Annotated in this window: 119 protein-coding genes (1 of these 119 running past the window's edge); 5 read left to right on the forward strand and 114 right to left on the reverse strand. The window is 40.3% G+C overall.

Features of this window, described 5'->3' with window-relative positions:
• Positions 1-103: 103 nt before the first annotated feature.
• The 79 genes from GN217_RS04190 to smc all read right to left on the reverse strand — a co-directional run bounded on the left by GN217_RS04190 (position 104) and on the right by smc (position 75,596).
• Positions 104-376, reverse strand: a complete 273-nt coding sequence (locus GN217_RS04190) for a YlmC/YmxH family sporulation protein (RefSeq protein WP_156855407.1) — start codon at positions 374-376, stop codon at positions 104-106.
• A gap of 68 nt (positions 377-444) precedes the next feature.
• Positions 445-1,662 (reverse strand): M16 family metallopeptidase, encoded by a 1,218-nt coding sequence (locus GN217_RS04195; RefSeq protein ID WP_156855408.1) that lies wholly within the window; start codon positions 1,660-1,662, stop codon positions 445-447.
• 28 nt (positions 1,663-1,690) lie between these two features.
• On the reverse strand, positions 1,691-2,632 hold the full coding sequence (locus GN217_RS04200; protein WP_156855409.1) for a polysaccharide deacetylase family protein: 942 nt from the start codon (positions 2,630-2,632) through the stop codon (positions 1,691-1,693).
• Positions 2,633-2,779: 147 nt separating this feature from the next.
• Complete coding sequence (gene pnp / locus GN217_RS04205; RefSeq protein ID WP_156855410.1) at positions 2,780-4,897, reverse strand: polyribonucleotide nucleotidyltransferase; 2,118 nt, start codon at positions 4,895-4,897, stop codon at positions 2,780-2,782.
• A gap of 354 nt (positions 4,898-5,251) precedes the next feature.
• Complete coding sequence (rpsO, locus tag GN217_RS04210; protein WP_156855411.1) at positions 5,252-5,521, reverse strand: 30S ribosomal protein S15; 270 nt, start codon at positions 5,519-5,521, stop codon at positions 5,252-5,254.
• A 175-nt stretch (positions 5,522-5,696) separates the two neighbouring features.
• Positions 5,697-6,635: a riboflavin biosynthesis protein RibF gene (gene ribF / locus GN217_RS04215; RefSeq protein ID WP_156855412.1), complete on the reverse strand. Its 939-nt coding sequence runs from the start codon at positions 6,633-6,635 to the stop codon at positions 5,697-5,699.
• Between the two features lie 2 nt (positions 6,636-6,637).
• Positions 6,638-7,549, reverse strand: coding sequence for a tRNA pseudouridine(55) synthase TruB (gene truB, locus GN217_RS04220; protein WP_156855413.1), 912 nt, complete (start codon positions 7,547-7,549; stop codon positions 6,638-6,640).
• Between the two features lie 84 nt (positions 7,550-7,633).
• Positions 7,634-7,975: a 30S ribosome-binding factor RbfA gene (rbfA, locus tag GN217_RS04225; RefSeq protein ID WP_156855414.1), complete on the reverse strand. Its 342-nt coding sequence runs from the start codon at positions 7,973-7,975 to the stop codon at positions 7,634-7,636.
• Positions 7,976-8,018: 43 nt separating this feature from the next.
• The gene (locus tag GN217_RS04230; RefSeq protein ID WP_156855415.1) at positions 8,019-8,297 is read right to left on the reverse strand and encodes a DUF503 domain-containing protein; all 279 of its coding nucleotides are present in this window, start codon (positions 8,295-8,297) and stop codon (positions 8,019-8,021) included.
• Entirely contained in the window at positions 8,294-10,426 is a 2,133-nt protein-coding gene (infB, locus tag GN217_RS04235) for a translation initiation factor IF-2 (RefSeq protein ID WP_156855416.1), read from the reverse strand. Before infB ends, GN217_RS04230 begins: the two co-directional genes overlap by 4 nt.
• A gap of 105 nt (positions 10,427-10,531) precedes the next feature.
• Entirely contained in the window at positions 10,532-10,834 is a 303-nt protein-coding gene (locus tag GN217_RS04240) for a L7Ae/L30e/S12e/Gadd45 family ribosomal protein (protein WP_370459716.1), read from the reverse strand.
• Positions 10,831-11,103, reverse strand: coding sequence for an RNase P modulator RnpM (gene rnpM / locus GN217_RS04245; protein WP_156855418.1), 273 nt, complete (start codon positions 11,101-11,103; stop codon positions 10,831-10,833). The genes GN217_RS04240 and rnpM overlap by 4 nt, the downstream gene beginning before the upstream one ends.
• A 13-nt stretch (positions 11,104-11,116) precedes the next feature.
• A complete protein-coding gene (gene nusA, locus GN217_RS04250) occupies positions 11,117-12,241 on the reverse strand; it encodes a transcription termination factor NusA (protein ID WP_156855419.1) in 1,125 nt (374 codons plus the stop codon).
• Between the two features lie 18 nt (positions 12,242-12,259).
• Complete coding sequence (rimP, locus tag GN217_RS04255; RefSeq protein WP_156855420.1) at positions 12,260-12,727, reverse strand: ribosome maturation factor RimP; 468 nt, start codon at positions 12,725-12,727, stop codon at positions 12,260-12,262.
• A 242-nt stretch (positions 12,728-12,969) separates the two neighbouring features.
• Positions 12,970-17,256 carry a PolC-type DNA polymerase III gene (locus tag GN217_RS04260; protein WP_156855421.1) on the reverse strand — a complete coding sequence of 1,429 codons (4,287 nt, stop codon included), beginning with the start codon at positions 17,254-17,256 and terminating at the stop codon, positions 12,970-12,972.
• Positions 17,257-17,536: 280 nt separating this feature from the next.
• Positions 17,537-18,811, reverse strand: coding sequence for an RIP metalloprotease RseP (rseP, locus tag GN217_RS04265; RefSeq protein WP_156855422.1), 1,275 nt, complete (start codon positions 18,809-18,811; stop codon positions 17,537-17,539).
• Between the two features lie 111 nt (positions 18,812-18,922).
• On the reverse strand, positions 18,923-19,714 hold the full coding sequence (locus tag GN217_RS04270) for a phosphatidate cytidylyltransferase (RefSeq protein ID WP_156855423.1): 792 nt from the start codon (positions 19,712-19,714) through the stop codon (positions 18,923-18,925).
• Positions 19,715-19,729: 15 nt separating this feature from the next.
• Positions 19,730-20,491 (reverse strand): undecaprenyl pyrophosphate synthase, encoded by a 762-nt coding sequence (locus tag GN217_RS04275; protein WP_156855424.1) that lies wholly within the window; start codon positions 20,489-20,491, stop codon positions 19,730-19,732.
• Between the two features lie 374 nt (positions 20,492-20,865).
• Entirely contained in the window at positions 20,866-21,117 is a 252-nt protein-coding gene (locus GN217_RS04280; RefSeq protein WP_156855425.1) for a hypothetical protein, read from the reverse strand.
• A gap of 131 nt (positions 21,118-21,248) precedes the next feature.
• Positions 21,249-21,806, reverse strand: coding sequence for a ribosome recycling factor (gene frr / locus GN217_RS04285; protein ID WP_156855426.1), 558 nt, complete (start codon positions 21,804-21,806; stop codon positions 21,249-21,251).
• 3 nt (positions 21,807-21,809) lie between these two features.
• A complete protein-coding gene (gene pyrH / locus GN217_RS04290; RefSeq protein ID WP_156855427.1) occupies positions 21,810-22,532 on the reverse strand; it encodes a UMP kinase in 723 nt (240 codons plus the stop codon).
• 112 nt (positions 22,533-22,644) lie between these two features.
• Positions 22,645-23,523, reverse strand: a complete 879-nt coding sequence (gene tsf, locus GN217_RS04295) for a translation elongation factor Ts (protein ID WP_156855428.1) — start codon at positions 23,521-23,523, stop codon at positions 22,645-22,647.
• A 96-nt stretch (positions 23,524-23,619) separates the two neighbouring features.
• Entirely contained in the window at positions 23,620-24,405 is a 786-nt protein-coding gene (rpsB, locus tag GN217_RS04300) for a 30S ribosomal protein S2 (RefSeq protein ID WP_156855429.1), read from the reverse strand.
• 177 nt (positions 24,406-24,582) lie between these two features.
• The gene (locus GN217_RS04305) at positions 24,583-25,041 is read right to left on the reverse strand and encodes a DUF6115 domain-containing protein (protein WP_156855430.1); all 459 of its coding nucleotides are present in this window, start codon (positions 25,039-25,041) and stop codon (positions 24,583-24,585) included.
• A 58-nt stretch (positions 25,042-25,099) separates the two neighbouring features.
• Complete coding sequence (locus GN217_RS04310) at positions 25,100-26,473, reverse strand: flagellar assembly protein A (RefSeq protein WP_198042589.1); 1,374 nt, start codon at positions 26,471-26,473, stop codon at positions 25,100-25,102.
• Between the two features lie 26 nt (positions 26,474-26,499).
• Positions 26,500-27,270 (reverse strand): FliA/WhiG family RNA polymerase sigma factor, encoded by a 771-nt coding sequence (locus GN217_RS04315; RefSeq protein ID WP_156855432.1) that lies wholly within the window; start codon positions 27,268-27,270, stop codon positions 26,500-26,502.
• Positions 27,271-27,315: 45 nt separating this feature from the next.
• Positions 27,316-27,813 carry a chemotaxis protein CheD gene (locus GN217_RS04320; RefSeq protein ID WP_156855433.1) on the reverse strand — a complete coding sequence of 166 codons (498 nt, stop codon included), beginning with the start codon at positions 27,811-27,813 and terminating at the stop codon, positions 27,316-27,318.
• The gene (locus tag GN217_RS04325; RefSeq protein ID WP_156855434.1) at positions 27,806-28,441 is read right to left on the reverse strand and encodes a chemotaxis protein CheC; all 636 of its coding nucleotides are present in this window, start codon (positions 28,439-28,441) and stop codon (positions 27,806-27,808) included. Before GN217_RS04325 ends, GN217_RS04320 begins: the two co-directional genes overlap by 8 nt.
• On the reverse strand, positions 28,431-28,919 hold the full coding sequence (locus GN217_RS04330; RefSeq protein WP_156855435.1) for a chemotaxis protein CheW: 489 nt from the start codon (positions 28,917-28,919) through the stop codon (positions 28,431-28,433). Before GN217_RS04330 ends, GN217_RS04325 begins: the two co-directional genes overlap by 11 nt.
• Before the next feature lie 45 nt (positions 28,920-28,964).
• The gene (locus GN217_RS04335; RefSeq protein ID WP_156855436.1) at positions 28,965-30,020 is read right to left on the reverse strand and encodes a protein-glutamate methylesterase/protein-glutamine glutaminase; all 1,056 of its coding nucleotides are present in this window, start codon (positions 30,018-30,020) and stop codon (positions 28,965-28,967) included.
• Positions 30,020-30,850: a MinD/ParA family protein gene (locus GN217_RS04340; protein ID WP_232334329.1), complete on the reverse strand. Its 831-nt coding sequence runs from the start codon at positions 30,848-30,850 to the stop codon at positions 30,020-30,022. The genes GN217_RS04335 and GN217_RS04340 overlap by 1 nt, the downstream gene beginning before the upstream one ends.
• A 25-nt stretch (positions 30,851-30,875) precedes the next feature.
• Positions 30,876-32,000, reverse strand: coding sequence for a flagellar biosynthesis GTPase FlhF (gene flhF, locus GN217_RS04345; protein ID WP_156855438.1), 1,125 nt, complete (start codon positions 31,998-32,000; stop codon positions 30,876-30,878).
• Positions 31,997-34,030 (reverse strand): flagellar biosynthesis protein FlhA, encoded by a 2,034-nt coding sequence (gene flhA, locus GN217_RS04350; RefSeq protein ID WP_156855439.1) that lies wholly within the window; start codon positions 34,028-34,030, stop codon positions 31,997-31,999. Before flhA ends, flhF begins: the two co-directional genes overlap by 4 nt.
• 13 nt (positions 34,031-34,043) lie before the next feature.
• Complete coding sequence (gene flhB, locus GN217_RS04355) at positions 34,044-35,132, reverse strand: flagellar biosynthesis protein FlhB (protein ID WP_156855440.1); 1,089 nt, start codon at positions 35,130-35,132, stop codon at positions 34,044-34,046.
• 1 nt (position 35,133) lies between these two features.
• Positions 35,134-35,913, reverse strand: coding sequence for a flagellar biosynthetic protein FliR (gene fliR / locus GN217_RS04360; RefSeq protein ID WP_156855441.1), 780 nt, complete (start codon positions 35,911-35,913; stop codon positions 35,134-35,136).
• Between the two features lie 3 nt (positions 35,914-35,916).
• Positions 35,917-36,186, reverse strand: a complete 270-nt coding sequence (fliQ, locus tag GN217_RS04365; protein ID WP_156855442.1) for a flagellar biosynthesis protein FliQ — start codon at positions 36,184-36,186, stop codon at positions 35,917-35,919.
• 29 nt (positions 36,187-36,215) lie between these two features.
• Entirely contained in the window at positions 36,216-36,881 is a 666-nt protein-coding gene (fliP, locus tag GN217_RS04370) for a flagellar type III secretion system pore protein FliP (protein ID WP_156855443.1), read from the reverse strand.
• Positions 36,874-37,521 (reverse strand): flagellar biosynthetic protein FliO, encoded by a 648-nt coding sequence (locus tag GN217_RS04375; RefSeq protein ID WP_156855444.1) that lies wholly within the window; start codon positions 37,519-37,521, stop codon positions 36,874-36,876. Before GN217_RS04375 ends, fliP begins: the two co-directional genes overlap by 8 nt.
• Before the next feature lie 6 nt (positions 37,522-37,527).
• The gene (locus GN217_RS04380; protein ID WP_156855445.1) at positions 37,528-37,890 is read right to left on the reverse strand and encodes a response regulator; all 363 of its coding nucleotides are present in this window, start codon (positions 37,888-37,890) and stop codon (positions 37,528-37,530) included.
• Positions 37,891-37,913: 23 nt separating this feature from the next.
• The gene (gene fliY, locus GN217_RS04385) at positions 37,914-39,092 is read right to left on the reverse strand and encodes a flagellar motor switch phosphatase FliY (RefSeq protein WP_156855446.1); all 1,179 of its coding nucleotides are present in this window, start codon (positions 39,090-39,092) and stop codon (positions 37,914-37,916) included.
• Positions 39,085-40,080, reverse strand: coding sequence for a flagellar motor switch protein FliM (gene fliM, locus GN217_RS04390; RefSeq protein WP_156855447.1), 996 nt, complete (start codon positions 40,078-40,080; stop codon positions 39,085-39,087). The genes fliY and fliM overlap by 8 nt, the downstream gene beginning before the upstream one ends.
• A 29-nt stretch (positions 40,081-40,109) precedes the next feature.
• Positions 40,110-40,526 carry a flagellar basal body-associated FliL family protein gene (locus GN217_RS04395; RefSeq protein WP_156855448.1) on the reverse strand — a complete coding sequence of 139 codons (417 nt, stop codon included), beginning with the start codon at positions 40,524-40,526 and terminating at the stop codon, positions 40,110-40,112.
• Positions 40,519-40,737: a flagellar FlbD family protein gene (locus tag GN217_RS04400; protein ID WP_156855449.1), complete on the reverse strand. Its 219-nt coding sequence runs from the start codon at positions 40,735-40,737 to the stop codon at positions 40,519-40,521. Before GN217_RS04400 ends, GN217_RS04395 begins: the two co-directional genes overlap by 8 nt.
• A gap of 51 nt (positions 40,738-40,788) precedes the next feature.
• On the reverse strand, positions 40,789-41,583 hold the full coding sequence (gene flgG / locus GN217_RS04405) for a flagellar basal body rod protein FlgG (protein ID WP_156855450.1): 795 nt from the start codon (positions 41,581-41,583) through the stop codon (positions 40,789-40,791).
• A gap of 85 nt (positions 41,584-41,668) precedes the next feature.
• Positions 41,669-42,040 (reverse strand): TIGR02530 family flagellar biosynthesis protein, encoded by a 372-nt coding sequence (locus GN217_RS04410; protein WP_156855451.1) that lies wholly within the window; start codon positions 42,038-42,040, stop codon positions 41,669-41,671.
• Between the two features lie 27 nt (positions 42,041-42,067).
• Positions 42,068-42,517 (reverse strand): flagellar hook assembly protein FlgD, encoded by a 450-nt coding sequence (flgD, locus tag GN217_RS04415; RefSeq protein ID WP_156855452.1) that lies wholly within the window; start codon positions 42,515-42,517, stop codon positions 42,068-42,070.
• 8 nt (positions 42,518-42,525) lie between these two features.
• Complete coding sequence (locus GN217_RS04420; RefSeq protein ID WP_198042590.1) at positions 42,526-43,977, reverse strand: flagellar hook-length control protein FliK; 1,452 nt, start codon at positions 43,975-43,977, stop codon at positions 42,526-42,528.
• Positions 43,978-43,991: 14 nt separating this feature from the next.
• Complete coding sequence (locus GN217_RS04425; protein ID WP_198042591.1) at positions 43,992-44,573, reverse strand: magnesium transporter MgtE N-terminal domain-containing protein; 582 nt, start codon at positions 44,571-44,573, stop codon at positions 43,992-43,994.
• 21 nt (positions 44,574-44,594) lie between these two features.
• A complete protein-coding gene (gene fliJ, locus GN217_RS04430; RefSeq protein WP_156855455.1) occupies positions 44,595-45,038 on the reverse strand; it encodes a flagellar export protein FliJ in 444 nt (147 codons plus the stop codon).
• Complete coding sequence (gene fliI / locus GN217_RS04435) at positions 45,038-46,357, reverse strand: flagellar protein export ATPase FliI (RefSeq protein ID WP_198042592.1); 1,320 nt, start codon at positions 46,355-46,357, stop codon at positions 45,038-45,040. The genes fliJ and fliI overlap by 1 nt, the downstream gene beginning before the upstream one ends.
• Positions 46,357-47,094 carry a flagellar assembly protein FliH gene (gene fliH / locus GN217_RS04440; protein WP_198042593.1) on the reverse strand — a complete coding sequence of 246 codons (738 nt, stop codon included), beginning with the start codon at positions 47,092-47,094 and terminating at the stop codon, positions 46,357-46,359. Before fliH ends, fliI begins: the two co-directional genes overlap by 1 nt.
• Before the next feature lie 4 nt (positions 47,095-47,098).
• Positions 47,099-48,106: a flagellar motor switch protein FliG gene (fliG, locus tag GN217_RS04445; protein WP_156855457.1), complete on the reverse strand. Its 1,008-nt coding sequence runs from the start codon at positions 48,104-48,106 to the stop codon at positions 47,099-47,101.
• 13 nt (positions 48,107-48,119) lie between these two features.
• Positions 48,120-49,727: a flagellar basal-body MS-ring/collar protein FliF gene (gene fliF, locus GN217_RS04450; RefSeq protein WP_156855458.1), complete on the reverse strand. Its 1,608-nt coding sequence runs from the start codon at positions 49,725-49,727 to the stop codon at positions 48,120-48,122.
• 73 nt (positions 49,728-49,800) lie between these two features.
• Positions 49,801-50,076 (reverse strand): flagellar hook-basal body complex protein FliE, encoded by a 276-nt coding sequence (gene fliE, locus GN217_RS04455; protein WP_232334330.1) that lies wholly within the window; start codon positions 50,074-50,076, stop codon positions 49,801-49,803.
• 44 nt (positions 50,077-50,120) lie between these two features.
• Positions 50,121-50,573 carry a flagellar basal body rod protein FlgC gene (gene flgC / locus GN217_RS04460; protein WP_156855460.1) on the reverse strand — a complete coding sequence of 151 codons (453 nt, stop codon included), beginning with the start codon at positions 50,571-50,573 and terminating at the stop codon, positions 50,121-50,123.
• Positions 50,574-50,575: 2 nt separating this feature from the next.
• Positions 50,576-50,971, reverse strand: coding sequence for a flagellar basal body rod protein FlgB (flgB, locus tag GN217_RS04465; protein ID WP_156855461.1), 396 nt, complete (start codon positions 50,969-50,971; stop codon positions 50,576-50,578).
• Between the two features lie 657 nt (positions 50,972-51,628).
• Complete coding sequence (codY, locus tag GN217_RS04470) at positions 51,629-52,408, reverse strand: GTP-sensing pleiotropic transcriptional regulator CodY (protein ID WP_156855462.1); 780 nt, start codon at positions 52,406-52,408, stop codon at positions 51,629-51,631.
• Positions 52,409-52,434: 26 nt separating this feature from the next.
• Positions 52,435-53,829 (reverse strand): ATP-dependent protease ATPase subunit HslU, encoded by a 1,395-nt coding sequence (hslU, locus tag GN217_RS04475; RefSeq protein ID WP_156855463.1) that lies wholly within the window; start codon positions 53,827-53,829, stop codon positions 52,435-52,437.
• 19 nt (positions 53,830-53,848) lie between these two features.
• On the reverse strand, positions 53,849-54,394 hold the full coding sequence (gene hslV, locus GN217_RS04480; RefSeq protein WP_156855464.1) for an ATP-dependent protease subunit HslV: 546 nt from the start codon (positions 54,392-54,394) through the stop codon (positions 53,849-53,851).
• Between the two features lie 25 nt (positions 54,395-54,419).
• Positions 54,420-55,331: a tyrosine recombinase XerC gene (xerC, locus tag GN217_RS04485; protein WP_156855465.1), complete on the reverse strand. Its 912-nt coding sequence runs from the start codon at positions 55,329-55,331 to the stop codon at positions 54,420-54,422.
• Positions 55,332-55,753: 422 nt separating this feature from the next.
• Positions 55,754-57,832 (reverse strand): type I DNA topoisomerase, encoded by a 2,079-nt coding sequence (gene topA / locus GN217_RS04490; RefSeq protein WP_156855466.1) that lies wholly within the window; start codon positions 57,830-57,832, stop codon positions 55,754-55,756.
• Between the two features lie 195 nt (positions 57,833-58,027).
• On the reverse strand, positions 58,028-58,933 hold the full coding sequence (dprA, locus tag GN217_RS04495; RefSeq protein WP_198042594.1) for a DNA-processing protein DprA: 906 nt from the start codon (positions 58,931-58,933) through the stop codon (positions 58,028-58,030).
• 65 nt (positions 58,934-58,998) lie between these two features.
• Entirely contained in the window at positions 58,999-59,901 is a 903-nt protein-coding gene (sucD, locus tag GN217_RS04500; protein WP_156855467.1) for a succinate--CoA ligase subunit alpha, read from the reverse strand.
• Positions 59,902-59,953: 52 nt separating this feature from the next.
• A complete protein-coding gene (gene sucC / locus GN217_RS04505; protein ID WP_156855468.1) occupies positions 59,954-61,114 on the reverse strand; it encodes an ADP-forming succinate--CoA ligase subunit beta in 1,161 nt (386 codons plus the stop codon).
• Between the two features lie 404 nt (positions 61,115-61,518).
• Positions 61,519-61,794 (reverse strand): EscU/YscU/HrcU family type III secretion system export apparatus switch protein, encoded by a 276-nt coding sequence (locus GN217_RS04510; protein ID WP_156855469.1) that lies wholly within the window; start codon positions 61,792-61,794, stop codon positions 61,519-61,521.
• A complete protein-coding gene (locus tag GN217_RS04515; RefSeq protein WP_156855470.1) occupies positions 61,791-63,578 on the reverse strand; it encodes a hypothetical protein in 1,788 nt (595 codons plus the stop codon). Before GN217_RS04515 ends, GN217_RS04510 begins: the two co-directional genes overlap by 4 nt.
• A gap of 212 nt (positions 63,579-63,790) precedes the next feature.
• Positions 63,791-64,564 carry a ribonuclease HII gene (locus GN217_RS04520; RefSeq protein ID WP_156855471.1) on the reverse strand — a complete coding sequence of 258 codons (774 nt, stop codon included), beginning with the start codon at positions 64,562-64,564 and terminating at the stop codon, positions 63,791-63,793.
• Positions 64,565-64,589: 25 nt separating this feature from the next.
• Positions 64,590-65,453 (reverse strand): ribosome biogenesis GTPase YlqF, encoded by an 864-nt coding sequence (ylqF, locus tag GN217_RS04525; RefSeq protein WP_156855472.1) that lies wholly within the window; start codon positions 65,451-65,453, stop codon positions 64,590-64,592.
• A gap of 9 nt (positions 65,454-65,462) precedes the next feature.
• On the reverse strand, positions 65,463-66,026 hold the full coding sequence (gene lepB / locus GN217_RS04530; RefSeq protein WP_156855473.1) for a signal peptidase I: 564 nt from the start codon (positions 66,024-66,026) through the stop codon (positions 65,463-65,465).
• A gap of 147 nt (positions 66,027-66,173) precedes the next feature.
• Positions 66,174-66,518, reverse strand: a complete 345-nt coding sequence (gene rplS / locus GN217_RS04535) for a 50S ribosomal protein L19 (RefSeq protein ID WP_156855474.1) — start codon at positions 66,516-66,518, stop codon at positions 66,174-66,176.
• A gap of 175 nt (positions 66,519-66,693) precedes the next feature.
• On the reverse strand, positions 66,694-67,437 hold the full coding sequence (gene trmD / locus GN217_RS04540) for a tRNA (guanosine(37)-N1)-methyltransferase TrmD (protein WP_156855475.1): 744 nt from the start codon (positions 67,435-67,437) through the stop codon (positions 66,694-66,696).
• Positions 67,437-67,949, reverse strand: coding sequence for a ribosome maturation factor RimM (gene rimM, locus GN217_RS04545; protein WP_156855476.1), 513 nt, complete (start codon positions 67,947-67,949; stop codon positions 67,437-67,439). Before rimM ends, trmD begins: the two co-directional genes overlap by 1 nt.
• Before the next feature lie 12 nt (positions 67,950-67,961).
• Positions 67,962-68,351: a YlqD family protein gene (locus GN217_RS04550; RefSeq protein WP_156855477.1), complete on the reverse strand. Its 390-nt coding sequence runs from the start codon at positions 68,349-68,351 to the stop codon at positions 67,962-67,964.
• Positions 68,352-68,638: 287 nt separating this feature from the next.
• Positions 68,639-68,866: a KH domain-containing protein gene (locus tag GN217_RS04555; protein ID WP_156855478.1), complete on the reverse strand. Its 228-nt coding sequence runs from the start codon at positions 68,864-68,866 to the stop codon at positions 68,639-68,641.
• A gap of 9 nt (positions 68,867-68,875) precedes the next feature.
• The gene (rpsP, locus tag GN217_RS04560; protein ID WP_156855479.1) at positions 68,876-69,151 is read right to left on the reverse strand and encodes a 30S ribosomal protein S16; all 276 of its coding nucleotides are present in this window, start codon (positions 69,149-69,151) and stop codon (positions 68,876-68,878) included.
• Between the two features lie 103 nt (positions 69,152-69,254).
• A complete protein-coding gene (ffh, locus tag GN217_RS04565; RefSeq protein ID WP_156855480.1) occupies positions 69,255-70,604 on the reverse strand; it encodes a signal recognition particle protein in 1,350 nt (449 codons plus the stop codon).
• 13 nt (positions 70,605-70,617) lie between these two features.
• Complete coding sequence (locus GN217_RS04570; protein WP_156855481.1) at positions 70,618-70,935, reverse strand: putative DNA-binding protein; 318 nt, start codon at positions 70,933-70,935, stop codon at positions 70,618-70,620.
• 77 nt (positions 70,936-71,012) lie between these two features.
• The gene (gene ftsY, locus GN217_RS04575; protein WP_156855482.1) at positions 71,013-72,014 is read right to left on the reverse strand and encodes a signal recognition particle-docking protein FtsY; all 1,002 of its coding nucleotides are present in this window, start codon (positions 72,012-72,014) and stop codon (positions 71,013-71,015) included.
• Positions 72,015-72,029: 15 nt separating this feature from the next.
• Positions 72,030-75,596, reverse strand: a complete 3,567-nt coding sequence (gene smc / locus GN217_RS04580; protein WP_156855483.1) for a chromosome segregation protein SMC — start codon at positions 75,594-75,596, stop codon at positions 72,030-72,032.
• Positions 75,597-75,820: 224 nt separating this feature from the next.
• Between smc and GN217_RS04585 the strand changes: the two genes are divergently transcribed.
• Complete coding sequence (locus tag GN217_RS04585) at positions 75,821-76,045, forward strand: DUF1128 family protein (RefSeq protein WP_156855484.1); 225 nt, start codon at positions 75,821-75,823, stop codon at positions 76,043-76,045.
• Between the two features lie 22 nt (positions 76,046-76,067).
• Here the strand turns inward: GN217_RS04585 and rnc are convergent, their stop codons facing one another.
• The 7 genes from rnc to GN217_RS04620 all read right to left on the reverse strand — a co-directional run bounded on the left by rnc (position 76,068) and on the right by GN217_RS04620 (position 81,119).
• Entirely contained in the window at positions 76,068-76,760 is a 693-nt protein-coding gene (gene rnc, locus GN217_RS04590) for a ribonuclease III (protein ID WP_156855485.1), read from the reverse strand.
• Between the two features lie 82 nt (positions 76,761-76,842).
• Complete coding sequence (gene acpP / locus GN217_RS04595; protein ID WP_156855486.1) at positions 76,843-77,079, reverse strand: acyl carrier protein; 237 nt, start codon at positions 77,077-77,079, stop codon at positions 76,843-76,845.
• A gap of 148 nt (positions 77,080-77,227) precedes the next feature.
• Positions 77,228-77,968, reverse strand: a complete 741-nt coding sequence (gene fabG, locus GN217_RS04600; RefSeq protein ID WP_156855487.1) for a 3-oxoacyl-[acyl-carrier-protein] reductase — start codon at positions 77,966-77,968, stop codon at positions 77,228-77,230.
• On the reverse strand, positions 77,969-78,907 hold the full coding sequence (gene fabD / locus GN217_RS04605) for an ACP S-malonyltransferase (RefSeq protein WP_156855488.1): 939 nt from the start codon (positions 78,905-78,907) through the stop codon (positions 77,969-77,971).
• A 5-nt stretch (positions 78,908-78,912) separates the two neighbouring features.
• Positions 78,913-79,908: a phosphate acyltransferase PlsX gene (gene plsX / locus GN217_RS04610; RefSeq protein WP_156855489.1), complete on the reverse strand. Its 996-nt coding sequence runs from the start codon at positions 79,906-79,908 to the stop codon at positions 78,913-78,915.
• A gap of 1 nt (position 79,909) precedes the next feature.
• A complete protein-coding gene (fapR, locus tag GN217_RS04615; protein ID WP_156855490.1) occupies positions 79,910-80,485 on the reverse strand; it encodes a transcription factor FapR in 576 nt (191 codons plus the stop codon).
• A 379-nt stretch (positions 80,486-80,864) separates the two neighbouring features.
• Positions 80,865-81,119, reverse strand: a complete 255-nt coding sequence (locus tag GN217_RS04620; protein WP_156855491.1) for a CotD family spore coat protein — start codon at positions 81,117-81,119, stop codon at positions 80,865-80,867.
• 423 nt (positions 81,120-81,542) lie between these two features.
• Here GN217_RS04620 and GN217_RS04625 point away from each other — a divergent pair, with 423 nt between their 5' ends.
• The gene (locus GN217_RS04625; protein ID WP_156855552.1) at positions 81,543-81,935 is read left to right on the forward strand and encodes a ferritin-like domain-containing protein; all 393 of its coding nucleotides are present in this window, start codon (positions 81,543-81,545) and stop codon (positions 81,933-81,935) included.
• A 110-nt stretch (positions 81,936-82,045) separates the two neighbouring features.
• The gene (locus GN217_RS04630; protein WP_156855492.1) at positions 82,046-82,396 is read left to right on the forward strand and encodes a tyrosine-type recombinase/integrase; all 351 of its coding nucleotides are present in this window, start codon (positions 82,046-82,048) and stop codon (positions 82,394-82,396) included.
• Positions 82,397-82,523: 127 nt separating this feature from the next.
• Here the strand turns inward: GN217_RS04630 and recG are convergent, their stop codons facing one another.
• The 5 genes from recG to GN217_RS04655 all read right to left on the reverse strand — a co-directional run bounded on the left by recG (position 82,524) and on the right by GN217_RS04655 (position 88,568).
• Positions 82,524-84,557: an ATP-dependent DNA helicase RecG gene (gene recG, locus GN217_RS04635; protein WP_156855493.1), complete on the reverse strand. Its 2,034-nt coding sequence runs from the start codon at positions 84,555-84,557 to the stop codon at positions 82,524-82,526.
• 14 nt (positions 84,558-84,571) lie between these two features.
• Positions 84,572-85,447, reverse strand: coding sequence for an L-serine ammonia-lyase, iron-sulfur-dependent, subunit alpha (sdaAA, locus tag GN217_RS04640; protein ID WP_156855494.1), 876 nt, complete (start codon positions 85,445-85,447; stop codon positions 84,572-84,574).
• A 19-nt stretch (positions 85,448-85,466) separates the two neighbouring features.
• Complete coding sequence (gene sdaAB, locus GN217_RS04645) at positions 85,467-86,129, reverse strand: L-serine ammonia-lyase, iron-sulfur-dependent subunit beta (protein WP_156855495.1); 663 nt, start codon at positions 86,127-86,129, stop codon at positions 85,467-85,469.
• 284 nt (positions 86,130-86,413) lie between these two features.
• Positions 86,414-88,075 (reverse strand): DAK2 domain-containing protein, encoded by a 1,662-nt coding sequence (locus tag GN217_RS04650; RefSeq protein WP_156855496.1) that lies wholly within the window; start codon positions 88,073-88,075, stop codon positions 86,414-86,416.
• Positions 88,076-88,205: 130 nt separating this feature from the next.
• Positions 88,206-88,568, reverse strand: coding sequence for an Asp23/Gls24 family envelope stress response protein (locus GN217_RS04655; protein ID WP_156855497.1), 363 nt, complete (start codon positions 88,566-88,568; stop codon positions 88,206-88,208).
• A 288-nt stretch (positions 88,569-88,856) separates the two neighbouring features.
• On the opposite strand from GN217_RS04655, the gene rpmB reads away from it, so the two are divergent.
• Positions 88,857-89,045 carry a 50S ribosomal protein L28 gene (gene rpmB / locus GN217_RS04660; protein ID WP_156855498.1) on the forward strand — a complete coding sequence of 63 codons (189 nt, stop codon included), beginning with the start codon at positions 88,857-88,859 and terminating at the stop codon, positions 89,043-89,045.
• A gap of 255 nt (positions 89,046-89,300) precedes the next feature.
• On the opposite strand, the gene spoVM is transcribed toward rpmB, so the two are convergent.
• The 15 genes from spoVM to GN217_RS04735 all read right to left on the reverse strand — a co-directional run bounded on the left by spoVM (position 89,301) and on the right by GN217_RS04735 (position 106,198).
• Positions 89,301-89,411, reverse strand: coding sequence for a stage V sporulation protein SpoVM (gene spoVM / locus GN217_RS04665; RefSeq protein ID WP_229782517.1), 111 nt, complete (start codon positions 89,409-89,411; stop codon positions 89,301-89,303).
• Positions 89,412-89,423: 12 nt separating this feature from the next.
• Complete coding sequence (locus GN217_RS04670) at positions 89,424-90,077, reverse strand: thiamine diphosphokinase (protein ID WP_156855499.1); 654 nt, start codon at positions 90,075-90,077, stop codon at positions 89,424-89,426.
• Positions 90,078-90,080: 3 nt separating this feature from the next.
• Positions 90,081-90,740 carry a ribulose-phosphate 3-epimerase gene (gene rpe / locus GN217_RS04675; RefSeq protein ID WP_156855500.1) on the reverse strand — a complete coding sequence of 220 codons (660 nt, stop codon included), beginning with the start codon at positions 90,738-90,740 and terminating at the stop codon, positions 90,081-90,083.
• A gap of 1 nt (position 90,741) precedes the next feature.
• The gene (gene rsgA, locus GN217_RS04680; protein ID WP_156855501.1) at positions 90,742-91,626 is read right to left on the reverse strand and encodes a ribosome small subunit-dependent GTPase A; all 885 of its coding nucleotides are present in this window, start codon (positions 91,624-91,626) and stop codon (positions 90,742-90,744) included.
• Positions 91,627-93,693, reverse strand: a complete 2,067-nt coding sequence (gene pknB, locus GN217_RS04685; RefSeq protein WP_156855502.1) for a Stk1 family PASTA domain-containing Ser/Thr kinase — start codon at positions 93,691-93,693, stop codon at positions 91,627-91,629.
• The gene (locus tag GN217_RS04690) at positions 93,690-94,448 is read right to left on the reverse strand and encodes a Stp1/IreP family PP2C-type Ser/Thr phosphatase (RefSeq protein WP_156855503.1); all 759 of its coding nucleotides are present in this window, start codon (positions 94,446-94,448) and stop codon (positions 93,690-93,692) included. The genes pknB and GN217_RS04690 overlap by 4 nt, the downstream gene beginning before the upstream one ends.
• 43 nt (positions 94,449-94,491) lie before the next feature.
• A complete protein-coding gene (gene rsmB / locus GN217_RS04695; protein WP_156855504.1) occupies positions 94,492-95,841 on the reverse strand; it encodes a 16S rRNA (cytosine(967)-C(5))-methyltransferase RsmB in 1,350 nt (449 codons plus the stop codon).
• A gap of 1 nt (position 95,842) precedes the next feature.
• Positions 95,843-96,784: a methionyl-tRNA formyltransferase gene (fmt, locus tag GN217_RS04700; RefSeq protein ID WP_156855505.1), complete on the reverse strand. Its 942-nt coding sequence runs from the start codon at positions 96,782-96,784 to the stop codon at positions 95,843-95,845.
• A 39-nt stretch (positions 96,785-96,823) separates the two neighbouring features.
• The gene (gene priA / locus GN217_RS04705) at positions 96,824-99,232 is read right to left on the reverse strand and encodes a primosomal protein N' (RefSeq protein WP_156855506.1); all 2,409 of its coding nucleotides are present in this window, start codon (positions 99,230-99,232) and stop codon (positions 96,824-96,826) included.
• The gene (coaBC, locus tag GN217_RS04710) at positions 99,229-100,437 is read right to left on the reverse strand and encodes a bifunctional phosphopantothenoylcysteine decarboxylase/phosphopantothenate--cysteine ligase CoaBC (protein ID WP_156855507.1); all 1,209 of its coding nucleotides are present in this window, start codon (positions 100,435-100,437) and stop codon (positions 99,229-99,231) included. The genes priA and coaBC overlap by 4 nt, the downstream gene beginning before the upstream one ends.
• Before the next feature lie 170 nt (positions 100,438-100,607).
• Complete coding sequence (rpoZ, locus tag GN217_RS04715) at positions 100,608-100,808, reverse strand: DNA-directed RNA polymerase subunit omega (RefSeq protein WP_156855508.1); 201 nt, start codon at positions 100,806-100,808, stop codon at positions 100,608-100,610.
• 1 nt (position 100,809) lies between these two features.
• Positions 100,810-101,424 (reverse strand): guanylate kinase, encoded by a 615-nt coding sequence (gmk, locus tag GN217_RS04720; RefSeq protein ID WP_156855509.1) that lies wholly within the window; start codon positions 101,422-101,424, stop codon positions 100,810-100,812.
• 59 nt (positions 101,425-101,483) lie between these two features.
• Positions 101,484-101,747, reverse strand: coding sequence for an extracellular matrix/biofilm regulator RemA (gene remA, locus GN217_RS04725; RefSeq protein ID WP_156855510.1), 264 nt, complete (start codon positions 101,745-101,747; stop codon positions 101,484-101,486).
• Between the two features lie 91 nt (positions 101,748-101,838).
• Positions 101,839-102,708: a YicC/YloC family endoribonuclease gene (locus tag GN217_RS04730; RefSeq protein WP_198042595.1), complete on the reverse strand. Its 870-nt coding sequence runs from the start codon at positions 102,706-102,708 to the stop codon at positions 101,839-101,841.
• Between the two features lie 832 nt (positions 102,709-103,540).
• Positions 103,541-106,198: a cation-translocating P-type ATPase gene (locus GN217_RS04735; RefSeq protein ID WP_156855512.1), complete on the reverse strand. Its 2,658-nt coding sequence runs from the start codon at positions 106,196-106,198 to the stop codon at positions 103,541-103,543.
• A 94-nt stretch (positions 106,199-106,292) separates the two neighbouring features.
• On the opposite strand from GN217_RS04735, the gene GN217_RS04740 reads away from it, so the two are divergent.
• The gene (locus tag GN217_RS04740) at positions 106,293-108,002 is read left to right on the forward strand and encodes an Rqc2 family fibronectin-binding protein (protein ID WP_156855513.1); all 1,710 of its coding nucleotides are present in this window, start codon (positions 106,293-106,295) and stop codon (positions 108,000-108,002) included.
• Positions 108,003-108,208: 206 nt separating this feature from the next.
• On the opposite strand, the gene GN217_RS04745 is transcribed toward GN217_RS04740, so the two are convergent.
• From GN217_RS04745 to GN217_RS04780, 8 genes are all read right to left on the reverse strand, one after another.
• Positions 108,209-108,631: an organic hydroperoxide resistance protein gene (locus GN217_RS04745; RefSeq protein WP_156855514.1), complete on the reverse strand. Its 423-nt coding sequence runs from the start codon at positions 108,629-108,631 to the stop codon at positions 108,209-108,211.
• A gap of 60 nt (positions 108,632-108,691) precedes the next feature.
• On the reverse strand, positions 108,692-109,552 hold the full coding sequence (locus tag GN217_RS04750; protein WP_156855515.1) for a LysR family transcriptional regulator: 861 nt from the start codon (positions 109,550-109,552) through the stop codon (positions 108,692-108,694).
• A gap of 860 nt (positions 109,553-110,412) precedes the next feature.
• Complete coding sequence (gene pyrE, locus GN217_RS04755; RefSeq protein WP_156855516.1) at positions 110,413-111,030, reverse strand: orotate phosphoribosyltransferase; 618 nt, start codon at positions 111,028-111,030, stop codon at positions 110,413-110,415.
• Positions 111,020-111,727: an orotidine-5'-phosphate decarboxylase gene (gene pyrF / locus GN217_RS04760; protein WP_156855517.1), complete on the reverse strand. Its 708-nt coding sequence runs from the start codon at positions 111,725-111,727 to the stop codon at positions 111,020-111,022. Before pyrF ends, pyrE begins: the two co-directional genes overlap by 11 nt.
• Positions 111,724-112,635, reverse strand: coding sequence for a dihydroorotate dehydrogenase (locus tag GN217_RS04765; protein ID WP_156855554.1), 912 nt, complete (start codon positions 112,633-112,635; stop codon positions 111,724-111,726). The genes pyrF and GN217_RS04765 overlap by 4 nt, the downstream gene beginning before the upstream one ends.
• Positions 112,635-113,420: a dihydroorotate dehydrogenase electron transfer subunit gene (locus GN217_RS04770; protein WP_232334331.1), complete on the reverse strand. Its 786-nt coding sequence runs from the start codon at positions 113,418-113,420 to the stop codon at positions 112,635-112,637. The genes GN217_RS04765 and GN217_RS04770 overlap by 1 nt, the downstream gene beginning before the upstream one ends.
• A complete protein-coding gene (locus tag GN217_RS04775) occupies positions 113,417-114,655 on the reverse strand; it encodes a dihydroorotase (RefSeq protein ID WP_305080910.1) in 1,239 nt (412 codons plus the stop codon). The genes GN217_RS04770 and GN217_RS04775 overlap by 4 nt, the downstream gene beginning before the upstream one ends.
• 10 nt (positions 114,656-114,665) lie before the next feature.
• On the reverse strand, positions 114,666-115,343 hold the 3' portion of the coding sequence (locus GN217_RS04780) for an aspartate carbamoyltransferase catalytic subunit (protein WP_156855519.1). Its footprint extends 240 nt past the window's final position; the window shows 678 of its 918 coding nt (coding positions 241-918); its start codon lies beyond the right edge, outside the window — the gene reads right to left on this strand; the stop codon is at positions 114,666-114,668.

The raw sequence follows: 115,343 nt of genomic DNA on the forward strand, positions 1-115,343 counted from the left end.
CTTTAATTTTATCAAAAGGTGTCCTTTTTGTTTACAAAAATAGCGACAAAAAAGGCGTGGGATCTATACTTTTTAGTGTAGATCCCACGCCTTAATTTTTTGTTTACTGGAGTTTTGTCCCAGCCTCTTTTCCTTCCGTGAAATCCTCAGATTCCACAACAATCATATCTTCTCCAATTACTTTAATGTTTCGCCAACGAATGAGTGATTCATCATCTTCTTTTTTTAGACCGAACCATTTATAAGACGGAATGATAAATGCTTCAATTTGTCCAGTCTGCTCATTGATCTCCAAATCTGTTTGTCCGAGCACGCCCAACTTAATCCCTTGCTTCACATCAATAATTTCCTTCCCGCTAATATCTCTAAGCCTCATGGATACCCCTCCCTATTCCAGCTTATGCAAGAAAGCAGAAAGTCATGAGAATAATGAGTTGGCAGGCTTCAATTGTTATTTGAAATTATTGCGATTGCTGGTTTTGACTTAAATACATGGTCGATTACGTTACGAACGGAGCTATGCGAAATGGCATCGATTTCTTTAATTATTTCATCTATTGAACGATGTCTTTTTAATAACAATTCATTTCTTCCATTCCTACTCATTCTGCTGCTTGTACTTTCCAAACTAAGCACAAGATTTCCCTTTAATTGTTCCTTACTATTATGTAGTTCTTTATCTGTTATTCCGTTATCAACAAGCTCAGCAATCGTATCATCAATCGTTTCCTGCAACTTTGTCAATTGTTCATTTCCTGTACCGGCATAGATTGTGAGCAGACCATCTTCAAGAAATGAAGCATGATAAGAAAATACAGAATAGGCAAGTCCCTGTGATTCGCGAACATCCTGAAACAAGCGGGAACTCATACTCCCACCTAAGACATTGTTTAATAAAATTAAGCTGTATGTAGATGAATCATTAATTGGTAAGCCTCGGTAACCAAGGCAAAGGTGAGCTTGCTCTGTATCTTTATTCTTTGTTATCGAATCTCCTACAAAAAGAGCTGTCATTTCTTCCTTTTTCTTACCCGGCCGAGTAAAGGAACCAAATCGGTCATCAATCAATTGGACAAATGATTCGTCTGCATTTCCTGCAATTGAAATGACGATATTTTCCGGCGTATACTGTTCATTCATATAATCTCTTAGCATTGCCGGATGGAATGACTCCAATTGCTTCTCTGAACCTATAATCGGAAAACCCAGTGGGTGATTGCCAAAAGCAGCTTGTGCTAAGAAGTCATGTACAATATCATCTGGCGTATCTTCATACATTTTTATCTCTTCATAAACTACTTTCTTTTCCCGTTCCATCTCTTCTTCATCGAAACTCGAGTCGAAAAACATATCTGCCAGAATTTCTAATGCGAGTTCTTTATGGGTATCAAGAACTTTTGCATAAAAACAAGTATATTCCTTGGAAGTAAAAGCATTGATCTGGCCTCCAATGGAATCAAATGCCTCTGCTATATCACGGGCAGTCCGTGTTTTTGTTCCTTTAAACAGCATGTGTTCAATAAAATGGGATATACCATTATTTTCAACCGTTTCATTACGTGAACCCGTTAATACCCAAATTCCTATCGTGACGGAACGAACAGCAGGAATTGGTTCAAGCACGATACGCAATCCGTTCTTACTCTGATGTTTCTGAATCAATATTGCTCCCCCCTAAAATGATGTCAAATTATCGTTCTGTACTTAAAAGTGTATCTAATCTGCCTATTCGGAAGTCTTTATCCTTAAGGAGCGTGATTAATTCATCTAGCCCTTCAGCAATGACCGGTGTTGGATGCATTAAAATGATTGCACCAGGATGCACGTTATCATTTACTCGATTTATCATAACAGAAACAGATGGTTTCTTCCAATCGATCGTATCTACCGTCCATAGAATTGTCTCCATTCCTTCTTCACTGGCAATCTTGACTACTTCATCTTTAAAACTTCCGCTAGGTGGTGTAAAGTAAGTTGGAGTTTCCCCTGTAATTGCAGTAAGTATTTCATTTGTCTGCTTGATCTGTGTTTCGATTTCCTGATTATTCAGGCGCGCCATATCTGGGTGATTATAAGCATGGTTTCCGACAAGATGACCTTTTTCCACAATCATTTGTACGAGTTCTGGATTCTCCCTCGCCCACTTCCCTTCAATGAAAAAATTTGCTTTCACTTGATGTTCCTGTAACGTGTTTAGGATTGCCGGAATATGCTCATTCCCCCAAGAAACATTAATCATAAATGATACCATTTGTTTTTCGGGATGTCCACGGTAAATTGGCGCTGATTCTAGATCGGTTAAATCGATTTCCGGTCGTATTTGATCAAAGATAAGTAGCTCCTCTTGAAATACGCCTGCTTTCTTCATCCGCTGGTAGGATTTTTCAACATTTATGTCCCTGCCGTTCCTTCCGGGAGTCTTTTTATAAACGCGGTCAATGTAGGCGTTTTGAGGTGCTTCCTTATATTCTCCTGTTGCCGCTTTTTGCTCGATCTCTAAGTATAGTTCGTCCTTTTTTGAATTCGTAACAGGCACTGCCCCATCAATAAATGGATTATAATCCAATCGAAATGCAGCAAAAAGGATAAGAATGAACACTAGTACGTTCACATATTTTTTATACTCTCGCATGCCACCGCCCCCCTGCAATCAATATATGCGGCAATGGGACAAGGTATGCGAAACAATAGAAAGGGCTATTAAAAAAAGAAACTGAAATAATTACTCAGCTTCTTTTTGTTTTCTAAGTCATTCAGAATTACTTAACGACCGAATCACTTATTTATTTGCTTTTTCTTCCCGTTCTTTTTCTTCTAATAGTACTGCTTTTCGTGACAGATTAATTCGGCCTTGTCGATCAATTTCTTTCACTTTGACTAGGATTTCATCTCCGACTGAAACGACGTCTTCTACTTTATTCGTACGTTCAATTTGCAGTTCGGAAATGTGAACAAGACCATCTTTTCCTTTAAATAATTCAACAAATGCGCCAAACTTCTCAATACGTTTAACAGTACCAAGATACATTTGACCTACTTCTACTTCACGGACAATGTCCTCAATAATTTTCTTCGCCTTTTCATTCATTTGCTTATCGGTTGAAGAAATATAGACACTACCGTCCTGCTCAATGTCGATTTTCACACCAGTTTCATCGATGATTTGATTAATTTGTTTCCCGCTCGGTCCAATTACATCACGGATTTTATCCGGATTAATGGCCATCGTCATGATTTTCGGTGCAAACGGAGATAACTCTGTCTTAGGTTCTGCAATGGTTGCAAGCATGGATTCAAGAATTTGCATCCGTCCTACTTTCGCTTGTTCCATCGCTTCTTCTAATATCTCTCGGGAAAGACCGTCAATTTTAATATCCATCTGTAAAGCAGTAATTCCATTTTCTGTACCGGCAACTTTAAAGTCCATGTCACCAAGTGCATCTTCCATGCCTTGAATATCTGTTAAAATCGTATAATCTTCCCCAGATTTAACTAGACCCATCGCAATTCCGGCAACCGGAGCTTTAATCGGGACTCCTGCATCCATTAATGCTAATGTACTTGCACAAATACTCGCCTGCGAGCTTGAACCGTTAGATTCCAATACTTCGGAAACGAGACGGATTGTATATGGGAAATCATTTTCAGATGGGATCACTTTTTCAAGGGCACGTTCACCTAAGGCACCATGACCAATTTCCCTTCTACCCGGCGCGCGGATTGGACCTGTTTCCCCAACACTATATTGCGGGAAGTTATAATGATGCATAAAGCGTTTTGACTCTTCTAAATCAAGCCCGTCCAAAATTTGGACATCGCCGAGTGCACCTAATGTACAGATACTTAAAGCTTGTGTTTGTCCACGTGTAAATAGCCCTGAACCATGGGTGCGCGGTAAGATGTGAGTGCGACTGGATAATGGTCTGACTTCATCCGGTTTTCTACCATCTGGACGAATTTTCTCCTTCGTAATAAGACGACGCACTTCTTCCTTCACCATGTTTTCAAGAATGTTTTTCACTTGTTTAATGGTATCTGCTTCTGTTTCTTCATCATAAGCAGCAATTACCTCTTCTTTCACGGCTGCAATCGCATCTTCACGCTCATGCTTTTCTTTTACTTGGATTGCCGCAGTAAGCTTATCTTTTGCCTCATGTTCAATTTTTTCCGTAAGCTCTCTGTCAAGCTCAAATAAATTCACTTCGGATTTTTCGATATTCGCTTGAGAAATAATTTCTTCTTGAAATTCAACTAATCGTTTAATTTCTTCGTGACCGAACATGATCGCTTCAAGCATTACTTCTTCAGGAACTTCATCAGCACCTGCTTCAACCATGTTGACTGCATTTTTCGTTCCTGCTACGGTAAGCTCGATATCACTTTTTTCCTGTTGCTCAATAGTTGGGTTAATAATGAATTCTCCATCAACTCTTCCAACTTGAACACCTGCGATCGGTTCCTGAAATGGAATATTAGAAATAGAAAGCGCAATGGAAGAACCGATCATTGCTGCGATCTCTGAAGAACAGTCTTGATCCACACTCATCACGGTACTGATAACTTGTACTTCATTACGGTAGCCATCAGGGAAAAGTGGTCGAATTGGACGGTCAATTAGACGTGAAGCCAGAATTGCTTTTTCACTTGGTCTTCCTTCCCGCTTAATGAATCCTCCCGGGATTTTTCCGACGGCATACAACCGTTCTTCATAATTTACTGTCAAAGGAAAGAATGGCAAATCTTTCGGCTCCTTTGATCCTGTGGCAACTGCCAGTACAGATGTATCACCATAATGAATCATCGCAGCGCCACCAGCTTGTTTGGCAAGTTCACCTATTTCCACTGTAAACGTGGAACCTGAAATCTCTGTCGAAAAAACTTGTTTTTCATCTGTCATCTAGTTTGGTACTCCTTTCAATACAACATCCTTATCATTAGTATAAGCAATTCTCGCTTAAAGCTATCAGGTAATTCTTTCTTCTAGAATATACGATAGCAGTGGGAGAATCAAACGGTACGTCTAATCAGAAGCGTAATGTCAATAATATCCAGTTATATAAAACAAAACTTCATTCTAGAGGAGTTGTTGTTCTTTTCCCACGGAATTAGCTTTTGTAAATCAAGGTGTCAGCGACCGTTATTTCCCGCTTTTAACCCTTTACCATTTTTAGTCGCGGAAGTCTTACGGACTGTTACACCATAGTAAAATGTTTAAAAGAAAAAGCAGGATTTCTCCTGCTTTTCTTTAAGCTTATCGACGTAAGCCGAGTTTTTGAATTAAATCGCGGTAACGTATAATATCTTTATTACGTAGGTAGTTTAATAGGTTACGGCGTTTACCGACCATTTTAAACAGACCGCGGCGAGAATGATGGTCCTTCTTATGAACACGAAGATGTTCATTCAGTAAGTTAATCTCTTCTGTAAGTACAGCAATTTGTACTTCAGGAGAACCTGTGTCCGTATCATGGACTTTAAATTCATTAATAATTTCATTCTTACGTTCTTGTGAAATCGCCATTTGGTCCACCTCCTATAGAATTTGTATAGCCCCAATCCCCTAGCAATCGTCGGAGTTACGATTTGCCAAGCGATGGTTTATCTACATTAGTATAGCTTTAACTCCAGATAAAATCAAGTTTTTAATCAATATTTTTTACATGAACTGCTGTTTCAGACTGTAAATGTTGAGTAATTTATCGGAAATAATTGCGGATTGTCTTTTCGTCGTCGGCAAGTTGTGCGATTAGTTCTTCTTTGCCGGCAAATTTTTTCTCATCCCGAATGAACTCATGCCATTCAATCTGTAATTCTTCTCCGTATAAATCATTATTATAATCAAAGATATTCACTTCAACGGATAAATTTCCTTTATCTTCTTTGAAAGTCGGGTTCGTCCCGACACTTGCCATTCCTTCATAAATCGCATTCTTGTATCGTATTTTCACAGCATAAATACCAATCTTAGGCAGAAGCGCTTCTTCATTAATTCGTAAATTCGCCGTAGGATAGCCAAGTTCCGGGCCACCGCGCTTTGCACCTCGAATAACGGTACTTGTATATTTTAGAGGGCGTCCAAGCAACTGATTAACTGCCGCTACGTCTCCTTGGTTCAACAAGTTTCTGATCCGAGTGGAGCTGATTTTTTCATCATCCAGAGAAACTTTGTCGATAACCGTATAATCAAATTCACCTCTGGAATATTCCGCGATATTCTGCATATTTCCAGATCCTTTATGGCCAAAGCTGTAATCGAAGCCTGCAACAAGATGCTTAATATTTAATCCAATTATAAAATGATCGATGAAAGCTTGAGGACTCAATTTCGATAGTTCTTCGTTAAATTTAATAATATAGAGTCTATCAACATTCATTTGCTGAAGAATTTCTTGTTTTTCGCGAAGAGGCGTTATATATTGCACATGTTCTATCCCCTTTTTCAATATGACAGATGGGTGAGGATGAAACGTAATTACAGCACTCTCCATATTTCTTTCCTTTGCTATTTCAACAGCTTTCTTGATTAATTGCTGATGTCCTTTATGTATCCCGTCAAAAAAACCAATCGCACTTACTGTTTCGGGCATGTCCACTCCAGAAAGTGTGTGGGGATAAGTTAATTCAAATGTTCTCATATCTATTCACCTACTTTTTTATCAAGCTGAAATACACGAACTGGCTTTATTTCTTGCTTACTTTTTTCATGAAGCTGATAAATGGCCAATAGTTCACCGTGGTGCACCATCAAAAACGGATTCGTCATCGGTAATTCGTCAGGTCGAGGCAGTTTTTGGCCATGCTGTACTTTTCTCTTTACCTGTTCAGATACTTCAATGGAAGATAAATGATCAACTCCGGATAGGAGCGGTTTGAGCCATACTGCTCGTTCCGCTTCAGTAGCGGTTTTTTCGAGCTGTTCGAATGTTACTGCTTCCTTCTTAGTGAAGTTCCCAGTCTGGGTTCTTTCAAGGAATGACATGTGAGCAGGATATCCTAGCCTTTTCCCAATGTCGACACAAAGTGTTCGGATATAAGTTCCCTTCGAACAAGTGACTTGGAATCGGATCGTTTGATCATTTTTATTTTGTGCTAAGCGCTTAATGGAATATATCTCAATATTACGTATTGGTCGCTCGACTTCTTCATTTGCCCTTGCATATTCATACAGCTTCTTACCGTTTACTTTAACAGCTGAATACATTGGTGGGATTTGCTCCGTCACGCCTAGAAAAGATCTGAAGCATGCGTCAATTTCACCGGTTTCAGGAAATGCATCAACTTCCATCGTTTCAACAATTTCACCGTAGCTATCTTCTGTTTCTGTCGTTTGCCCTAACTTTAATTCGGCGATATATGTTTTCTTTGTATCTGTCAAAAACGGTACAACTTTCGTAGCTTGACCGATGCAGATAGGAAGTACACCTTCTACTTCCGGGTCAAGCGTCCCTGTATGTCCAACCTTTCTCGTCTTGTAAATTCGTCTTATCTTCATAACGCAATCATGGGAGGTCATCCCTCCTGGTTTCCATAACGGCAGAATTCCGTCCATCTCTTTCACTCCCGTTCCATACAAGCAAAAGAATCATGGAAAAATCTGACTCTGTCCACTTAACTAAGGAGTCAGATTTACCATTTATTTATTTAAATCTCGTAAAATAGTTTCAATCCGGTTTCCATACTCGTATGCTTCATCAAATTCAAAAAGAAGTTCAGGTGTCTTTCTCAGACGGATTCGTTTCCCGATTTCTGAACGGATAAATCCTTTAGCTTTCGTTAATCCAAGTAAAGTATCTTGTTTTTCTTTCTCTGAACCGAGTACAGAAATATAGATGGTAGCTTGCTGAAGATCTCCGGTGACTTCTACATCTGTAACTGTAACAAAGCCAATTCTAGGATCTTTCAGTTTCATCGTTAAAATTTCGCCTAATTCTTTTTTCATCTGTTCAGCAACCCGATTAGCACGTAATTCCGACATCATCTCACCTCATTCAGAAAATAATTAATTGCTTGAAGGAGGGTTAGCGTTCCTCAACCGTTGTAAGGGTCCGCTCCAATTCGGGATATTGATCAACAACCCGCAGCACTTGCTGGATTATTTTCTCTGCATGTACTGTACTTGCCGATACTGTCACAACGCCAAACTTTGTCCGTTGCCAGAGGTCTTGATATTCTAACTCGGCAACGGCAACATTAAAGTCTTTCGTCAATTTGGCAAATATCCTTTTTAATAAGGAACGTTTTGCTTTAAGCGAATTTCCTTCGTAAAAGAAGCACTCTATTTCAGCATAGAGGATCATGTGCGTTTAATTTCCTCCATAATAAATGCTTCGATAACGTCTCCTTCTTTAATATCATTAAAGTTCGAAATTGTAATTCCGCACTCATAGTTAGTCGCTACTTCACGTACATCATCTTTAAATCGTTTCAGTGCAGCGATCTCACCTTCGAACAGGACAACTCCATCACGGATTACTCTGACCCCAGAGTCTCTCGTAATCTTACCATCCGTAACATAGCTTCCAGCGATTGTTCCGATTCGGGAAACTTTAAATGTTTCACGAACTTCCGCTTGTCCGATAACTTTCTCTTCGAATTCAGGATCAAGCAAGCCCTTCATCGCTGCTTCGATTTCTTCAATTGCCTTATAGATGACACGATGCGTTCTTACATCGACTTTTTCTCTTTCTGCAGCGTTTTTCGCATTTACATCAGGTCTTACGTTGAAACCGATGACGATTGCATTTGAAGCAGATGCCAAAATAATATCAGACTCTGTTATCGCTCCTACTCCAGTGTGGATGATTTTTACTTTAACGCCTTCTACTTCAATTTTTTGTAGAGAAGAGGAAAGTGCTTCAGCTGAACCTTGAACATCCGCTTTAATAATAATATTTAAGTCTTTCATTTCACCTTGCTTAATTTGCTCGAATAAATCGTCAAGGCTTACTTTACTCTGTTGTCCCCGGTTTTCCACAATAAATTTCTGCTCTCGTGCCTCACCGACTTGTCTTGCTTTCTTCTCATCTTCAAATACGAGGAATTGATCCCCGGCTTGTGGTACACCGTTAAGACCGGTAATTTCCACTGGTGTAGACGGGCCAACTTGTTCAACCCGCTCCCGCATATCATTTACCATCGCGCGTACTCGACCATATGTGTTCCCGACAACGAGGGAATCACCTACATGGAGCGTTCCATTCTGGACGAGTAATGTCGCTACAGAACCTCTTCCTTTATCCAACTGCGCATCAATCACCGTACCGGATGCATTGGCATTCGGATTCGCTTTTAGTTCTTCAACTTCCGCGACGAGTAACACCATCTCAAGGAGATCATCAATACCCTCGTTTTTGATTGCTGAAATATTAACGAAAATCGTATCCCCGCCCCAGTCTTCAGGGATTAATTCGTATTCTGTTAACTCCTGCATAACGCGGTCAGGATTTGCTGATTCTTTATCCATTTTATTAACAGCAACAATAATTGGAACCTCAGCTGCTTTTGCATGGTTGATCGCTTCAACGGTCTGTGGCATTACACCGTCATCCGCAGCAACGACTAGAATTGCGATATCCGTAACTTGAGCGCCACGTGAACGCATGCTTGTGAAAGCAGCGTGGCCCGGTGTATCGAGGAAAGTGATCTTCTTCCCATTTGCTTCTACTTGATAAGCCCCGATATGCTGTGTGATCCCTCCAGCTTCTCCTGCTGTTACTTTTGTTTTTCGAATGGAGTCTAGTGTTGTTGTTTTCCCGTGGTCTACGTGCCCCATAATCGTCACAACAGCAGGTCGTTCCTGTAAGTTCTCTTCTTTCTCTTCTACGCGATATTTTTCAAAATCTGTGTCCTCTAGTACAATTTCCTTTTCTACTTCAACATTATACTCACCGCAGATTAATTCAATCGTATCATCATCAAGATCCTGGTTTTTCGTAGCCATCACACCTAAAAACATGAGTTTTTTAATGATCTCAGATTCTTTTTTGTGTAGCTTTGCTGCAAGTTCACTAACCGTTAGCGTATTACTATACGTAATCTTCTTCGGCGTTAAATCCGGTGCCGGTTGTGTCGGTTTGCTTCTTTGCTGGTCTCGTCTCTTTTGGTTTCGATTTTTATTACGGTGAGTCTTTTGCTGGCCTCTTTTTCCTGTCATTTGTTGACTCCCTTTGTTGTTATGTCTTTTATCAGAAGACTTCTGTTTCGTATCGTCTTTTTTCTGTTTTGGTTTCGACTGAGTGGTTGTCTTCTGTTTTTCTCTATCGTTAGTCGATGGATTAAACTTTTTATCAAGTGATTTCACGGTATTCTCCGAGATCGTAGACATGTGATTCGCCACTTCCACATTCATTTCTTTTAAATAGTTAATCACTTGTTTACTCGTTACTTGATTCTTTTTAGCATATTCATATACACGCATTTTAGTCATACGTTCACCCCCGAAATTAATTACCTTAGAAAACTTGGCATTCGCCAAGGCTTTACGGCGAATGCCTTAGTTGCACTTATGCAATTAAAATGGATTCATACTATCTTATCCGGCAAAGTACGAGCGGATCTTCTTAGCAAAACCTGCATCCAGTACTGCAATCGCAACTCTTTGGGATTTTCCTATCGCATTCGATAATGTTTCCCGGTCCTCTTCGGCAATAACATAAGGAACCCGGTAATACTTGCATTTATCGGTAATGCGTTTCTTCGTCTGGTCCCCTGTATCATGGGCCAGTATTACGAGCTTTGCCTTCTGGCTGCGAACATCTCGTAAAATAGCATCTTCCCCAACAGAACATTTTCCGGCCCGAAAGGCGAGACCAAGTAAATTCAAATAATTCTTCATGATTCACTTCTCACAAGCTCTCGTAATTCTTCATAGATTGCCGGTTCAACTTCAGCATTTAACGTTCGGGCAAGAACATTGGATTGTTCAGCTTTATCAATAACTTCCAATGTTCCGGTTACATATGCGCCCCTGCCGTTCTTTTTCCCTGTCGGGTCGACAAATACTTCTCCGGCTTTATTCCGTACAATACGGATCAGTTCTTTTTTTGGTCGCATTTCCCCTGTTACAACACATTTTCTTTCTGGTATTTTACGTTTTGTCGCCATTTTTTAATTCCTCCTATTCAAACAAATCGTTATCATTCATTGAATAAGATTCTTCTTCAGTTGTTTCACTATCATCTTCGAGATCATCCTCGAGCAGGCCTTCATTTTTAGCTTCAGTCTCACTCTTAATGTCGATTTTCCAGCCTGTCAGCTTGGCAGCAAGCCGAGCATTTTGCCCACGCTTACCAATTGCTAAAGATAGTTGATAATCAGGAACAATAACTGTTGTTGCTTTCTCTTCTTCGTTTACGAGCACATCAATGACCTTAGAAGGACTGAGTGCGTTCGATACGTAAACAACCGGGTCTTCTGCCCATTCGACGATATCGATTTTCTCACCCTTCAGTTCATCAACTATCGCCTGGACACGCTGACCTCTTGGTCCGACACAAGCACCTACTGCATCAATTTCTTCGTTCTCCGCATAAACGGAAATTTTTGAACGGTCGCCAGCTTCCCGGGCTACTGATTTAATTTCAACGATACCATCATAAATTTCAGGTACTTCCATTTCAAATAATCGCTTCAACAAGCCTGGATGTGATCTTGAAATATAGATCTGTGGCCCTTTACTTGTATTCTCCACTTTCGTTACATATACTTTGAGACGATCATGGGTGTGATACTCTTCTGTCGGCATTTGCTCCGCTTCAGCAAGCTTTGCTTCAATCTTTCCTAAGTTTACATAAATAAAGCGGGCATCTTTACGCTGGATGATTCCAGTCATGACATCATCTTCTCGGTCGACATATTCGGAATAAATAACGCCCCGTTCTGCTTCCCTTACCCGCTGTGTTACTACTTGCTTTGCCGCCTGGGCAGCAATCCGACCGAAGTCTTTCGGTGTAACCTCTACTTCGATTACATCATCCACTTCATAATTCGGGTCGATTTCCTTTGCTTCCGCCAACGATATTTCCTGTTGGGTATCCTCTACTTCTTCTACAATCGCTTTTCTTGAAAATACTTTCATACTGCCTTTTTCTTCGTTAAGTTCAACTCGCACGTTCGTTGCAGATTGGAAATTCTTTTTATATGCTGATATTAATGCAGCTTCCAATGCTTCAATTAATATTTCTTTTTCAATGCCTTTTTCCTCTGCTAATAAATCAATCGCATCAAACAACTGACTGCTCACTTTTCATTATCCCCCTTTTTAGAACGTTACAGCTAATCTTGCTTTAGCTACCTTTTCATATGGAATCTCCACTTGTTTCTTCGTTGTTTTCACCTTATATTCAATGGTTAGACAATCATTTTCAAAGCTGGTTAATATTCCTTCATATTCCTTTTCACCATCAATGGGTGCGTATAATGTAACATAAACATTTTTATTAATATTTGCTTCTATATCTGCTTTTGTTTTGAGCGGTCTTTCCGCACCAGGTGAAGATACTTCGAGGAAATAGGCATCTTTAATTGGATCTGTTTCGTCGAGCTTTTCACTCAGTTGCTCTGATACAAGTCCACATTCCGCGATATCGACACCACCCGGTTTATCAATATAAACACGCAGGAACCAGTTCTTTCCTTCCTTCACATATTCAATATCAACCAGTTCTAAACCATTCTGTTCTAAAATCGGATTCACTAATTGTTCTGTTGTTTCAATAACCGAAGTCATCCGTCATCCTCCTTCTACTACCATTTATTCCTTATTATGCACAAGTTTAATCTTTTTCATTTTAAAGTAGTAAAGTGGCAATATAAAACCCTAGCCTGTCATGTAGGGGCTAGGGGCGAAGTAAGAGCATAAATTCTAAGAAGAAGGAGTGGGCTAGAAACCCACTCCTTAAAATCGTTCAATCGACACTTTCCGAAAATTATTATATCATAGCAGGAATATGTTTGCAAATAACTGGTATGTTAAAAGAGTGATAGTTGGTTCTTCTCTGCCATTCCCTCCAAGCAACCGTGCTGGTCAAGATACTCAAGGACAGTCTTCGGTACTTTGCTTCGTTCATGGAAATCTTCTTTTGATAAAAATTCTCCATCTTTTCTTGCTTCCACTATATTTATGGCAGCGTTCGTACCTAAGCCGTCAACTGCATTAAATGGAGGGATTAGTGTATCTCCTTCTACAATGAATTCCGTCGCACTTGAACGGTATAAATCAACTTTTTGGAAAGAGAAACCACGCTCACACATCTCAAGCGCTACCTCAAGTACTGTTAGGAGAGATTTCTCCTTTGGTGAGGCATCGTTTCCTTTTGCTGTGATTCCGTCAATTTTTTGTCTGATCGCAGATGAACCTTTAATCATGGAATCAAGGTCAAAGTCATTCGCACGGACAGTGAAATAAGCTGCATAGAAAAGGATTGGGTGATGGACTTTAAAGTATGCAATCCGAATTGCCATTAATACGTAAGCCGCTGCGTGGGCTTTAGGGAACATATACTTAATCTTTTTACATGATTCAATATACCAATCTGGCACATTATGTTTCTTCATTTCGCTAATCCATTCATCCTTCAATCCTCTTCCCTTACGAACAAATTCCATGATTGTAAAGGCAAGTGCTGGTTCGAGGCCTTTTTGCATCAGATAAACCATAATATCGTCCCGGCAACCAATTACATCGGCTAGTTCGCAAATCCCTTCATTGATTAAATCCTGAGCGTTCCCAAGCCATACATCCGTACCGTGGGACAAACCAGAAATTATCAATAGCTCTGCGAAGGTGCTTGGTTTTGTATCCTCAAGCATTTGTCGGACAAAACGTGTTCCAAATTCCGGTACTCCAAGCGTACCCGTTTTACAATTAATCTGTTCTGGGGTGACTCCAAGAGACTCTGTCCCGGAAAAGATTTTCATTACTTCCGCATCGTCGGTTGGAATATCTTGCGGATCGATTCCACTCAAGTCTTGCAACATCCGAATCACGGTCGGATCATCATGACCAAGTATATCGAGCTTCAATAGATTTTCATCAATAGAATGGAAATCAAAATGGGTTGTCCGCCACTCACTCTTCCGGTCATCTGCTGGAAATTGAATCGGTGTAAAGTCAAAGATTTCTTTATCCTCTGGTACAACGATAATACCGCCAGGGTGTTGCCCTGTCGTTCGTTTCACTCCAGTACAACCTTGCACGAGGCGATCGATTTCCGCTCGTTTGAATTTTAGATTCCGATCATTTGCGTATCCTTTAACGTAACCGTAAGCTGTTTTATCCGCTATGGTTCCTATCGTTCCTGCTCGGAAAACATAGTCATCCCCAAACAGCTCTTTCGTATAATTATGGGCCCTTGGTTGATAGGTTCCGGAGAAGTTCAAATCAATATCCGGTACTTTATCTCCTTTAAAGCCAAGGAACGTTTCAAACGGGATGTCTTGACCATCCTTCGTTAAATCTGTACCACATTTCGGGCAAGCTTTATCAGGTAAGTCGAAACCACTTGCAACCGAACCGTCCGTAATGAACTCACTATAATTACACTCCAGACAAACATAATGCGGAACAAGTGGGTTCACTTCCGTAATCTCTGTCATCGTTGCAACAAATGATGAACCGACAGAACCTCTGGATCCGACGAGATAACCGTCATCTAAAGATTTCTTAACGAGTTTGTGGGAAATCAGGTAAATAACGGAGAAGCCGTTCCCGATAATACTATCCAACTCTTTTTCCAGGCGAGCTGTGACAATTTCGGGTAGTGGATCACCATAAATTTCTTTCGCTTTTGTATAACAAAGATCCCGCATTTCTTGTTCCGCACCTTCAATCGTCGGTGTAAATAAGCCATCTTTAATCGGTGAAATGGCCTCAAGTCCTTCCGCTAACTCTTGCGTATTTTTGACGACAATTTCATACGCTTTTTCTTCACCTAAAAACTTAAAGGCTTCAAGCATTTCTCCTGTCGTGCGCATTGGTGTATCTGGTAAAGTTTGACGATTTAACGGATTTCCGGCCTGAGAAGAAATCAATATTTGGCGGTATTGCTTATCATTCTCATTTAAATAATGCACATTCCCTGTTGCTACTACGGGTTTATTCAGTTTTTCCCCGAGTGCGACGAGTTTCTTAAGAATATCAAATATCTGAGCTTCATTTTGCACTAATTCCTTATCGATTAAATGGACATAGTTGGAAGGTGGCTGTATTTCAATGTAATCATAGAACTCCGCTACCTTCTCCGCTTCTTCTGCTGACGTCTGCATCATCTTTTCAAAGACTTCACCTTGATCGCAAGCTGTCCCGATAATTAATCCTTCGCGATTTTTCTCCAATACGGAACGCGGTATTCGGGGAACCCGGTAGAAATAATTAATATGGGCGTACGAAACTAACTTATACAAGTTTTTCAAGCCAACCTCATTCTGCGCTAAAATCGTACAATGGAAGGGACGGGAACGCTGATAGGCATCACTTTCACCCATATGATTATTCAGCTTCAGATGATTCGTAATATCTTGTTCCAATAACTGCTGCACAAATTTCCACGTTAAATAACCTGTTGCCTCTGCATCATAAATTGCGCGGTGATGCTGTGTTAATTCAATATCCATATGTTTACATAGTGTATTCAGCCGGTGGTTCTTCAATTGTGGCAGTAAAAACCTTGCAAGTTCTAGTGTATCGATAACGGGATTGGTAACTTTCCCGAGTCCAATCCTTTCAAAACCTTGATTAAGAAATCCTATATCAAAGGATGCATTATGGGCTACAAGGATATCGTTACCCATCCAATCGTTGAAATCTTTTAGCACTTGTCCTACTTCAGGCGCATCTTTAACCATGTCATCCGTAATTCCCGTTAGATTAATTGTTGTTTCCGATAGAGGATGATGCGGATTGGCGAAAGATTCAAAGCGATCTACAATTTCTCCTTGGTGGATTCGGACGCCGGCAAGTTCAATTATCGTATCATATACTGCTGAAAGCCCTGTCGTCTCCACGTCGAAAACAACATAACTGGCATCAGAAAGCTCAATATCTGCTGAATTATAGGCGATTGGAACACCATCATCCACCACATTGGCTTCTACACCATAAAGAACTTTAATGTCATGTTTTTTACTCGCCGCATGTGCTTCGGGAAAACCTTGTACTCCGGCATGGTCGGTTATTGCTACTGCTTTATGTCCCCATTTTGCCGCTTGAGCAACAAGTGCACCAGGAGAGACGACCGCATCCATCTGACTCATTGTAGTATGAGCATGCAGCTCAACTCGTTTTTCCTCATCAGGTGCTGTATCCATCCGCTCAGCTACTTCTACCTCTTGGATATCATTCGCCATCATAGCAAGCTCATTGGAATACATGTCCGTCTGGATGCTCCCACGGGCTTTAATCCACATACCTTTTTTAGCAGATTTGAACTTCTCTGCATCTTCGTCTCCGCGGGAAAACATCTTAATCTCTAAGGAATCGGTGTAATCCGTTGCTTTAATAATTAACAAACTACGTCCAGATCTTAGCTCTCTAATATCAGCAGAGAATACATAGCCCTGGATCGTAACTTTTCTCTCCTCTTCCTGGATGACTTCCATCGCAACTGGGTCATCTGGAATACGGTAACCTAGAAGGAGTGGTTTATTTTCATCTTCCACTTTGGTTTTATCACGCTTCGCCTTTTCTTTCACTGTATTCATGACAATTCGCTGATCCTCAAGCACTGTCTGTTCTTTGAAACGTTGAATCGCCTCAGGGTTATTGTTCACTGACATCTCCAGCATGAATTTGGTGGCGCCAATCGCAGAAAAATAGTTTTGCATCGGTTCAAGTAATCTATTTTTGAGCGCTTGCGCTTCTGCTTCATTCCTGGCAGTTAACATAATCTTATTACCGTTAACTTGTGGTGTTTGCTGTTCTACTAATTCCTTATAAGCTGGTGATAGTGGTGGCACTTTTTGTAAGAAATCATTCCAATAACTAATTAAGTTATCTTCAGCTATGTCTGAGTTTACCGCTTCGATCGTCAGCTCCACACTCGCTATATCACGGAACGCTTCCCTTAATTTCATGCAAAAAACTTCATATACTTGATAAGGAAGGATAGATTCTACACATATGTAAAAATGCCAAACTCGTGTTTTCTTGTGAACAACTAATTTATTTAAATAACTATTTGAAAAGTGATTTGTCATATCCTGCGGTAATTCGATCTGTTCAAGCAAGATATTCATCTTCTGCTGTTTGGATAAATCCATTATTTCTCCTCCCTTTGGCTAATAATTGTTCATCCATTTTAAAACCCTTGCTTTTATTATAAAACAAGGGTTTCGTAATTTGAACTATTTAAGATTATGTTGCCTGTAAAATTGTAGTCAAGTTCTATTCCAGCTCCGCATCCCCTATACACCTATTGAGCAGGAAGGGTGCTATCGCTCCAGAAATATACTACGCTATCCGCGGGCTCCGCGCGGATAGCGAGGGGTATCGGGACTGCGAACTTCCAGTAGAAAGTAATTTAATCACATTACAGATAGTTTATAGGAATAGTCGTTGGATGTCATTCCAAGTTACTACGATCATGAGTAGCATGAGTAATGCGAAGCCGACGAAGTGGAAAAGCCCTTCTTTTTCAGGTGGTACTGGTTTTCCTCGTAAGGCTTCGATCCCAACGAATAAGAGCCTGCCACCGTCAAGCGCTGGTAATGGAACTAGGTTGATGACACCTAGGTTTACACTGAGCATTGCTGTCCAGAGGAGGAAGTTCCAAAATCCGGTTTGGACAATCTGGTCTGTCGCATCGTAAATACCGACTGGTCCTGATAATAATTCAATCGATACTTGACCCGTTACTAGCATCATTAAATTAGTAAGAATAAGTTTTGTCGTCTCATACGTACGTTCAAATCCATAAGTCAGTGTTCCGAGAACTGACTTTTCATAGGCAGGATAGACACCGATTTGTCCCATATGAATCGGTTCTCCTTTTTCGTTAACAGATTCGACCTCATTGGGCGTTACCATTACTTGTTCTTCCTGACCATTACGTACAAAGGTCAATTGCAATTCACTAGCTGGGCTTTCTCTAACAATGGAAGTGAATTCCTCCCAAGTGGAAACCGGGGTATCGTTAATTCGGATCACTTCATCTCCCTCAACCATACCAGCTTCTGCTGCAGGAGAACCATCGACGATTTCTCCCATTTTCGCTTCGTTAACCGGAGTTCCCTGAGCGATACCTAAAATAATGAAAATGACGATTGCCAATACAAAGTTCATCATCGGACCTGCGAATAATTGCATTGCCCGTTGTGCAGGTGTTTTCGAAGCGAATTGCCGATCATATGGAGCAATTTGCGTTTCTCTTTCATCCATAATGAAAAATGCTTTCTCATCGACATGGAATGTCAGCTTCGTATCTTCATCACCCAGCTCATACCCATCAATGATTAAATCATGATCAAGATCAACTCGTTCGACTTCGATTACCCGTGCATTCGGATGCTTGTCTTTGTTGTTGACAATAATCTTATTTACTTTGTTGTCTTCATTAAATTCAACACCGATATGATGTCCAGGTTTTAATTCAATTATTTCCGGGTCTTCACCTGCTACACGCACATATCCGCCTGCCGGAATGAGACGAATGGTGTACAATGTTTCATTCCTAGTAAAAGAGAAAACTTTTGGACCAAACCCGATTGCAAATTCTCTAGCTAGCATGCCAGCGCGCTTTGCAAATATCAAATGGCCCCATTCATGAATAAAAACAAGCAGGCCAAACATAAATATAAATGCGATGACTGTGGTCAAATGAAGCACCTCTTTCAATCTGAAATCTTTATTTACTTCCTCTAGCTATTTAGCTAAGTTTATCGTGTTTTCCTCGATTTGTACAACGGAACAATGCTATTTGTTGCCCTCTTAAATAAACTGGATCAAATGCAGGAATGGCAAAACAAAAAGTAAACTATCAAAACGGTCGAGGATACCACCGTGGCCTGGTAGTAATTTACCAGAGTCTTTTACTCCATAATTCCGCTTGAAAGCAGATTCCACCAAATCCCCTACTTGTCCTACCATCGACGCAAAAATCGTTACAATAATAACGATTAGCAACGAGTGTGGGAACGGATGTACAAGATGGAAAATTACCGCTACAATACATGCAGTGACGATTCCCCCGATAGCTCCTTCCACCGTCTTATTCGGACTAATATCCGGCCATAATTTCCGTTTTCCTAGTGCCCTCCCAACAAAATATGCTCCTGTATCCGTAGCCCAAATGATGAAGAAGGCAAATAGAATATTACTGAACCCACTCGTGCCAAGTCTTGTCTCAATCAGAAAATAAAATCCAATTCCAACATATAAGGCTGTAAGGATAACGAATCCTGCTTCATCAAATGTGAACTTATTCCTGACTAATACAGTATAAGCTAATAAAAATAAGATAATTACAGTTAGCATATCTGTTATGGATAAAAATTCTATGGAAAAAAGAGTAGATTTATCCGGCAACAGTACGAGCCAGATTCCAATCGTTCCAATTAATCCTGGAATGGAAACGAGAGATATTTCCCTCATTCGCAACAATTCCATCAGGCCGATTGTCGCAAGCAAGTAGATGAACAAAATAAACGGCAAGTCGCCAATAATTACAAATGGAAGGAATACGATTAGTGCAAGAATTGCTGTTATAACCCGTTGCTTCATATAAATTTCATCACCTTAAATACCTCCGTAACGTCGTTTCCTTTTTTGATAATCTTGTATCGCTTTATTAAAAATATTCTCATCCATATCAGGCCAAAGAACATCCGTAAACCAAAATTCACTATACGCAAGCTGCCAGAGCAGGAAGTTGCTAAGCCGCTTCTCACCACTTGTACGGATGAGCAAGTCGGGATCTGACAGACCATTTGTGTAAAGGTATTTCGAAAATTCTTCCTCTCCTAATGAATCAAGCGATACTTTATTCCCATCCACATCATTCATGATCTGTTTGATTGCACGCATAATTTCATATCTGCTACCATAATTCAAAGCAAAATTAAGGAGCAGTCCATCGTTTGCTTTTGTTTTGTTTATCGCGTATTGCACAGTTTTTTGAGTGTGTGCAGGAAGCGCATCAAAATTACCGATTGTTTCAATTCGAACATTGTTTGCCATTAATTCTGGAAGATAAATATGCAAAAATTCTTTAGGCAGCTTCATTAAAAAATCAATTTCCGATTTTGGACGATTCCAGTTCTCGGTAGAGAAAGCGTATAAAGTCAATACTTTCACATTGGCATCGTTAGCAGCCCGCACGACTTTCATTACTGCTTTTACGCCCTCTTTATGTCCGGCAATTCTAGGCAAGCGTCGGCTTTCTGCCCAGCGTCCATTCCCGTCCATAATAATTGCTACGTGATTCGGTATATTCTCTGATAAGTTGATGAGCTTGTCATCCTCTTGTTTATTTTTAATAAACGGTATTTTCATAGACATCTTAGGTCCTCCGAATTTCTGACTTCCTACTCCATCTGCAGAATTATTTCACTTTCATTTATATGTTTGAAGGATGCCCTTCATTACTCAACCTTTATACCCCTAAAACAGCTGTGAATTACTTTCATTCAGCGTAAGTGTGTACAACTTACTTCTGGAGGTCCGCAGTCCAGACACCTCTCGCTTTCCGCAGGCGGCTGGTGAGCCTCCTCGTACGCTTTGCGTACTGCGGGGTCTCACCTATGCCTTTCCTCCTGCAGGAGTCTCGAGGTGTCTGGACTGCTCCGAGGGGAAAGCGTGATTTGGATTACTGTTTAATATTCCAGAAGTACAATCCTTATCATAACGGAATAATTTCTTTTTAAAATAATCCTTTAGACCAGTTCAGTTGCCCGGCGGACGGTGACTCCTACGGGAATAGCACGAGTCCGAAGACCCCGCAGGAAGCGGTTTTCTTCCGAGGAGGCTGAGGCCGTGCCCGTGGAAAGCATCCGTCCGCCGGGCAACTGAACGGTAATTAGAACGCCAATAAAATGAATGCACAAAATACTTACGCTGAATGAAAGCATTTGGCAGTTTACTTTATTTTTAGATGAGAAAGTTGAGTTTATTTGTAAATTATCCATTCATTTTTTCACTTCATGGTACACGTTACATTATAACGATAATCACAAAAAAATACAAAAGCCCCCTTATAAAAAGAGGGCTACATTGATTTTACACGTTTAAGTAACAATATTAAAGTGTTAACTATAGATTATACTTCCATAATCTCATTTTCTTTTTCTTTTGTCAGCTGTTCAATTTTAGCAATGAACTGATCTGTTTCTTTTTGAACATCATCTTGGAATTTCCGTAATTCATCTTCTGTGATCTCGGAATCTTTTTCCATAGCTTTTAATTGATCGTTAGCCTCACGACGGATATTACGCACTTGAACACGGGATTCTTCCGCGAATTTACCGACGACTTTCACAAGCTCTTTCCGGCGCTCTTCCGTTAATGCTGGAATATTGATGCGGATAACATTCCCATCATTGGATGGAGATAGCCCAAGGTTCGCTTTCTGAATGCCTTTCTCAATTTCGCCTAGTGCCGTTTTGTCATATGGTGTTACGACAAGTAAACGAGCTTCAGGTGCACCTACTGACGCAAGTTGATTAAGTGGTGTAGCTGCACCATAGTAATCAACAAAAACACTATCTAATAGGTTAGGGTTTGCTCTTCCAGCTCGAACAGTAGCTAAGTTTCGCATAAATGCTTGTACCGCAAGTTCCATTTTTTCCTTCATTTCACTTAACACAGAATTTGCCATCACTTATTTCCCCCTTATAGTTGTTCCAATTGTCTCGCCTTGAACGACGCGTTTAATATTACCTTTTTCTGTTATGGAGAAGACGATTAAAGGAATATTATTATCCATACAGAGTGATGAAGCTGTAGAGTCCATTACTCCGAGGCCTTCATTAATCATATCCAAATAAGATAAATTATCATATTTAACAGCATCTTTATTAACTAACGGGTCAGCGGAGTAAACACCATCCACATTGTTTTTAGCCATTAGAATTACTTCTGCTTCAATTTCTGCCGCTCTTAGCGCAGCAGTAGTATCCGTTGAAAAATAAGGGTTTCCTGTACCGGCGGCAAAAATGACAACACGCTTCTTTTCCAAATGGCGAATTGCTTTTCTTCTTATGTATGGTTCTGCAACTTGGCGCATTTCAATCGATGTCTGAACTCTTGTTGGAATTCCAATCATTTCCAGTCCATCTTGCAATGCTAGTGAATTCATAACCGTTGCTAGCATACCCATGTAATCAGCCGATGCACGGTCCATCCCCATCTCACTACCGACCTTACCTCTCCAGATGTTTCCTCCACCAACAACGATTGCAACTTCTACTCCAAGTTCTGCAACCTCTTTTACTTGGCGTGCAATGGAATGGATGATTTTCGGATCAATACCGCTTCCCTGATCCCCACTCAATGCCTCTCCACTTAATTTTAACACAATTCTCTGGTACTTTGCTGTTGTCATAATAACCTCCATCGCAATACATATTATTATGATATGTTTGTTCTTTATTTATTCCGTTGTATACAACCATGGTAAAATAGGGAACAATCTCGTTCCCTATTTTACAATTGGCTTATTTTTTAATTTGGCTCATTACTTCTTCAGCAAAGTTTTCTTCACGTTTTTCCATACCTTCGCCTACTTCATAGCGCACGAAAGTTTTCACGCTTGCACCTTTGTCTGCTACATATTTCTTCACTTTAACGTCAGGATCTTTAACAAATGCTTGTTCGACAAGAACGATTTGTTCAAAGAATTTGCCAAGACGGCCTTCAACCATTTTTTCAACAATATTGGCTGGTTTACCTTCATTAAGAGCTTGTTGTTTTAGAACTTCACGCTCGTGATTTACTTCGTTCTCTGCTACATCTTCACGGTTAACATAGCGAGGGTTGATTGCTGCTACGTGCATTGCAACATCTTTTGCAACTTCTTCATCCGTTGTCCCTTCAAGAACAGTCACAACACCAATTGTTCCGCCCATATGCAAGTAAGAACCGAATGCATCGTTATCTGTTTTTTCGAAAATAGTGAAACGACGTAAAGAAATCTTCTCACCGATTGTAGAGATTGCACTGTTAATAATTGTTTCTAGTTTTTCACCATCAACCGTTGCTTCTAATGCACCTTCCACAGTTTCTGGTTTGTTAGCAAGTAATGCCTTACCAATCTTAACTAAAAGGTCTTTGAACAAATCGTTTTTCGTTACGAAGTCTGTTTCACAGTTCACTTCTAGTAAAACTGCAGTGTTGCCATCGATTTCAACATGAGTTAATCCTTCTGCTGCAATGCGGTCTGCCTTCTTGGCAGCTTGCGCCATTCCTTTTTCACGCAGGTAGTCGATTGCTTTATCAATGTCACCATCTGTTTCTTGAAGTGCTTTTTTACAATCCATCATACCTGCACCAGTTTTTTCACGTAATTCCTTAACCATCTTTGCTGTAATTGCCATTTGTAAAAATCCTCCTTTAAAGATTCCGTGTTTCTTTCTTTAAAAAAAGGTGATAAAAGGTAATTATCCTCTTATCACCCTCACTTTTCCAGAAAATTACTCTTGAGTTGAGGCTTCTGCAGTTGCTTCCGCTTCTGTTTCAGCTTTGTTATCTTCAGCTGCTGGTTCTTCGACTGGAGCTTCTACTTCTGCTGTTTCTTCACCTTGTTTCCCTTCTAAAATAGCATCAGCCATTTTTGAAGTCAATAATTTAACAGCACGAATTGCATCATCGTTAGCTGGGATTACATAGTCAATTTCATCCGGATCACAGTTTGTATCGACAATACCGATGATTGGGATGTTTAATTTATGAGCTTCAGCAATAGCAATTCGTTCTTTACGTGGGTCAATAACAAACATTGCATCTGGAAGCTTCTTCATGTCTTTAATTCCGCCTAAGAATTTCACAAGACGATCTTTTTCTTTAAGTAGCTCCCCTACTTCTTTCTTAGGAAGTACTTCAAATGTACCGTCCTCTTCCATTCTTTCAATTTCTTTCAAACGCTCGATACGTTTGCGGATTGTTTGGAAGTTCGTTAGCGTTCCACCTAGCCAGCGCTGGTTCACATAGAACATGCCGGAGCGAAGTGCTTCATCACGAACAGAGTCCTGTGCTTGTTTTTTTGTACCTACGAAAAGAAGTGTACCGCCATTTGCCGCCAATTCTCTTACATAGTTATAAGCTTCTTCAACCTTTTTCACTGTCTTTTGCAGGTCGATGATATAGATACCGTTACGTTCCGTGAAGATATATTTCTTCATTTTCGGGTTCCAACGGCGTGTCTGGTGACCGAAATGTACACCAGCTTCAAGTAATTGCTTCATTGAAATTGCTGCCATTTTAAAATTCCTCCTATAGGTTAGTTTTCCTCCGCCCCGTTCCTTTCTGCATATAAACCATTGGCAATCTGGCACCTTATAAGCAAATCCCGAGACGTGTGTTATGACTTGTCTTGTTTCGACAAGTGTTTTACACCAGAGATTAATATACCATAACTAGGTAAAGGAAGCAAGTTTTTATTCGTCATATAACCGAATGATCAACTCTGCTTCTGTTTTCCCGCAATCAAGCTCCTTCGCAATTTCCTCGATCGTAAGTCCTTTTGCATGGAGCTGCATAACACGGGATTCGAGAGAGGCTTCTAGTTCATATCCCGGTGCATCACCGAGCAGACGATCAACATCCGCATCTGCTTCTTCCGATTCCGGTTGATGAGCAGGTACTTGCTCTGCAGGTTGCTGACTTTCCTCTTTTTGATTCTTTTGTTCAACTGAAGATGCTTTATGATTCGTCATTAAAGCTTGTAACCGGTCATTTTCCGCTTTGATTTCCTCGAGAGAACGTTCTAGTGCTGCTGTTAATTCAGCGGAATTTGCCGTGTTTTCCAATTGCTGTCCTTTCTTTAACAACTGGAAGATTGCTACAAGCGTGATTAAATGTAATAGAAAACTAATAATCAGTAAAAATGAAACCATGACCGTTCTCCTCTACCCACTTATAATTGCCATATTGGGATTAAAAATTATCCTTCCATTAAAACAACTGCTGCACTGCAATTTCATTATTGAAAAGATTGAACTGTACGTAATGATAATTTGTAGTCATCACTCGTTTATATTTTCCAAACGTAACCGTAACATTCTGATAAATAAAGTTTCTTACAATGAGTTGCGTATCCCTGATATCCCCCATCGCTGCATTCAGCTCTGCAAGCTCGTCAGTAATTTCATTAAGCTCGCTTGTGACCTTTTCCATGGAATGTTTCTGACGCAATTTTGAAATGCGGACGTTGGGGTCGCTATCACTCTGAGTGGCAAGCTTATCCCCAAGCATTTTCAACTTTCCATGCATTTCTTCTAGCTCTATTTTCTTTTGCTTTAATGCTTGCTCTTTATCTGCTACTAGTTTATTTACTCCTAAAATAATTTCTGTTTTCGTATGAAGCTTCGTTCCAATATCTTTCGCTTCAATTGTTTTTCCGGCAGATAACGAGCCGCCAATAATATTCCCTTTTTGAGAAAATACATGTCCGCGGACAACACATTCACTATGAAGGATGGAATTTTCCACATATAAATCGTTACCTGCGAAAATCTTTGCCTGGTTAATATAACCTAGCTGGATATTCTCCTGTGCTTCCAAACGTCCCTTGTCCTGTCCTGCAATTCCTTCTGATATGTAAATTGAACCTCCAGCAATGATAGTTGCAGCTTCTACCATCCCGAAAATCTTGACATCGCCGTCAGCCTTTACAGTAAATCCTGTCGGCACGTCTCCGTGGATAATAATCGTCCCAGTAAAATCAAGGTTTCCAGTTTTCATTGACAATGTGTCATTCACATAATACTCAGGGAAAACTTCAATTTTCCTTCCCGTATAACTTAACTGCCCATCCTCTGTAGCATAATAACAGTTATCAGCCTTATTGAATAGAACGTTCTTTCCAGGCCGAATGGATTTGGCTTTGCCTTGAGGAGCCTTAACTACGTGTCCCATTACATTTTTACCATCCGTCCCTACCCCGGGATGGACGAGCTTGGCAAGTTTTTCACCCCTATTTACAGAAGGAATCGTCATTATTCCCCGGAAGTTCCAGTCTTTATCCTTTTTCATTTTCTTGTTGAGATCGACTAGAAAGGAGAATTTGCCATCTTTCCCCTTCTCTGGTTTTAAGCCTCTTGCAATAACAATTGGGTAATCAATAAAGGTAGGGTCTCCTGCTAACTGGGCAAGTGCTTGAAACTGGATGCCGTACACAACTTTGTTTGCAGTCAGAAATTCCCTCCATGAAGACATATCAACTTGCAATTTTTCCTTTAATTCATAAAACGCATCGGTACAATGAACTTCTGCTAACATATCGTTATCTTTAAACCGTACACGAAAATATTTTTTTATTCTGTCCAAATTGATTACCCCCATATAATACCAAGTCATTCGATGATCTTCGTTAATATATTTTTCAATTTGAATATTGCTTTTTTATGAATCTGTGAAATTCTTGAAGTCGTCAAGTTCAATGTTTGCCCAATTTCTGTAAAGGTAAGCTCTTGATGATAAAAGAGATCGATGACTAGCTGTTCCCTTTCATTCAAACTCTTAATTCCTTCGATTAATTCCAGTTTTAATTCTTCCTGGTAAATCTCTTCTTCCGGTGTTGCGGTATTTTCATCAGGAATCATATAGCCGATTCCTTCATTAAATTCCTGGGTCGTTGTCGGCTTTTCTTCAATCGAAAGCACATTAGCAAACAAAGAATCTTTTATAACGGATTCCACTTCATCAGAGGACATATCCAACTGCTTTCCAATTTCTCCGGAAGTAGGTTTACGTTGTAATTGCTGTTCCAACTGTTCGGCTGTGCGTTCTATCTTTTTCGTCTTCTCTCTTAGTGAGCGGGGCAGCCAATCTTCCTTACGAAGTCCATCCATGATTGCTCCTTTTATTCGAAAGGAGGCATAGGTATCAAATTTAAGTTTTCGGTTAGATTCGAATTTCGTAACTGCATCATACAGGCCGAGGAGACCAAAACTTCTAATATCATCTTTACTCACATTGTTCGGCAAGTGACTGGCAATCCGTTCTGAATGATAGTCCACCAGATACATATAATATGCAATGATTTCATTTAATACCTCGTGATGCTGATTTGCATTCCACTGCTTCCAAAGTTGTTGTTCTTCTGATGACATTCCCGAATTCATGGTACTCCACTCCTTCCTCCTAAAATTCCTGCCCGAGATCCATCCCTAAATAACGATTTCCTCACGATTCACTTTTCTAATGTTTAATTCACTAGTTGAAGGATTAAACTCAATCGTTCTTCCGATATTCCCACCGACATCTTTAGCAATGACTGGAATCTTTAACTTTTCTAATTCGCCGAGCGTTGCTTCAACATTTCGGCGACCTATCCGTAATAAATCAGAACCCGTACCGAATTTGAACATTTCCGCGCCACCAGCTATTTTAGCTTGAAGCGCCGAGTGCTTGGCTCCCATTTGCAGCAACTTTTCTACTAAATAGGGTATAGCAGTATCCGCATATTTATATGCGTTAATCGGTTTCTGTCTCGTCGCGGTCGAATCTGGCAATAAAATATGAGCTAGTCCAGCAACTTGTTTCTTCTCATCATAAATGACAATTCCTACACAAGAACCAAGCCCCAATGTTCGTATCGTATCAGGCGCCCGTACCGTATTCAAATCGGCAATGCCTACTCTGATGACTGTTCCAATTTTATTCATTTTCTTCTAGTCCTAACGCTTTAAATATTATTTGCAACGAGTCAGGATTCGGCAGCAAGAAAAAGTTCCCCTTTAACATGTTGCTTGTCCCTTGACTATTTACTTTAGAATCAATAACGATTGCATAGTCCGAAGCTTGAGAAATGTCGATTAAGCCATATGTCAAAACTGCTGCAGCCATATCAATCCCTAGATGGGGAACAGAAGGTTGCAGATATAAATGCGTAAAATCGGATAACGCCGAAATATAAGAACCAGTAACAATATTCCCTACTTCTTCAAGAGCTGAAAATTCTATCGATTCCTTACCTAGATCCTCTTTAAGTTTATAAGTCGGATTATTTGTCATCGTGCGGATGAGCAACTCGGCTTCTTCGACGGATAAAACAAAAAACACATTACTTGGTGCATCACCATAGATACGAAATAAAATAGCGACAACTTTTTTCTCCGGACCGCCGATCAATTCCATCATTTCATCAAAAGAAACAACATTAACCGATGGGATGGCCATTTCAATCTTGCGGTTTAATAATTGGGATAACGCGGTGACAGCATTTCCCGCTCCAATATTTCCTACTTCCCGTAGTACATCGAGTTGGAAAGTAGATAGATCCCTATATTTCATAAGGTTTCTGTCCTTCTTCTGTCACCGCATGCGTATACTGGTTAGAAATGAGAATCTTCTTTAGGTTAAGCAGAATAAGCAATCGATCCTCAATTTTGCTCACTCCGTCAATATAATCAGCTGCTTCCGAACCGACAACCTCTGGATTTGGTTCCATTTCATCTAATGCAAGATCGATTACATCACTTGCTGTATCAACAATTAAACCGACTTCAAATCCATTCTTTTTCACAATAATGATGCGATTCTCTTCTGTCAGTTCCGTTTCGGCCATTCCGAAGCGTAACCGTAAATCAATAATTGGAATAATAACACCCCGTAAATTAATAACACCTTTGACAAATTCTTCTGCACGGGGAACACGTGTGATTGGCTGGATTCTTTCAATTGCACTGACATATTCAACTGGTAAAGCATATTCTTCATCTTGTAACTGAAAAACAATGACTTTTAGATAATTCCCTGTAGAATGTTCCATGTTTTTTCATCTCCTGCTCTAGTTCTATCACAAATATTTTAGAATCTATGTTATTTTGCCGAGAAAATGTCCTACTTGATGCAAAGGTAACACTTGATCAACTAATCCTGTTTCATAAGCAGCTTTCGGCATACCATAAATAACGGAACTTTCCTCTGATTCAGAGATAATAAATGCTTGCTTGTCCACTTGTTTAATCTGTCGGATGCCGCTTGCACCATCACTTCCCATCCCCGTTAAGACAACTGCTGTTTTATTCAAGTTCTCGTGATTGGCTAGAGAATAGAACAGGGCATCTACGGAGGGACGATGGTTATTCACTGGCGGGTCCTTTGTTAATTTTAGCCCATATTCCGTCCCAATTTCCTCTACTACCATATGGAAATCGCCTGGTGCGATATATACGAATCGCGGCTTTATGACATCACCATCTGCCGCCTCTTTCACCTGAAGACTTGTTAGCTTATTTAATCGTTCTGCCAGTGACTTTGTAAAATGTGGAGGCATATGTTGTACGATAAGTATCGGTGTTTGAAAGTCTCCAGGTAAATCCGAAATGATTCGTTGTAGAGCTTTTGGCCCACCTGTAGATGTTCCAATAGCAATCAATGAATAATCTCGTGCTTTTCTTGTCGGTGGTAAATAAGAACATAAAGATGTCGGACTGGAATTTTCTTTAACCGAGCGCACTGGTGGAATCCCTACGTCTTTTGCTGCAATTACTTTAGAAATAATTTCTTCTTGAATCGTTTCGATATTCAAGGAAATTTCCCCCGAAGGCTTCATAATAAAATCAATAGCACCATTATCTATCGCATTTATCGTATGCTCTGTGCCATAATCTGATTTGCTCGATAACATAATGACTGGTACTGGCATCGTCATCATTATTTTCTTTAGTGCTGAAATTCCATCAAGAACTGGCATCGTAATATCCATCGTGACGACATCCGGCTTAAGTCTTCTAATTTTTTCAATTCCATCTTTACCGTTTCTAGCTGTGTCGATTACTTTAATACGATCATCGCTGTTTAATATGTCTGTAATCATCTTTCGCATAAAAGCTGAATCGTCAACAACAAGTACACGAACTCTTTCCATTAAAATTTACCTCTTAGCAGATTTTTTAATTTTTGAAGGAAAGCTCGTCCATCCGTTACTGGAACGGCCTTCTCCTTATTCAGATAGCTTTCCGTAATTTGTTTGACTGATCGGGCAGCCGGTGCTTTCTCATTTAATATTAAAAAAGGCACTTGCTGCATAACTGCTTGCACTACATGCTTATCTTCAGGAATGATACCTAACGGGTGCACATCAATTTGAAGAAACTGTTTAATAACTTGTTGCAGCTGCTTTAAAGAAGTCATCTCTCCATGCGACCTGGCTCGATTTAAAATTAAGTGTAGTGGCATGCTTCCTCCATTAATTGTAATCTGTTTAATCATACTATAGGCATCCGTTATTGCAGTTGGCTCTCCTGTTGTAACTACAATACATTCGTCGGCAGCTAAAATGAAAAATAGACTTGTTTCCGTGATACCCGCACCCATATCGAAAATTATATAATCATACATCTCTGTTAACTGTTCAAACTGCTTATAGAAATAGTTCTTTTCCGTCTGTTTCATCTCTAAAAATTCGCTGAGCCCTGTGCCACCTGCAATATAAGATAAACCTTGCGGACCTTGCTCGATTATTTCAGTGATTGATAACCGTTCCGTGAACATGTCAACAATTGTATTTTTAGGCTGAAGGCCGAGTAGAATATTTATATTCCCCATACCGACATCAAGATCAAATAGAACTACTTTTTTATTTCGCCGGACCAGCTCTAGGGAGAAATTTAAACCAATGTTAGACTTCCCGACTCCCCCTTTACCACTAATGAAAGCAACTGTCTTCGCTTCATGTTTCGGTTGAGATTGCTCCATTTTTATCCTTAGGTTCTTCGCCTGGTCAGTCATCTTCTTGCCCCACAATCAGATCACTAATTAAAATTGGAGTTGGTTTCACTAGGTCATCGGGAACATCTTGTCCATTGGTTAAGTAGGCAATGCCGATGCGGTTATTTAAGGCGATAGAAAGGATACTGCCATACTGTGTTGTTTCATCCATTTTCGTGAAGATCATTTCTGTAAGCGGAATGTCCTGGAACTGTTCAAACAAGTCCTGTACGTCTTTTGGTTTAGTGGTGAGCGCCAATACGAGATAGGTTGCAATAGATGGTACATCTTCCAACATCTCTTTAAGTTGATTGATATAAGCTTTTTCACGAAAATTCCTTCCAGCTGTATCGACAAGAATCACATCATAATCCGTAAACGTTTCAATCGCTTGCCTATAATCATCAACTTGGTAAGCAACTTCCAAAGGAACATTTAAAATGCGGGCATACGTTTTTAATTGTTCCACCGCGGCAATACGATACGTATCGGTTGTTATGAAAGCAACCTTCTTTTTTTCTTGAAGTAAAAGCCTGGCCGCAATCTTAGCAATTGTTGTTGTTTTACCAACCCCAGTCGGACCGACAAATTGAACAATTTGTTGTTCACCTGTGATACCTTGAAAGGACAGTTCATTCAATTCATTACGAATGACTTGTTTCAGTGCATTCGCAATACTCGTTTCCGTCACTTCAGTTCCCTCATCCGCTAAGAAGCTAATTGTTTTTTCAATAATTGCTTCAGCAAGCGTCTTTTCTACTTCCTGATCGAGAAGTTGCTGAAGCGCAAGTTGATATAATGCAGGAAGCTTCGTCTCATCTTTTGCTGCTTCCAGTTCGATTAAATTCTTTAGATTCCTAATTTCTTTAAGTACCGGTTCTATTGTTTGCAGATCAGATTGGGGTTTACTCGTTTGTTCCATTTTAATCTCTTTATCTTCCAGCGGCTTTGAGTCACGCTTGATGGGATCAGGATCATGTGCGGCAATGACCTCAATCCTCTTCTTTTGAAACAGACCGAGGAAGCCTTTTTGTTTAATTTCTTTTGATTGAAGAATAACCGCTTCTCGACCGAAGTCTTTTCTTATTTCATTCATCGCTTCAGGCATTGTGTCTGCTATATATTTTTTTATCTTCACGCAATATTCACCACCCCTACACTTTGCACCTGGATATCCGGTTCCAATTCGTTATAAGACAATACAACAACTTGCGGCAAGAACCGGTCAAGCAATTGTTTTAGATACATCCGGATTGCAGGCGAGCACAAAACAATTGCTGTATCTTCCTGAAGTGTCAGCTTCTCCACTTCCTGATGAATCGTTGTAATTATTTCTTGTTGTTTATCAGGTTCAAGAGATAAATAATTCCCATGCTCTGTATGCTGAATACTTTCTGCGAGCAACTTCTCCACTTTACCGGATACCGTAATGACGGTAAGAGTACGGTCGGGCTTCGCATACTGTTCCGTCAGTTGTGCCGACAAGGATTGTCTAACATATTCCGCGAGTAAATCCGTATCGTTCGTCATCTTGGAAAAGTCGGCCAATGTTTCAAATATGACCGGCAGATTACGAATGGAGACATTTTCCCGAAGTAGTTTTGCCAATACCTTTTGAACATCCCCGATTGCAAGCGGCTCAGGATTAACCTCTTCGACTAAAATCGGGTTCGTCTCTTTCAGGTGATCGATAAGCTGTTTCGTTTCCTCTCTACCTAGCAAGATATGGGCATGCTGTTTGATCACTTCTGTAATATGGGTTGAGACGACAGATGGCGGGTCTACAACGGTATAACCGGAAAGCTCAGCTTCATCCTTATGTTCCTCCGTAATCCATTTCGCAGGGAGACCAAAGGCCGGTTCCAACGTATCAATTCCTTCAATTCCATCGTCATCCATATCAGGTGCCATCGCTAAATAATGGTCCAGCATCAGCTCGCCTTTTGCCACTTCATTTCCTTTGATCTTCAGCCGATATTCATTTGGATTCAGTTGAATATTATCTCTAATTCGCACAACAGGGATAACCATCCCAAGTTCAATTGCCAGCTGTCTACGAATCATAATCACTCTTTCTAGCAAATCTCCACCTTGATTCGCATCGGCAAGCGGAATCAGTGCATAACCGAATTCGAATTCAATCGGATCAAGGTTAATTAAATTCACAACATTTTCCGGTGTATGCAGCTTGGCACTTTCCGCCTCATCCACTTCTTCCTCATCCGGTTCATCCGGGATAGCCGGTTTTCTATCTATTATGTAACCGGTGAAAAATAATAGACTCGCAAGTGCTGTCGTAAGAAAGAAGTTGATTGGTGTTAAACCGAGCAGGAAAACTGTTCCAGCGGCTACATATAAGAGTTTAGGATATTGAGTGATTTGATTCACCACATCCGTACTTAAATTTTCCCCATCACTTGCACGGGTAACAACAATTCCAGTTGCCGTTGACATAAGGAGAGCTGGAATCTGAGTGACCAACCCGTCACCCACTGTGAGTCTAGTAAACAATTCAACTGATTCATTTAAGGATAATCCCATCTGGAGCATCCCGATAATAATTCCAACAACGATATTAATAATAACAATGATAATTCCAGCAATTGCATCGCCTTTTACGAATTTACTGGCACCGTCCATTGAACCGTGAAAATCTGCTTCCCTTTCTATCTTTTTCCGGCGTTCTTTTGATTCTTGCTCCGTAATTAGTCCGGCATTCAGGTCTGCATCAACACTCATTTGCTTACCAGGCATCGAGTCCAAAGAAAATCTTGCTGCTACTTCAGATACCCGTTCTGAACCTTTTGTAATAACTAAAAAGTTAATAATAACAAGAATAATAAAGACGACAAACCCGACAAGCGGATTACCACCAATTACAAAAGAGCCGAATGTTTCTACAACCCCTCCCGCATCACCTTCTGAAAGGATTGCTCTTGTTGTCGACACGTTTAAACCTAACCGAAATAGAGTGACTAATAGGAGAAGCGTCGGAAAAACAGAGAACTGAAGGACTTCCGTTGTGTTCATCGCCACAAGAATAACAATCAAGGAAATCGTAATATTCACTAGTATAAGTACACTTAAAACGCCACCCGGAAGCGGGATGACGAGCATCATAATAATTAAAATAACTCCAATTAGTACAGATAAATCTCTTACCTTCATTCAGTGTCTCTCCTCAAGATCTTGCTTTATTATCCATTTGATACACATATGCCAATATTTCCGCAACAGCTTGATAGAACTCTTCCGGGATTGTTTCCCCAACTTCAACGATGCTATAGAGTGATCGTGCAAGAGGTTTATCTTCTACAGTTGCTATTTCATGTTGTTCGGCAATTTCTCTGATCTTTCGCGCAGTGTGATCCACACCTTTAGCAAGCACGTAAGGTGCGCTTGCTTTATCTTCATCATATTTCAGAGCAATCGCAAAATGGGTTGGGTTCGTAATAACAACATCCGCTTCTGGAACTTCCGACATCATACGTCTCGTCGCCATCATGCGTTGTTTCTCTTTAATTTTCGATTTGATCAGCGGATCACCCTCCATATTCTTATACTCATCTTTAATATCTTGTTTCGACATCCGCATATTTTTTTCAAAGTCAAATCTCTGATAAAAATAATCGAGTACCGCTAAGAAAAGAAGTGCGACAGTAGCAGAGAAGCCCATAATGATTGCGACTCTTCCAAACAATGCAAGCGCACTCTCTGCATTTGTAAACATTAGCATGAGTACCTCATCTTTATAGATCCAAATCACGCTGAAGGTGATCGCACCAATAAAAGTGATTTTAAAAAGTGATTTTAAAAGTTCAACTAAAGCACGAATTGAAAAAATCCGTTTCGCACCTTGGATCGGATCAATTCGCTTCAAATCAAATTTTAATGGTTCCATTGAAAACAATACACCTCTCGTTTGGATCAGGTTGGAGGCAAATCCAGCAATCATGGCAATCAGCATAATCGGTGCAAGCATTTTCGCGGCTTCAAGTGTTGCCCCATTCAAGACCGTAGCAACTGATTCAATCGTCACATCCCAATGAATGAAGTTTGTAAATGCTTGAATGAAGAACGTCAGCATGGTTTCAAGAATAAAACCGCCAAAAATAAACAGAGCCAGGAAGCAAAGCGCGAGTAATATAGCCGTATTAATATCTTGGCTTTTCGCAACCCGTCCCTTTCTCCGTTCATCTTGACGTTTTTTGGGGGTCGCTTTTTCAGTTTTTTCTCCAGCAAAAAACTGTAAATCCATTGTCAACCGCATGCTACGCACCTCCGAAAATCCTCAATAATTGCCGCATCGTTTGAAGCATCGTACCGAATAAATTCTCTACCGCAGTCATAAAAAGGGCTAAGAAAATTAAAATCGCCATAAAGCTGACAAATATTTTCAGCGGCAATCCGACAACAAATACGTTCAATTGCGGTACAGTACGTGCAATAATACCAAGCGCAATATCCACAAGAAATAGCGTGCCAACGATGGGAATAGCCATTTGAAAAGCAATAATAAACATATAATTGAATGCCTGAATAATAAATTCCGCAATCGATTCCTCATGAAGCGGAAGATAAGCATCGATTGGCACGAATTCGTAACTTGTAAAAATTCCATCAATAATCAAATGGTGTCCATCCACGGCAAGTAAGAATAAGAGAGCAATCATATAAAAATATTGTCCCGTTAGCGGACTTTGTGCACCTGTTTGCGGGTCAACGACATTGGCGATTGCAAAACCCATCTGGAAATCAACAAATCCCCCAGCAACTTGCAATGCCGAGACAATAATAAAAGCTATCAATCCAATAAGCAGGCCAACAAGCGCTTCTTTCACTACAAGAAAAATATATGTATGATCCAGCGTTAAGATTGATGTATCAATTGTCTGGAAAAGTATGAGCGCTAAAAAGAAACTGAATCCAATGCGGAACGGCATTGGAATCGTCCGATAAGAAAATAATGGAATAACGATAAAAAATGACAACAAACGAACAAAAACAAGTAATAATATTGGCAGTCGGTTTAAATCAATTAATTCAAGCATTGCTTACCCTACAAGTACATTTAAATTTTGAAATATATCGGCACCAAATTCCACCATCGTTGTCAACATCCATGGGCCGAAAAAAATAAGCCCGATTAAAACTGCAACGATCTTCGGAATAAAGGCTAATGTCTGTTCTTGAATTTGTGTTGTTGCCTGGAAAATACTGACTAATAATCCCACCGCAAGGGCGAGAATGAGCAGTGGACCTGCTACAAGTAAAATTGTATAGATACCACGCTCAGCAAGTGCTAAAACAAATTCGCTCGTCATTATAGAACACCTTCCTCCAGTAATTCACGCTAAAACCCTGTAAGTAACGAATGGGTGACTAAATACCAACCGTCCACAAGCACAAATAAAAGAATTTTAAAAGGTAGTGAAATCATTACCGGTGGAAGCATCATCATTCCCATGGACATTAGAATACTAGCAACTGCCATATCAATAACGAGAAATGGAATGAAAATCATAAATCCCATCTGAAAAGCAGTCTTCAGTTCACTAATTGCAAAGGCCGGAATCAATGTCGTTAATGGAATATCTTGTATGGTTTCCGGCGGTTCAGCCTCTGAATAATTTAAAAATAACGCAAGATCTTTTTGCCGAGTGTGCTTTGACATAAATTCTTTCATTGGTACACTGGCATTCTCATAAGCTTCATCCAATGTAATTTCCTCCGCGAACAATGGGTCAAGCGCTTCAGTATAAACCTCTTGAAAGGTAGGCGCCATGACAAAGAACGATAAAAATAGTGCTAAACCAATCAACACCTGGTTGGGCGGCATTTGCTGTGTCGCGAGGGATGTGCGAACGAATGAAAGCACAATGACAATACGTGTAAAAGAAGTCATAAGAATTAAAATCCCTGGAGCCAGTGAAAAAACCGTCAGCAATAAAATCAAGCGAACAGAAGTCGATATATTTGCGGGATCCGAACTGGAAAATATCTCAATAAATTCATTCATTTCTATCTTCCTTATTTCTTTCGATAATAGATTTTCGCGTTTTTTGCAGACGATTCAGTTCTTGATTGAACAGACGGTTAAATTGATCCTCTTCCACTTTTTCTTTCTGATTCTTTTTCAGAATTGAAGAAAGTATATTACTAGCATCCAGTTCGCTCTGTTGTTCTTCTTTCGCTCTCATAATCTCTTCCATTAATGTCGGATCATCAAGCTCTTCCAGTAAGGTAATATTTTCAGCTACGCCAATCAGATAAAGTTTGTTGCCTAAACGGATTAGTTGGACCGTTTTATTCTGACCAACTGAAATACCTCCAACATTTTCCAAACTCTTAATACGATTGCCGATTTTATTTCTTCTCTTTAAAAAATAGAGAAAAACATAGATTAATCCTACGACAAGCAATAACGCAAACACTAAGCGAACAATTTGAAAGAATAAGGAACCAGGTTCTTCTTGTTGCAGTAATTCGGTATTTTCATTACTTTCGTCTTCTGTCACTTGTTCTTCACAGCGTTCCGGATTTTCCAGGCATTCATCAACATATTCCGGCTCAGCGTGTATATAACTGATATCCCCAAACAAGCCGCATAAGACAACTGAAAAGATAATAGAAAACATAACGATAGGTTTCATAGACATAGACGCTTAGCTCAAAGCTTTTTGGATAGCTTCTAATACACGATCAGCCTGGAATGGTTTTACGATAAAATCTTTAGCTCCCGCTTGAATTGCATCAATAACCATCGCCTGTTGCCCCATAGCTGAACACATAATGATCGTAGCATCTGGATTAATACCTTTGATTTCCTTTAGCGCAGTAATTCCATCCATTTCAGGCATTGTAATATCCATTGTTACAAGATCGGGTTGTAATTCCTTATATTTTTCTACTGCTTCTTTCCCGTCCTGGGCTTCCCCAACAATTTCGTAACCATTCTTCGCTAAAATATCCTTTATCATCATACGCATAAATGCTGCATCGTCAACAATTAAAATTTTATTAGCCATTTTCTAATCCTCCTACAATAAATTTATTTAAGTTTCATTATTCGGTCGGATTGACTGATTATGTCGGTTACCCGTACACCGAAGTTCTCTTCAATAACAATAACTTCGCCTTCTGCAATCAACTTTCCATTAACTAAAATATCAACTGGTTCTCCCGCAAGTTTATCCAATTCTACAATAGAACCTTGCGATAAATCGAGAATATCCCTTATCGTTTTCTTCGTCTTTCCTAACTCCACTGTCACTTTAAGAGGGATATCGAGTAACATATCTAAGTTATTCTGCTCATTTTGTGAAAGTGGTGCAGGTTCGAATTCAGAGAACGTTGCTTGTTCGATTGCTGCACGCTCTTGATCGAATGCATTGCCAAGATATTGGGATTCGGTTGGTTGATTTTGTTTCTTTTGCACTTCCGGTTTCCGGATAGGTTCCTGTGCTTGATGTCCATCCTCAGACTTAAACGCATCTCTTGTGGGTAATTCCACAGTGCTCGTTGCAGCCGATTCTTGTTTGGCAGCGGATTGCTCTTCCGCAGTACCCGACAGCAAGTCAGCCACTAATTCCTTAGCAAAACCTAATGGAATGAGCTGCATCATGTTTGAATCGATTAAGTCACCAACAATGAGACGGAAAAATATTTTGACATAAACATCTTCTTGGAAAATCTCTTTCGCTTCCGATTCGATTGAACCTTCAATAATCTGTGGTGGAGATATATCCACTTTTTTATTGAAAACGGTAGACATGCTAGTGGCCGCTGTTCCCATCATTTGATTCATTGCTTCCTGGACAGCACTTATATATATTTCCGGAAGTGTTTCATCCGGCTCTTTCCCATCTCCACCTAGCATAATATCAGCAATGATCGCTGCATCCGTTGCTTTTATGACAAGGATGTTCCTTCCTGTGAAGCCTTTCGTATAATCAACTTGGATACTAACCGGCTGGAAAGTAAATTCTTTTGCCAATTCCTCATTTTCAATAATACTTACAGATGGAGTAGTTATTTCTACCTTCTGGTTGAGTAATGTCGATAAGGTTGTGGCAGAACTTCCAAAGGAGATATTTCCAATTTCTCCGATTGTATCAATCTCTATATCGGATAAGTAAGTATCGTTGCCGGGTTCTTGTTTATCATCCTTCTCTGTACCTATATTGAGAAGTGCATCAATTTCATCTTGAGATAACATACCATCATTCATGGGCGTTAACCCCCTTTTTAATTTCCTCTAGTACTTGAACAGCTATCTTTCTCTTCTGCTTACCCGCTTGAACATAAAATTTTGGTTCCTCGTTCACTGTAAGCAACAATGGATTTTCAATCTGCTGGTTAAGCGCGATAATATCATTTGATTGCAACTTTAAAAATTCATTGATCGAAATGGTTGTCTCCCCGAGAATCGCACGAACATCCACTTCAGCAGTTTGTAAATTATTGCTTAATTTCCGGTAGGCATTCTCATCCGGCTCTGCTGCGGTATTATCCATCCAATAATGAGCCGATAACTTGGGAATAATCGGTTCCAGCAAAGTATGTGGGATACATAGATTAATCATGCCTGTCGTTTCCCCAATTGCCGCCGACATGGATACAACGACAACTGTATCATTCGGTGCGACCATTTGGATGAATTGTGGATTTTCTTCAAACTCTTCAAGAACCGGTTCAACTTCAATCAAAGTTGACCATGCTTCTTTCAGATTATAAGTTGCCTTTTCAAATATTTGCTTCAGTAAAATAACTTCAATTTCTGTTAAACTATCCGTTTTTGAAACAGTAGTTCCTTTCCCACCTAAGGTTCGATCAAGTAGCGCATAGGCGACATTCGGATTGACTTCAATAAGCAAATTTCCCTTTAATGGCGACATGCTGTATAGATTTAATACGGTCAGCGAGGATATGGACCGGACAAATTCCTCATATGGCACCTGATCGACCGAGGTTACTGCTATATGTACATAGGTTCGTAAATGCGAAGATAGAAAAGTTGTCAGCATGCGGGCATAGTTTTCATGGATCCTGGAAATACTGCGAATCTGGTCTTTTGAAAACCGTAATGCCCGTTTGAAATCATAGACACGAATCTTCTTCTCTTCTTCTTCCTTCTTTAATTCTTCTGCATCCATTTCTCCGGATGTGATTGCCGAAAGCAACACATCAATCTCATTTTGAGACAGTATTTCTTCCATCTTGTTCCACACCTCCTTCTGAGGAGTTCTTACTGCAGTATTTTATCAATTGTGTATACATCGGTGATCGATCCTTCTGTCATTACTTCATTCAAACTATCTTTAATTGTTGCCTCGAGATCACCTAGTCCTGTTTTGAATGTTTCCACGTCCATGACAGCGAGTTCCTTAATCAGTATATTCACTAGTTGGAAATCTCGTAAACTTATTTCTTCATGAGCAGCTTTACCGTCTGTTACAATTTGAAATTGAATTCTGACAAACGTCCCGTCCTGCAGATCCGTGACGATTTCTGGTGTCTCATAAGAATATTTTACAACTTCATCAATCGTCAGCTCTTTTTCTTCATCTGCCCCTTGTACATTCAATACAACAATCAAAGCGGAAATTGCTCCGACTAATAAGACTGCGAGAGATGTGATCATAACTTTTACTAATCTACTCATTTTGGTCACCTACTTGTTTGTAAACTTCCTGCAAGCCGATTTCCTTATAAAACATTTTAATTAAGTGGAGTACTTCACCTACTGTGTTTTGGACAATTACCTTTTTGCCGTTGATTAGTGTGATTGTCGTATCTGGAAGTGCTTGAACTTGCTCAATTAGAATTACATTTAAGGCAAACGACTCGCCATTTAACTTCTTTAATTCAATCATAAATTTGGCGGGAATGACGAACCAATTAGTTTGTCATCCCCCTCCTCCTTATTATCGTTTTAGATTTACCATTTCTTGGAGAATCTCATCAGAGGTCGTAATAATTCTCGTATTCGCCTGGAAACCACGTTGGGCGGTAATCATTTCCGTAAACTCCTCCGCTAAGTCAACGTTAGACATTTCAAGGGAGTTGCTGATGATTGATGATTTACTTTGATCTGATTCTGGCGCCACGAGAGCTGCTGGTCCAGAACTTCCTGATTCTCTGTATAAATTATTTCCATCTTTAACTAATCCAGATGGATTCGAAAAATTAGCAATTGCAATTTGACCAGCATTTTGCCGTTCACCTCCAGCATCAATATATTCAACAGTACCATCTGTTAATATATTGAAGCTTTGAACATCATCTGGTATTTCAATTCGTTCGCCATCCACAGTCTGCAAATACATTCCATCAGCGTTCACAACATATCCTTGGTTATCCAGATAGAAGTTCCCTGCTCTTGTGTAAAAGGTTTCTCCATTAGCTTCAACTGCAAAATACCCATCCCCTTGAATAGAAAGGTCAAGCGGGTTATTCGTCGTTTGACGGAATCCTTGGGTATGGATATTATCAATTGTTCCTTGTTGGGAACCGAGGCCGACTTGAGAAGCGTTCTTTCCACCCCGTGTTGCTGTTGCCGCTTGTCCGGATGCTGTCGTTTGACTCATCATTTCTTGAAATGTAACCCGCCCTTTTTTAAATCCTGAAGTACTGACGTTGGCGATATTATTCCCAATAACATCTAGTTTCGTTTGAAAGTTTTTCATACCTGAAATACCTGAATACATAGAACGTAACATAATTAATTTCTCCTTTAATATGCATTATTTTTATTAAGCTATGTCAATCAGTCGATAGCTTATAGGGCTTCCTGTAAGGTCCAGCCTATTCATCAATTAAAATCGTTCCATTAATATTTGTGAAGATCCGGTTACCTGCTTCCTGCCGATCAAGCGCAGTTACAACAGTATTATTCTTTGCACTGACTAATAGAGTTGCTTCATTCAACACTACTAATGAATCAGTAATACCTTTTTGTCTTGCTTCTTGCACTTTTTCCCCTATGGTTTGCCAAAGTTCCTCTGGGATATCGATGTTCCTTTCCTTTATTCGATCAGAAGCATGTTTACTAACTTTCAATTTCTGCTGTTCTGTTAAAATATCGTTAAAAGAAACATTCGAAGTCTGCTGCTTTGCCGGAATGGATTTAGGAAAATGTAATGCTTGCTTCGGTATTTGTTGTATACGGTGATCCATAACCATTCACATCCTCTTTATCCCTATTTAATCTTCACCTTCACTTCTTACTTCTCTAACAGCGTCCGCATATACTTTATCGCCATTTTCAAGTTCAAGTATTGCCCAGCCATCTTTTTGACTGACTCCAACAACTCGACCCGTTTTCATTTTATTTTCAGTTTCTTCTTCCGAGTCTTCATTATCCAATTCGTAAGAGACAAACTTCCCAATCATATGACTGTATTCAATCACAGGTGAAACGAGTTGGCTTTGGACGAGCATTTCAATGGAACGCGACATATTCATCATCTGTTCTAAAGAAGAAAGCTGTGTCATTTGCGCCACCATTTCCTTACTATCCATCGGATCAGTTGGATCCTGTTGCTGAAGCTGTGTGATTAGAATCTTCATAAAACCCTCTTTATCAAGATCCGGCTTAGGCTCCCTTGTATTCGGTTGATTGGATAAGTAGAAGGATGGATCAACTTTATACATATCTTCACCTACACTTTCTCATTTAAAATCAATTCATCAAAAAGACTTGCAAATGTTTCATTTTCATCCTTTTCTTCCTTATGATCAGAAGTTGATTGATCATCTTGCTCATGTCCCTCCGCTTGTCCTTCTTCTTTATAAGTTGCTTGTGATTGTTGTACGAGTGTCTCATTTCTTTCAATCACAACTTGATGCGGTGCGAACATATGCCTTAATTGTTGTCCGTTTGCTTCAAGCATTTTCTTTGCAGCATTCGTTGTAACCATGATTTTTACAATCATTTCCCCATCAACCTGGGTAAAGCGTACGAGCATTTCTCCAAGGTTAGCCGGTTTTAATGTGATCGCAAGCTGTCCTTTTGGTTGCTGGAAGACTATGCTCTTCGAATCAATCAATCGGTTGAACTGTTCTATCAACGCTTTTCCTACTTGATTGTTATCCGAGTTTGACGGCAGATGGATAACCATTTGCTCCACTTGTGAAATTGGCATTTGCACAGGCTGTGCCTGAGCAGTTGTAACTGGCTGTTCTTTGTGGACTGTCATTTCGAAAGCATTACCGATCCACCGGATGATATCTGTGTTCGTCACTTTTGATTCGAGTGCATATACACTTTTTGTATGAAAATTCATCTTCTGTTGATAAAGCTTTACAAGATCCTGCCAAATTGCCGGTGTTTGGTTATTAGTTTCTCTTTTTACAAACGGCAATAATTCAGTTTGGTTACCTGCTTTTTCACTCAGTTGTTGCCAAGCCATTAAATACTCAAGAATTTTCGGAGCGACTTTTGCTACATCTTCTTGTGTCTCAATCAGCGAGAGTTTTTGTTCAATTTCCACGAACAATTCATTGACTTCCTTCTCTAGTTCCGCCATGTCAACAGGAGGATTTACTGATATGTTGTTTGTTAAGTTTGATGGTAAATCTCCTGATATTCGTGCAAAATCCGTTTCAGATACCTGCTCCATTTGCCCAGTGAATTTACCGATAAACTCTTCCCTTTTTTCTGTAGGCAATGCATGAATCAAGGTTAGAATTGTTTCAACAAGATCTGCCTTTTCATCAGTCTCCTTGACTATTTGCGGGTCATCTTCCGTTTTCTTAGTGGAAGGCTCCGTAACAGCTTTTTCCTCAACAGTTAACATTCCATCCCAAGAGACACCATCGGTTTCTTCCAGCTCATCAAGTATAGATAATAAGTCTTCTTTATCTAGCTTCGTGAAAAAGGAACGCAGCATTTCAAGTAAATCATCTTGTTCCACAGACGTCTCATCAGTCCGATTCTCCTGCTTCGTCTTTGTCAAATCTGTCAGTTTCTCGTCAAGCATGTACGTAAAATCAGAGCCATTTTGTAATTCATCCGACTCGGCAGGTGATGATCCTACTTTAGTTGGATAATCCATAAAAGCGACCCATTGCCATAACGTCATATTCGCTTCCAGTTTCTCACCCCCTTTCATGAGGTGTTCATTCATTAATTCAGCATTTTTGCAGCCAATTTAGCAGCAAGTTCTGCTTCCATCGCTTGTAAAATATCGCCTCGCGCGTCGTTCGGAAGCTCGCTTAGTATAAGCACAATCCGGTCCTCATCCATATTAGCCAGAATGGCTGCAGCACCTGAAGCTTTCATTTCTTCAAATGTTTTTGCCATATCTCTTAAGGATTTATCTATTTCCTCTGTTGTGTCTTCGTCATCTTGTTCATCAAGTCCATCTGATGAACTGATCGCTTCCTCTCGGGATGCTTCTTGTTCCATTTGATCAAGCGTTGCTTCAAGGTCAGCTATATAACTCTCCATCTGCTCCAGTTCGTCTGACTTTGTTTCCAGTTCCTCCGTTAAACGGGAAGCCTCCTTTTCCAGAGCATCCTCATCTGGACTTGTTATAAAGTTTGATATAACAGGAAGCTCGCTTCCCTTCTCCTTTGTCCAATCCACAACACTGAATCCGGCAAAGTTTAAGATGACAACGATAATCACAATAATGATGAGAAGAGGAATAATGACCGCAAATAACAGCCATAGGACAGGATTAATTTTCTTTCTTTCATTGTTCATGTTACTGGCCATTTAATTCACCTATTTTTGATTACTTAAGTATTGGTTGATTGAAATTTCATCCATAAACGCTTTTTCCAGCTTTGCTCTTCTGTCTGTTTCCTGTTGTTTTCGTTTTTCGATAATGCTTTCGAACTTCTTCACTTCAATATGCGCATCTGTTAAATGCTGTTGTTTCTGTTCCATTTGAGTTCTTGCAAATTGTACTTCTCTTTGCAAATGGATGATTGCATCATTCAGATTCTCAATATACGTAATCTGTTCTTTAATACGTTCAAGTGGTGTCTGATCTTGAATAAATTCATCATAGGATTCTTCTGCCATTTCCTTTTTCTTGAGAAGCTCGTATAGCTTTGTAGCTACTTTTTCAAAAGCTTCCTGTGAATTTAAAAATGCTTTCTGTGCAACTTTTTTCTCATTTTCTCGAACATTCAATAATTTCGTTAATGAGACGGTTTGTGACATCAGGACATTCCTCCATTAATGCTCTGGCTCATCATATCAATCGCTTCTTCTATAGTATTATCTTCCTGAACATCTTGCTTTAAAAAATGCTGGATTTTCGGATAATACGTAATAGCACGATCAATCTCTTGGTTGGAGCCTTTCTTATACGCTCCGATATGGATTAATTCACTATTTTCTTCATATGTCGCCATCAAAGAACGTATCTCACTGGCCACTTGCTTGTGCTCTGGACTTGCTATTTGGTTCATGACACGGCTGATTGATTTCAATACATTAATTGCGGGATATTGGCCGCGCTCCGCTAATTTCCGGTCCATTACAAAGTGTCCGTCTAATATCCCTCGAACAGCATCCGCGATCGGTTCATTCATATCGTCTCCGTCGACAAGAACGGTGTAAAATGCGGTAATTGCACCTAATGCATTCGTACCTGTTCGTTCCAGTAATTTGGGCAAGATGGAAAACACAGACGGGGTATATCCTTTCGTAGTCGGCGGTTCACCGACGGCAAGACCAATTTCCCGTTGCGCCATGGCAACACGGGTAACAGAATCCATTAGTAAATTAACTTGAAAACCAAGTTCCCGAAAATATTCACTAATAGCGGTAGCGGTATAAGCACCCTTAATTCGCATAAGTGCAGGCTGGTCAGATGTGGCGACAACTACGATAGATTTTGCCAAACCTTCTGGGCCTAAATCTTTTTCGATAAATTCTCGCACTTCTCTGCCCCGCTCTCCGATTAATGCAATGACATTAATATCTGCATTACTGTTTCTAGCAATCATGCCTAGTAAAGTACTTTTTCCCACACCACTTCCTGCGAATAAACCGACACGTTGACCTTTCCCCATAGTAAGCAGGGCATCAATAACTTTAACACCGACTTGATTCGCCTCATGAATCGGCGGTCTTTCTAGTGGGTTTGGTGGCGCTTGTTCCGTCAAATAACTGGACAATCCCTTAGGTAACGGAGAGCCATCAAGCGGGTTACCGAGCGAATCTACCACCGTACCTATCAACCCTCTACCCACTTTAATCGTTAAAGGTTTTCCGGTCGATTCGACTAAACATCCCGGACCAATCTCCGTCACTTCACTGTATGGCATGAGGATAATATTCTCGTTATTAAATCCTACTACCTCCGCTAGTATCGGGTTCCGTTTCTTTGTCGCAGAATGAATATAGCAGACCTCTCCTATGTTTGCTTCAGGTCCGAGTGATTCAATCATTATTCCAACAACACGCGAAACTTTACCATAGCGTTTATAAGGATCAGCATTTTCAATCGCTTGAATATAGTCTTCTACTATCATTATTCATGCTCCATTACTAATTCTTTTAAAACGTTGCGGATTGCTTCGAGCTGGGTGTCGATGGATGCATCGATTTGCCCAAAAGGATGTTCGATGATGCAACTATTTTCCGGTAACTCTTCATCTATGTATAGAGATAGTTTCGTATCTTTCTCTAGCATCCGCTTCAGTTCAGTCTTTTGCGCCAACACAGTTTCATAATTATTAGGATGAAGATAGATGGATACAACGGATTGATCGTTGATTTCCTTTAATGCCAGTCTGACAATTTCTAAGAACTTTTCAGGTGATTCGTTCAGTTTTTCACCAAGAATTTTTTCTGCTGTATGAATAGCAATGTCGGTAATGACATATTCTGTCTGCTCTAAAGTCTTTTGATAGTCAACTTTAACAAGGTCGACAATGCTGTTGGCCTTAGCTAGTAGAGATTCGTACTGTTCTATGCTTGCTTTCTTTCCCGCTTGGAAACCAGCTTCGTACCCAGCCTTCTCGGCAGTTTCCATGAGTACAGCTTTTTCTTCTTCCCAGTTTTCCCGCGCTTTGCTGATTTCCGTCTGTACTTCGGCAAGCATCGTTGCCTTCCGTTGCTCTATTTGTTCTAGCTCTTCTTCTGCTTGTTGAAGATACGCTAACACGTTTTCGGCTGCTTCTTCTGATTCTTTTTCTGACGACTGTTTTCTCATATATTCAATCGGCTTAACTTTAATTTCTCGTTTTGGAAGTTCATTTGATTCCATCGCTCTAGACAATGATGTCGTCACCCCCACCTCTCGCGATAACAATTTCACCAATATCTTCTAGTCTGCGGATTGTTGCAACGATTCGCATTTGGGCTTCTTCCACATCACGTAAACGAACTGGTCCCATATATTCCATTTCCTCTTTAAAGGTCTCCGCCATCCGTTCAGACATGTTAGTGAAAATAACACCTTTCACTTCCTCACTTGCAACCTTCAGTGCAAGACGGAGGTCATCATTTTCGACTTCTCGGATAACACGCTGAATTGCCCGGTTATCCAGAATAACGATATCTTCAAAGACAAACATACGTTTTTTAATCTCGTCAGCAAGCTCTGGATCTTGTGCTTCTAGAGTGTCGAGAATAGTTCGTTCTGTACTACGATCAACCCCATTCAGCACTTCTACTACTGCTTGGATGCCACCCGTTTGTGTATAATCCTCTGTTAATGATGCCGATAGATTATTCTCTAGCACACGCTCTACTTGAGCAATGATCTCAGGCGAAGTGGAATCCATCGTTGCGATTCTTCTTGCGACATCTGCCTGTACGTCTTGTGGCAGTTCGGAAAGAATTTGCCCCGATTGTTCCGGTTCTAGGTAAGACAGCACTAATGCAATTGTCTGAGGGTGTTCATTTTGAATAAAGTTAAGCACTTGCTGGGGATCCGCCTTTCTAGCAAAATCAAAAGGCCTTACCTGTAAGGATGAGGTAAGGCGATTGATAATAGAAGTAGCCTCCTGCTTACCAAAAGCTTTTTCAAGAACCGTTTTCGCATAACCGATACCACCCTGCGTAATATAATCCTGAGCGATTACTATTTGATGAAATTGTTCAATAACTTCTTCTTTCATTTCCGAATCCACCCGTTTAACGGAAGAAATCTCTAAGCTTAGCTTCTCGATTTCTTCTTCCGTTAAATGTTTATAAACTTGAGCGGAAACATCGGGACCTAACGAGATTAATAGAATCGCCGCTTTTTGTTTCCCGGTAAGTTTCTGTCTTGCCATGAACACTTTCCTCCTAATCCTCGCCAATCCAGCTTCTTAATAATTTAGCAAAGTCTTCCGGTTTTTCCTCGGCTATCTTCTCTAATTGCTTCCTGCGAACAACTGATTCTGATTCATCTTGTTCGGGTAAATCAGGAACCTTTTGCGTAACTTCTCTACGCGGAGCTTCTTCTTCTACTTCTACTGATTCTGGCTCAGATGCTCGTCTATTCCGTATTAGCAATCCGACTAACACCAGAATGAGTAAGAATAAAATTCCCGCAACAATATAAACCCAAGTAGGAATAGCGGCACTTTCCGCTTCTTCTATAATGGGATTACCCGAGAATTCCTGAAAGACAATGGAGAATTTATCCTCTGGGTCTACCTCGCCGTCTTCTGTGTCGATTGACGTGTTGAGAATGGAGGCAAGAATCGATGATATTCCTTCTTCTACCGCATTTTGCTCCTGTTGCGTCAGAAATTGCGGATTCTCTTCATCTCCTTCTTTCACGCGGTCGACTGCAACTTGAATACCGAGGTCACGAATTTTATAGGGACTTTCCACAATTTCTTTACGAATTCGATTAAACTCATAATTGATTGCTTCCTTATCAAACTCATAATCTCCACCTTCTCCAGCTACTGCACCTGGGTAGTTTGTCACATCATTCTCGCCACTTCCAGGGACACCACCTTCACCCGCGTCTCCCGTATAGGATTCCTGAATAGTTTCTAAACTCACCGGAAGACCTTCCATGTTTTCAATATCAACCGGTTCAACTAATTCTTCTACCCGGTTTTCCTGTGTGAAGTCGATATCTGCGGTAACCGACACAATCACGTTATTAAGCCCAACCATTGCCCCTAACATCTGCTGCAGCCTACGCTGGACATCACGCTCCACTTCTTTTTTTACGGTTTGTTGATAATCGTGGGCATTTTGAACTGCATATTGGGAATTGTTTTCAAGGTCATAGTACTCAAAATACTGATTCATGATCCCAATATTTTCTTTTGATAAATTCGGAACTGCATTTGATACTAAATGATAAAGGGCACGAATCTGATGTTCTTCAAACTGATAGCCTGGTTGCGTTTCGAGCACAATCGCTGCAGTTGTTTCCCCTGTATCCTCGCCAACAAATACAGTCTGTTCCGGCAGATTAATCATTACTTCTGCACTTTGGATGCCATCTATACTTGTAATTAAATTCGCTAATTCCGTTTGCATCGCATCTAGTTTCATCATATTAAACTCATTATCTGTAGTCCCGAAAGATGAGTTCTCACTGAAGAAAGAATAATCAATATTCCCACTACTCGGTAGCCCTTGTCCGGCAAGTTCAACAAGTAATGTATCTACTCGGTCTTCAGGCACGGTTATGGTCGTACCGCTATCCTTTAACTCATAAGGCACACTTCTTGTATCAAGTTCAGCTTTTATTTGACTCGTTTCCTGAATGGATAAATTAGAATATAATGGCACAAATCTTTCATTCGAGCTAAACATGTAAAAAGAGATGCCGATAATAACGATAAGGATGCCTGCGGCCGATCCAATGTATATCATTTGCTGTTTTGAACGATTTCTCCAAAACGCTGTAAATGACTCTTTCCATTTCAATAACTTTTCCTTCATAAAATCCTCCACCACTATACACTGCTTATCAAATAGTTACATACTATGTATATTCTTCGATAGTCGTTTTACATTATATTTGCATCCGCATTATTTCGTTATAGGCATCAATTGCTTTTTGCTGTAATTTTACCGTCGTCTCAAGTGTGATGCTCGCTTTTTGGGCGGTTATCATGACTTGATGCAAATCTTGTACTTCTCCTGAAGCGAGTTTATCTGTCATTCTATCGGATTCAACTTGCAATTCATTCAAATTCTCGATAGCACCTTTTAACGTGTTTGCAAAATTTGCTTGGGCTTCCGCCGGAGTGGCCCGATTATTCACTGCCATGTCCGGTTGTACTTTCATATGGGGATTGAGCTGAATATTCATATTACCTGCTCCTTACACTTCTATTTTCCAATTTCGAGTGCTTTCATTAGTAGTCCTTTACTTGCATTCAAAGCGGTTATGTTCGCTTCGTAAGACCTAGTGGCACTCATAAGATCAACCATTTCTTGCAATGGATCTACATTTGGCATTGCTACGTAGCCTGCTTCATCAGCATCTGGGTGATTTGGATTAAAAACCATCTTAAAAGGTGTTTCGTCTTCTGTAATTACGGAAGCTCGCACTCCTTCTGTACCATTCGCTTTATTATTTGCAGCCTGTAGATGGGAACGGAAGCTTGCTCCTTCATTTTGAAAGGAAACCATCTTCCTGCGATACGGTTCCCACTCACCATTTTCATCCACTCTGGATCTGGTCGATTCGCTGTTTGCGATATTTGATGAAACAACATCCATTCTAAGACGCTGAGCAGTTAATGCACTGCCGCTCGTATTAATGCTATGGAAGATCGACAACTTTAATTACCTCCTCTTATAACTGTTTGCAAGCTGCCAAACTTTCCGTTGATCCGATCGATCAAACCATTATAATAGATTTGGTTTTTTGCAAGTTCCGTCATTTCTTTGTCAATATCCACATTGTTCCCGTTATGCTGATACATTGTGTTTTTATTGGTAACCATTTGGTGATTCGGTCCTTTTGAACTAGAAAACGGAATATGCCGTGGGTGTGTTCGTTTCGCTTGAATTTGGCTGTTCATTTCATCACGAAGCACATGTTTAAAAACAACGTCCTGCGACTTATAACCAGGGGTGTCCGCATTTGCGATGTTGTTGGAAATCGTCCGGTTTCTAGCTGAAGCATAATCTAGCGAACTTTCCAAATTCGAAATGGTTCCGCCAAATAAATCCATACGATTTTTCCTCCTATGTCCAATTTGCTATTGGTTCGGTCAACTAATAAATTACTACTACGCATATTGTAATTTAATTCCTATAGAATGTCTATCTTTTTCATGTTTTTCTAACACAATTCGACAAAATAGTTATAAAGAACTAGAACTAAAGTATTTTTTTACTTGATTTATACCGACATTCGACAGAAATCAGATAAATAAATTCGTTTTTTTGCATAGAAATCCAATCAAAGTTCGACAACTTATTATAACACAGTTCTTTATACATGTGTCAAAAGATTTAGTTGAAACGAATTAAAACCTTTATGTACCTATAAGTAAATTTGACAAAAAATAAACAAATGGAAAACAATTCCTTCATGTTTTCCATTTGTTTATGTATAAGAAACCATAAAATCAAAATGCTGTGATACTTAGGTATCCAGGGCTAGCCACGTCCGGCTCCAGCGCCCAGCAACTATCAAACTTCACACTCCTTCAATCGATAAGTCAACATCAACTCAGAACTAAAGGAGGGCCGCTTAAATACGGGCTAAAGCCCAACAGCGACATACCCCTAAAGGGGCATGTTTCCTTCATCTCATTCCGGAGTGCTCCAGTTTGTACGTTGCTGAACGGGCGCTTGCGCCTTTGAGCATTGATTTTAACATCAACTTATCTGGAGCGTAATTTCTCAAGTTCGACTAAGAATTTATCATTTAAAACTTTAATATATGTTCCTTTCATACCTAATGAACGAGACTCGATTACTCCAGCACTTTCCAACTTACGGAGTGCGTTCACAATCACTGAACGAGTAATACCTACACGGTCGGCAATTTTACTTGCAACGAGTAGACCTTCATTACCGTTCAATTCTTCAAAGATATGGTCGATCGCTTCTAGCTCACTATAAGAAAGGGAGCTGATAGCCATTTGAACAACAGCTTTACTTCTTGCTTCCATTTCAATTTCTTCGGATTTCTCCTGGAGAATTTCCATTCCGACAACTGTTGCACCATATTCAGCCAAAAGTAAATCGTCATCATTGAAAGCATTTTCTACACGTCCGAGAATCAATGTTCCAAGGCGCTCTCCCCCACCAAGAATTGGGACAATTGTTGTCAGCCCATCTTTAAAGAGCTCTTTGTTCTCTTCAGGGAACACGGTTTGCGGACTGTTAATGTCAAGGTTTGCTGTTGTTTCATAAACATTATATAAACCTTGTGTATAATCTTCAGGAAAACGTCTTTCCTCTAGCATTTGCTTCATACGTTCATTTTCAATCTCTTGACTTACCGCAACCCCAAGAAGTTTCCCTCTTCTGCTTACGATATAGATGTTGCCACCAATTACGTCACGTAATGTAGCGGACATCTCATTGAAGTTCACTGATTTACCTGCTGTTTTTTGTAACATTGCATTAATTTTTCTTGCTCTGTCTAATAGTTTCATTAGAAATCCTCCATTTGTGTTTTATTTTATAAGATGAATTGACTTAAGTCTTTGTTCTTTACAATATTGCCTAATTTTTGATCGACATACGCCGAAGTTATTTCAATTGTTTCCATTGTAATATCTGGAGCTTCAAACAATAAATCTTCTAATAACTTCTCAAGAATAGTATGAAGTCTCCGTGCCCCGATATTATCAGTATCTTGGTTGACTTGATAAGCAACCTCCGCGAGACGCTCAATGGCATCCTCTTTAAATACTATCGTGATTTCTTCCGTTTGTAATAATGCTTCATACTGCTTTGTCAGCGCATTTGAAGGGTCTGTCAGTATCTGCTTGAAATCTTCTACTGATAGCTTCTCCAATTCCACCCGAATCGGGAATCTCCCCTGAAGTTCGGGAATTAAATCAGATGGTTTCGACATATGGAAGGCACCTGCAGCAATGAATAAAATATGGTCTGTTTTAACTGGGCCATGTTTTGTAACGACTGTGGATCCTTCAACTATCGGTAAGATATCCCGCTGGACACCTTCTCGGGAGACGTTTGCTTGCTCACTCCCGCCACCAGCTACTTTATCGATTTCATCGATAAAGATAATTCCAGTCTGTTCTGCACGCTTTGTTGCTTCCTGAGCAACCTCTTCCATATCGACAAGTTTCTGTGCTTCTTGTTGCGTTAGCACTTCCCTTGCTTCACGGACCGGCAGTTTACGCTTCTTCTTTTTCGTTGGCATAAATTGTCCGAGGGCATCTTGCATATTCATCCCCATTTGCTCCATGCCCGAACCTTGCAGCATATCAAACATGGAAGGTGGTGTCTCAACAATTTCTACCGTAACGATTTTGTCTTCCATTTCTCCAAGGGCAAGCATTCGTTCAACTTGCTCACGCTTATTCCTGATTTCTGCGTCTTTAGGATCATCTGTACCCACATCATCGCTTGCTGATTGGTTTGTGAAAAGCATTTCAAAAGGATTCTTCATCTGTGTCTGTTTCTCAGTTTGCGGAACGAGCAAATTAACCAATCGTTTATTCGCTTCCTTCTCGGCCGCTTCTTGCACATTCACAAGCTTTTCTTCTTTCACCATGCGGACGGACATTTCAACGAGATCCCGAACCATCGATTCCACATCTCTACCGACGTAACCGACTTCTGTGAATTTCGTTGCTTCAACTTTAATGAAAGGCGCTTTTACCATTTTCGCAAGCCTGCGGGCAATTTCGGTTTTACCTACACCAGTAGGGCCGATCATTAAAATATTCTTCGGCACAATTTCTTCTTTAATCGTATCGTCCAGTTGCATGCGTCGATAACGATTCCGGAGGGCAACGGCAACAGATCGTTTTGCACTCTTTTGCCCGATAACGTATTTATCCAATTGTTCAACAATTTGTCTTGGAGTAAGCTCCATTCCCATACTTTGGAAATACCTCCTATTAATTGAGTACCTCTAAGGTGAGTTGGTCATTCGTATATACATCAATTTCTCCAGCCACCTCAAGAGCAGTTCTCGCTATTTGTTCAGCAGACAAACTATTCGAGTGTCTCACAAGAGCTCTACCAGCACTTAATGCATAGTTTCCTCCTGAACCGATTGCAAGAATCCCATCGTCGGGCTCAATTACTTCTCCTGTTCCTGATACAAGGTACATACTTTCTTTATTCATAACAATCAGCATGGCTTCTAACTTCCGGAGGACCCGGTCACTGCGCCACTCTTTAGCAAGTTCGACAGCTGCTCGGGTTAAATTACCGTTATATGCATTCAAATAGCTCTCGAATTTTTCAAAAAGGGTGAAAGCATCCGCTACTGAACCTGCAAATCCAGCCAATACTTGCTCATTATATAATTTACGGATCTTTTTCGCCCGGTGTTTCATAATTACTGCATTTCCTAGTGTAACCTGACCGTCTCCACATATCGCACAACTTCCATTATGTTGAATGGCAAAAATGGTTGTAGCATGCATCTCATTTGACATCTTCTTCACCTCGCGTCCCGATTAACTATTTATCATTTGCCCGCGGATGTGTCTTCATGTAAATATCGCGCAAATGACTTTTTGTAACATGCGTATAGATTTGGGTGGAAGACAAATTTTCATGACCTAATAATTCCTGCACAGTACGCAAATCTGCCCCTTCATTCAATAGATGAGTCGCAAATGTATGACGTAATTTATGTGGATGGAGATTAATTGTTAATGCCGCTTTATCCACCATTTTATCTAAGATGAGACGAATCCCTCTTGTTGTAAGGGGCGCGCCCCTGGCATTTAAAAAAACGGCATCCGTATTACTTTTCGCGTTCTCCAACAATAATACCCGGCCCTCTGTCAAATATGTTTCGAGAGCAATCTCTGCAAATCGGCCAAAGGGTACATACCTTTCCTTTCTCCCCTTACCTCTTACTAATATCGTCCCTACAGAAAAATCGATATCCTCAAGCAGTAAGCCTTGGCATTCACTAACCCGTATCCCAGTTCCGTATAAAATTTCCAGTAATGCCTGATCACGTTGACCTAATGGGTCAGCCATATCATTTACTTCAAACAGTTTCTCCAGTTCCTCCATATATAAAAATCCGGGAACAGCGCGTTCTTGTTTTGGCAAATGAATATGAACGAAAGGATTCGTATACGTATCATCTTCCCTTTCCAAATATTTATAGAAGCTTCTCAGGGATGATATTTTTCGTGATACGGATTTTCTCGACAACGCCTGGTTAAACAATTGGGTTAAATAAACACGAACAACTTGTGGATCAACGTCCTTAAGGCTCGTTATCCCTTCTCCCTTTAAAAAATGAAAGAAGGATTGCAGATCATCTTGATAATATTCAATTGTATAAGGGGAAGCATTTTTTTCTATTTGAAGATATGCTACAAATCCTTGACTTTTTTGTACAAAATCCTCCAATTCTTCACCCCATCATTTTCCTGAATAAATAATAACATAGCCTATGTTTGAAATCAATTAATTTACCAAAATAAAAACAAAATTCAGAATCGGTCTATATTACTGTATATCAAAATAATTCGACTTATCTTTGCACTTCTAAGCCCGAATCATGCCCGCCACTAAACAATTATATGCTTAGGATAATATATAGTCAATCAAGAGTATTTTAATTTATTTTGAAAAATACAATTTGGTGAACATTTTGTGAATGATTGATTAGATAAGAGTCTAAATTTTTACCGTTGTATAGTATCTCACATTTTACAAAATTAATCTAATGAAATAATAAAGATTCTTTTGTTATTATCACTATTACCATTCTATTCCTTATGTATTCATAATTTTAGCAAAAAAATAAAGCTGCTCATCGGAATGAACAGCTAGCTTTGTTCGACTTCTTTATAGTCACAGTTTGTACATTGTACTTGAGTTGCTTTTTTCACTTTCTTTTCAACCAGTAAAGATTCACACTTCGGACAAGGACGTGCGATTGGTTTGTCCCAAGATACGAAATCACATTCTGGGAATCGATCACAGCCATAGAATACTCGGCGTTTTTTCGATTTACGCTCAACAATATTTCCTTCTTTACATTTCGGACAGTCTATACCGATTTCTTTTAAGATCGGCTTCGTATTACGGCAATCCGGGAAATTCGAACACGCGATGAACGTACCGTATCTTCCCATTTTATAGACCATTTCATGGCCACATTTCTCACATTCAATACCAGCGGGTTCGTCTTTAATCTCGATTTTTTCCATTTCTTTCTCAGCGAAATCTAGACGCTTCTCAAAGTCTTTGTAGAAGTTATCAATTACTTCCACCCAGCCTGTTTTACCTTCTTCAATTGCATCCAAATCTTTTTCCATATCAGCTGTAAAATCTACATCGATTATTTCTGGGAAATACTCCTCTACAGCGTCACTTACAATTGTTCCAAGTTCTGTTGGAATGAATCTTTTATTATCAATAGACACATAGCCTCTTCGCTGAATCGTATCAAGGGTAGGTGCATAGGTAGACGGTCTACCAATCCCTAATTCTTCCATTGCACGGACGAGGCGTGCCTCTGTGTATCGCGGCGGTGGTTGTGTGAAGTGTTGCTTCGGATCAATTTCTTTTGCTTCAATCTTCATTCCTTCTTCAAGATCTGGAAGTAATTTATTTTCCACCTTTTTATTATCGTCGGTACCTTCGATATAAACTTTCATAAAGCCCTCGAACTTTATTTGGGAACCAGTTGCTCTAAATTCAACGTCATTATTTAGTAAATGAGCAGTCACAGTATCCATTACGGCAGGTGACATAAGACTTGCAATAAATCTTTCCCAAATTAGTTTGTAAAGCCGGTACTGATCATTAGAGAGTACCTCTTTTAATGAGCGGGGATCACGCATTACGGACGTCGGGCGAATTGCTTCGTGGGCATCTTGTGCTCCCGGTTTATTTGCTGAACCCTTTTGTGAACCTATAAATTTTTTTCCATACTTCTCTTCAATATAGCCTTTCGCTTCTTCTTTCGCTGTCTCAGAAATTCTGGTGGAATCTGTACGCATATAAGTGATGAGTCCTGTAATCCCGCCAGACTTCCTTCCTAAATCGATCCCTTCATAAAGCTGCTGGGCAACCATCATCGTCTTTCTTGCTCTAAAGTTCAGCTTTCTTGCAGCTTCTTGTTGCAGGGATGATGTAATAAACGGTTTAGCAGGATTCCTTTTTCGTTCCCGTTTATTTACTTTTTCTACACGGAAATAATCTTCGGTAAGTTTTTTCCGGATGTTTTGCACATCTTCTTCAGACTTTAATTCCTGCTTTTTTCCGTCCACGCCATAGAAATTACCTTCAAATGTTTCTTTTTCTTTTTGAAATAAAGCTTCAATCGTCCAATATTCCTCTGGTTTAAAGTTAACGATTTCCTTTTCTCGGTCAATGATCATTTTCAATGCGACAGATTGAACTCTTCCTGCACTTAATCCTTTTTTCACTTTCTTCCAAAGTAAAGGACTGATATTGTAACCGACGAGCCGGTCGAGTATTCGTCTTGCTTGTTGTGCGTCAACCAAATCATGATCAATTGATCGTGGGTGTTTAAATGACTCTTTAATTGCGTCTTTTGTAATTTCATTGAACACAACACGGCAATCGGAGTCTTCATCAACTTTTAAGGCATGGGCTAGGTGCCATGCGATAGCTTCCCCTTCTCTGTCCGGGTCAGCTGCCAGGTATATTTTCTTTGCTTTTTTCGCGGCTTTGCGCAGTTCTTTTAACACTTCGCCTTTACCACGGATTGTTATATATTTGGGGGCATAGTCATTTTCCACGTCTACACCCGTTTGGCTTTTTGGCAAATCACGGACATGTCCCATTGAAGCTTTTACAGTATATTTTTTTCCTAAATATCGTTCGATTGTCTTCGCCTTTGCTGGCGACTCAACAATCACTAAGTAATCTGACATAACATTTCCTCCTAAGATGAGGTTTAAAAATGAAATCTTCACTTATACTAATGACTTACAGAGCTTTTGTCAAACTTATTATCTAAAAGTACTATTTACACTTTTAAAAAATCAGCGTTTTAATGGTAAAAAAGTGACATTATAATAGAAGGAACTACATTCGCTTTTCGAGGGCCCCAGTAGAATTCCTGTGAGTTAACGCACAACTTTGTAGTTGTCTAATTGTTGTTGTGATAGCCATTCTTCTTGAATGTCACTGGCATGTTGCGTTAGTTTGGCTCCTTCTTGGATAAGGAGGTGACAGCCTTTAGTTTGAGGAATGAGGGGTGATCCTGGAACGGCGAAGACTTCTCTTCCTTGATCAAGCGCCTGTTCAACCGTTATCATCGTCCCGCTTCTTTCCATCGCTTCAATCACCAGTATGCCAAAGGATATCCCACTTATAATCCGGTTCCTCTCTGGAAAATGATGTTTCGCCGGTCGCACAAAAGGAGGATATTCACTAATAACAAGGCCGCTTCTCCTTATCTCATTAAATAATGTAATATGTTCCTTCGGGTAAATATATTCAAAGCCACCACCCAAAACAGCAATTGTTTTATGGTGATGGTCGAGTGTAAGTTGATGAGCATAGCCATCTATTCCCTTTGCCATACCACTTGCGATTACCCATTCATCCCGCACCAACGGACGAAGGATATGCTCCATTTTCGGGATTGCCTCACCAGATGGTTTGCGGGAACCGATGACACTTAATATTTTACTTTGCTTTAATAAAGATATATCCCCACAAGCATAGAGTACAAGCGGAGCATCTTTTATTTTTCTTAACATGGATGGATAGGCCTCGTCAACTATTGTAATGATCTTATATTGCTTTATCACATCAATAAAGCGTTTTTTTAATTCGGGATCTTTTAGGCGAGCATGGAGCTTATTTGCTGTGTCGATACGAAGGGAAAAATGCTGGTTTAATTCTGTTGGGGTCATTTCATAAAGCGAGGCTAGAGTTGGATCTTTCAGCATAAAACGATAAATCATTTTCCTGCTTGCTATATTCGTCAGATGGACATGAATCAATCGATAACGAATATTCTTCACTGTCCTCACATCCTTTTTATTAGTAAAGAGGGCTAAAAGCGTACTTTCAGCCCTCTTTCATTTTATTAAAGGGTTTTACACTTTTCAGCTAAGCCCTTTTCTTCCAATACTTTAATCATCGTTTCACCCATAACAGCAGGTGTGTCAGCAACAGTAATGCCACAATCTTTCATGACGCGGGTCTTCTCTTCGGCTGTACCTTTTCCGCCGGAGATGATAGCACCAGCATGTCCCATCCGTTTTCCTGGGGGTGCAGTTGCTCCACCAATAAAGCCTACTACTGGTTTCGTCATATTATCTTTTATCCATTCTGCCGCTTCTTCTTCAGCAGTTCCGCCGATTTCCCCGATCATAATCACTGCTTCCGTTTCCGGATCCTTATTAAAGGCATCAAGGACATCAATAAAGTCAGTACCATTAACTGGGTCCCCGCCAATACCAACAGCGGAAGTTTGGCCATAACCAGCCTGTGTCAGCTGATGTACTGCTTCGTAAGTAAGTGTTCCCGAACGAGAAACGACTCCGATATGGCCTTTTTTATGGATATATCCAGGCATAATTCCAATCTTTGTCTCGTCAGCTGTAATAACACCCGGACAGTTCGGGCCGATTAAACGAGTTTTCTTCCCTTCCATATAGCGCTTCACTTTTACCATATCAAGTACTGGAATATGCTCTGTAATACAGATGACTAAATCAAGTTCAGCATCCGTTGCCTCAATGATTGCGTCAGCCGCAAACGGTGCTGGTACATAGATTACAGACGCATTCGCACCTGTCGCATCAACCGCTTCCTGAACGGTGTTAAAAACAGGCACACCTTCCACTTCTGAACCACCTTTTTTCGGTGAAGTTCCTCCTACGATTTTTGTCCCGTATTCAAGCATTTGTTTCGTGTGGAATCTAGCAGTTCCACCGGTAATGCCTTGGACAATTACTTTTGTATCTTTATTAACAAATACACCCATTTAGTTTGTCCGCCCTTTCTCTATTTTCCAATTTTCATAGATTGATTTCGAATTATTTTACTAGAGAAACAATCTTCTGTGCTCCATCCGCCATAGAGCTTGCAGAAGTGATATTTAAGCCAGATTCATTTAGAATTTTCTTACCTAAATCTACGTTTGTTCCTTCTAAACGGACTACTAAAGGAATTTGCAAGCCAACTTCCTTTGTAGCAGCCACAACCCCTTCAGCGATAACATCACACTTCATAATGCCACCAAAGATATTGACAAAAATACCTTTCACATTCTCGTCAGAAAGTATGATTTTAAATGCTTCGGTAACTTTTTCAGCTGTTGCACCACCACCAACATCGAGGAAGTTAGCCGGTTCGCCGCCATAATATTTGATAATGTCCATGGTAGACATCGCAAGCCCTGCACCATTTACCATACAGCCGATATTCCCATCAAGGGAAACATAGCTCAAGTCATGTTTGCTTGCTTCGATTTCCTTTTCATCTTCTTCATCCAAGTCGCGAAGTTCTTGCACTTCCGGCTGGCGATAAAGTGCGTTTTCATCAAAATTCAGCTTAGCATCGAGTGCAAGAACATTCCCGTCACCAGTTGTAACAAGTGGATTAATCTCTGCAATCGAGCAGTCTTTTGCTACAAAAGCTTCATATAATGCAGTCATGAAACCGACCGCTTTGTTTATTAAATCATGAGGAATATTCATATTAAATGCCATACGGCGGGCTTGATAAGGCATGAGTCCTACTACCGGATCAACAACCTCATAGAAGATTTTTTCCGGTGTTGCTTCTGCGACTTCCTCAATTTCCGTACCGCCTTCTTCAGAGCCCATCATGACAACACGTGAAGTTGCTCGGTCTAAGACGACACCAATATAGTATTCTTTTTGGATATCGCAACCTTCTTCAATTAAAAGCCGTTTCACTTCCTTGCCTTCTGGTCCAGTTTGTTGTGTAACTAAAACTTTGCCTAGGATTTCCTCTGCATATGTACGAACCTCTTCCATATTTTTAGCTACTTTTACCCCTCCGGCTTTGCCTCGTCCACCCGCGTGGATTTGTGCCTTTACTACGTTAACGTCCGTTCCTAGCTTTTCAGCTGCTTCCACTGCTTCATCAACAGTATACGCAACATATCCTCTAGGAACCTTCACGCCAAATTCACGTAGTAGTTCTTTGGCTTGATACTCATGAATGTTCATCTTTCATCCTCCCAACATAATAAATGCAATTCCATTGTATAAAATTAAAACCGTTTTCACAAGAAATATGCGATAGTCGGTTAATAATCTTGCATATTTTTATCACGTATTAACGGTCTGTAATATCCCCTCATCTAAACATAAGGGAAGCTCAAAATGTCAAGGCGGGGACATACAGTCCGTAAATACCTGATTCTGTTCAACTAACATTCAGTGGGGGGAAAGATCCCCCCACTGAATGAAGGTTCACTTTATCACGTATTAACGGTCTGTAATATCCCCTCATCTAAACATAAGGGAAGCTCAAAATGTCAAGGCGGGGATATACAGTCCGTAAATACCTGATTCTGTTCAACTAACATTCAGTGGGGAGGGTAAGATCCCCCACTGAATGAAGGTTCACTTTATGATTTATCAGCATATTCGCGATCTGCTTGATAAATAAATGCAAATACTTCCGCGACAACTTGATAAAGTTCTTCAGGTATCACTTCATTTACATTTAATTCAGCTAATAACTCTACAAGACTCTCATCCTCGACAATCGGTACATTATGCTCTTCTGCAAGTTTTATAATTTCTTCGGCTACATAACCTTTCCCTGCAGCACTGACAATAGGAGCGTTATGCTTATCCTGTTTATAACTCAATGAAACCGCTCTTCTTCGCTTTTCAGTCATATGCGAAAATCAACTCCCTGTCTGCTATCTGACAATTTTTCATCCATAATAGCTGGTAGGTTCTCTTTTTCTTCCAGCTTTTTAAAAGTAATGGAAGTCAAACGGTAATTTAAGTTTGCTAGATTTTCACCAAGCATATCTTTAAATAAGTTGGCAACCCCCGGGATGCCTCGTGTATTATTAAAAACCGTCAATGAAACCGACCGTTGCTGAATATTTACATCAATAACCGTTTCTTTAAGATTCCCGAGTTCCAAGTAAAAGAGGATACGACAATAATCAGGATCGATTTTGTCTTCATCATTTTTCTTTCCTTCCAGTTCAATCATCAAATCTTTAACAAGTCCGAGACGTTCAGCCGGTACTTGTAACATAGCCTGGATATTCGTAGGTGTCTCATTCACACTCTGCAATTGCAAGCCTTGAATCAAGTGCAGTAATTTAGTCTGATGCTGTGCTCCCGAATTGTCTTCACCTGACGCAAGCTGGAGAAGCAGCCCTTTTAATGTATCGTTTAGATTTCCTGGGTCTCTTTCCGTTACTAATCGATTCTCATAGTTTAACCCGAGCATGGTAATAGACTGGCGGACTTGTTCAAGAAATCTTTCCTTAGGAGCGAGGTTAAGAAATTCCACAGAATCTTTAGCTTGTTTACTGAGCGAAGTTAATAAAGATAAATTTTCTTTGCTTCCGAGCGACTGAATTCCCCGAAATACTGCTAGAACATCCTGTTCCGTCCCTCCCGCCAGTTGCCGGTCTAATAAAGGGAAAAACGTCTCATTTATGTCTTGTTGAACTTCAAAAATTAATTCTTTCGGTATCATATTCCCGGATACTTGCAATAATTTTAATTGCGGTTCCCAGCGATTTAAAAACTGTTGTACTGCACCATGGAATCGGCTTCTTTCACTATCCAAACGGTTAAACAACTGAAAGACTTCTTCTTCACTCAATCGGAACGGAAGGCTTGGACTCGTTTGCCCTTTTTCTAGCGAACTAGCCCGCATGTCTAAAAAGTTATTCCACTCCTTAACCCAGCCGGGAAAATCGACTTTTGCTGAAATTACGCCTAACCCTTGTAAAGCGCGGAATAACGTTTGGTTATCCGCAGAATTCTGAACGTTTATTTCCTTCATTAATGCTTCATTAAAGGGAAGTGGAGCCTCATTTAATCTTGTAATGTTTTCCTCTATACGTCGCGCGATATCAGTTCTTAAGGTGGATGACAAATTGTTAGCCTGTTGTAATACAACATTCAGTTGCTCTGAGACTGTCACAGTTTTACTTGTAACGAGCGACTGGAGAATTGTTTCAGTCATTGGCAATTTATTTGCGAGCATTTCCACTAATGCAGCTGTTGCATGGGTTTTATTTTTTTCACCCTTTAAGAGTTCTATTGCTTGTTGAAGTTCATTTTTATCGAAAGGAACCGAATAGCGCATAAGTAGTTGCAATAATTGCAGATTGTGCTTAGTCGTTTTTATTCCCAATTGCCTTAAAAGCTTGGACAAATCAACTTTATCATCCCTTTTCAACTGTTCACCGAGTACACGCAGCTGGAGCGAGCCAGCGGTGGAAGCCACCTGAAAATGATAGCTTCCACCAAGCACTAAACCAACTTGTAAACTTGCAATCAAACGATTTCCACCAAGTCTAATTTCCGCTTTATTTTCAGGATAAAGTTTCAATACTTCACCTTGGATGATTTGCCCAGGACGAAGGGATTGTCGCTCGGTGCGGTTAAGCTCTAATGTATTTGAATTTAGTATTTGCGACAATTGCAATGGAGAAACCTCCTTTTTAACCGATAAAGTGAAACTTCATTCAGTGGGTGTATTACAGACCGTTAATACGTGATAAAGTGAACCTTCATTCAGTGGGGGATCTTTCCCCCACTGAATGTTAGTTGAACAGAATCAGGTATTTACGGACTGTATATCCCCGCCTTGACATTTTGAGCTTCCCTTATGTTTAGATTAGGGGGTATTACAGACCGTTAATACGTGATAAATTCACGAATTGGGGCAAAGGATTTCCGGTGATAGGGAGATATGCCGTATGATTGTAATCCTTCCAGATGTTTTTTCGTTCCATAACCCATATTAGAATTAAAGTCATACATTGGAAACTCATTATGTATTTCTTTCATCAGACGATCACGTGTCACTTTAGCAAGAACACTTGCAGCCGCGATTGAAACGCTTCTCGCATCCCCTTTGATAATGGCTTCACTCGACATCTTGAGTTCGGGTAATTGGACAGCATCGATTAATACATGATTAGGCTGCTTCTCCAAACCTCGAACCGCTTCGTACATGGCGAGCTTAGTCGCCTCTAAAATGTTCATTTGATCGATTGTTTCGTTGGAGATAACTGCAATATGATAGCTGATCGCCTGTTCTTTAATAATTGCATAAAAGTAATCACGATCTTTTTCCGACAGTTGTTTGGAATCATTTAAACCGAGGAGCTTAAAATCTTGTGGTAAGATGACGGATGCCGCAACGACTGGACCAGCAAGTGGCCCTCGGCCGGCTTCATCGACTCCCGCGACAAGCTTTCGGCCGCTATTTCTTGCCTCATTTTCAAAATAACACATTTCTCTGAAGGCAATGATTTGCTGTTGTTTCTTTTCCTGTAATTTTGCATGTTTTCGAACGAGTGCTTGGACTCCTTTCCTATCATCCTGCTTTAACTGTTCGACTATTTCCTCCGTTATTTCCCCATTTTCAAACAGCTGTCTTATAACAGCTATTGATTTCTCTCTCATACATACACCTTATTTCTGTCCATCATTATTCTTCCATACTTACGTCATCCGGTGCTTCCAATGAAACCCTCCCTATTCTGCCACTGCGCAGGTCACGTAGTACTAATTCCGATACTTTATCAAAATCAACTTCGCCCCCGCTTTCCAATGCACCGCGCTTTTTACCGATACGCTCAAATATTTCAACCATGTCATCAAGGTCTGCTTCTACGCCATAACGTTCTAGTAACAAATCAGGGTATTTTCGTTGTAAAAATTTAATAACAAAGACGACGATGTCCTGTAAGGAAATCACTTGGTCTTTTATTGTGCCGATTGAGGCAAGCCGATAGCCGACAACTTGATCTTCAAATTTCGGCCACAATATTCCGGGTGTATCAAGTAACTCAAAATCCTTCTTAATCTTTATCCAGAGCTGTTGTTTCGTAATGCCGGGCCGGTCCCCTGTCTTAGCTGCTTTTCTGTTCGCCAGGCGGTTAATTAATGTCGATTTGCCGACATTTGGGATACCCAATATCATAGCCCTGTGCGGTCGGGCTTTCATTCCCTTTGCCACGAGCTGATCTATTTTCTTTTTTCCAAGTTGTTTCGCTAGCTGAACGACTTGTTTCATATCATCTCTATTACTAGCATCTACAGCGACAGCAGGAATGTTTCTTTCTTTATAATAAGTAAGCCATGCTGCAGTAACGTTAGGATCTGCGAGGTCTCGCTTCATAAGCACAACCATTTTATCCTTATTCTGCACAATTTGGTGCAACATCGGATTTTCTGATGATAAGGGGGCCCTTGCATCGAGCAACTCTATAACGAAGTCAACAAGCCTTAAATTCCCTTCAACTTCACGTCTTGCCTTTGCCATATGGCCTGGAAACCACTGTACTTGCATGGCGATCACCTACTCTCCTACAAATTGAATTCGATCAAATGGCCAGTAAATCAAACTGGTTTTTCCTACAATTTGATCCATTGAAATTAGTCCTATCATGCGACTATCGGTGGAATTTCCTCGATTATCTCCAAGCACCAATACATGCCCTTCCGGTATAACATCGTAATTGCCCGGGATTTCCTCCAAAGAGAAATCATTACGGACAGAGTCGAAGGTGTTTGCATCGCTGTCGTTTTCTCGTAAAAAGTCCTGCGCCACAGGGTCTCCATCAATATACAGTACATCATCAATTACTGCTACATGTTCGCCTGGAAGTCCTATGACTCTTTTAATGAAATCCTTTTGTGAGGATGCGTGAAATACGACGATATCAAATCGTTCCGGATCATGAAAATAATAACTAAATTTGTTTACGATCATCTGATCTCGGTCATGTAATGTTGGTAGCATCGATGGACCATCTACAATGATTGGTGCGAATAAAAACATCCGCACAATAAAGGCGAGGCCAAGTGCTACCAATAATGCTTTCGTCCATTCTACCCATTCATTTTTCTTCTTCTTTGCCATCTGTTCTCCTCCGACACTCACATTTCCTTATCCTTATTAAGTTTGAACAATAAGTATGTTCATTATAACATTGAATAAGCGACTAGAGCATTAAAAAAGGAGCTTGAACATGTGCTCAAAGCTCCTTTCTTTTTATTATTTCTGTAATTAGCGACGTTCTTTAATGCGCGCTGCTTTACCACGTAGATTACGTAGGTAGTATAACTTAGCACGGCGTACAGTACCTTTACGAGTTACTTCAATCTTGTCAACGCGTGGTGAATGTACTGGGAAAGTACGCTCAACACCTACACCGTAAGAGATTTTTCTTACTGTGAATGTTTCGCTGATACCACCGTTTTGACGTTTGATAACGACGCCTTCGAAAATCTGGATACGCTCACGTGTACCTTCAACAACTTTAACGTGAACTTTCACGGTATCTCCCGGGCGGAATTCCGGACGATCTGTACGAAGCTGATCTTTTGTAATTTCTGCAATTAATTCTTGCATTTGCTTCACTCCTTCCAAACCAATGTTCATCATTCTCTAAAGGAACAGCGGAACATCGTTTATACGTGCATAAACACAACAACTAATATAGCATAAATCCGCATAGTATTCAACACATTTCTAAAAACATTTGGATTCCCCTGTGAAATTGTAATACTGGAGGTCCGCAGTCTTGTTATTCTATTGATTTATTTTGTTTGATTTCGTCTAGAATCTGCTTTTCTTCTTCTGTAAAGAAATAGTTTTCTAGGAGGTCTGGGCGACGTTCAAGGGTGCGGTTTAGGGACTCCGTTTTTCGCCATCTTGCAATTTTCGCATGATCTCCAGAAAGTAAAACATCAGGAACCGACATGTTGCGAAATGTCGCAGGTCTTGTGTAATGGGGATGTTCTAATAACCCTGTTGAAAATGAATCTTCAACTGCAGAGATTTCATTTCCAAGCACATCAGGCAAAAGACGAACGACACTGTCAACAATAACCATCGCCCCAAGCTCGCCACCAGTCAATACATAATCTCCAATAGAAATTTCATCTGTTGCAAGCCCTGTACGAATTCTTTCATCATAGCCTTCATAATGTCCACAAATAAAAATAAGATGTTCTTCCTTCGCCAGTTCTTCTGCTTTCTGTTGCGTATAACGTTCACCTTGGGGACAGAGGAGCACAATTCGAGGCTTTGTAGCTTTGTCTTCCAGACATGCATCTACTGCATCAAATACCGGCTGCGGCGTAAGTACCATGCCAGCACCTCCGCCATAAGGATAATCATCTACTTTACGATGTTTATTCGTCGTGTAATCTCGAAAGTTAACAAGATTATACGAAAATTTATTTTTTTCCTGGGCTTTCTTCAAGATGGATGATTGGAAAACCCCCTCCATCATTTCAGGGAATAATGTCAAAATATCGATATGCATTAATCAAGCAGTCCTTCCATCGGTTCAATAAAAATGCTTTTTTCTTGAACATCTATTCGTTTCACAACAGACTCAATATAAGGGATGTAGGCATCTTTCTTACCAGGGCGCTGTAAAACCCAGACATCGTTTGCGCCTGGTGCAAGTATTTCTTTAATTGTACCGAGCTTTTCGTCAGCAGTCGTATATACAGTACATCCGATAATTTCATGATAATAATATTCATTTTCCTCAAGCTCTGTCTGCTGATCTTCATGGATCTGTAAATAATGTCCTTTATATTTTTCCACATCATTGATGTTATCCATACCTTCGAAAGTAATCAGATCGAATCCTTTATGTATCCGATGACTGGCAATAATGAGTGGAAGCGTCGTTTCTTTGTCCTTTATATAAACGGTTTCTCCAATTCTAAACCGCTCTTCAAAATCAGTAATCCGCTTTATTTTCACTTCTCCTCGAACACCGTGTGTGTTGATGATTTTTCCAATATTAAACATTTTGTCAGCCATATCTGCACCTACCTACTCTTCTATTCGTACAACAATATTATCTTTTATAACAATTGCCTGCTGCTTCATTAACTCTTCCCAATTTGTCCCAATACCTACTTCAACAAGAGATTCAACTTCCCCTTCGACAATCTCACTTCCTAAATCTAAGACTTCGAGCTGCTCTTCCTTAAATTCAATTAGTTCGATTTTCTCTTTCCGTTTTTGAACTTCTTGATGGAATTTCCGCTCAACTTCTTGCTTATGAGCGCCTTTTTTATTAAGCATTTTTCTTTTCTCAAAAAGTAACTGTTGACACTCTTGTTCAAGTCGCATTTTCTGATCAAATAAATGAGCCTTTAATTTCTCTTTGCTCTTTTCCGTAATAATTTGTCTCACTTCAACTCTTTTAATAATTTTCACTGTTTTCCCTCACTTCCAGGCGTTTTACCAAATCAATTATGGATATTATTTAAAAAGAGGGTTAATCCTGATAAAGTGAACCTTCATTCAGTAGGGGTTTCCTCACCTCTCCCACTGAATGTTAGTTGAACAGAATCAGGGATTTACGGACTGTATATCTCTCACCTTCACATCTTAGGCTTCAATCCTGTTTAGAGATAGGGGTATTACAAACTGTTAATTCGTGATAAATGATTCAGTTAGAATGTGCAAAAGGGAAAGAAGAACCACTGGTCCCTTTCCCTTTTTTACATGATATCCAAATAAATCCGCTTATTCTCTTCCGTTTTTGCTGCATAAACAACGGTTCGAATCGCTTTTGCAATACGTCCATTCTTGCCAATCACTTTGCCAACATCATCTTCATGTACTTTGAGATGATAAACGATCTTCGTTTCCTCTTCCCTTTCTGTAACGCTGATATCCTCTGGATAATCAACGAGGGAAGTGACAATAGTTTCGATTAGGGCTTTCATGGTATCACACTACTTTGCTTGATTTTTTTGCTCGTGGAATTTTTGCATGATGCCTTCTGTTGAAAACAGATTGCGGACTGTATCACTTGGTTTAGCACCATTACCTAACCATTTAAGTGCTTTTTCTTCATCGATTTTAACTTCAACCGGGCTAACTACCGGGTTATATGTTCCGATTTGTTCGATTTGACGTCCATCACGTGGTGAGCGGGAATCTGCTACAACAATACGGTAAAATGGATTTCTTTTAGAACCCATACGTTTTAAACGAATTTTAACAGCCATTGATTGCACCTCCAATAATAGTTAATCACAATTTTAAATTCTAACAGAAAATATATAGTCTGTAAAGGGTTTTTACATGACATGCAAAAATAATTTCGTTGTTTTACATAAATGGCAGTTTGAAGCCGCCACCTTTACCCTTTTTCCCTTTTTGCATATTAGTCATTTGCTTCATCATTTTCTTCATTTCATCAAATTGCTTGAGCAACCGGTTCACCTGGGAAACGGTTGTACCAGAACCTTTTGCAATTCGCTTCTTCCTGCTGGCGTTAATAATACCCGGTTCCTGGCGCTCTTTTTTCGTCATGGATTTAGCGATTGCTTCAACCTGCGCGAGCTGTTTTTCATCAATTTGGGCGTTTTTCAACCCTTTCATCTTACCAGCACCCGGCAGCATGCCTAGTAGTTCGTCAAGTGGTCCCATTTGTTTTACTTGATCCATTTGTTCCAGGAAATCGTCAAAGGTGAAAGACATGGAACGCATTTTCTCCTCTAACGCTTTCGCCTGTTTCTCATCAACATTCGTCTGGGCTTTCTCGATTAATGATAAGACGTCACCCATTCCAAGAATTCTGGAAGCCATTCGTTCAGGATGGAAAGGTTCAAGCTGATCAAGTTTCTCCCCCATACCAGCAAATTTAATCGGCTTATCGGTGACCGCTTTAATGGATAATGCAGCACCGCCTCGGGTATCCCCGTCGAGTTTCGTTAATACAACTCCGCTAATATCCAGCTGATCATTAAAGCTTTCTGCAACATTAACTGCATCTTGACCAGTCATGGCGTCAACAACAAGGAATATCTCATCCGGGTTTGCGATTTTCTTAATTTCCTCAAGTTCTGTCATTAATTCCGTGTCCACGTGTAAACGACCAGCCGTGTCAATAATGACATAGTCATGATGGTCTTCTTTCGCTTTTTCAATTGCCTGCTTGGCGATATCTACCGGATTTGCCTCTGTTCCTAGAGAGAAAACAGGCATATCCAATTGACTACCAAGGGTTTCCAGTTGCTTGATCGCAGCCGGTCGATAGACGTCACACGCTACAAGCATCGGCTTACGATTATAATTTTTCCGTAAGAGGTTGGCAAGCTTTCCTGTCGTTGTTGTTTTACCTGCACCTTGTAAACCAACCATCATAATAATAGTTGGCGGACGGTCAGCTACAGCAATTTTACTGTTTTCTCCACCCATTAATTCAGTTAATTCATCACGGACAATTTTAATAACTTGCTGTCCCGGTGTAAGACTTTCCATTACTTCCTGGCCAACTGCCCGTTCCTTGATACGATTGATTAAATCTTTAACAACCTTAAAGTTTACATCAGCTTCAAGAAGGGCGAGCCGGATTTCGCGGGACATTTCTTTAATATCCTGTTCAGAAACCTTACCCTTTCCCGTTATCTTCTTGATCGTACTTTGCAGGCGTTCGGCTAAGCCTTCAAATGCCATAGAAGGTATCCTCCTAATCCAATTCTTTTAGTTTGTTGACTAACTGTTTTATTTCTTCATCGGATGCAATTTGTTCCAGCTCGTTCATAATCTTCGTCCGCTTGCAGAACTTTTCATATAAATTCAGCTTTTCTTCATAGGATTCGAGCATTGCTTCCGTTCGTTTAATATTGTCATAAACTGCTTGACGTGATACGGAAAACACTTCCGAAATCTCACTTAGTGAAAGGTCTTCCAAATAATATAATTTCATATACTTTTTTTGTTTTGACGTTAAAAGATCTTGATAAAAATCAAACAAAAAATTAATGCGCATTGTTTTTTCCAGCAATGGCAACGCCCCTTGTTAAGTGAAATCTCTTTACAAGTAATCATAACGAATAGATTGCTTAACTGTCAAGAAACGTCCTATTCTTCCGCACTTTCTTCTAACATATCAGCAAATAAACCATAAACAAATAAGGAAGCATCAAACTCTTGTAAATCACCTATTTGTTCTCCTAGGCCGATATATTTGACCGGGATCTTCAATTCATTTCGGATAGCAAGTACGATACCACCTTTTGCTGTACCATCCAACTTCGTCAAAACGATGCCAGATACATCTGTCGCACCTGAGAAAGTCTTCGCCTGGTTTAAGGCGTTCTGTCCTGTTGTTGCGTCAAGAACTAGTAATACTTCATGCGGTGCTCCAGGAACCTCCCTTTCAATAACACGCTTGATTTTCTCTAGTTCATTCATTAAATTAACTTTATTTTGCAGTCTGCCTGCGGTATCACATAGAAGCACATCCGCGTTACGCGATTTGGCAGCACGGATACCGTCATAGATCACAGCTGCTGGATCACTACCGGCACTTTGCTTAATCACTTCAACATCAGCGCGCTTCCCCCACTCTTCAAGTTGTTCAATAGCCCCAGCACGGAATGTATCGCCTGCTGCCATCATTACTTTTTTCCCTTCTTGCTTCAACTGATGGGCAAGCTTACCGATGGAGGTCGTTTTCCCAACACCGTTTACTCCAACGACTAAAATAACGGTCATTTCATTTTCCTGGATATTCAGGCGCTCAATATCCTCGTCATCTTCCCCGTAATAGATTTCTACCAATTTTTCCGAAATAACATCTTTGATCTCTTTTGTATCTTTAATATTTTGACGTTTCACTTCCATCTTCAGTTCATCAACTAAATCCATCACTGTCGTGACACCTACGTCTGCAGCTATGAGAACTTCCTCCAATTCCTCGAAAAAGTCTTCATCAACTTTACGGTAACGTGCTAGTAAATCATTAATTCTGCCAGAGAAAACTCCCCGGGTCTTCTTCATGCCTTCTTTATACTTCTCTTGAACTTGGTTAGCTTCCTCATCTTGTTTAAAACGTTTTTTAAATTTATCAAAAAAACTCATGTCCCTTTTTCCTCCTTATGATTCGACTAGATCAGCGGTCTCTTCCAGTTTTACGGAAACGAGACGGGATACTCCAGATTCTTGCATTGTTACACCATATAGCACATCTGCTTCTTCCATTGTGCCTTTCCGGTGGGTAATTACAATAAATTGTGTCTGTTCACTGTAAAGTTTTACATATTTTGCAAAACGGGTTACATTCGCTTCATCCAGCGCGGCTTCCACCTCATCGAGAATACAGAAAGGGACAGGACGGACTCTTAAAATGGCAAATAATAACGCAATTGCTGTCAGTGCCCGTTCTCCACCTGAAAGAAGTCCTAGTTGCTGAAGTTTCTTTCCAGGAGGTTGAGCAATAATTTCCACACCGGTTTCCAACATCTTATTCGGATCGGTAAGCTTCAATTCTGCTTTTCCACCACCGAACAGCTCTTTAAACACCGTCTCGAACTCTTCTTTTATCGCCTGAAAAGTAGTTTCAAATCGTTCAATCATTTCTACATCAAGTTCTGCAATGACTTTGTATAGCGTAGTTTTCGCATCTATGAGATCAGTCTGTTGCTCGGTCAAGAAGGTGTATCTTTCATGGATTCGCTCATATTCATCGATCGACCCGAGATTAACCGTACCTAAATTAGCAATCCGTTGTTTTAATTGCTCTACTTCCTGTTTCGATTGATGGATATCTGTTGATTTCTCAAAAGTTTGCTTGGCCTTCTCAAATGTTATCGTATATTCCGTCTGCAAATGCGTTAATCGGTTCTCAAGCTCGACATCAAGACGGTTCATCTTCACTTCATGTTGTTGAATAGTTGCAAGCATTGCCTGACTACGTTTATTTTCTTCCCGCAGTTCTTTCTCTTCGTCACTAATCGTTTGTGTCCGATTTGCCCGATCATTGCGCAGTTCTTGAATGGATGTTGTTAACGCATCCTTTGTTATCTTCTCTTCTGATATGGCTGCATCAATCGTTTCTTCCGTTTCTTCATTCTCAAGAATCGAATCAAGCTCTGTTAATTTTTCAATATTCTCTTTCAACATAGCTGAAGTCGTTTGGACTTGTTCTTTCAAGCTTTTCACTTTATCTGATTGGTTACGGTAACGCTCTTCCTGTTTTGCAAGCAATAATTTTTGTTCATGATATTGATTCTGCAGTAGCTCCCTGTTTTCTTTAACAGCAGATTCTTCTTTGGTTAGCTGTTCAATTTGTGCTTCTGCCTCTTTTAGTTTCATTTTCAATTCTGCCAACCGTTCCTCAAGTTCCGTTTTCCGTTGTTTCAGATACTCCGTGTCTTCTAGGTATTGTTTCTCTTCCTGATCATAAAGGGAGAGACTGTCATTTAATGATTTCAATTGCAATTCAACTTCATGAAAAGAAGATTGCAAGGCTTGTAATTGCTGTTGTTCGGTCGTCAATGTTTGTTCCTCAGACCGCAATTCCCGTTCTTTTTCTTCCGTGATTCTTTTTTGTTCTTCCACTCGTTTGGCAAAAGTTGCAGTTCGGGGTTCGTAGCTCGTTAATTTATCTCGTAACTCTTCCAGTTCCTTCTCTCTTGTAAATAAGGACTGGTTCTTTTGTCTGGTGGCTCCACCTGTCATTGCCCCACCTGGAGCGACAACGTCACCTTCGAGCGTTACAATCCGATATTTTCTGCCTGTTAGTCCAGCAATTTCATTTGCATCTTTCAGTGTCTCGGTAATGATGACATGCCCCATCAAGTGATTAACGGCACGCTGATAATTTGGCGTTGTCTCTACTAATTCAGCTGCAATACCAACGAATCCGTGATGTTCTTTTATTCGCTCAACTAGCTGCCTTGGAACATACCTTTCTTGAATAGTTGTAAGTGGTAGAAACGTTGCTCTACCGTTATTTGTCTTCTTCAACCAAGTAATTGCTGTACGGGCAATTCGTTCATCTGGAACGACAATATGTTGTGCCTGGCCTCCAAGAACTGTTTCAATTGCAAGGATATAAGCTTTAGGGACTTCAATAAGCTCAATAACTGCTCCTTCAATCTGCTGTAATTCTCCCTTTTCCCTTGCCTTCAGAATTGCCTTTACACCGTGAAAGAAGCCTTGAAAATCTTCCTTCATTTCCTCAAGCATTTCTTTTTTGGATTTTAACTTTTCGATATATTGATAACCTTGATACAGCTTCTTCTGCATATCTTGGAATTGTCTGCGATTCGCTTCTACATCAATCCTAAGCTGTTTGATCTTCTGCTCACTTGTCTCACAAATTTCCTGCTGCCGCTGCCGCTCTTTTTCTGCTTCCTCTCTTACTTGTTCAAGCTTCTTTCTTTCTTCGAGGGATGCTTTGAACCTTTCAGCTTGTCTTTGATTTTTATTATTATATTGTTCCGATTGTCTATCAATCGACTGCAATTCATTGCGACTAGCAGCCTGTTCATTCAAAAGCTCGATATAGTCAGATTTTAATTCTTCAATTTGTTCTGCTATTGTTTCTTCTGTTCGACTCAATTTCGTTTCAAGATCTTTAATTGATTCTCTTATTTTTTCCTTTTCGGCTAAGAACGTTTTTCGTTTTTCTTCTTCTTCTTTTAACTGCTCTTCTGTATTTCTCAGCTGAGACTCTGTATATTTCTGGTCGTCCAACAGTTTTTGTTTATTTTCTCCGTGATGCTTACTGCGTTCGGAGAGGAGTTGCTTTTTCCCTTCCAATTTCTCCAGTTGTTCTGTCGATTGGAGTAGTTTCCCTTGCAGTTCCTCAATTCTTTCATCCAACTGCAAGTTCTGTTCTTTCTGTTCTTCAATCCATACTTCTTTTTGTTGAATCTCCGCTTTTAATGCGATATGCTTCTCATTTTCTGTTCCAAGCTGTTGTTTGATCGTCTTCCATTGTTCATGGAGCGTTTCTATTTCTGCGATTAGTAAGGAGATTTCCTTCTCTTTCAACTGGTCCTTTAAAGTTAAGTACTGATTTGCGGTATTCTTTTGTTCCTCGAGTGGTCCGAGTTGTGATTCGATTTCATGAAGTATGTCTTCCACTCTGTTCAAGTTCTCTTGTGTTTCTGCAAGCTTATATTCTGATTTCTTCTTCCGTTGTTTATATTTTAAAACACCTGCAGCTTCTTCAAAAATCGTTCTTCTTTCTTCCGCTTTCGAACTAAGGATTTCTTCTACTTTCCCTTGACTGATAATGGAGAAAGCTTCTCTTCCTAATCCGGAATCCATAAATAGATCGATAATATCTTTTAATCGGCAGGATTGTTTATTAATATAGAATTCACTTTCCCCAGAACGATAAACCCTTCTTGTTACACTGACTTCTTCATATTCAAGGGGCAAAGCTTTATCTTTGTTATCCAATACGAGGGTCACTTCGGCAACATTTAATGCTTTACGGGTGTCACTTCCTTGGAATATGATATCTTCCATTTTGGAACCGCGTAAAGATTTCGCAGATTGCTCGCCCAACACCCAACGTATCGCGTCGGTTATATTACTTTTTCCACTACCATTTGGTCCGACTACCGCGGTTACACCTGGAACAAATTCAATCGAAATTCGTTCCGCAAACGACTTAAAGCCGAGACTTTCCAATTTTTTTAAATACATATTCATTCTCCTATTATATAACAAACAACTTTTGGGAAATCGCTTGTATATATAAGGTTTTTCAACTTATTCATTTTATCATAATCTACTTGCCAAAAGAAGTCTGGCATACATTTTCCAGCGGATACGATTCGTAATTTGCAACATTGAGATGGAATTGGTATATTTAAATGGATATTTTTATCTATCATACAGCTTCAGGCTATTATTTCGGGAGGGGTTTCATGTCTTTTGACGAGGTTAGTCAAGAAAACTTAGCGATAATGCTTCATGAGCTTGCAGATCATTTAAATGTTGCTAATCGTGGTCTATTTGATGCGGAAGACTATGATTTGGACAAATACGATGATTTGAAATTATTACACCAGGTCATTATCAACAAAGGCAAATTAAGCGCTCTAGAATCACAGGCATTTGTCGATGAATTAGCTGCCATTCGTAAAAAATAAATCAGTGGATTTTCCCACTGATTTATTTTTTCGGTCCATTTAATTGATCCAACGCAAGTTTTGCGGCGCGTTGTTCGGCTTCTTTTTTGGATCTGCCGAGTCCTTCGCCAATTGTTTTTCCATTGATACTTACGTGAACGAGAAATTCCCGATCATGTGAGGGACCTTTTTCTTCTACAACTTCATAAGTCACCTTTTGGTTTTTATCTTGTTGCACAAATTCCTGAAGCTTGCTTTTATAATCCATCCCATGCGAAAAAGCGCCAATTTTTATTTTCGGAAAGACATGTTCCCCTAAAAACTCAAGAACTTTTTCATAGCCTTGATCGAGATACAATGCACCTAAAAACGCTTCAAAGACGTCCGCTAATATGGCAGGACGATCTCTTCCACCCGTTTGCTCTTCGCCCCTGCCAAGCAGTAAATACTCTCCAAATTGTAAATCCCTTGCAAAGTTTTCTAATGAAGGCTCACAAACAATAGATGCACGTAACTTCGACAATTCCCCCTCCGGCATCTGCTGGTAGGTGGAATAAAGATATTGGGAAACACCCAACTCTAGTACCGCATCCCCAAGGAATTCCAATCTTTCATTGTCCGAAAACTCTTCTTGACGATGCTCATTCACATAGGATGAATGGGTAAATGCCTGATGTAACAATGATTTTTGCTTAAAATTAATCTGCAGCTGTTGTTCTAGTTCACTCAAATCCATACAGCTCACCTCTTCAAAATATGAAGAGACCGGGATAAAACACTCTCATTGTATGTAAAATCCCAGCCTCTTCCCTCTTTTATTATTGAGAAACACTGTTGATATAATTTACAGCGTCACCCACTGTATTAATTTTCTCAGCTTCTTCATCAGCGATTTCCATGTCGAATTCGTCTTCAAGCTCCATTACAAGCTCAACTACGTCAAGGGAATCCGCTTCAAGGTCATCTTTAAATGACGCTTCCAACGTAACTTTTTCCTCTTCTACATCAAGACGATCAACAATGATTTCTTTTACACGTTCAAACACATCTGCCACACCGTTCACCTCCCTTCAAAGTTAATAGCCACGTCTGCTCTCTGCCCGGCAAAGACCAAATAAATACAAACACTCTTCGGTGAGTCGAGTGATCTCCGGGTCCCAGGCGTCCGCGAAACTTATTGTAATGGCGCTACACCTTTGTTTGTTACATCACCATTCCGCCATCAATATGTATCGTTTGTCCGGTGATATAGCTAGCGTCTTCGGAGGCTAAGAAGCGCACAACTTTCGCGACATCTTCCGGTTCACCAAAGCGATCTAACGGGATCATCGATAGCATAGCTTCCTTTTGTTCATCATTTAGTGCATCGGTCATATCTGTTGAGATAAAGCCCGGCGCAACTGCATTCACTAAAATGTTTCGGGAAGCTAGTTCTTTTGCTGTTGTCTTTGTAAGCCCGATTACTCCTGCTTTTGCTGCTACGTAATTGGCTTGTCCTGGGTTTCCGCTTACTCCGACAATCGACGCAACATTGACAATTCTGCCCGCACGTTGCTTCATCATTTGCCTTGTTACGGCTTTCGTACAAAGGAAGACACCTTTTAAATTTGTGTTAATAACATCGTCAAATTCTTCTTCCTTCATACGCATCAATAAATTATCTCTCGTAACACCAGCATTATTTACAAGGACGTCCAAGCTGCCGAATTCATTAATTACTTCTTTTACCATTGCTTTTACGCTATCTTCGTCTGAAACGTTGGCTTGAACCGGGAACGATTGGACACCATAGCTTTTAAGTTCTTCAGCTACTTCTTTTGCTTTCGCTTCACTTCCTGCATAGTTAACAGCAACATTGGCTCCTTGCTTTGCAAATTCAATTGCAATCGTTCTGCCGATACCTCTAGACGCACCAGTTACTAATACGCTTTTGCCCTTTAACATTTAAGCATCCTCCTTGTACCATTCCAAAAAGTCGTGTAATGATTTCGTATCTTGCACAGCAAATGTTTTCGTTTTTCGGTCGATTTTCCGGAGCAGGCCAGATAATACTTTACCGTTTCCTATTTCAACAAAAGCATCGATTTCTTCTGTCATCATAGCCCGAATGGATGCTTCAAATTGAACTGGTGAATAAAGCTGCTTGATGAGTAAATCTTTAATTTCATCTTTTGCTGTCACCGGAGTAGCAGAGACATTTGCATAGACTGGAATGCTTGCATTGTTAATCTCAATCCCATCTAAGTAACTTGCAAATTCTTCGTTCGCCGTTTTCATTAGCCTGGAATGGAATGGTCCACTGACATTAAGCGGAAGAACTCGTTTTGCACCTTTTTGTTTTAATTGTTCTGCAGCGATTTCAATGCCTTTTACAGAACCCGAAATAACAATTTGTCCAGGACAATTCAAGTTAGCAAGATCAACTACTTCCTCCTTAATTCCCTGTAAGACTTCTGTGATTTCTTCTTCAGAAAGACCAAGGACTGCAGCCATCGTTCCTTGCCCCTTTGGAAAAGCTCGCTCCATCAAGCGACCTCTTGTTGCAACAAGGGGGACGGCGTCTTCAAAGGATATAGATCCGGAAGCCACTAATGCACTGTATTCACCGAGACTATGGCCGACTGTCATAATTGGTTGAATACCTTCTTTTAGCAAAACTTGCTCGATCGCTACACTCGTAAGCAGGAGTGCAGGTTGAGCATTTTCCGTTTCCGTTAGCGTTTCTTGAGGTCCGTTAAACATTATATCTGTAATATCTTTATTTAATAAATCATTCGCTCGGTGAAAGAATTCTTTCACTTCTGGATACGTATCATAAAATTCTTTCCCCATCCCAACAGCTTGGGAACCTTGCCCAGGGAACATAAATGCTACCCGTTTCATATCACTCACTCCTCTACATTCATTGTTCCTATCGTTTCGCCTATCATTTCTGTTACATCATGGTCAACCATATGTTTCGCTTGACGTATTGCGTTAACAATCGCCCGGCTTTTCGATGAACCGTGGGCTTTAATGACCGGTGCAGCAAGGCCGAAAAGACCAGCTCCGCCATATTCTGAGTAATCTAACCGGTTTTTCAGTGCTCCTAAGTCATTTTTCACAAGACCTGCAGCGAGTTTCGTTTTAATAGAGGACATAAACGTTTCTTTGAGTAAGGTAAAAACAGTTTGTGCTGTCCCCTCAATTGTCTTTAATGCAACATTCCCGCTAAAACCATCCGTTACAACGACATCTGCTGCATGATCAAACAAATCACGAGCTTCGACGTTTCCGATAAAATTGATTGGTGCTTCTCCCAGCAATTCAAAGGCTTTCTTCGTTAGTTCATTTCCTTTGGTGTCTTCGGTCCCAACGTTTAAAAGGGCTACAGTCGGATTTTTAATCCCTCTTACCTTTTCCGAATAGATCGATCCCATAATACCGTACTGCAGCAAATGGCTTGCTTTCGCTTCTACATTTGCCCCAACATCAAGAAACACGAAACCTTGTCCATTAATAGTCGGAAGTGTTGGACTTAATGCCGGACGGGAAATCCCTGGAATCCGTCCAACGATAAAGAGACCGGCACTCATTAAGGCACCAGTATTTCCAGCAGAAATACAAGCATCCGCTCTTCCCTCTTTAACTTCTTTAGTCATCAATACAAGGGAGGCATCCTTTTTACGACGAACGGCCCGTACCGGTTCATCTTCACTCGTAATTACTTCTTCTGTATGTATGATTGAGATGTTTTTCGAATCTGTTAAATAAGTTTTGATTTTCGCTTCGTCACCTATTAATGTAATCGATAAGTCGTCAAACTCACGAATAGCGTCCATTGCACCTTCGACGATTTCTTTCGGTGCATGGTCACCACCCATTGCATCTATTGCTAATTTCATATTATTCGTCACCTGTTTCCTCATTGGATTGGAACATTTGAAAAGTGCCTGTAAACACAACTTCCTGTTCTACATAACTTGTAACGCGAACAACTGTCAACCCTTTATCATTTTTTCCTTCGACCGTTGCTTTGGCAATAACCCGCTCACCTTCCTTTACTTGGCGGGTAAAGGTGATTTCCGATTTGGCAGTCAGTGCCAGTTCATCATTGATTACAGCTACCGCAAGTGAATTGGCTTGGGCGAATAAATGGTGCCCTCTAGCAATCTTGTTTCTTGAAAAGACAAGATCTTTTGAGATATCCAAAATAGAAATTGCTCGCTCATCCAGTTCTAAATCAATGATTTCACCAATCACCTCTTCAATTTGCAAAGCACGAACCGTTTCATTCCATTGGTCTTTCGCAACGGACTTAATTCGCTCACGCATTTCGGGAATACCGAGTTCCATCCGGTCTAACCGGATCGTTTGAATGCTTACATTAAATTCATTCGCCAATTGTTCATCTGTAATAAATGGAATTTCCTCGATTTTCTCTTTTAGAAGCTGCTGTCTTTCTGCTTTTGTTTTTTTCATTCTGCACCTTCCACACCGTACTTTATCGCAGTGTAACTGGCTGAAGGACTCCCACCTATCAAAAAAGTAACTATTTAATTCTAAGTGTGAGAGCGTCTGCCAGTAACTACTCGACTGGTTCAACTAATGTTCAATGGGGGAATGAAACGCCGACTAGATAGGAACTTCCTGTCGAAACCCTACTGGATGAAGTTTCACTTTAAGACTTGGTACTAATAGTAACACAAATGCTTATTTAAGGGTAGCATTTATTTTATTATAACTCAAGTGTAGCAACGTTTCCTTGATAATATTCAAGCCACTCGATAAGAATTTTGTGGTACATGCCATAAAAAGAGCCAGTTTACTTCCATTAAGGGCAAGCTGGCTCTTTTTATTTCTAAAACCAAAAAGGTCTCGGTCTCCTTTCACGCTTTACATCGCAACCCGGGGTCCCTTCTTCAACCTTTTCATGAACTTCTCTTTCATGGACTGAGTATTTATGTTTGTTTCTAATAATGGTCCTATTCACATTAATTATTTCAGTTGGATGAATAAATGTTCTAACCAGTTCTCTAGTTCTTACATTTACCACCTTTTTAGTTGGGCAGGTGATAACTTCTTCTTGTCTTCTTTCATGTTGGTTCGGTTCCATAATTAAGAGCCTCCTTCTTTGGCGATAATATATATAATTTATGCAAAAGAATAAAGGTTGTATAGATTATATTACCAAAATATAGAGTTTCTTAAAAGGTAGCTTCTTATAAAACTAATATTCGAGCCGCCCGATTTAATGAGTGCCTCGATGATGGGGAGAATGCTAAATTCTTTCGGTACTACAATAAGGTAACTTCGTATTTCGATATTAGCATCTCTTAAATTTTTATTATACTCTGTTTTGTTGATCTTAGAATCATCAAACCATCTCTTAACCTTAGCCCTAGCGCCCTTGGTATTAGGAACTATGCAACAAGGCTCTCATCTCAATAAGACAAGATACATATAATTGATCCACCCATATATTGATAAAAAGGAGTGATTACTAGTGCAATATTACCATAGGCAGCCTTCTGAAAATATGGAAATTGTTGCTGATCTAACCAAAGCTATAAATGGTGAATATAGTGCAATTCACTGCTATGAGCAATTGGCAAATCAATCTCCGAATACTGAAATTAATAATCTCATTCTCGAAATAAGAAATGATGAGATTAGACATTACCAAACATTTTCCCATCTCTATGCATCTCTTACAGGAAATCCACCCTCTCCAAAACAAACAGAACAATGCCCTGCTGATTTTCGAAGTGGTATACTCGCATCGTTTAAAGATGAGCAAGAAACAGTTGACTTTTATTATCAGATAGCTAGAAAAACGAATAATCCAGTTATTAAAGAAGCATTTACTCAAGCTGCAGCCGATGAACAAAACCATGCAGTTTGGTTTTTGTATTTTATGAATCACCATTAATATGAGCAGTTGCCGACCTATTCTGTCGGCTTTTCTAATCTGCATTCCCCGTGATTTGGTCTGCTTTCTCGTAGAATGAATAGATGAAATGTTTTTAGTAGGTTTTGTCCATGCTATCGCTTCCCTTCATTCCGTTTTCACTCTCATCACTATCCTCTGGAAAGCATCTAGATGAAATTGATTTTGTCTTTATTTCTCACACCAGAGCAACTCCTGTTAGTCAAATGACCATTAATAACGCTTTAAATAAAGTAATTGAAAATACCGGTATTAAAAGAATAACAGCGCATGGATTAAGACACGCCCACGCTACTATTTTATTGAATAATAAAGTTTCAATAGCAACGGTAGCAAAGCGTCCTGGAAATACTGCCGAGGAAATTAATCGAACCTATGACCACTCTGATGAAGATGCAGATTTACAAGCGGTAGAAATATTTAGTGAAATGATAAATAGTTAGACTGAGGATACTTTTGGAAGTGGTTTGAAAAACATCACCCTCAAATCCCTAGGTATCAAAGGATTTGAGGGCTTATAAGCATTACAACAGTAAGATATAATACGAAATGCAAGCCATTCTGAGAAAATCAATCTAATTTCGTATGAAGGTCTGGATCTGTTTCGAGCAAGTCCCGTAGTTTTCTGTATTCGCAATCTGTCTCGAGCAATTCCTGATTGACAATATAAGTTGCATCATTTCTTGCCGTTTCAAGTGCCCGATAATCATGTACCATATCCGCTACTTTAAATTCCGGGATCCCACTTTGCTTTCTCCCAAAGAAGTCACCAGGACCCCGGAGCTGCAGATCCCTTTCCGCCAATTCAAATCCGTTATTTGTCTCTGTCATAATGCTCATTCTTTCCTTCCCCACATCATTCTTCGGTTCAGCAATCAAGATACAATAACTTTGCTTGTCGCCTCTTCCAACTCTCCCTCGCAACTGGTGAAGTTGCGCCAACCCGAAGCGTTCAGCATCATAAATAACCATAATTGTGGCATTTGGAACATTCACTCCAACTTCAACAACTGTTGTTGAAACGAGAACTTGAATTTTGTTTTCAGCATACTCTTTCATAACCGCATCTTTTTCATCAGCTGGAAGACGGCCGTGCATTAAGCCAACCTTTATTTCCGGTGGGAAAAACTCAACCAATTGATGATAAAGATCGACGGCATTCTGGATATCCAATTTATCGGATTCTTCGATGAGTGGGCTGATGAGATATGCTTGTTCACCACTTTCCACATGTTTGATTATAAAATTCAAAATACGCTCAAACATATTTTCTTTTACCCAGAGGGTTTCTACTTCTTTTCTCCCAGCTGGCATCTCATTTATTTGGGACACATCCATGTCACCAAAAGCCGTAATTGCCAGCGTACGGGGAATCGGAGTTGCCGTCATAAATAACACGTCGGGATGCAGTCCTTTATCCCTTAGCGTTCGGCGCTGCTCTACTCCGAAACGATGCTGTTCATCAACAATCACAAGACCGAGATCTTGGAATAGGACATCATCTTGAATCAATGCATGGGTACCGATGATTAAATCTACATCCCCCGCCTCAAGTCCAGTTAATATCTCTCTACGCTCCTTCGTCTTCACCGACCCTGTAAGAAGACGCACATTCGCAAGCTCCCCGAACAATTCTTGTAAGGATTGATAATGCTGTTCCGCAAGTATTTCCGTTGGGACCATTAATGCCCCTTGTTTTCCGGCTGTCAAAGAAGCATAAAGACAGATGGCTGCAACTGCAGTCTTCCCTGAACCTACATCACCCTGCAACAACCGATTCATCCGGTATGAAGAACGCATGTCTAAGAGAATTTCTTCAAGTGAGGAATTTTGCGCATTTGTTAATTTGAAAGGAAATCGTTCGATAAAGCTGTTCACTTTTTCTTCATCATACTTTTGTGCATTCCCTTCTGTTGCTTCTCGATGCTTCTTACGTAAAAGCTGCATTTTCAACTGGAAAAGTAAAAATTCCTCATAAATGTATCTTCTTCGTGCATGCTTCAGTTGAACACGATTTTGCGGAAAGTGCAGCATTTCTACCGCATCTTTCCGAGATGGTAGCTTATATGCTGTTAAATAGGACTCAGGAAGAATCTCTGTTATTTGGTCACCATAATCTTCAAGCGCTTGAGAAATCACCTTTTTCAACCGGTAATTTGTTATGTCTCCTTTTACAGAATACATTGGTTGGATTTCTGTCGAATCTTCCTGGGCACCCTTGCGATAGTTGCTGACGGTAATCTGCAGTCTATGGGCGTCCCATTTACCAGTAAGCGTAACAGTATCCCCTGCATTCAATTGTTTCTTCGCGAACGCGCGATTGAACATTACCGCTTTGATTGCAACATTCTCAACATCTACCGTTAATACTAAACGCGACTTTTTTCTTCCATAAAAAGTAAGGGAAGGCTCGTATAAAATCCTTCCCACAATCGTTACTTTATCTTCATGGATTAGTTCGCTTAGCGGTAAAACTTCCAATACGTCATATTTATACGGCAAATAATGCAACAAATCTTCAATCGTATATACATTCATTAGGTTTAAATCTTCGGCAAATTTTCCCCCGATTCCTTTTACATTTTTTACTGATTCGTTAAGCAAGGCAATCACTCTTTCTAAACAGAAACACCAAATATTTTTTCCTTTAAAAGTCTTCCCGTTGGAGTATCAGCAAGACCTCCTTCCCCAGTCTCCCGAAGACTTGAGGGCATCTGTCTGCCAATCCGGTACATTGCACCAACTACTTCATCTGCTGGAATCCTGCTTGTTACACCAGCTAAAGCGAGATCAGCAGAAACAATCGCTTGAGAGGAACCTAGCGCATTCCGTTTTACGCAAGGCACTTCAACTAATCCAGCTACTGGATCACAAACTAAACCGAGCATATTTTTTAATGTAATCGCAAAGGCATCAGCAGATTGTTGAGCAGTACCACCTGCCATTTCCACAATTGCAGCCGCTGCCATCGCGCCTGCTGAACCGACTTCAGCTTGACATCCACCAGCGGCACCTGAAATAAACGCATTGTTCGCTACAACAAAACCGAAAGCTCCTGCAGTGAATAAGTAACGGATCATTTGCTCACGGGTCGGGTTCAACTGGTTCTTCACCGCAAAAAGTGTCCCCGGTACACATCCGGCGCTCCCAGCTGTTGGTGTAGCACAAATAACCCCCATCGCAGCATTTACTTCATTCGTCCCCATCGCTTTACTGACTGCATCAAGTAGGATTGGTCCAGATAACGGTGTTTTCTCTTGCATATATTTCTGTACAAGCACTGCGTCTCCGCCTGTAAGCCCGGTTACTGACTGTACACCTTGTAATGCTCGTTCAATAGCATTTTCCATCACTTGCAAATTCTTTTCCATTTCTAAAACTATGTCTTCACGGCTGCGCTCTTTAACATCCATTTCCTGAAGAATCATTACTTCCGAAATCGGTATGTTTTTCGTCTCTGCAATTTCCACCAATTCAGCAATTGTGCGAAACATGTGCATTCCCCTTTCGATTCTAACTTTCTATTTTCGAAATCTGGATAATATGTTCCCTAGATTGTAATTCTTTTAATAGATTATCATCGACATTTTGGTCGACTTCAATGACCATTAGCGCCTCTTTCCCGACATCTTTCCGGTTCACTTCCATATGTCCGATGTTAATTTCGTGTTTCGCCAATACTTCGGTTACCGATGCAATAGTCCCAAAGCGGTCGTTATGCATAATAAGAATCGCCGGATGGTTTCCTGAAAGCCTTAACTGGAATCCGTTCAATTCAGTAATTTCTACTTTTCCGCCACCAATTGAAATTCCGACTAATTCTAACTTGTCTTTATCATCACCGATAAGGAGTCTTGCAGTATTCGGGTGATCTACACGTGAGTTATCTTCAATAAATTCAATTTCCAATCCATTTTCTTTTGCAATAGTTAAAGCTTTGCTCATCCTGACGTCATCTGTTGCAAATCCAAGTAATCCACCTGCAAGTGCAAAATCTGTTCCATGGCCTTTGTACGTTTTGGCGAAAGATTCATAGAGATAGATTTTCGCCCATGTTGGCTGTTTTCCAAACAAATTGCGTGCAGCAAGCCCAATTCGCGCAGCTCCTGCCGTATGTGAGCTTGATGGCCCAATCATCACCGGTCCAATAATATCGAATACGGAATTATATTTCATCTTAAACACCGCCTTTTATCGACTACTCATTTCCACTCCAATTATAGCAAAAAAGCTTACAGCATGCATAATACAGGAAGGTTTTTCTACTCAAGGTCCGCAATTCCGATATCTCTCGCTTTCCGTAGGCGAACAGGTTAATCTTCGGGCTAAGCACTAAGGTCTCACCTTGGCCAAAGGTTGTTCTAGTTACGGAGCTCGTCACATGACGTGACCGTTCTTATGATGGACTAAAAAACCGCATCGTACCGAGGTTGTTTGGTAGATGCGGTTGGTGATTTGGTTTATTCGACAGCGAAGATATAGGAATAGATTGGCTGTTCTCCGTTATGGATTTCAATCTCTATATCCTCAAAGTACTCTTCAACATAAGCTTCTATCTCAGCGACTTCTGTTTCTGTAACATCTTCACCATAAAGAATGGTCAAGATTTCATCGTCTTCTGTGATAAGTTCGTTTAATAACGATTTGACAGCTTCTTGTTTCTTTTCGTTGGAAGCAATAATCTTACCATCTTCAATTGCCATAAAGTGATCTTTTTCAATCGTTATCCCATCAATTTGCGTATCACGAACGGCATACGTAATTTGGCCAGTTTTCACTTCTTTACTAGCCGCCTCCATCGCTTCCTGGTTCGCTGCTAACTCAGCTTCAGGATCAAAGACAAGCATGGCACTGATCCCTTGAGGGATTGTTCTTGTCGGAACTACAGCGACATTTTCGTCCGCGATGTCTGCTGCCTGCTCAGCTGCCATTTGGATATTCTTATTGTTTGGCAGAACGAGTACATTTTTAGCATGGGCTCTCGTTATTGCTTCTGTAATATCCTTCGTGCTCGGATTCATTGTTTGTCCGCCCTCAATAACTACTGTGGCCCCGAGACTTTCAAACAACGCTTTAAGTCCAGCCCCCATTGTAACGGTAACAATGCCATACTCGGCTTTTTCTATCGGTGTGTTTGTTTTTTCTTTGTTGCTAACAATCGCACTATGCTGTTCACGCATATTTTCGATCTTCATGTTAATCAAACTACCGTAGCGCTGTCCGAGTGTTAAACAATCTCCTGGCTGTTCGGAATGAACATGAACTTTAACAATTTCATCATCGGAAACAACAAGTAAGGAATCCCCTATTTCACTTAATGTTTCACGGAATTCCTCTTCATTATATGGATAGTCTTTTAGCTTATCGTCTTCAAATTTAACCATAAACTCTGTACAATATCCGTAAACAATTTCAGATGTATCCATGAAATCTTGCGTTATTTTATGATGTTCCGCATTGACAAGATCTTCCATCTCTACTTCAACTGTTTCTTCTGGAAGTTCTTCCCCTTTAAGCGCCGCTAGGAATCCTTCATAAATCGTCACTAATCCCTGTCCTCCCGAATCAACAACACCAACTTCTTTTAAAACAGGAAGTAAATCCGGTGTACGCTTTAAGGATGCCTTCGCTTCAATTAAAGTTTTCTCCATGAGGGCGATAATATCTGTTTCCACCTTAGCAATTTCTACTGCTTTATTAGCTGCATCTTTTGCAACAGTAAGGATTGTTCCCTCTACAGGTTTCATTACCGCTTTATAGGCTGTAGTCACTCCAGCTTCGAATGCATGGGCAAAGTCTTCTGCTTCCAATGTTTCTAAATTTTCCATTCCTCTACCAAATCCGCGGAAAATTTGTGACAGGATAACACCTGAGTTTCCTCGCGCCCCCATCAATAAACCTTTAGCAAATGCATTTGCAATAACAGAAACATCGTCTGAATCCGTTTGCTTCACTTCATTTACACCTGAGGTCATTGATAAGTTCATATTTGTTCCTGTATCCCCGTCCGGTACCGGAAACACATTTAATGCGTCGATTTTTTGTGCATTGTTCGATAGGTGATGTGCTCCGGAGAGGATCATCTGTGTTAACAGACTACCATCTAACTTATGTATAGTCACCATACTTCCTCCTTAAATAAACCATGCCTAACTCCTGTTAACTGCTCATACGGTCAGGAACTGTTCAGTAACTTGTACGAAAACAGTAGAGAGGAGATTAACAGGCGTTAGCAATTCCATGTAGTTTTCCTTAATCGTTAGACACTCGGACTCCTTGGATGTATATATTTACCGAGTCAATAGATAGGCCTAATGATTGTTCCAGTGTATATTTCACTTGAGACTGCACATTGCTCGCAACCTCAGAAATTTTCGTGCCATAGCTTACGATGATATATAGATCGATATGCAATTCTTCATCTTCCTGCCGGACTACGATACCGCGGGAATAGTTTTCTTTCCGTAAAATTTCAGCGATCCCATCACGTATTTGACTTTTGGATGCCATACCTACAATCCCGTAACATTCTACAGCTGTACCTCCGGCAATCGTTGCGATGACATCATTAGTGATTGTAACTTGACCATCGTTTGTGTGAAGTTCAATGGACATGAGGATCCTCCTTCATGATTTCAATTTCGTAAAAATAAAATAATTAATAAAGCCTTGTCCTATACTAACTTATAAAGCATAAGGCTATTCTACTACAATCCACCTTTTTTTAAAAGTGAATGTGTGATTTACAAGCTCGTTATTTTCTCTTCTTACAATGGCGGATTTTTTTCTATCTGTCAAGCAATTTTTCTTTGCAGCAAAAAAAGTTTCGTTGCATTCTCAGTTAACTTGTGATAAATTATATAAGTATGAAAATGATATTTGGTATAGTAAGGAGGGAATGTCATGGCTAGAAAATGTGTTGTAACTGGACGTAAAACGAGCAGCGGAAATCTACGTTCTCATGCTATGAACTCCAACAGACGTAAATGGAAAGCGAATGTACAAAAAGTACGTATCATGGTAGATGGTAAACCAAAACGTGTATATGTATCCGCACGTGCTTTGAAATCAGGTAAAGTAGAGCGCGTATAATCGCATGGGCTCCATGATGAATTGTGTACAACCCCAAAAAAGTACTCTAATCCAAGAGTGCTTTTTTATTTTGTCCAAATGCCAACTTGTAAACCAAGCTTTCTATCCAGATCCGTAGCACTCTCCCCGCGGAAAGCGAGAGATATCGGAACTGCGCATCTCCAGTAGCAAACGGTTGAACATATTCTAAATTTAATCAAGTCTCTAAAGCAAAAAACACAGCTTCTGTCGCGTAATGGACAAAAGCCGTGTTTTTTATTTATCTTTTTTAAATACACCCATGACCACTTTCACAAATCCACCAATAAACCTTGGGAGCTTAATCGTATAGAATTTAATAGGTTCCCCCTCCTTCGTACAAACCAAGCTTCACGCCTCTTAAGAATCTCTACTCTTTATTAATAATAATATGCCTCGTCTGTACGAAAAATTCCCACTTTCATGAGATAGTTCATTGGAGATGCAAAGTGTTGATCCCCAGGTGATTGTTTCATTCTCTAACGGATAATAAAAGCCATTTAGCGTAATACCTTCTACAACCTCACTGAATGGAACGAAAGATACATACGGATAATCAGGGTCTCTCTCTATTGTATGTGTTCCCGGTTTCGTTAAAACTAATTGATTTTGTCTATCAATGATTTTGCCGATTATCCCTTTTTCTAGAATTCGGTATAATAGCTGGATATTTATTAATTCATGATCTTTCCTGCCGGCTGTCACCCCGAATAAAAGAATTGTTGCCGGTTGAAGTTGAAAAGCTTTGTTTAACGCTAGTTCTAAATCTGTTTCATCTTTCTCACTCGGCAGCTTATTAAAATTACTTACCTTTTCCCGGATAAGTTTCATTTCTTCTGTCGTAACAGAATCAAAATCCCCCACCGCATCATGAATTTCTAAACCGGAACGAAGAATATGGAGAGCGCCACGGTCCGCACCGATCCACAAATCCACTGTACGCTTATAAATGGTGAGATCTGGCAATGTTTCTCCCGGGCCACTGCCTACAATTCCAATTGTGAGGTGATTCATGTATTATTCATCCCTTGTCGCATCAACAATTGCTTTAATTGCTTGTTTTCTATCTGGCTGGCTGAAAATAGCACTACCAGCGACAAGTACGTCTGCTCCTGCATCTGTACAAATTTTTGCAGTGTCTGTGTTGACTCCGCCATCCACTTCAATTTCAAAGGAAAGACCCATTTCTTTCCGCCAGCTGTCAAGCTGACGAATCTTATTCACCGTCTCTGGGATAAATTTCTGACCACCAAAGCCTGGGTTTACTGTCATGATTAGTACCATATCAATGTCTTTTAGGATTGGTAACAAGAGTTCTGCAGGAGTTGCTGGATTAATTACTACCCCCGCCTTTACGCCATTATCCCGTATTAATTGGATCGTGCGGTGCAAGTGGGTGCAAGCTTCCTGATGAACCGTTATAATATCCGCTCCAGCCTTTGCAAATGCAGGGATATACTGATCTGGATTTTCAATCATTAAATGGACATCAAGCGGGAGTTCTGTTACCGGGCGTATCGCCTCGACAATTAATGGGCCAATCGTAATATTAGGAACGAAATGGCCATCCATCACATCAACGTGAATATAATCAGCGCCATATGTAGCGACTTCCTTAATTTCATTACCTAATTGAGCAAAATCAGCAGATAAAATAGATGGTGCAATTTTTACCATGTTAATACCTCGGCTTTCTCAACATAATTTCTTCTAAAAATCTTACATAATTTCCGTAACGTGATGCGGCAATTTCTCCTGTTGAAACTGCTGCCTTTACTGCACATTTAGGTTCTTTTAGATGCATACATCCCCTAAATTTACAGTCTCCCAATCGTTCGCGAAATTCGGGGAAACAATAAGATAATTCATTTGCTTCCAATGTATCGAATTCAAGGGAGCTAAAACCCGGTGTATCTGCAACAAGACCATTATACATTTCGAGCAATTCAACATGTCTTGTCGTATGTCTCCCTCTTCCAAGGCTTTCAGATATCTCACCTGTCTTTAAATCAAGGGAGTCGTCAAGCATATTAAGAATAGTTGATTTTCCAACACCAGACTGACCAGCAATAACAGTAATATGATCCTTAAAATAGTGCTCGAGAGCATTAAAGCCTTGCCCGTCCTTCATGGATAGCAGCTCTGTACGATAACCAATATTCTCGTATAACTTGCGGTACGATTCCATTTTTTCTTTTTCTGTGGCAGATGTTAAATCCATCTTTGTAATAAAAATGACTGGTTGAATGTCTCTCGACTCGATAAGTACTAAAAAACGATCTAATAATGTCTCATTGAAATCAGGTGCTTTAGCAGAAGTAACGATAATCGCTTGTGTTATATTGGCAATCGGCGGCCGTACCAGCTCATTCGAACGGGGCTTAATTTCCATGATATATCCTTCATTTGGATCTTCATACTCGAAGGTCACAAGATCACCGACGAGGGGGGTAATATTCTGGTTACGGAATACCCCTCTCCCGCGGCATTGATAGATTGACCCGTCTTCTGTCTTCACATAATAGAAGCCGCTTAATGCTTTAATAATTCTGCCTTCCTCCATTTAGTCACCCTCTTCATAAGATACTACATCGTTCGTCACAATTTCATCGTCTCTCGTAATGATATATTCCGCTTCGTCATTGTAAGCAATGAGAAGTGTGAAAGTTACCGGAGTATCTTCCGTAATTGTTAATTCTTCATAAACATCCGAAACATTGTTATTCACGTCACCAATATAAATACGTACGGTCTGTTCTACCGGCTCTTCTGGTGTCTCCTCTTCTTCCGTACCTTCTTCTCCTGTTTCATCATCTTCATCCTCGCTATTTCCTGTGTAAGGAACAGTAAGCGTGATACGGTGGGAGGTTGGTGGTATTTCACGTGGACCGGTGGAAATATATACATCAACGGATGCGCCTTCTTCCAGTTCAGTTCCAGACTCAGGTGATTGTCGGATTACTTTGCCTTCTTCTACATTATCCGAATTCTCTTCATGTTTTGTGAACACAAGATTATTCTTTTCCAAATAATCCCTTGCTTCTTTCTCTGTCATACCCGTTAAATTATTCAAACTGATCAGCTCAGGACCAATACTCACTTCGAATATTACCCGGGTTTCGCTCGGGATGACCTCTGTATCTGGTGAGGGCTGGAGTTGATTCGTAATTTCTCCTGATGGACGATCGGAATGTTTTTCAACGGTGAAAATATTCTCTGGATCGAATCCTTCACCTTCTAAGATATGCATCACTTGATCGATATCTTGTCCGACATAATCCTCCATCGGAAAATGTTCTTTCCCTTCACTTACAGTTAATGTAACCGTTGATTCTTCTTTCACTGTACGCCCAGCAGACGGACTCATGGAAATAACATGTCCCTCTTCAACTTCATCGGAAAATGTGAGTTCTTCCTCAACAATAAGATTCAAATTCTCTAGCTGCTCTTTTGCATCCTCATATTCTTCTCCCACGACGTCAATAAGCTCAACATCTTTTGGCAACAAAATTCCAGGCACAAAAAATAACACAACAACAGTAGCCGCAAGCAAAACGAAGAGTATACTTATAATGAGCAACCACTTTTTCTTCTTGCTTTTTTTCTTCTTTTCTTTCGGTTTCTTGCCTTTCTTTTTATTTCCTTTTTCATCCGGTTTTGGAGGATAAGATTTCGTTGTATTATTTGGCTTACTTACGATTGTTTCCTCATTTTCCGAACCATGAAACTGATCATCGGTTATAATTGGAATCGCCCGCGTTTCCTCGCCGGCTTCTACTGGTGGTTCGTAGGGCGGTTCGTTCAGCCGGTCCGGATCAAGTGCATGGTTGACTGCATCTTCAAGTTCATAGATGGACTGGTAACGGTGGAACGGGTCTTTTGCAGTTGCTTTTAATACGATATTTTCTACACTCTGTGGTATATCTGGATTATATTGTCTTACAGATGGTGTTTTACTTTGTAAATGTTTCAAAGCAATCGACACAGGTGATTGACCGGAAAAAGGCAAGCGACCGGTTAATAACTCGTAAAACAGAATCCCAATCGAATAAATATCCGATTTTTTCGTTGCCATACCGCCTCTTGCCTGTTCAGGAGATAGGTAGTGGACAGAGCCGAGAATGGAATTCGTCTGAGTGAGTGAAGTGGCACTTAACGCAATCGCAATTCCAAAGTCCGTGACCTTTGCTTGACCAAAGCTGTTCATCAGAATATTTTGCGGTTTAATATCCCGATGGACAATATCATTATCATGGGCATGGGCAATAGCTGATATGATTTGCTTAACAATATCTACCGCTTCATTGACCTCAATCGGGCCTTGTTGTTGTATGTATTCTTTCAATGTTAAACCGTCAACATATTCCATAACCATATAAAGATTGTCTTCTTCTTCCCCAACATCAAAGATATTTACAATATTAGGATGAGTCAGGCTCGTTGCAGCTTGTGCTTCCCTGTCAAAGCGGGTAGTAAATTCCGTGTCGTTAATATACTCACTCCGGAGTGCTTTAATTGCAACATCACGCTCCAGGATTGTATCGCGCGCAAGATAAACTTCTGCCATACCACCGCTACCAATCTTTTTAATGATCTTGTAGCGTTCATTTAATAGCTGGCCTTGTCTCATTCCGTTTCACCCGCTCTCACTGCCTGTTCATGGTGTATAAGTGCGATCGAGATGTTGTCCTCTCCACCACGCTCGTTTGCAAGACCAATCATTTCTTCACCTATTTCCTGCAAAACAGCTTGTTTAGACAGGATATCCTCTATTTCTGCATCCATTAGTTTATTGGTCAACCCATCAGAACATAGTAACAGTTTATCTTCCACTTCCCAACCAATTGTCTGAATCTCACATTCTGTCATTGCCTCTGTTCCAAGTGCACGTACTAAAACATTTTTCCTTGGATGGTAGGCTGCATCATCGGGTGAAATTTGTCCGGCACGGAGCAATTCATTAACTAACGAATGATCCTCAGTAAGTTGCTTTAGCTTTCCGTCGTTATATAAATAGCCACGACTGTCTCCAATATGGGCGATCGTGATGAATTCATCTGTGCAGGCAGCAAGGACAACAGTAGTGCCCATTCCTTCAAGCTCTACTTGTTCTTTTGCTTCCGTATAGACGACGTCATTCGCTTCTTTTACCGTCTCCAATATCCAAGCTTCCAGTTCCGTTGCCTGTTGAAACTGGACTTCTTTTTCCCATTTCTGTTGAATGAAATTTGTCGCAAGTTCGCTCGCAACTTCTCCGGCAGAATGACCTCCCATTCCATCAGCGACGATTGCGAGCACTTGATTTGCCTGATTATAAAAGATGCCGCCTGAATCTTCGTTATGGCTTCGCACCTTGCCGACATCCGTTATAAAGTATGCTTCCATGTTGACCCCCCTTTATTCTGACTTCCTTTTACATAGAATGACGTCAAGTTCCTTTCTTTAAACGGGTAAGAAAGAAACCGTCCGTGCCGAAACTCTGCGGGAATAGCTGAAATCCATATTCGGTGATACCGATAGAAGACTGTAATTCTTCCGGAAGCTCCTTAAAGAAATCGCCATCGACTGTAAAAGCAGGATTTTCCTTAAGAAAGCTTTTTACCACTTGTTCATTCTCCATTTTTTCAATCGTACATGTGCTGTAGACGAATAAACCATCATCCTTAAGTAAATCAGCAACATGATTGAGAATATCAAGCTGGATTATGTGCAGCCTTTCAATATCTTGCTCTGACTTTTCATATTTGATCTCCGGCTTACTGTTGATTACTCCTAGACCTGAACAAGGTGCATCAACCAGAATCCGGTCAAAGCTTGCTTCAGCGTATTTTTCTTTTAATTTACGAGCATCATGAGCCGTTGCATGGATGATAGAGAGCCCTAATGTTCTTTGCTTTTCCTCGATGAGCTTCACTTTCTTCTTGTGCAGGTCATGGGCATATACAATTCCTTCGTTAAGCATTTTCTCCGCTATATGTGTTGCTTTCCCGCCTGGAGCACTGCAGGAATCGAGAACATCCATTCCAGGTTCAGGTTTTAACATTTCGGCAACTAACATCGAGCTCTCATCTTGAATTGTCAGTTTTCCTTCAGTAAATAATTTACTTGATAGCACATTCCCTTTCTCAATTTGAATGCCTTGCTTTGAAAAAAGGGAAGGTTTTACAGTAAATCCTTCCTGTTCCAATTCAGCCATCGCTTCTTCACGGGAAATTTTTAATGGTTGAATACGGACGGACATCGGCTTCTCTTTTAAATTTGCCTGGCAGATTGCTTCAGCTGTTTGAAAGCCATACTGCTGAATCCAGCGGTTCACAAGCCATTTAGGGTGACTTGTCTCAACAGAAAGTCTCTTCAGCGGATCTTTTATCTCAGCTAAATCGCGAACGCCATTTCGCTGAATATTCCGGAGAACCCCGTTGACAAAACCCTGGATGCCACGATGTCCCTTTTTCTTTGCAATTTCAACTGCTTCATGAATAACTGCATGGTCTGGAATCTTATTCAAATAAACCATTTGGTAGACGGACATCCGTAATAGCATTCTTACCCAGTCGTCGATTTTTTTATTCGGGTCAACATACTTGGAAAGATAGTAATCGAGCGTCATTTTCCTTTCCAATGTTCCGTAGACAATCTGTGTTAAGAGTGCTTCGTCTTTTGGATTCAGTTCATTTTTCTTTATTTCTTGATTGATTAATAAATGACTGAAGCCATGGTCCTTTTCAATCCGTACTAATAATTCCAGTATCAAGTTTCTTAGTTTAGTTGTCTTCATCTTATTCTCCTAAACGTACGCCGACTTGAATTCGCTCGCCCGACCCTTGAAGATAATCTTTGACAAGCATCCTTGTTTTACCTGCTGGTTGAATTTCTGTAATTCGAATTCCTTTTTTATCCCCGCAAACGACAATGAAGTCAGCCTGATCATTTTTAGCGACGATTTCCCCGGCCTTTCCTTCATATGTTTTCCCATCGGTTTCACCCCACCATATCTTCATTGTTTTACCAAGATAGGTCGTGTAGGCAACCGGCCATGGATGTAAGCCACGGATTTGATTGTAAATTTCCGTACTGCTCTTATTCCAATCAATCCATTCATCTTCTCGTTTAATGTTCGCTGCGAACGTCGCCTGTTCTTCTTCCTGCGGGATTGTTGTCAGCTGTCTGTTAAACAGTTTTGGGAGTGTTTCGATTAATAACTTAGCACCAGCTTCCGATAATTTATCATGAAGGGTACCGACATGGTCTCGGGCAGCAATTGGTACGGTGACTTGTGCCAGCATATCACCCGCATCGAGTTTCTCGACCATATACATAATGGTGATCCCTGTTTCTTTTTTACCTTGAATAATGGCATGGTGAATCGGTGCCCCGCCCCGCAATTCCGGTAGTAAAGATGCATGGACGTTAATACAGCCGAACGGTGGTGCTTCGAGCAGTTTATTCGGAAGCAATTGACCATAAGCCGCTGTGACAATAACATCCGGATTTGCATCCATTATTGCTTGATAATCTTCTCGCAATCGTTCTGGCTGGAACACCGGCAGCCCCAAATCTTCTGCAGCCTGTTTCACTGGGGAAGGCGTAATAACTCGTTTTCTCCCCTTGGGTCTGTCGGGCTGGGTCACTACTAAAACTATTTCGTGCTCCTCGCGGGCAAGCGCGTGAAGAATTGGTACAGAAAAGTCCGGTGTCCCCATAAATACGATTCTTTTCATTTTTTTACCTACTTTCTAATCCATCATGATGTTGTTCTATTACATCATCTGATAAGGTTGCATATCAACAATAATTTGTAAGTCGTGTTTTTGAATCTGTTCTTTAAAGTTGTTTGTAACTTCTTGAATAAAAGTACGTAACTTAGGTTCGTGCTTGTATTTTATCATGCATTGGTAACGATATCTATCCTTAATGCGTGGGATTGGTGAAGGTGTCGGTCCAAGGATGATTGTTTCTGGATCAACTTTCATCAATAATTGTTGAACGAACTGCTGTGTAGCCTGTACAACTTGTACATGGTTCTCATGCGTAATCGTTATGAGCGCCAGATAATAGTAAGGAGGATAGCGAAACGCTCTTCGCATCGCCATTTCTTTTTTATAAAAGTCTTCAAAGTTATACTTACTCGCAAGTTCGATACTATAATGATCCGGTGTGTAGGTTTGAACAATGACTTCTCCAGGTAAATCATGCCTCCCTGCACGACCGCTTACTTGGGTAAGAAGCTGAAATGTCTTTTCAGATGATCGAAAATCAGGCAAATGTAGCATGGAATCGGCCGTGAGCACCCCAACCAATGTGACATTTTCAAAATCGAGTCCTTTTGCGATCATTTGCGTTCCTAAAAGAATATCTGCTTTATGTTCACTGAACTCACGAAGCAGCTTTTCATGAGCACCTTTTCTTCTCGTCGTATCTACATCCATCCTGATCACTCGGGCTTCGGGGATTAATTGGGTGAGTGACTCTTCCACCCGCTGTGTCCCTGTACCAAAGTAACGGATCAAATCACTGGAACATTCTGGACACACGTTTGGCACTTCTTCTTCATACGAACAGTAATGACACTTCAGCAAATGGCTGTTCTTATGATAGGTTAAGGCAATATCACAATGCGGGCATTCTTTTACATGCCCACAGTCCCGGCACATAATAAAGGTCGAGTATCCTCTTCTGTTTAAGAGAAGGACAATTTGTTCACCTTTTGCAATACAATCTCTTATTTTCTCCATGAGCAGACGCGAGAACATCGTTCGGTTCCCTGCGTGGAGCTCCCTTCGCATATCGACGGTAATGACTTCAGGCAGCGGTTTATCATTCGTCCTTTTCGTGAGGGTAGCTAACTTATATACTCCTTTTGCGGCTCTCGCATAGGATTCAAGGGTCGGAGTGGCACTCCCAAGAACGACTGGGAAGTTTTGATCCTTCCCTCTTTTAATTGCAACATCCCTTGCATGATAACGCGGTTGATCTTCTTGCTTATAGCTTGTCTCATGCTCTTCATCAATAATGATAATCCCGAGGTTTTCAAATGGGGAAAAGATAGCGGAACGGGCTCCGACAACAACTTGCACTTCTTTACGTTGGATTTTCCGCCATTCATCAAATTTCTCCCCCGCTGACAACGCACTGTGCATGACAGCTACATTTCTCCCGAATCTACCTTTGAATCGTTTCACCATCTGAGGTGTTAGGGAAATCTCGGGGACGAGCACAATCGCTTCTTTCCCTTTCTTAATTACTTCTTGAATCGCTTGTAAATAAATTTCCGTTTTCCCGCTGCCGGTTACACCGTGCACAAGGATCACTTCATGTTCATTATTTTCAATACTTGCTAGGATTGGTTCAATCGCTTGTTGTTGTTCGGGCTTTAGCGGAAGCGGATCTGTTCGTTCGATTGCATCATCATTATACGGATTCCGATATGTTTCTTTTTGGTATGTATCTAGAAGTCCTTTATCAATTAATGCCTTCACCGTGCTTGTTGTCGTTCCTATCGTTTGCAGTAATGATTTCTGTTTAATCTCCTGCGGGTTTTCAATGAAAAATTCAATAATTGCCCGCTGCTTCCTTGCAGATTGGGACAAATCATGTAAAGCTTCTTCCAATAAGTGAATTTCTTTTTTCGGATATACGAATGTTTCAAATTTCTTTGTGATTTTCGACTTAACGATATAATCGATCTGGACTTCCCCTGCATCTACTGCTTTTTTTAAATGTTGATAGTTTAACGCAGAGGCTTCAAATTCTTCAAATGGAATAACATCCCGACCTTGGAACAGATCTTCCAATTCATCTGACAATACTTCACCGCTGAGACGATTGATCTCTTTCTTATACTTCGACTTGAGTACCTGGGGAAGCATTACTTGTAGAGCAACAATTGAAAGGGATAGTGTTCGATGAGCTAACCATTTACCTAAATCAAGCAATTCTTTTGTAAGAACGGGAACTAAGTCTAGCACTTCTTCAATAGGTTTTAACTTATTAAAGGATGATGTATCCGTGATTTCTACTACAAACCCCATAATTTTCCTTGGACCAAACGGAACAATAACACGCATCCCCGGAGTCAGCACATGCGTGAAACGGTCTGGTATTTCATAATCAAAGGTTTGGTCGATGGCAAAAGAAGGCACATCGACGATTACTTTTGCTACGTTCAATCTAACTCATCCTTCATATCACGAATAATAAGTTTCCATAAATTTTCTGCAATTACTTTTTTCGATGCAAGCGGTAAGTTTTCTTCTTCCAGCTTACGATTTAAATACGTAACGATGTTTGTATCGCCCGCAAAACCTGCCCCTTCAGAAGAAACATTATTAATCACAATAGCATCAAGATTTTTCTTTTCTAATTTACCTTTACCGTATTCAAGGACTTTTTCGGTCTCTGCTGCAAACCCAACAAGGAATTGGTGCTGCTTCTCCTCTCCCAGAGACTGGAGAATATCCTTTGTTCGTTCCATTTCTATAATAAGATCATCGCCTGATTTTTTAACTTTTTCTTTAAAAGTTTGTTTCGGCCGGTAATCCGATACTGCTGCGGCTTTTATTACAATATCACTTTCTGGGAAAAATCGATGGATTGCCTGATACATTTCTTCTGCGGAGACAACATCGACCCGTTTAATACCACCGTTCTTCATCTGATTACCTGTAGGTCCCGCTACAACCGTCACTTCGGCACCGAGTTCTGCTGCAGCTTCAGCTAAGGCAAAGCCCATTTTTCCTGATGAGCGATTAGATAAGAAACGGACTGGGTCAATGACTTCCCGTGTAGGTCCGGCAGAAATCAAGACGCGTTTTCCTTTTAAAGGCTCGTCCTTTTGTTGATGGTCCTCGATCACTTCGATAATTGTTTCCGGTTCTTCGAGTCTACCTTTCCCAACGTAGCCACAAGCTAAATAACCGGCACCTGGTTCAATGAAGTGATATCCCCACTCATCCAATTGCTGCATGTTCTCAACTACAGCAGGATTTGCATACATATGCACATTCATCGCAGGAGCAATATACACTTCCGCCCGGGTTGCAAGCAGAGTAGTGGACAGCATATCGTCCGCAATCCCGTTCGCTAACTTTCCAATAATATTGGCTGTCGCTGGGGCGATTATCGCAATCTCTGCCCAATCAGCTAAATCAATATGGGCAATCTTTTCAGGATCTTTTTCGTCAAAAGTATCTATATATACAGGGTTTCGGGATAAGGCCTGGAAGGTGAGCGGAGAAACAAATTTCGTTGCATTTTCCGTCATCAAGACTCTTACATTCGCACCTTTTTGTGTCAACTTACTCGTAAGCGCACAAGCCTTGTAAACAGCAATCCCACCAGAAACCCCCAACAAAATATTCTTTCCTCTAACCACACAAAAACCCCCTTCTCAACTCCCTTCAGTTTAACATATTTAACAACAAAAGCGGAAGCGTGCGCATAGGGACGTACAAACTGGAATACTACGTAATGAGATAAAGGAAACACAGTGGAGGACGTATGGACATTTCAAAAAGAAAAAACCCCGCTATAAAAGCGAGGCGTTTATTCTTCTTCTGCAATATACAATTTTCCATCCGCAATTTCTTCTAGTGCCACCCCAACAAACGTGTGGGAAGATGGCTCTTCAACCATCGATTTTTTATTTTCAGCCAACTGCCTTGCACGTCTTGCAGATAGTGTGACTAATTCATACTTTGAATAAATTTTTTCCTGTAACTGGTCAATGGATGGTTCTAGCATCATGTCAATCTACCTCCAATATTTTTCTATATAGCATTTCCACTCGTTCTCTTTTCATATGCTCCGCTTTAATAATCGCTTTTACTCGGTCCACGGCTAGATCGACGTCATCATTTACGACTACATAATCATAAGCATGCATCATTTCAATTTCATTACGGGCCTCTTTTAACCGGTTGCCGACAAGTTCTTCCGTTTCCGTTCCACGGCTTACGATGCGGTTCTTTAATTCATCAAGACTCGGAGGAAAGAGAAAAATAAAAACTCCTTGCGGGAAGTTATTTTTCACCTGTAAAGCTCCTTGGACTTCAATCTCAAGAAATACGTCTTTTCCCTTTGCTAATGTTTCCTCAACAAAAGCTTTCGGTGTTCCATAATAATTATTAACATATTTGGCGTATTCTAAAAGTTCGTTATCTGTAATCATTTGCTCGAATTTTTCTTTCGAACGGTAAAAATAATCTACACCCTCCACTTCACCCGGTCGCATATTTCTAGTTGTCATGGAAATGGAGTATTGTAAATCTGTCTGCTCCTCAAAAAGCCTTTTTCGAACGGTTCCTTTTCCAACACCAGATGGTCCTGAAAGGATAAATAATATACCTGACTCATCCTTCAATTGCTCTTCCTCCTATTACAAACTTACTCTATAAAGAAATCATCTTATATACGAATAATTTATGATTCCTCCGTTACTTCCTCATGGTTCATGACTCGTTGCCCGACCGTCTCCGGTTGGACTGCAGATAATACGACATGATCACTATCCGTGATAATGACCGCTCTCGTTCTTCTGCCATATGTAGCGTCAACTAACTTATTGTTATCCCTTGCAACCGAAATAATCCGTTTAATAGGAGCTGATTCCGGAGATACAATAGAAATGATTCGATTAGCTGAAACAACATTACCAAATCCTATATTTATTAACGTAAGATTCACTTTCGTTCCCCCTCTGTCAGCAAAAACCGTCTGATATTCATTATACTTTAATCTAACAGATATTTATACTTATATCCAATCAAATCTTTAATTACTCGATATTTTGTATTTGTTCTTTTATTTTCTCTATTTCGGTTTTCAATATAACATCAAGCCCATTGATTTCCGCTGCTGTAGCTTTTGAGCCGATCGTATTTGCTTCCCGGTGCATTTCCTGACAGATGAAGTCAAGCTTCCTGCCGACACTGCCTTCTTCCTTTAACGTATTTTTCATTTGATTGATATGGCTCTGCAGTCTCGTTAATTCTTCGGTAATATCGCCTTTTTCAGCTAATATGGCAACTTCTTGCATTATCCTTGCCTCGTCAATTGTATTGTACTCAGCAAGATGCTCGGTAATCCTTTTACTGATTCTTTCGCGGTAGGTTTCAATTACTTTCGGACGGACGTGCTGCAAGTGGTTCATCGTATCCTCTAATACTTGTAATCGCTCCTCTAAATCTTGCTCAAGGAAAGTTCCTTCCGCTCGCCTCATTTCCAAAAGTTTTCTACATGATTCTTCCACCGCTTGTAACAGGTTAGTCGTTAATGTTTCATCTTGCATCTCTTCTTCCTCAACGATAAATATATCCTCTAAATTCACTAATTGCTCGATATTCAGCTCACCTTTAATTGGATAGTGTTGCTTGATTTCTTCGACGCGGTCAACATACTGCCCCAGTATTTCCCAGTCTACATGTACGTTTTTATGAATCGATCCTTGACCTTGTATCGATATATATACTTCAATTTTACCTCGTTTAAAATAGTTTTTTATAATTTTTTTGAGTTTTTCTTCGAGGTAATAAAAGCTGCGCGGCATTTTTATTGTAATATCTAGGAATCGGTTATTAACAGAGCGCATTTCCGCTGTTATCTGGTATTCTTCATGTTCAATTACTTGTTTTCCAAAACCTGTCATACTTGAAAGCATTTTAATCACTACCTTTTCATGAACGGTATTCTTATGTACTCATCCTAAAATACAAAAGTAATTCATTTTTATCAAGTACCCGAAATATTTGAGGTATGTACTTAGACGCAATTACTTAAATAAAAAGTTCTCCAATATGAACCGGTGATCACTTTCATTCAGCGTAAGTGTTTTGTGCATTCATTTTATTAGCGTTCTAATTACCGTTCAGTTGCCCGGCGGACGGATGCTTTCCACGGGCACGGCCTCAGCCTCCTCGGAAGAAAACCGCTTCCTGCTCAGGTCTGGACTCGTGCTTTTCCCGTAGGAGTCACCGTCCGCCGGGCAACTGAACTGGTCTAAAGGATTATTTTAAAAAGAAATTATTCCGTTATGATAAGGATTGTACTTCTGGAATATTAAACAGTAATCCAAATCACGGTCTTTACTCGGAGCAGTCCAGACACCTCGAGACTCCAGCAGGAGGATAGGCATAGGTGAGACCCCACAGGGCGACAGCCCGAGGAGGCTCACCAGCCACCTGCGGAAAGCGAGAGGTGTCTCTGCGGACCTCCAGGAGAAGGTTGCACTTACGCTGAATGAAAGTAGTCAGTAGTTTTTTCGGTTATCTTTTGAAAGGGAATTAAAGGTAAAACGAACTAAGTTTAGAACCTTGTCTATAACTATAATAAATCGTCAGTTTTACTAATTTTTCCATAAGATAACTATTTCAGGCATAAAAAGTTGAGTTATGTATACCTTACCACGATTTCTTATTCCTGCGTAATGAAACATACCCGGATTCTCCTTGCAACGGGGCAAGAGGAAAACCGGGCAGGATTTATTTCTTCGTATAAGCGAATAGAATCGTCGGTAATAAACTTAATATGAGCACAATCAACCAATCTAATACTCCAAGTGCAGTAGTATGGAATATCGGTTGAAGTGGTGGCCAATATACGACAATGAGCAATAGCAGGACAGATGAAAGAACGGCAAATAGTAAATATTTATTTTCAAATGGATTCCGAGCAAAAATGGACTTTTCACTCCGACATTCAAATACATGAATGAGCTGTGCCATGACAAGTGTAGTAAAGGTCATCGTCCGTGCATAAGTGAGATTATCCGGATCATTATGATAAGCGAACAGGAAAGCAATTAAAGACACAAGACCGATCAAAATGCCTCTACTGACGATTTTATAACCAAGCCCTCTTGCAAAAACACCCTCTCTCGGATTACGCGGCTTTCGTTTCATAACATCTTCCTCGGATGTATCCATACCGAGCGCCATTGCCGGCAATCCATCTGTTACAAGGTTTACCCACAGTATTTGCACTGGGACAAGTGGCAGTGGCATTTTAAGCATGACAGCAAATAGCATGACAAGGATTTCTCCAACATTCGAGGCTAGTAAATAGCGAATGAACTTCCGGATATTCTCATAGATATTCCTTCCTTCATCAATTGCTGCTTTGATCGTTGCAAAGTTATCATCCATTAGAACGAGGGATGAAGCTTCTTTCGTTACATCGGTCCCGCTAATCCCCATACTAATGCCGATATCCGCAGCTTTGATAGATGGAGCGTCATTCACGCCGTCCCCTGTCATAGCCACAACATGTCCTCGACTCTGGAAAGCTTTTACAATTCTTAATTTGTGTTCCGGGGTTACTCTAGCGAAAACATAAATCTCTTCAATTTGTTTTTCCAATTCATGCTGGGTCATCTGATTTAATTCGCTTCCAGACACGGCACGACCCGATTCAGGGAGTAATTCCAGTTCCTTTGCTATTGCAGTAGCAGTATTCGCATGATCTCCAGTGATCATTACTGTTTTGATTCCAGCTTGTCTACAAGCAAGGATGGCTGGTTTTACTTCTTTACGCGGAGGATCGATCATCCCATATAATCCGATAAAAGTGATTTCTGTTTCTAGGAATGCGGCATCATCAAGCAATTCATCTTTCCGTAAAGGACGCACACCGATTCCAATAATCCTTAAAGCATCACTTGCCATCCGCTCTATAGCTTGATTGAATTTATCTTTCCCCGTTAAATCAAGGACTTTTCTACCATCTTTCGTTAAATGGAATGATGACCTTGGCAGCAATACATCGGGTGCTCCTTTTACGATAAGATAACGTCTGCTTTTCTCATCTTCCACAACGACACTCATCCGCTTTCTTTCCGAGTCAAAAGGAAATTCTTTCACTAATCGATATTCTGCTTTTATCGCTTCATTTAATCCAAATTTCCGAGCTGCGACAAGCAGGGCTCCATCAACGGGATCGCCATCGATTGTATATTGTCCATCTTGTAACTTTAAATTTGCCTGATTACAAAGAATGCCGTAACGAAGCATCGCATCCAAGTTCGGATGGTCCCCATCGACAGTTTGATCTCCATTCAAAATTTCTCCATTAATCTGGTAACCTTCTCCTGTTAAATGAAGGAACTCTCCGTTCAGATAGAGCTTCTTAACGGTCATCTGATTCTCCGTCATCGTGCCTGTCTTATCTGAACAGATTACCGAAGCAGAACCTAATGTTTCAACGGAAGAAAGCTTGCGAACAATCGCTTTCCGTTTAATCATTCTTTGTACACCGAGGGATAGAGCGACAGTTACAATTGCTGGTAAGCCTTCTGGAATCGCTGCTACTGCTAAGGAAACGCCAGCTAGAACCATATGATAAAGCGGCCTACCTTGTAAAATTCCAAGAATAACAACTAATGCAGTGAGGAGAAATGCAACAATAATTAAAACTTTACCTAATTCCGCTAATTTCCGTTCGAGCGGTGTCATAATCTTCCTCGTTGTCATGATTAAGGATGCAATTTTACCCATTTCCGTCTGCATCCCTGTCCTTGTGACAACACCGATTCCTTGTCCCTTTGTTACTAAAGTGCCCATGAACGCCATATTCAGCTGGTCCTGTGGGTCGAGATCGGTCTCCGTCATAGCTTGTCCAATTTTGGCGACGGGTAAGGATTCACCAGTCAACGCCGATTCCTCAATTTCTAGGCTGTTCGCTTCTACAACTCGGATATCTGCCGGGATTCGGTCACCGCTTTGTATTTTCACTACATCCCCTGCCACGAGTTCACGTGAATTTATTTTTTTCCATTTCCCATTTCTTTTCACATTACTTATAGGTGCTGATAATTGTTTAATTTTCTCAAGGGAATCCTCCGCTTTCTGTTCTTGAAAATAGCCGATGCACCCATTTACAAGTACGATAATCATAATCGCTATCGCATCGACATATTCACCGAGCAAACCGGCAATTAATGTGGCCCCTAATAGCACAAGGACCATGAAATCCTGAAATTGCTTCAGAAACAGCAGCCAGCGGGATTGCTTCTTCTGGGCATCAAGTTCGTTCGCTCCAAATTTCTTTCTTCTTGCATGTACTTGTTCTTCAGTTAGTCCTTGTGGGATAGTAACCTGTAATTTTTTTTCGACTTCATCTATATCTAATTGATACCATTTCATCAGCATTCCTCCAACCCTTTACTAATCCACTTCTACCCCATCTATATGCCGTACTCGTTCAATTAATGCTATAATTTACAATGAGGTGATTGATATGCCATTTGACGGTATTGTTACACGAGCAGTAACAAATGAATTACAAGATCTACTACTACCGGGGAAAATTTCAAAGATCTACCAACCGACAGCCCAAGAACTTATTTTTACGATTCGTAGTCAAGGAGTTAACCAAAGCCTACTCTTTTCCATACATCCAACGTATGCGCGGATCCATATAACAAAGGACAGCTACATCAATCCGAAAGAGCCGCCGATGTTTTGTATGGTGCTTAGAAAGCACCTTGGTGGCGCAACGATAAATTCGATTGAGCAAGATCGTTTGGAACGCGTCATAACTTTTTCTTTTACTACAAGAAATGAAATCGGTGACCAAAGTGAGAAACAGTTAATTGTTGAGCTGATGGGAAGACATAGTAATATCATTCTCGTGAATGAAGAGACGGGGAAAATTATTGACAGTATGAAACATATTTCCATGGCACAGAACCGCCATAGGACCATTCTCCCAGGACATGACTATGTTAAGCCGCCTGAGCAAGATAAGTTGAATCCATTAGAAATTGATGGTGAGGATCTGATTAAACGGATAGATTTCAATGCTGGTAAAATAGACAGACAACTTGTCCAGCATCTTACAGGCTACTCGCCTTTTATCACGAAAGAAATTGTAAGAAGGGCTAAACTTGGTGATATGTCCGTTTATAAGGAAAAGTTTGAAGAAATAAACCACGACGTTATTGCAAATAACTTTCAACCGGCAATCTATGTAAATGATCGTGAAGATTACCATGTTATAGAAATTACAACAGACAAACTAACAAAACAAAATTTCGATACGGTAAGTGAGATGCTAGACAATTTCTATTCCGGAAAAGCCGAAAGAGATAGAGTGAAGCAACAAGCGAAAGATCTTTCCCGCTTCATCCGTAATGAAATAAATAAAAACGAACGGAAGTTAAAAAAACATTACCAAACATTGAAAAAAGCTGAAAAAGCGGATGATTACCAAAAATACGGTGAACTGCTGACCGCTCATCTACATCTTGTAAAGCCAGGAGACACGGCTGTAAATGTAATCGATTATTATGATCCAGAACAGAATGAAGTGGAAATCGAACTTAATCCGCAACTTTCACCTAGTGAAAATGCCCAGCGCTTCTTTAAGAATTACCAAAAGCTAAAGAATTCAAGGAAAATTGTTCAGACAGAAATTAAAAAAACGGAAGAAGAAATTGATTACTTTGATCGGCTGCTACAACAGATTGATGTGGCTGGGGAAGAGGATATTGAGGAAATTAGAGAAGAACTTAGGGATGAAGGGTATTTAAGAAAACAACGGACAAAAAGCCGGAAGAACAAGGTTCAAAAACCGGTACCGGAAACATTTATCGCTTCTGATGGAACGGAAATTCTTGTCGGTAAGAATAATAAACAAAATGAGTATTTAACGATGAGGCTCGCACGTCGCGATGAGATTTGGCTGCATACGAAGGATATACCGGGCTCGCATGTTGTTGTTCGGCATACAGACCCCAGTGAGGAAACGTTACTCGAGGCGGCGAAACTTGCAGCTTATTTCAGTAAGTCACAAAATTCCTCTTCGGTTCCAGTTGATTACACGTTGATTCGTCATGTGAAAAAGCCAAACGGGGCGAAACCAGGCTATGTCACCTACGACAACCAAAAAACCCTATTCGTCACCCCCTCCGCCAAATTCGTAGAACAACATCGACAGAAAAAGTAATTTTTCGACACTGATACATTTATACTAATCCAATTGATTCGCTATGAATGGAAATCAAATTAGAGTGTATCCTAGGATCCAATACATTGAGACTCTAACTTGCGGACTTCCAGTAGAACGTTCTAGTCTATATGTAAATCTAGGTAATCAGACACAGAAAAGGATTATTCCTCGGAATGGGAATAATCCTTTTCTATGTGTATTAGTTATTCTACTGCTTGTGGAACTAGTTTGACATCAACGTTCCCTCTTGTTGCTTTGGAATAAGGACAAGCTTGATGTGCCGCTTGAACTAGTTCCTCGGCATCTTCGGGGCTGACACCGCTGATTTTAACTTTCAACGTCACGCCTATTTTATTGCCACCATCACTTTCGTCCTTCATAAAACTAACCTCAGCAGTCGTTTCCGAATCAATCCGTTTATCTTTTTTAGAGGCAATGAGGTTCAATGCCCCGTCAAAACAAGCGGAATATCCAGCCGCAAATAATTGCTCTGGATTCGATCCTTTCCCATTCTTATCCTGCAAGGGATTAACAAGTTCAAGGTCTAATATGCCATCCGAAGATTTCACATGGCCTTCCCGTCCATTTTTAGCTGTTGCACTTGAAGTGAAGAGTACATCACTCATTAACTACCACTCCTTTTCAAATATAGTATATATCTTCCACATTTATAGAAAGATAAAACATTATAGAAATATAGTAGCAGTCAATGCTTCAATAAAATGATTCACTTGTGGCAGTTGTCTTGAATCTTCCTGATAACAAACCCATGTATCACGAGTAACGCTTTTTCCATCCAACATGAGAGGAAGATGCGGATATTCTTCCATCATAGAATCCGAAACACTCTTGGGCAGAACCGCCATACCTATTCCCTGCTTCATGAATTGCTTACACGTTTCAATCTGATCTACCGTCATCGTCTTCAGCGGTTTAATCGATGCTTGCTGATAGTAGAGCCAGTTATCAACTAATTCATGCATACTATCATCACTTTTAAATGAAATCAATGGCCTTTCCTTCACACCATCTTCTGGAAATGGTTCAGTGTCAAAAATATAAAGAGGGTCGGCAAATAGACGTATACAAGTGCTTTCCTTTAATTTATCGCCTCGGATAATGCAGACATCGTAATTTTTATGATCAAGTCGAATATCTTCACTAATACCTGTTACAAGATCGATAGCAACTTTTGGAAACTGATTTGTGTATGCTCCTAAAATCTTTGGTAGAAAGCGTTGACTAATTAGTGATGAACAGGCGATTGACAGTGTTCCATGTACTTCTTTACTAGACTTTGCAAGTTTATTTAATATATATTCTTCTCTGTCGATTACCTCTTTTGCGTGCTCTAAAATAATTTCACCTGCTGGAGTAAGTTTTAAACGTTTGGATGTTCTTAAAAATATTTGTACTCCGAAATATTCTTCAATATATTTTAAGCGCTGGGTAACGGCCGGTTGTGAAATAAGCACAACTTTTGCAGTGCCACGAATCGTACCAATTTCATTTAGTTTGATCAATAGTTCATAGTCCGTTATTTTCATGTTAACACCCTTATTTGATTTGGATACATCTATTATAAAGGAATCACGGATAAGATTCAGTAAATCGGAACAGGTGGAAACTGACAATTTAATGAATTTACAATTTAATTCTCGTAAAATAGCAAAAGAAAATTACTCCTATCAGCCCACGGTCTTGAAGTAACTACTTAGACATCACTAGTTAAATAAAAGTTTGTTAAAATGATCTGACAATCGCCTTCATTCAGCGTAAGTGAAGTTTTCATCTGGAGGTCCGCAGTCCTGACACCTCTCGCTTTCCGCGGGCAGCCGGGTTACTCCTCGTAAGCTTTGCGTACTGCGGAGTCTCACCTATGCCTTTTGACGAACAGGAAGTTCTAATGCCGGTGTTGGTCACAGGACGTGACCGTTCTTAGACGGCCTTCTGCAGAGTCTCGAGGTGTCTGGACTGCTCCGAGGAACGGCCATATTTGGCTCACTATTTCAGATTATTCTCCCATTAGCACGTACATGTTACTTTAATCGGAAAATAACATGGGGTTATTCTCCCATCAGTGCGTTCATCTTACTTTAATCGGAAAATAACCCGGAGTTATCTTCCCATCAGTGCGGTCATCTTAATTTAATGGGAAAACAACATCTATCCGCCGGGTAACTGAACGGCGGTTAGAGCATTGAAATAAAGGAGCGAGTCCAAGCTTTTACGCTGAATATAGGAATAAGTCGTTAAGAATGAGTTATTGGAAAAACGTATCAAGTTGATAAAATTAATACTATTAGCTTGATGGATCATCGTTTTTACTGGTTACAATATGAATAATTACTGTTCCAGACTGCGGAGTAATAAAAAACCGAATGAAAGGATTTCCCTTCACTCGGTGTTAGTTTAATGTATCTCGCCAGTTTAATAATTCATGCATTTCTTCTTTACTTAAATTTCCACTAACCGTTAATGCTTCTAGTAGTTCATCAAAATTCGTTACGGTTTCGTGAATGAAATTAGCTGCTTTGAAGTTAGACGAGGCTTTTTCTAATCCGTAAGAAAAAATAGCCAACACACCGGTAACATCTGCTCCAGCAGCAGTGAGAGCTTGTGCAGCTTGAATCGCGGATCCACCTGTCGAAATAAGGTCTTCTATGACAACGACACGCTGACCGGGCTCGATGATTCCTTCAATTTGATTTCCTTTCCCGTGGGCTTTCGGTTTGGAACGTACATAAACAAGCGGCAAGTCAAGCGCAGTGCTTAACCATGCTGCGTGCGGAATCCCTGCTGTAGCACAACCAGCGATTACGTCTGGCCTCCAATTATTTGCTTCTAGTCGGGCGATAAATCCATCTGTAACTTTTTTTCGAATTTCCGGGTATGACATAATTAGTCGATTGTCACAATAAATCGGTGATTTCACACCAGAAGTCCAAGTGAAATAATCCTTCACATTAATTTGTACTGCGCGAATATCCAGTAAGTCTTGGACAAGTTCTTTTTCAATTACCATGTATAACAGTCTCCTTTATCGCTTTATGATAAGCTGCTTTCGGATTAGCGGCTCTAGTGATGCTTCTTCCCATCACAAGGTAGTCGGCTCCTAATCGTCTTGCCTCAGAAGGAGTTGCGACCCTTTCTTGATCATCTCGTTCAGATGTCTTTAAACGGATTCCTGGCGTTACCGTTAAAAAGTCATCCCCACATAATCGCTTAATTCCTTCTGCCTCGTGAACGGAACAAACAACACCGTCAGCCCCACTTGCTTTAGAAAGGCTCGCTAGCTTCTCGACCTGCTCATCCAATGCAAGTTGAAGCCCTAGTTCCTCCTGCATGGCTCGCTCATTCATCGACGTAAGTATTGTGACTGCAAGCAGTTTCGTTTGACTAGCGCCACCTGCAAGCAATCCCTCTTTCGCGCGTTTGATCATTTCTGAACCACCAAGGGCATGTACATTGACGATATCCACATCCAACTTCGCTAAATTCTTCATTGCCCGTTGAACCGTTGTCGGGATATCATGGAGTTTTAAATCAAGGAAAATCGAATGATTATTCGCCTTCAATTTTTCAATCATCGCGATTCCTTCCCTGTAAAAAAGCTCCATCCCGACTTTTACCGGCACACCTTGCAAATTATAACGGGTAAGGAATTGTTCCGTTTCCTCCCAATCTGGAAAATCTAATGCTAGATAAATTGAGTTCGTCATTCAATAACCGCCTTTCCAACCGCTTCTTTAACCGAGCTGAAACCATATTTCCGCAGTACTTCCGGCAACTCTGAAATAAGTTCTGGAAGGATAAGTGGATTTTGAAAATTTGCTGTTCCGACTGCAACTGCATTTGCTCCAGCGAGCAGGAATTCAAGTACATCTTCTACCGTTTGAATTCCCCCCATACCGATAATCGGAATGTTTGTTGCTTGTCTTACCTCATAAATCATCCGGATTGCAATCGGCTTTATTGCCGGACCAGAAAGGCCGCCTGTTTTATTTGCAATAAGTGGACGCCTTGACGGGAGATGCAGCTGCATGCCTGTTAAGGTATTAATCATCGTCAGTCCATCTGCACCAGCTTCTTCCACCGCTTTTGCCATCGCAACAATATTAGACACATTCGGGGAAAGCTTCACATAAACAGGTTTATTACTTGCTTGCTTTACCTTTTCTGTAACATGCTTTGCCATTTCGGGGTCTGTTCCAAATTGAATCCCGCCTTCTTTCACATTCGGGCAGGAAATGTTTAGTTCCAGTGCATGTACATCTGAGGTTTGATTAAATTTAGTTGCAACTTCTTCATATTCTTCAACCGTGCTACCGGCAACATTTGTTATGACAGCTGTATCATAATTTGCTAGAAATGGTACTTCTTCTTTAATAATCTTAGCTACTCCAGGATTCTGTAAACCAATTGCATTAAGCATCCCACTACTCGTTTCTGCAACCCTTGGTGTTGAATTTCCTGGGCGCTCCTCCCCTGTAGCAGCTTTCATCATGACAGCACCGAGTAGGCTTAGGTCATAAAATTTACTATACTCTCTGCCAAACCCGAAGCAGCCCGAAGCAGGCATAAGAGGATTTTTTAATTTTAAGCCGGGCAATTCGACTTGTAAATCAATCATAAAATGACCTCCTCAGCTGCAAAGACTGGCCCATCATGGCAGATTTTCTTGTAGCCACCTTCTGTTGTTGGTATAACACAAGCTGCACACGCACCGATTGTGCAACCCATTCGTTCCTCCAAAGAAATATAGCCCGTTTTATTATGCAATTGTGTAGTTAACGCTCGTAGCATGCCCGTCGGCCCACATGCATAATAAGCATTGAAACTAGGAACGCCAGTCACTGCATCTGTCACAAATCCTTTCATTCCATAAGAGCCGTCATCCGTTACAATAAACGTCTCTCCTAAACTTGCGAATTCCTTTTCATAGAAAACATATTCACTGGATTGAAAGCCAAGAATGGAAACAATCTTAATTCCTCCTTGCTTCTTTAATTGTTTACCAAGATAGTATAATGGCGGCACACCAATTCCCCCGCCAATTAATAACACTTTAGTCATTTCTCCTGACCTTAGAGGAAAACTATTACCATTCGGACCGAAACAGTCAATTTCTGCTCCAGGGATAAATCCAGCAAGTTCATCTGTTCCTTTTCCCATAATTTTAAATAATAGAGTTAATTCCTGCTTGTTCCGATCAATATTTGCAATGGAAATCGGTCGGGGCAACGTATGGTTTGGTAAGGCGATCGAGATAAATTGACCTGGTTTTGCCACTTCCGTTATATAATTATCCGTAAGCTTCATTTCAATCGTATCTTTGGCAATTTCTCGTATTTCTAAAAGTTTCATTTTGACTTTACGCATATTTTTCCAGCCCTCATTTTCTGTATTGTTCATAGCTGAAGGAAGACGGATTCGTCTTCGTATACAACTTTCCCACCTGCGATTGTGAGTACCGGTTTTCCAAATACGGTCCAACCGTTAAATGGTGTATTTTTCCCCTTGGAATAAAACGTATGTTTATCAATCGTCCATTCTTCGGTTAAATCGATTAGAGTGATATCTGCAAACTCAGCAACCTCAAGCCGACCATATGGCAGTCCAAAAACTTCCGCCGGCTTAACCGTCAGATAGTCGACAAGCAGCTTCAAGCTTAATTTTCCTGTCTTTACTAAATGGGTGTAAAGTAGTGGGAATGCTGTTTCGAGTCCAGTAATCCCAAATGGTGCTTGTAAGAAACCAAGGGCTTTCTCATCTTCAGCATGAGGTGCATGGTCAGTCGCAATTAGATCAATCGTACCATCAAGTAACCCTTCAAGTAATGCTTCCTGGTCTTCTTTTGCCCGTAATGGTGGATTCATCTTAAAGTTAGCGTCGTTTGATAAAATATCTTGTTCATTTAGTATTAAATGATGTGGTGTCACTTCAGCTGTTACGTTAATCCCCGCCCGCTTCGCATCCCGAATAACTCGAACAGATTCTTTCGTACTGACATGGCATACATGATAATGACAGCCTGCTGCTTCAGCTAACAGGACGTCCCTTGCAATCTGCACAGATTCACTGATTCCGGGTAGACCTGGCAAATTAAGGCGTTCACTCACTTCCCCGTCATGAACAACTCCATTATAGACAATCGAATTATCCTCACAGTGAGCGACAATCGCTTTACCAAGCTTTACGGCCCGCTTCATTGCTTGCAGCATGAGGTCAGCAGTCTGGACACCGACCCCATCATCCGTGTAGGCAAAAGCTTCCCCGAGACTTTCTAAATCTGTAAGTTCTTTTCCTTCGAGTCCTTTTGTAATAGAAGCATATGGAAGGACACGTATAATTGCATCCTCTTCAATCTTTGCTAGTAAATTATCTATTTTTTCACGATTGTCTGGGACAGGATTTGTATTCGGCATGGCAGCAACTGTCGTAAAGCCTCCTCTAGCAGCTGCCATTGTCCCCGTTTGAATCGTCTCCTTATGTTCTCCGCCAGGTTCTCTTAAATGAATGTGGACATCGATGAAACCTGGTAAGGCGAGTTTTCCTTGTCCATCGATTACTTCTTCCGCACTGACATTTACTTTATCGGCAATTTCCGATATCTTATTATACTCTATTAATATTTCTTTTTGGATCATTTCACCTGTCTCAGATAGCAGTTTGATATTTTTCAGTAGCTTTTTCACTTAAAATCCCCCATTCATTCAATACATTGATGATGATTGCCATTCTTACGTAAACTCCGTTGTTCATCTGTTTAAAGATTCGTGACCGTTCACATTCCACGAGTTCCGTATCAATCTCCACGCCGCGGTTAATCGGAGCCGGATGCATAATGATTGCGTTATCTTTCATTCTGCTTTCCCTCTCTTTTGTTAATCCGTATTGCTCTAAATAGTCATACGTATTCACCGAATGTTCGTGGCGCTCATGCTGAATCCGTAAAAGCATGACAACATCACACACTTCAACCGCTTCATCAATTGGAAGATAAGGAAATTCTAATACATCTCTTTCCATCCCCTGTGCCGCACTTAAATATACTTCCGCCCCAAGTTTCTGTAAACAAACAGCATTTGACCTTGCTACTCTGCTATGCTTGACATCTCCTGCGATCGCGATTTTCAAGCCTTCAAATGTTTTAAATTCTTGATAAATCGTTAGTAAATCAAGCATCGTTTGAGTCGGATGCTCTTTCGTCCCTGCTCCACCATTAATTAACGGAATCGACATTTTTGCTTCCAATTCTTTATACCAATCGTCTTCTTCGTGGCGGACAACTAAGAAGTCGGCTCCGATTGCTTCCAAGGTCTTTGCCGTATCATA

The organism is Oceanobacillus sp. AG (assembly GCF_009746545.1).
Classification (GTDB): domain Bacteria; phylum Bacillota; class Bacilli; order Bacillales; family Amphibacillaceae; genus Oceanobacillus; species Oceanobacillus indicireducens.

What these genes read in the sequence shown, in the direction of transcription:
- rsgA (WP_156855501.1), bottom strand. Translation starts at nt 91,626, where the DNA reads ATGGAGGAAGGCAGAATTATTAAAGCATTAAGCGGCTTCTATTATGTG.
- rimP (WP_156855420.1), bottom strand. Translation starts at nt 12,727, where the DNA reads ATGACTTCGGTTATTGAAACAACAGAACAATTAGTGAATCCGATTTTA.
- rimM (WP_156855476.1), bottom strand. Translation starts at nt 67,949, where the DNA reads ATGGCTGACAAAATGTTTAATATTGGAAAAATCATCAACACACACGGT.
- pknB (WP_156855502.1), bottom strand. Translation starts at nt 93,693, where the DNA reads ATGAGACAAGGCCAGCTATTAAATGAACGCTACAAGATCATTAAAAAG.
- GN217_RS04260 (WP_156855421.1), bottom strand. Translation starts at nt 17,256, where the DNA reads ATGGATTTATCCAAACAGCAGAAGATGAATATCTTGCTTGAACAGATC.
- hslV (WP_156855464.1), bottom strand. Translation starts at nt 54,394, where the DNA reads ATGTCAAATGAGATGCATGCTACAACCATTTTTGCCATTCAACATAAT.
- codY (WP_156855462.1), bottom strand. Translation starts at nt 52,408, where the DNA reads ATGAAACTATTAGACAGAGCAAGAAAAATTAATGCAATGTTACAAAAA.
- GN217_RS04330 (WP_156855435.1), bottom strand. Translation starts at nt 28,919, where the DNA reads ATGGAACATTCTACAGGGAATTATCTAAAAGTCATTGTTTTTCAGTTA.
- pyrH (WP_156855427.1), bottom strand. Translation starts at nt 22,532, where the DNA reads ATGACAACAGCAAAGTACCAGAGAATTGTGTTAAAATTAAGTGGAGAG.
- fliI (WP_198042592.1), bottom strand. Translation starts at nt 46,357, where the DNA reads ATGATAGTAGAAGACTATATTCAAGCGATTGAAAATGCTGATCCTTAT.
- GN217_RS04555 (WP_156855478.1), bottom strand. Translation starts at nt 68,866, where the DNA reads ATGAAAGCCCTAATCGAAACTATTGTCACTTCCCTCGTTGATTATCCA.
- GN217_RS04275 (WP_156855424.1), bottom strand. Translation starts at nt 20,491, where the DNA reads ATGTCTATGAAAATACCGTTTATTAAAAATAAACAAGAGGATGACAAG.
- GN217_RS04730 (WP_198042595.1), bottom strand. Translation starts at nt 102,708, where the DNA reads ATGACAGGTTTTGGAAAACAAGTAATTGAACATGAAGAATACCAGATA.
- pyrE (WP_156855516.1), bottom strand. Translation starts at nt 111,030, where the DNA reads ATGGTAATTGAAAAAGAACTTGTCCAAGACTTACTGGATATTCGCGCA.
- pnp (WP_156855410.1), bottom strand. Translation starts at nt 4,897, where the DNA reads ATGACAGATGAAAAACAAGTTTTTTCGACAGAGATTTCAGGTTCCACG.
- GN217_RS04280 (WP_156855425.1), bottom strand. Translation starts at nt 21,117, where the DNA reads ATGGATAATTTACAAATAAACTCAACTTTCTCATCTAAAAATAAAGTA.
- rplS (WP_156855474.1), bottom strand. Translation starts at nt 66,518, where the DNA reads ATGCAAGAATTAATTGCAGAAATTACAAAAGATCAGCTTCGTACAGAT.
- GN217_RS04200 (WP_156855409.1), bottom strand. Translation starts at nt 2,632, where the DNA reads ATGCGAGAGTATAAAAAATATGTGAACGTACTAGTGTTCATTCTTATC.
- rsmB (WP_156855504.1), bottom strand. Translation starts at nt 95,841, where the DNA reads ATGAAGACAACTAAACTAAGAAACTTGATACTGGAATTATTAGTACGG.
- fabG (WP_156855487.1), bottom strand. Translation starts at nt 77,968, where the DNA reads ATGTTAAAGGGCAAAAGCGTATTAGTAACTGGTGCGTCTAGAGGTATC.
- GN217_RS04340 (WP_232334329.1), bottom strand. Translation starts at nt 30,850, where the DNA reads ATGGAGCAATCTCAACCGAAACATGAAGCGAAGACAGTTGCTTTCATT.
- rpoZ (WP_156855508.1), bottom strand. Translation starts at nt 100,808, where the DNA reads ATGATGCTAGAACCATCCATTGACCAGTTACAGGAAAAAATTTATTCA.
- GN217_RS04625 (WP_156855552.1), top strand. Translation starts at nt 81,543, where the DNA reads ATGGAAATTGTTGCTGATCTAACCAAAGCTATAAATGGTGAATATAGT.
- GN217_RS04425 (WP_198042591.1), bottom strand. Translation starts at nt 44,573, where the DNA reads ATGAACAATGAAAGAAAGAAAATTAATCCTGTCCTATGGCTGTTATTT.
- fliQ (WP_156855442.1), bottom strand. Translation starts at nt 36,186, where the DNA reads ATGACGAGCGAATTTGTTTTAGCACTTGCTGAGCGTGGTATCTATACA.
- GN217_RS04750 (WP_156855515.1), bottom strand. Translation starts at nt 109,552, where the DNA reads ATGAAAATAACGGACTATGAACTATTGATCAAACTAAATGAAATTGGT.
- GN217_RS04670 (WP_156855499.1), bottom strand. Translation starts at nt 90,077, where the DNA reads ATGAATCACCTCACAATTGGAATTGTAGGCAGTGGCCCGGGAGAAACA.
- GN217_RS04375 (WP_156855444.1), bottom strand. Translation starts at nt 37,521, where the DNA reads ATGTCTATGAAACCTATCGTTATGTTTTCTATTATCTTTTCAGTTGTC.
- fliJ (WP_156855455.1), bottom strand. Translation starts at nt 45,038, where the DNA reads ATGTCACAAACCGTCTCATTAACGAAATTATTGAATGTTCGAGAAAAT.
- fliR (WP_156855441.1), bottom strand. Translation starts at nt 35,913, where the DNA reads ATGCTTGAATTAATTGATTTAAACCGACTGCCAATATTATTACTTGTT.
- ylqF (WP_156855472.1), bottom strand. Translation starts at nt 65,453, where the DNA reads ATGCAAGTACAGTGGTTTCCAGGCCATATGGCAAAGGCAAGACGTGAA.
- GN217_RS04420 (WP_198042590.1), bottom strand. Translation starts at nt 43,977, where the DNA reads ATGAAAGGGGGTGAGAAACTGGAAGCGAATATGACGTTATGGCAATGG.
- flhA (WP_156855439.1), bottom strand. Translation starts at nt 34,030, where the DNA reads ATGAAGGTAAGAGATTTATCTGTACTAATTGGAGTTATTTTAATTATT.
- plsX (WP_156855489.1), bottom strand. Translation starts at nt 79,908, where the DNA reads ATGAAATTAGCAATAGATGCAATGGGTGGTGACCATGCACCGAAAGAA.
- fapR (WP_156855490.1), bottom strand. Translation starts at nt 80,485, where the DNA reads ATGAAAAAAACAAAAGCAGAAAGACAGCAGCTTCTAAAAGAGAAAATC.
- GN217_RS04230 (WP_156855415.1), bottom strand. Translation starts at nt 8,297, where the DNA reads ATGATCCTCTATGCTGAAATAGAGTGCTTCTTTTACGAAGGAAATTCG.
- trmD (WP_156855475.1), bottom strand. Translation starts at nt 67,437, where the DNA reads ATGCATATCGATATTTTGACATTATTCCCTGAAATGATGGAGGGGGTT.
- flhB (WP_156855440.1), bottom strand. Translation starts at nt 35,132, where the DNA reads ATGCGGTTGACAATGGATTTACAGTTTTTTGCTGGAGAAAAAACTGAA.
- flgG (WP_156855450.1), bottom strand. Translation starts at nt 41,583, where the DNA reads ATGTTACGTTCTATGTATTCAGGTATTTCAGGTATGAAAAACTTTCAA.
- fliY (WP_156855446.1), bottom strand. Translation starts at nt 39,092, where the DNA reads ATGAATGATGGTATGTTATCTCAAGATGAAATTGATGCACTTCTCAAT.
- GN217_RS04395 (WP_156855448.1), bottom strand. Translation starts at nt 40,526, where the DNA reads ATGAGTAGATTAGTAAAAGTTATGATCACATCTCTCGCAGTCTTATTA.
- truB (WP_156855413.1), bottom strand. Translation starts at nt 7,549, where the DNA reads ATGGACGGAATTCTGCCGTTATGGAAACCAGGAGGGATGACCTCCCAT.
- fliF (WP_156855458.1), bottom strand. Translation starts at nt 49,727, where the DNA reads ATGAAGGAAAAGTTATTGAAATGGAAAGAGTCATTTACAGCGTTTTGG.
- ribF (WP_156855412.1), bottom strand. Translation starts at nt 6,635, where the DNA reads ATGAGAACATTTGAATTAACTTATCCCCACACACTTTCTGGAGTGGAC.
- flgD (WP_156855452.1), bottom strand. Translation starts at nt 42,517, where the DNA reads ATGTATAAAGTTGATCCATCCTTCTACTTATCCAATCAACCGAATACA.
- lepB (WP_156855473.1), bottom strand. Translation starts at nt 66,026, where the DNA reads ATGGCAAAGAAGAAGAAAAATGAATGGGTAGAATGGACGAAAGCATTA.
- GN217_RS04270 (WP_156855423.1), bottom strand. Translation starts at nt 19,714, where the DNA reads ATGAAGCAACGGGTTATAACAGCAATTCTTGCACTAATCGTATTCCTT.
- GN217_RS04655 (WP_156855497.1), bottom strand. Translation starts at nt 88,568, where the DNA reads ATGTCCATTGAACTTCACACAAACGATGGTCAAGTTACAATCACTAAT.
- GN217_RS04690 (WP_156855503.1), bottom strand. Translation starts at nt 94,448, where the DNA reads ATGGAAGCATACTTTATAACGGATGTCGGCAAGGTGCGAAGCCATAAC.
- fliH (WP_198042593.1), bottom strand. Translation starts at nt 47,094, where the DNA reads ATGGAATCAAATGAACTTCCAAAACGAGAAATTAAAGTTAAGCCGATT.
- GN217_RS04305 (WP_156855430.1), bottom strand. Translation starts at nt 25,041, where the DNA reads ATGGTTTCATTTTTACTGATTATTAGTTTTCTATTACATTTAATCACG.
- fliM (WP_156855447.1), bottom strand. Translation starts at nt 40,080, where the DNA reads ATGGAAGAAATACTGTCTCAAAATGAGATTGATGTGTTGCTTTCGGCA.
- GN217_RS04510 (WP_156855469.1), bottom strand. Translation starts at nt 61,794, where the DNA reads ATGACTGAAAAGCGAAGAAGAGCGGTTTCATTGAGTTATAAACAGGAT.
- GN217_RS04770 (WP_232334331.1), bottom strand. Translation starts at nt 113,420, where the DNA reads ATGAACAATACAGAAAATGAGGGCTGGAAAAATATGCGTAAAGTCAAA.
- rpmB (WP_156855498.1), top strand. Translation starts at nt 88,857, where the DNA reads ATGGCTAGAAAATGTGTTGTAACTGGACGTAAAACGAGCAGCGGAAAT.
- rpsB (WP_156855429.1), bottom strand. Translation starts at nt 24,405, where the DNA reads ATGGCAGCAATTTCAATGAAGCAATTACTTGAAGCTGGTGTACATTTC.
- GN217_RS04320 (WP_156855433.1), bottom strand. Translation starts at nt 27,813, where the DNA reads ATGAATAAAATTGGAACAGTCATCAGAGTAGGCATTGCCGATTTGAAT.
- GN217_RS04775 (WP_305080910.1), bottom strand. Translation starts at nt 114,655, where the DNA reads ATGATCCAAAAAGAAATATTAATAGAGTATAATAAGATATCGGAAATT.
- GN217_RS04190 (WP_156855407.1), bottom strand. Translation starts at nt 376, where the DNA reads ATGAGGCTTAGAGATATTAGCGGGAAGGAAATTATTGATGTGAAGCAA.
- ffh (WP_156855480.1), bottom strand. Translation starts at nt 70,604, where the DNA reads ATGGCATTTGAAGGCTTAGCCGAACGCCTGCAAAGTACGATCAAGAAG.
- GN217_RS04520 (WP_156855471.1), bottom strand. Translation starts at nt 64,564, where the DNA reads ATGAGAGAGAAATCAATAGCTGTTATAAGACAGCTGTTTGAAAATGGG.
- GN217_RS04380 (WP_156855445.1), bottom strand. Translation starts at nt 37,890, where the DNA reads ATGGCTAATAAAATTTTAATTGTTGACGATGCAGCATTTATGCGTATG.
- GN217_RS04240 (WP_370459716.1), bottom strand. Translation starts at nt 10,834, where the DNA reads ATGAAGAATTATTTGAATTTACTTGGTCTCGCCTTTCGGGCCGGAAAA.
- fliE (WP_232334330.1), bottom strand. Translation starts at nt 50,076, where the DNA reads ATGAAAGTACAACCGGACATGGCAGTGAATAATCGGGCCACTCCGGCG.
- rnpM (WP_156855418.1), bottom strand. Translation starts at nt 11,103, where the DNA reads ATGGCGACAAAACGTAAAATACCAGAAAGAAAATGTGTTGTAACAGGG.
- pyrF (WP_156855517.1), bottom strand. Translation starts at nt 111,727, where the DNA reads ATGACGAACTCAATTTATCTAGCATTAGATTTTCCAGATTGGGAGGAA.
- rpsP (WP_156855479.1), bottom strand. Translation starts at nt 69,151, where the DNA reads ATGGCTGTTAAAATTCGTTTAAAACGTATGGGTTCTAAAAGAAATCCA.
- rpe (WP_156855500.1), bottom strand. Translation starts at nt 90,740, where the DNA reads ATGGTAAAAATTGCACCATCTATTTTATCTGCTGATTTTGCTCAATTA.
- GN217_RS04740 (WP_156855513.1), top strand. Translation starts at nt 106,293, where the DNA reads ATGCCATTTGACGGTATTGTTACACGAGCAGTAACAAATGAATTACAA.
- flgB (WP_156855461.1), bottom strand. Translation starts at nt 50,971, where the DNA reads ATGGATTTATTTGGCGGAACCATTTCGAATTTGGAAAGTTCGCTAGAT.
- tsf (WP_156855428.1), bottom strand. Translation starts at nt 23,523, where the DNA reads ATGGCAATTACAGCAAAGATGGTTAAGGAATTACGTGAAAAAACTGGT.
- hslU (WP_156855463.1), bottom strand. Translation starts at nt 53,829, where the DNA reads ATGGGAATGGAGCTTACTCCAAGACAAATTGTTGAACAATTGGATAAA.
- fabD (WP_156855488.1), bottom strand. Translation starts at nt 78,907, where the DNA reads ATGAAACGGGTAGCATTTATGTTCCCTGGGCAAGGTTCCCAAGCTGTT.
- sdaAB (WP_156855495.1), bottom strand. Translation starts at nt 86,129, where the DNA reads ATGAAATATAATTCCGTATTCGATATTATTGGACCGGTGATGATTGGG.
- ftsY (WP_156855482.1), bottom strand. Translation starts at nt 72,014, where the DNA reads ATGAGTTTTTTTGATAAATTTAAAAAACGTTTTAAACAAGATGAGGAA.
- GN217_RS04585 (WP_156855484.1), top strand. Translation starts at nt 75,821, where the DNA reads ATGTCTTTTGACGAGGTTAGTCAAGAAAACTTAGCGATAATGCTTCAT.
- GN217_RS04400 (WP_156855449.1), bottom strand. Translation starts at nt 40,737, where the DNA reads ATGATTGAATTAAAGAAGTTAAATGGCGAGTCGTTTGCCTTAAATGTA.
- rpsO (WP_156855411.1), bottom strand. Translation starts at nt 5,521, where the DNA reads ATGGCGATTTCACAAGAACGTAAGAATGAAATTATTAATGAATTTAAA.
- rbfA (WP_156855414.1), bottom strand. Translation starts at nt 7,975, where the DNA reads ATGTCGGAATTACGTGCTAATCGGGTTGCTGAACAGATGAAAAAAGAA.
- GN217_RS04325 (WP_156855434.1), bottom strand. Translation starts at nt 28,441, where the DNA reads ATGAAATATAGGGATCTATCTACTTTCCAACTCGATGTACTACGGGAA.
- frr (WP_156855426.1), bottom strand. Translation starts at nt 21,806, where the DNA reads ATGGCAAATTCTGTGTTAAGTGAAATGAAGGAAAAAATGGAACTTGCG.
- GN217_RS04335 (WP_156855436.1), bottom strand. Translation starts at nt 30,020, where the DNA reads ATGGAAAGAGTTCGTGTACTTGTTGTTGACGATTCAGCTTTTATGCGA.
- GN217_RS04735 (WP_156855512.1), bottom strand. Translation starts at nt 106,198, where the DNA reads ATGAAATGGTATCAATTAGATATAGATGAAGTCGAAAAAAAATTACAG.
- fliG (WP_156855457.1), bottom strand. Translation starts at nt 48,106, where the DNA reads ATGGCAAGACAGAAACTTACCGGGAAACAAAAAGCGGCGATTCTATTA.
- sucC (WP_156855468.1), bottom strand. Translation starts at nt 61,114, where the DNA reads ATGAACATTCATGAGTATCAAGCCAAAGAACTACTACGTGAATTTGGC.
- rnc (WP_156855485.1), bottom strand. Translation starts at nt 76,760, where the DNA reads ATGGATTTGAGTGAACTAGAACAACAGCTGCAGATTAATTTTAAGCAA.
- GN217_RS04410 (WP_156855451.1), bottom strand. Translation starts at nt 42,040, where the DNA reads ATGGATCACCGTATACAACAAATACCGAAGCAAGCATTACATTTTCCT.
- GN217_RS04620 (WP_156855491.1), bottom strand. Translation starts at nt 81,119, where the DNA reads ATGGAACCGAACCAACATGAAAGAAGACAAGAAGAAGTTATCACCTGC.
- infB (WP_156855416.1), bottom strand. Translation starts at nt 10,426, where the DNA reads ATGACTAAAATGCGTGTATATGAATATGCTAAAAAGAATCAAGTAACG.
- topA (WP_156855466.1), bottom strand. Translation starts at nt 57,832, where the DNA reads ATGTCAGATTACTTAGTGATTGTTGAGTCGCCAGCAAAGGCGAAGACA.
- fmt (WP_156855505.1), bottom strand. Translation starts at nt 96,784, where the DNA reads ATGAAAAGAATCGTATTTATGGGGACACCGGACTTTTCTGTACCAATT.
- sdaAA (WP_156855494.1), bottom strand. Translation starts at nt 85,447, where the DNA reads ATGTTTCGCACAATTGCTGAATTGGTGGAAATTGCAGAGACGAAAAAC.
- GN217_RS04315 (WP_156855432.1), bottom strand. Translation starts at nt 27,270, where the DNA reads ATGAATTCGGGAATGTCATCAGAAGAACAACAACTTTGGAAGCAGTGG.
- GN217_RS04745 (WP_156855514.1), bottom strand. Translation starts at nt 108,631, where the DNA reads ATGAGTGATGTACTCTTCACTTCAAGTGCAACAGCTAAAAATGGACGG.
- GN217_RS04630 (WP_156855492.1), top strand. Translation starts at nt 82,046, where the DNA reads ATGCTATCGCTTCCCTTCATTCCGTTTTCACTCTCATCACTATCCTCT.
- fliP (WP_156855443.1), bottom strand. Translation starts at nt 36,881, where the DNA reads ATGAATGAATTTATTGAGATATTTTCCAGTTCGGATCCCGCAAATATA.
- sucD (WP_156855467.1), bottom strand. Translation starts at nt 59,901, where the DNA reads ATGGGTGTATTTGTTAATAAAGATACAAAAGTAATTGTCCAAGGCATT.
- smc (WP_156855483.1), bottom strand. Translation starts at nt 75,596, where the DNA reads ATGTATTTAAAAAAATTGGAAAGTCTCGGCTTTAAGTCGTTTGCGGAA.